Here is a 114,128-nt window from a genome sequence, read left to right on the forward strand (position 1 = left end):
GCAGGCGGCCAGCTCGGCCAGGGCGGCCCGCGCCGGCACCGGCTCCACCTCGGGCACCAGGGTGGCCAGCCGGGTCAGCTCGGCGGCGAGCAGCCTTGTGGCCGCCTCCCGCTTGCTGCGGTGGGTGAGGTCCTGCCAGGAGGTGTGCCGCCCGGTGAGCCGGGCGTCCAGCGCGGTGAAGTGCCCCTCGGCGGCCGGGTCGACGAAGAGGCCGCAGACCGGGGCGAGGGCGTCGTAGCCGGTGGTGCCGTCGACCGGCCAGTCCGGCAGCTCCTCGCCGTACTCCAGGATCTTCTCCACCACCAGCCAGACCCCGGGCGCGGCGGCGCGCAGCCGGGCCAGGTAGTCGGCCGGGTCGCGCAGCCCGTCCGGGTGGTCGACCCGGATGCCGTCGACCTCGCCGGCGGCCACCCAGCGCAGCACCTCGGCGTGGGTGGCGGCGAAGACCTCCGGGTCCTCCACCCGCAGCCCGGCCAGGTCGGACACGGCGAAGAACCGGCGGTACGTCAGCTCGGCGTCGCCGCGCCGCCAGGAGACCAGCTCGTAGTGCTGCCGGTCGTGCACCTGCGCGGGGTGGCCCCCGTCGGTGCCGTCGGCGATCGGGAACCGGTGCTCGTGGTAGCGCAGTTCCCCGTCGACGACCGTGAGGTCGGCCAGCGCGTCCGGGTCGTCGGCGAGCACCGGCAGCAGCAACCGGCCCCGGTCCCAGTCGATGTCGAACCACCGGGCGTACGCCGAGTCGCGGCCCCGGCGCAGCACGTCCCACCAGGCCGGGTTGGCCGCCGGCCGGGCCACCCCGGCGTGGTTGGGCACGATGTCGACCACCAGTCCCAGCCCGGCGGCGCGCAGCGCCCGGACCAGCCGGACCCGGGCCGCCTCGCCGCCCAGCTCCGGGTTGACGGCCCGGTGGTCGACCACGTCGTAGCCGTGCGCGGAGCCGGGGGTGGCGGTCAGCAGCGGCGCGCTGTACAGGTGGGTGACGCCCAGGGCGGCCAGGTAGTCGGCCAGGGCGGCGGTGGTGTCCAGGTCGAAACCGGGGCGGACCTGCACCCGGTAGGTGGCGCCGACCCGGCCACCGGCCGGGTGCGCGCCGGTGGGGTCGGGCGGGGTGGTCGGACTCATCGGGCCGCGTCCTGGGTGGCCGGCGCGGTCGCGGCGCGTTCGAGGACCACCAGGGAGCGGTCCGGCACGGTGATCGCGCCGCCCGCCTCGACCGTCGCCGTCTTCCCCGGGTCCGGTTCCGCGGTGCTGATCACCAGGTCCCAGCGCGGGCCGAACTCGGCGCCGGGGAGGGTGAAGTCCAGCGGCGCGTCGTGGGCGTTGAAGCAGAGGATGAACGAGGTGTCCGTGTGGCGCTGGCCGTACGGGCCGCGCTCGGGGATGCCGTCGCCGTTGACGAAGAGCAGCACCGAGCGGCCGAAGTCGTTGCCCCAGTCCTCGCCGGTCATCTCCCGCCCGTCCGGGGTGTACCAGGCCAGGTCGGGCAGGGGCTCCCCGGCGCCGCGCGGGCGGACCTTCTCGCCGCTGAAGAAGCGCCGCCGGCGGAACACCGGGTGCGCGGCCCGGAAGGCGGTCAGCCGCCGGACGAAGTCCAGCAGGTCGGTGTCGACCTCGTCCCAGTTCACCCAGGCCAGCTCGGTGTCCTGGCAGTACGCGTTGTTGTTGCCGTGCTGGGTGCGGCCCAGCTCGTCGCCGTGGCCGAGCATCGGCACCCCCTGCGAGAGCAGCAGCGTGGCCAGGAAGTTGCGCCGCTGCCGGGCCCGCAGGGCGCGTACCCCGGGGTCGTCGGTGGGGCCCTCCGCCCCGCAGTTCCAGGACCGGTTGTGGCTCTCGCCGTCGCGGTTCTCCTCGCCGTTGGCCTCGTTGTGCTTGTCGTTGTACGACACCAGGTCGGTCAGGGTGAAGCCGTCGTGGCAGGTGACGAAGTTGATGCTGTGGAAGGGCCTGCGCCCGTCGTCCTGGTACAGGTCGGCGGAGCCGGAGATGCGGGAGGCGAACTCGGCCAGGGTGGCCGGCTCGCCGCGCCAGAAGTCCCGCACGGTGTCGCGGTACTTGCCGTTCCACTCGGTCCAGACCGGGGGGAAGTTGCCGACCTGGTAGCCGCCCGGACCCACGTCCCACGGCTCGGCGATCAGCTTGACCCGGCTGACCACCGGGTCCTGCTGGACCACCTCGAAGAAGGTGGAGAGGCGGTCGACCTCGTAGAACTCCCGGGCCAGGGTGGCGGCCAGGTCGAACCGGAACCCGTCGACGTGCATCTCCTGCACCCAGTACCGCAACGAGTCCATGATCAGTTGCAGCGAGTGCGGGTGCCGGACGTTGAGGCTGTTCCCGGTGCCGGTGTAGTCGACGTGGTACCGCCGATCCTCTTCCGAGAGCCGGTAGTAGCTGGCGTTGTCCACCCCCTTGAAGCTGAGGGTGGGGCCCAGGTGGTTGCCCTCGGCGGTGTGGTTGTAGACCACGTCGAGGATCACCTCGATGCCGGCGGCGTGCAGCGCCTTGACCATGCCCCGGAACTCCTGCACCTGCTGGCCGAGGCGGCCCAGCGCCGAGTAGCCGTGGTGCGGGGCGAAGAAGCCGATGGTGTTGTAGCCCCAGTAGTTGCGCAGCCCCAGGTCGGCCAGGCGGTGGTCGTGGACGAACTCGTGCACCGGCATCAGCTCGACGGCGGTGACCCCGAGCCGCTGGAAGTAGTCGATCATCGCCGGGGTGGCCAGCGCCGCGTACGTGCCGCGCAGCTCCTCGGGGATGCCGGGGTGGCGCATGGTCAACCCGCGCACGTGCGCCTCGTAGATCACCGAACGGTGGTACGGGATCCGGGGCGGCTTGTCGTTGCCCCAGTCGAAGTACGGGTTCACCACCACGGACTTGGGCATGAACGGCGCCGAGTCGGTGGTGGACATGGTGTCCGGGTCACCCATCTCGTAGTCGTAGACCGCCGGGTTCCAGGTGACCTCCCCGTCGACCGCCTTGGCGTACGGGTCCAGCAGCAGCTTGTGCGGGTTGCAGCGGGGCCCGTTGCCCGGGTCGTACGGCCCGTGCACCCGGTACCCGTAGCGCTGTCCCGGCTCGATGCCGGGGATGTAGGCGTGCCAGACGTGGGCGTCCACCTCCCGCAGGGGGACCCGGCGCTCCGCCCCGGTGTCCCACTCGTCGAACAGGCACAGCTCGACGGCCTCGGCGACCTCCGAGAAGATCGCGAAGTTGGTGCCCATCCCGTCGTACGTCGCTCCCAGGGGGTAACGCTCGCCCGGCCAGACCAGCATGTCGCTCCTTCAGGCCCATGTCTCGAAGCGCCCGGCGCAGACCGCCGGAACGCACGCCGGTTATGCCCCCCACCGCCGTACGCCAATCCACCCGATCCGGCGGCGAGGCGAAATCCGCCCGTCCGTCCCCGGAAGGTGGCGTCCGTCACCTTCGGCCCGTCCGAGATGCGCTATCCCCCGCGATGCCTTTTCCTGTTCGCGGGAGCGCGTCGCGCGTCTCCCGATCGGCCCTGTGCCACGCCTCCACCACCCTCCTGTTCCGCCGGCGACGGCGTCGGCGCACACCACCCTGCACGGACGGAGACCGATGTGACGACCTTGCGGGTCGGCGAGCACCTCGCACCCCCGACGGACCGGACCTGCCGGCCCACCCCGACCTCCCGCCACCAGGTCCCGCAGCCGCCGGCCGGCTCGGGCGGGTCCGGGCGCCGGCGCCGCATCCTGATGCTGTCCTGGGAGTACCCGCCGGTGCTCGTCGGCGGACTCGGCCGCCACGTCCACGCCCTCTCCGTCGCCCTCGCCGCCGCCGGCCACGAGGTCACCGTCGTCACCCGCCACACCGACGGCGCACCCCACGAGGAATACGCCGACGGCGTCCGCATCCTCCGCGCCGCCGAGGACCCCGTCACCTTCCCCCTCGCCACCAGCAGCCTCCTCGCCTGGACCATGGCCTTCAACCACACCCTCACCCGCGCCGCCCTGCGCGCCGCCGACACCGGCACCTACGACGTCATCCACGCCCACGACTGGCTCGTCGCCCACACCGCGATGACGCTGCGGGACCACCTGGACATCCCGCTGGTCACCACCATCCACGCCACCGAGGCCGGCCGGCACCAGGGCTGGCTACCCGAGGAGATGAACCGCACCATCCACGGCGTCGAGCAGTGGCTGGCCGCCGAGTCCGGCCGGGTGATCGTCTGCTCCGGGTACATGCGCGACGAGGTGGGGGCGTTGTTCGACGTGCCGGCCGAGCGGGTGGACGTGGTGCCCAACGGGGTCGAGCCGCACCGGTGGCGGGTGCCGGCCTCGGCCGTCGCCTCGGCCCGCGCCCGGTTCGCCGGGGACGGGCCGCTGGTCACCTTCGTCGGCCGGCTGGTCTACGAGAAGGGCGTGCAGCACCTCCTCGCCGGCCTGCCCCGGCTGCGGGAACGCCACCCGGGGCTGCGCGTGGTGATCGCCGGGGACGGGCCGTACCGGGCGGACCTGGAGGCGGACGTGCACCGCACCGGTGGCGGGTGCCGGCCTCGGCCGTCGCCTCGGCCCGCGCCCGGTTCGCCGGCGGGCCGCTGGTCACCTTCGTGGCCGGCTGGTCTACGAGAAGGGCGTGCAGCACCTCCTCGCCGGCCTGCCCCGGCTGCGGGAACGCCACCCGGGGCTGCGCGTGGTGATCGCCGGGGACGGGCCGTACCGGGCGGACCTGGAGGCGGACGTGCACCGCCTCGGCCTGGGTGGCGCGGTGAGCATGCCGGGCTTCCTCGGCGGCACCGACCTGCCGGCGGTGATGGCCGCCTCGGACTGCTTCGCGGTGCCGAGCATCTACGAGCCGTTCGGCATGGTGGCCCTGGAGGGCGCCGCCGCCGGTGCCCCGCTCGCCGTCGCGGCCACCGGCGGACTGGCCGAGATCGTCGAGCCGGGCGTGACCGGGATGACCTTCGCCCCACAGGACCCCGACGGGCTCACCGAGGCGGTGCACGCGCTGCTGTCGGACACCGAGCGGGCCCGCGCCCTGGCCCGCCGGGCCCGCGCCATGGTGCACGAGCAGTACGGCTGGTCGGCGATCGCGCACCGCACGGCGACCGCGTACGCGACCGCGATCGCCGCCGACACCGCGTTCACCGCCGCCCGCGCCGAGGCGCGGATGGCGCGCGGGCACGACCGGGCCCCCGTTCCCTCGGGCAACCTGCTCGTCGCCGCCGGGCTGCGCTGACACCGGTCGGCGGCGGCCCCGGGACCGGTCACCACCGTCCCGGGGCCGCCGCCCGCCGGGAGGACACCGGGCACCCGTGCGGGACCGGGCCTCCTCCCTCCGCCCGGCCGGCGTGACCCGACCACCGGCCACCCGCGCGACCCCTCGCCGTAGCGGTGTCGATGCAGGTCATGTTGCGGTTACGATCTTCCGTCCGCCCTGGTCAGGGCCCTGCTGATCGGCCAGACTCGCAGCAGGTCCGGGCCGGAGCCGAGGGGGACGTGAGTGCGGGTTCTTCTGGTTGAAGACGACCTGCGTGTCGCGTCCGCCCTCTGCGCGGCGCTGCGCCGGCGTGGGCACGAGGTCGTCCAGGCGATGACGGCCGCGGAGGCGGTCGCGGCGGACCCGGTCGACCTCATCCTGCTCGACCTCACCCTGCCCGACCGGGACGGCCTGGAGGTGTGCCGGCGCATCCGCCAGCAGGACGAGAACGTCGCCATCATCGCGGTGACCGCCCGCGCCGAGGAGTGGGACCGGGTGGCCGGGCTGCGCGCCGGGGCCGACGACTACGTGGTGAAGCCGTTCTCGATGGTGGAGTTGCAGGCGCGCATCGAGGCGGTGATGCGGCGGGCGGCGCGGGCCGCCCGCACGACCGCCGCGTTGCAGGTCGGCACCCTGCGCATCGACGTCAACGCCCGGCGGGTCTGGGTCGCCGACCGGGAGGTCAGCCTGGCCCGCAAGGAGTTCGACCTGCTAGTCGCCCTGGCCCGGCAGGCCGGCACCGTCGTGCCCCGGGACCGGCTGCAACTGGACGTCTGGCAGACCACCTGGACCACCCGGCACACCCTCGACGTGCACGTCGCGGCGCTGCGCGGCAAGCTCGACGACGCCGGGCTGGTGGAGACGGTCCGCGGCGTCGGCTACCGACTGCGCACGGGCTGAGACCGGGCGTCGCCGGCCGCGCCACCACGGGCCGGCGAACAGGGCGCGAATCTCAGATGATCCTCAAGATTCGCAGGCCGGAGGCCCGCGCCGGGCCGGCTGCGGGTTCGCTGGTGGCACCCCAGCCATCCCCTCCTGTTTGGAGATCCCTTTGAGATACAGACGGACCAGGGCAGGTGTGCTCTCCGCGCTGCTCGCCGCCACCCTCGCGGCGACCATGGTGCCGGCGCAGGCCCAGGCCGAACCGGCGGGTGCCACCGCCCAGGCGGAGCCCAACCAGGTTCAGGACCTCGCGGTCGTCCAGGGCGACGGGTACGCGACGCTGTCGTGGACCCCGGTCGACGGGGCCACCGACTACCAGATCGAGCGGACCCCGGTCGCCGAGGACGGCACGGCCACCGGTACGGCGGTGATCACGGGCGTGTGGCGTCCGAACCGCCAGATCAACAACTCCGAGCCGACCTTCGCCGACGCCGGGTTCGCCCCGGGCAACCGGTTCCAGTGGCGGGTCCGTGCCCGCGTCGGCACCGAGGCCCAGCCGTACTCGACGCCGGTCGCCGGCCTCACCAACGCCCACTGGGGCGACCCGGACACCCCGGGCCAGAACCTGCGCACCCAGTGGGAGAACACCCTGGGCGCCCAGTACACCAGCGACGTCAACGAGTACGCCTACACCCAGGCGGTCGACGAGCTGAGCGAGCGGGTCCGGGTGGTGGAGATCGGCCGGACCATCCAGAACCGGCCGATCAACATGTTCGTCGTCGGCTACCCCACTCCCCCGGCGACCCCGGAGGCCGTGGCCGCGACGAACCCCCTGTTGGTCAACTGCAACGTCCACGGCAACGAGCCGGGTGACCGCGAGGCCTGCCTGATCATGGCGCGGCAGCTCGCCTTCACCGACGACGCCAAGACCCTCGACCTGCTGTCGAAGACCACCATGCTGATCCTGCCGACCCTCAACGGGGACGGCCGGGCCGCCGGCGCCCGGGGCAACTCCACCGGTCAGGACCTGAACCGGGACTACTCCCTGATCCGTCAGCCGGAGACCCGCGCCTTCGTCGAGATGGTGCGCGACTACCGGCCGATCGCCGGCTACGACGGCCACGAGTACGGCAACGCCAACACCGGTGACCTGCCGATGCTGCCGCCGCGCCACCAGAACGTGGCGCAGGGGATCTTCGACGAGTCGCAGAACATGATCGAAGGCCACATGTACAGCCAGGGCGCCAAGGACGGCTGGTGGGCCTGCCCGTACGGCTGCACCGGCGCCAACGTGGGCCTGGGTGAGGAAACCATCCTGCGCAACACCCTGGGCCTGAAGAACGTGGTCAACTCGCTGCTGGAGCTGCGCAGCTCCGGTGGCCCGACCCGCCCCGACGAGAGCAACACCGCCAACAACCGTCGGCGGAAGACCTACTCGGCGCTGTGGACCTTCAACCAGTTCCTGCAGTACCACGGGGCGAACACCAAGGCCATCACCACGGCCCGCGCGGAGGCGATCACCTTCCAGTCGACCAACACCGGCCGGATCGTCTTCCGGGGCTCCCGTCCGATCGAGGCCCACCCGGCCCCGCACCCGGGCGAGACCCCGCCGCCGCTGGACGCTCCCACCCCCGAGCGGATCCTCCAGCAGCCGCCGTGCGCGTACAAGCTGACCGAGGAGCAGTACAACGGTGAGCGCACCGACGGCCCCGTCGGCCAGCGCACCACCGTGGCGCAGCGGCTCGCCGCGCACGGCTGGAAGGTGATCAAGGTCGCCGACGGCTACCTCGTTCCGCTGGCCCAGCCCGAGCGAGGTCTGGTGCCCCTGCTGCTCGACGGGCAGGCCGTCGAGGGCCTGGTCGCCGGCGAGCGGGTGATGCCGACCCGCACCGGTACGCACAACGGTCCGCTGACGCTGACCGGCGTAAACTGCATCGACGGCGCCACCCTGCGCGGCCCGCTGCGGGTCCAGCCGGGTGCCACCCTGATCATGACCGGCACCTCGGTCAACGGCCCGATCGACGTCACCGGCGCCGCCGGTGTCTTCCTCGGCGGCAACACCGTCAACGGCCCGGTCCGGGTCGTCGGCACCACCGGCCCGGTGAACGTGGTCGGCAACAAGGTGAGCGGCCCGGTCGACGTGCTGAACACCCAGGGTGCGGCTGCCCTGGTGGCCGGCAACACCGTCAACGGCCCGCTGGGCTGCTCCGGCAACGCGACGACGCCGGTCAACCTGGAGGTCGCCAACTCGGTGTCGGGTCCGAAGTTCAACCAGTGCTCGCGTCTGTGAGTCACTGACCCGCCCCGTCGGGTACCGGCAGGTCGGCCCCGCGCCGGCCTGCCGGTCCCCCCGTACCGGTACTGGAGTGGAGAACACCGTGTCCGACACCGTCCTTCCGGGTCCATACCCCGGGCCCCCGTCCCGGACCCGCCGGCTCGGCCGGCGGGCGGCGACCGGGGCGGCCCTGTCCCTGCTGATCGCGCTGACCGGGTGCACGAGCTCGACGGAGGAGGACTCCTCCCCGGCGGGCCGGGGCACGGACACCGTCCCGGTCGCGGTCACCGGCCCGCTGTGCGACGTGCTGCCCGCCGGCGACGAGCCGGGCAACCCGGCCTCCCTGGTGGGTCAGACCCCTGACCAGGCCCTCACCTGGATCCCCGTGCTCACCACCTTCGAGGCGGCGGTCCGGGCGACCGGGATGGCCGAGGAGTTGTCGGCCGCCGACGGGGTCACCATCCTCGCCCCGACCGACGACGCCTTCAAGGCCAAGTTCTCCACCGCCAACGTGGACGAGCTGCTGCTGAAGGAGACCGAGACCCTGCGGGGGCTGCTGCGCGAGCACGTGGTCACCGGGGCCCACTCGGTCACCGACCTGGTCGCCGCCGGCACGGTGCGGACCCTCGCCGGCACCGACCTCGCCGTGGCTGCCGCCGACTCCGGGGCCCGGGTGGCCGACAAGGCGGAGACGGTCTGCGCCGACTACCGTGCCGGCGCGGCCCGGATCCACGTGGTCAACAAGGTGCTCGGGAACCTGCCGGACACCGCCCACGAGGAGGAGCACCACCACTGAGTACCCCCTTCGGCCGGGCCGGGGCGATCCCTCCGGCCCGGCCGAACGGTGCTCAGCAGTCGATGTACGACCCGCCCGCCGTCGACCAGGTAGTGGTCGAACACCCAGCCGGAGCAGGTCGGGCCGCCGTTGCCGTACCGGACGTGGGTCCAGCCGTTCCAGCTGTTGATGGTGTCGCCGTAGCCCTGGCAGTCCAGGGTCACCCAGTGTCCGTTCGGGATCCGGGTGACCAGCGCGCAACCGGTGTGCGGACCGGCGCGCAGGGCCAGGCCCGTGCTCCCGGCGTCCTGCACCTGGTCGCTGCCGAAGTCCTTGTCGGACCAGGCGTGGCTGCACCCGGCGCTGGCGGGTGCCGGCGCGAGCGCCACGACCGCGGCCGCCGCCGCCACCGTGAGCGCCACCTGCGCGCCGGCGAGGGCGGGCCGGACGGTGGGCATCGTGAAGATTCGCATGTCGTTCCCCCGTGACGAGCGCCCGGACGGTGACCGGGCGGTCCACGGACAGCACCGACCATAGATCGACAAACACAATTGTCCGACCGGGTCCGGTCGACCTCGGACACCGAAAGGCCGCCGGCCCCTGGTAGGGGCGGCGGCCTTTCGGTACCGGCGGTGGTCGGGTGGTCAGCGCTCGGCGAAGGGGACGTACGACCGCTCAGGAGCACCGGTGTAGAGCTGGCGCGGACGGCCGATCTTGGTCTCCGGGTCGCCGATCATCTCCCGCCACTGGGCGATCCAGCCGGGCAGCCGGCCCAACGCGAAGAGCACGGTGAACATCTTCGTCGGGAAGCCCATGGCCTTGTAGATCAGGCCGGTGTAGAAGTCGACGTTCGGGTAGAGCCGCCGGGAGACGAAGAAGTCGTCAGCGAGGGCGATCTCCTCCAACTGCATCGCGATGTCCAGCAGCGGGTCCGGCCTCTCCATCCGGCCGAGCACGTCCTGGGCGGCCTTCTTCACGATGGCGGCCCGCGGGTCGTAGTTCTTGTAGACCCGGTGGCCGAAGCCCATCAGCTTGACGCCGTCCTCCTTGTTCTTCACCTTGCGGACGAAGGACTGGACGTCACCGCCGTCGGCCTGGATCTTCTCCAGCATCTCCAGCACGGCCTGGTTGGCGCCGCCGTGCAGCGGCCCGAACAGCGCGTTCACGCCGGCCGAGACGGAGGCGAAGAGGTTGGCGTTGCTGGAGCCGACCAGGCGCACGGTCGACGTGGAGCAGTTCTGCTCGTGGTCGGCGTGCAGGATGAACAGCATGTCCAGCACCTTGGCCATCACCGGGTCGACCTCGTACGGCTCGGCCGGCACGCCGAAGGTCATCCGCAGGAAGTTCTCCACGTACCCGAGGGAGTTGTCCGGGTACAGCAGCGGCTGACCGATCGACTTCTTGTTGGCGTACGACGCGATGGTCGGCACCTTGGCCATCAGCCGGACCGTGGACATCTCCACGTGCTCGGTGTCGAACGGGTCCAGGCTGTCCTGGTAGAAGGTGCTGATCGCGCTGACCGCCGAGGAGAGCACGGCCATCGGGTGGGCGTCCCGGGGGAAGCCGTCGAAGAAGCGGCGCATCTCCTCGTGCAGCAACGAGTGCCGCCGGATGCGCTCGGTGAAGTCGGTGAGCTGGGTCTCGCTGGGCAGCTCGCCGTAGATGAGCAGGTACGAGACCTCCAGGAAGGTGGATTTCTCGGCCAGCTCCTCGATCGGGTAGCCCCGGTACCGCAGGATGCCCGCGTCACCGTCGATGTAGGTGATCGCGGAGGAGCAGGATGCGGTGTTGACGAACCCGGGGTCGTAGGTGACCAGACCGGTCTCTTTCAGGAGCTTGCTCACGACGACCCCCGGGGGGCCCTCGACCGCGTTCTGCACCGGCATCGAGAGCTGCCCACCGGGGTGATCGAGCTTGACTTCCGTCATGTGGTTCCTCGCTTCGCCGGCAGATCTACGTTGAATTGCCTTCGCTTTTACCGTAAACGCGGTTCCGGAGGTACCGCTCGCCGTGGTTCTGGGGTGAGGTATGCGTCACCCGATTCCCGACCGGTAGGATCGGAAAACCTCTGTCCGCCGGAGCTGGGCAGACGCCGCAAGACCCTTCGGGTACCCCGCCTGCGGACGGAAAACCTCCGCCGGACCGGCCCTCGGCCGGTGGGCGACGGCCCTCGGCGACCGGGGTCGAATATCGGGATAAGGCAGTCTTGAACGGACGCGCGTGGCGCCCGTTTTCCACCCATTGGCTCTCGCGGTCGACCGGTGTCAGGACAGGGCGAGGCGGTGCAGGCCACCGTCGGCGGCGACCTGGTAGACGTCCAACCGGTTGGCGCCGGCGTGGAAGAGCCGGTCGTCGGTGACGAAGGCGGCGAACCGGCGCCCGCCGGGGTCCGGGGGCACCACCGGGACGACCGCGCCGACCCGGCCGTTGACGGCCACCGCGAGCAGCGTCCCGTCGGGTACCCGGTCCGGCACGGTGCCCCAGACCAGGGCCGGCAGCCGACCCTCGGCCGGGTCGACGGCGCCGAACGCGGACAGGTCGGCCACCCGGGCGGTACCCCTGACCGGCTGGTCGCCGACGGTCGTGCCGACCAGCGGGTGCGGTGGCGGCGTCGGCGGCGGGACGGGCACCCCGCCGGGGATGGTGACCGGCTCACCCGGCCGGTCGTAGAAGACCTTCTCGGCCCGTTCCCGGGGCGCCTGGCGGGCGGAGCGGCCGTCCACCGACCACGGCACGCGGATCCCGACCACGTCGAGGACGGTCGGCAGCAGGTCGACGTGCTCCCAGTTACGCGCGTCGATCCGGCCGGTGCGCTGCCCGGGTTCCTTGACGAACAACGGCACCCCGGCCACCTGGCCCGGCTCGGCGCGGATCGCGCCCATCCCCCGCCCCTGCGCCCCCCGGGTGAAGCTCACCCCGTGGTCGGCGGTGACCAGCAGCAACGCCTGGTCGTACAGGCCGGTGGCGCGCAGGGTGCGCAGCGTCTCGCCGATCAGCCGGTCGGTGTACCCGAGCTGCGCCAGGTGCCGCTGCCGGGCCAGGTCGACCCAGCCGGCGCCCTCGTTGGGCAGGTCCTCCGGGGCGTCGTAGCGGGCCCCGGACGGCAGGTACGTCCACGGCGCGTGCGGCATCAGCAGGTGCAGGAAGTGCAGCGTCGGCCGGGCGGTCGGGCGCAGGCCGGCGAGGAAGCTGGTGAACCGGGCCGGCTGGCTCTCGTTGAGCCGGTCCCAGCGGAACGTCGGGTCGGTCGGGGCGGGCTCCGCCGCGTCCAGGCCCGCCTCGGCGCGGGTGGGTTCGCGGTACGACTCCTCCGGGTCGACCCTGCTGTCCCACGGGGCGGCGATCCGCCCGAGCAGCTCGGCGCTGCGCCGGGCCAGCACGCCGAGCCCCTGCTCGGGGCGGGTCGGCTGGTCGCAGCGGCTGGGTGGGCAGAGCCGGGTGATGCTCTCCTGCGCGCGGATGTCGTACCGGCCGCCGAGGGCGGTGAAGAGGTTGTCCGGGTAGCGGGAGTAGTGCGGGGCGGCCGCCGTCGCCGGGTACCGGCCGGTGAGCATCGCCGGCAGCGCGTACGGGGTCCAGCCGCTGATCCCGCTCGCGGCGGGGTACCAGGTCGAGCCCGCCGCCAGCGCGGCGAAGTGCGGGTACCGCTCGGCGTCGATCCGGCCGTCCGGGCCGAGCAGGGAGACCAGCGGGAACTCGTCGAGGATCAGCAGCACCACCGGCGGCCGGACCCCCGGCCCGTGGGCCACCCCGGCCACGCCGCCGGAACCGCGCGGCAGGACCACCGTCGAGGCGGGCGAGACGAGCACGAAGAGCGCGACGAAGACCAGCGGCCCGACCGCGGCCACCCGCAGCACCCGCCCCAGCACGCCGAACCGCCGGTACGCGGACGCCCCGGCCGCGCCCAGCACGACCGCCGCCGCCAGCAGCGGTACCCCGCGCAGGGGCGTGCCGTGCCGCCCGACCTGGACCGCCAGCGCGGCCACCAGCAGCCCGAGCAGCAGGGTGTGCGCGGCTTCGCGGGCGGCCCGGCCGGCCAGCCGGCTCACCGCGCCGAGCAGCCCCAGCCCGGCGGTGGGCAGCAGCGCGATCAGCGCCACCAGCGCCGCGACGTCCACGGGGCGGGCCCCGTGGAACAGGAGGAAGTCGGGGCTGCGGCCCAGCACGTCCAGCAGCGGTTGGGTGACCACCAGCCCGACCAGGGCGGTCAGCTCCAGCAGCCGGCGCAGCTCGACCCGCCAGGCCGCCGCTCCGGCCGCCGCCCCACCGCCCCGGGCCTCCTCACCGTCCTCCGTGACCTCGGGGGCCGGAGCGCCCTCGGTCGCCCCGGCGACCGGGGCGGCGGGCACCGGGGTCGGCTCAGCCACCCACGGCCACCTGGTAGAGCGTCCGGGTGCCCGAGGGCAGGTCCTGCCGCCGCTCGACGCGGCAGCGGGCGGTCAGCAGCGCCTCGAACGCCTCCCGCCGGTAGTCGGGGAAGAGCCCGTCGGGCTTGTTGTCGAGCAGCCGCCGGGCCATCGGATCGTCCGGGTGGACGAACTCCACGACCAGGCGACCGCCCGGCGCGACGGCGTCGAGGAGCCAGTCGAGCACCGCCGGCAGCGGCACGTTGCGGCCGAGCGCCAGGTGGTGCACCACGGCCAGGGCGAGGACCACGTCCGCCCGCGCCCGCGCGCCGAACCCGGCCCGCTCGACGCCCCGCCAGCCGCCGCCGGGTGACGGGTCGGCGAGGTCCATCACCAGCGGCAGGATCCGCCGGTCGTGCTCGGTCCGCAGCGTCCGGTAGAGCGTGTCGACCACGTCCGGGTCCTGCTCGACGGCGACCACGTAGTCGGCGTGACAGGCGGCGATCCGGGCGTACCGGCCGTCGTTGGCGCCGAGGTCGAGCACCAGGCGGGGCGAGCCGGCGGTGGTCAGCGCCAGCTCCACGAACCGCTCCTTGGCCGCCCGGTCGGCACCGGAGTACCCGCAGTTGCGCTGGTAGTCCGCCCAGGGGCTGGCGGCCGGCGGCCGGTCGAGCCGACGGACCAGCCGCTCGACCCCACGGACGGTGGCCAGCGCCAGCTCACGGGTGTACCCGGCGGCACGCAGTTGGGCCCGGACGTCGGTGGTGCTGGACCGGGCGTTGCGCGCCTGCATCGCGCCGTGCAGGTGCACGTGGGTGGGTACGCCCCGGTGCAGCCGGCGGGGGCCGGTGAAGAGCCGGCGCATCTGCTCGGGCTCGATCCCGTCGACCTGGGCCCGCAGCCAGGGGCGGAAGTCCAGCCCGAGGTGGGCGGTGAGCAGCAACGGATAGAGCAGCGTCTGGCAGAACTGCCGGTACCCGGCCCAGGGCTCGCCGTCACGCAGCGGCTCGAACGAGCCGACGTCGATGAAGACCGGCGCGGCCCCGCGCCACTGGAGGTTGTACGCCGACCCGTCCTTGGTGGTGAAGCCGGCCGCCAACGCGGTACGCAGGATCTCCAGGTGCAGCAGCGCGGCGTCGCGCACCATCGAGAAGGACCACTCGTACGGGTGGGAGACGAACGGGATGCGCTCGTGCCGCAGCACGGCGGCCCAGGTCACGCCGGCCGGCACCCGGGACGGGTCGACGGGTTCGGTGCCGCAGACCTTCCCCTCGGCCAGCAGCGCCGGGAAGAAGTCGGTGGCGGCCAGTGCCCGCCACTGCTCGGCGGCACGGGGGTCGAGCCCGCGCAGCACCTCGGAGCCGGCGTAGAAGACCTGGTTGCCGGGGTCGCGGAAGGAGGCGGGCTCGACGCGGGTCGGGGACTCGGAGATCGACATCGCCAGCGCCGACCGGGTCAGCTCTGGTCGGTGCGCTGCCGGCGGAACCGGGCGACGAGTCGTCGCCAGTAGAGCTTCGTGGCCACCACCACGCCGGCCGCCCCACCGACCACCGCCTGCACGATCAGGCTGCCGGAACCCGCATCCAGGTAGGCCAGGTCGATCACCGGTCGCTCCCTTCCCTCGCCGTCGCGCCGTGCCGACGCCTCCGATCCCCGCGCGAGTCCGCTTTTGTCCCGTTAGCGGGGCTATTGCCTCGTTGACAACCGTACGCGAGGCTTAACCGCACTGTTGGTGACATGGGCGACTAGCCGGGTTCCGTTTCGTTCAAGACCGCTGGCCGAAGGACGCCTAGCGTGGTCGGCATGACGCCTCGACTCGACCTCGTCGGGACGGTCGCCAGCGACATGGCCCGTACCCTCGACTTCTACCGGCGCCTCGGCCTCGACATCCCGGCCGGCGCCGAGACCGAACCGCACGTGGAGGTCACCCTCCCCACCGGGCTGCGGCTGGCCTGGGACACCGAGGAGGTGATGCGCGCGATGGACCCGCACTGGACCCGCAGTCAGGGCGGCGGCGCCAGCCTGGCCTTCCGCTGCGACAGCCCGGCCGAGGTGGACCGGTACTACGCCGAACTCACCGAGGCCGGCTACACCGGCCACCTCAAGCCCTGGGACGCCCCCTGGGGCCAGCGTTACGCGGTCCTCCTCGACCCCGACGCCACCCCCGTCGACCTCTTCGCCCCCCTCCCCACCCCATGACCCCCCGCACGCCCCGTCCCGCCGTGCGCGATCGTGCACTCACGGCCCGCACATATCCGGCACTCCTCGCAGATCGCGGACCGCAACTGCAAGATCGCCGAGGGCTGGGACGCGGGCGCGGGTCAGGGGTAAAGGAGGGCGCGGGGTGGGAGGCCGGTGAGGGCTCGCACGTCGCGGGTCAGGTGGGCCTGGTCGGCGTAGCCGGCGCGGGCGGCCACCTCGGCCAGGGGCGTACCGGCGCGGGCCAGGTCCAGCGCCCGTCGCATCCGCAGGATCCGGGCGAGGGTCTTGGGGCCGTACCCGAACAGGTGTCGGCAGCGGCGGTGCAGGGCCCGGGCGCCGAGCCCCACCTCGGCGGCGGTGGCGGCCACGGTCGCGCCGGCCGCCAGCCGGGCGGCCACCCGCCGGCCGACCGGGTCCGGGCCGCCGGCCCGGCGCAGCCGCTCGACGGCGACCGCCTCCAGCACCGACGCCACCGTCTCCGGGGCCGGGTGGTTCGCGGCCCCGGCGGGGCCCACCCGAGCGGCCGGCGGTGCGCCGACGGCCCACCCGGTGCGGTCACCGGCGCGGGGCGGGATGGGCGCGACGCCGTCGGCCACCAGCCGGGCGACCCGCTCGGCGGCGGCCTGCCCCCAGAGGTCGGCGAGGGACACCCGGCGGTCCCGCAGCTCGTCGGCGGGGACGCCGACGACCGCCGGGCCGACCCCGGGTGGCAACCGCAACCCCACCCAGCGGTCCCCGGGCGCGACCACGCTGAGGTACGCGGTCCGGTCCGGACCGGCGACCAGCAGGCCGGCGCGGCTGGACCAGAGCAGGTCGAGACAGCCGTCGGGCAGTACCCGGGTGGGCGTGGCCCCGACCGGCGCGACGCTGCTCCAGCGCACCGCCCCGGGGAGACTCGCCGGACGTTCCTGGTACACGCCGCCGAGTCTGCCACCGCCGGACGCGCCCCGCCCACGAGGCCGCACCGGTGGACCGGGCGGCGGCTCGCCCCCGAAGGGTGGGGCCGGCCCCGCCCGTGCGGCGGGGCCGGCCGGGGATCAGCGCCGGCGGTGGTGCATGCCCAGGCGGAGCAGGACGAAGCGCAGCACCGTCGCGGCCAGGTTCGCCGCGACCAGCACGGTCAGCTCCACCGCCCGGGGCGGGGTCGCGGCCACCGCGTGCAGCGTGGTCAGCGCGCCGCTGGTCAGCGCCAACCCGAGGGCGAAGGCGAGCAGCCCCTGGAGGTGGTGCCGGCCGGCGTGCCGCCGCCCGCTGATGCCGAAGGTCAGCCGCCGGTTCGCCGCCGTGTTGCCCACCGCCGTCAGCAGCAGCGCCAGCAGGTTCGCCCACTGCGGTCCGAGCGCCGCCCGGCCCGCCAGGTAGAGCAGCAGGTACGCCAGGGTGCTGGCCACCCCGACGGCGGCGAAGCGGACGAGCTGGCCGGGCAGGCCGGCCGGTACCGGCGTCGGGGGTCGGCCCAGCGGTGCCCGGCCGAGCTGCGCGCGCAGCCGGGCCAGGGGCAGCGCCCCGGTGAGCAGCGCCCGGCCCAGCCGGCCGATGCCGCGCAGGTCGGCCAGGGCGGTGGCGACGATGTCCACCCGGCTGTCCGGGTCGTCGACCCAGTCCACCGGCACCTCGTGGATCCGCAGCCCGGCCCGCTGGGCGAGGACCAGCAGCTCGGTGTCGAAGAACCAGCCGGTGTCCCGCACCAGCGGAAGCAGTTCCGCCGCCACGTCGGCCCGGATCGCCTTGAAGCCGCACTGCGCGTCGCAGAACCGGGCCGCGAGGGCGCCCCGCAGCAGCAGGTTGTAGCCCCGGGAGATGACCTCCCGCTTGACCCCGCGCACCACCCGGGAGGTCCGCGCCAGCCGGGTGCCGATGGCCAGGTCGGAGTGGCCGGAGATGAGCGGGGCGACCAGCGGCAGCAGCGCGGCCAGGTCGGTGGAGAGGTCCACGTCCAGGTACGCCAGCACCGGGGCGGGCGAGGCCGACCAGGCGGCGTGCAGCGCCCGGCCCCGGCCCTTGGCGTCCAGGTGCAGGACGGTGACCTCGGGCAGCTCGGCGGCGAGCGCCTCGGCCACCGCCAGGGTGCCGTCGACGCTGGCGTTGTCGGCGACGGTGATCCGGAACGGGTACGGCAGGTGCGCGACGAGGTAGGCGTGCAGCCGCCGGACGCAGGGGCCGAGGTCGACCTCCTCGTTGTGCACCGGGACCACCAGGTCCAGGACGGCGGTGGGGCTGTCGGTCCGGATGACCGGGCCCGGTCGGGTACCACTGGCACCGATCACGGCTCAGCCCTCCGTCGCGCCGGTCAGGTCGTACAGGGTGACGCCGTCGACGGTCCGGGCGGGGAACGTCGCCGCCACCCAGGCGGCGATCTGAGCGGACGCGTCGCTGCCTCCGATCGCGCGGAACCCGCCGCCGCCGAGGAAGTAGTGGATCCGCCCCTCGGCCACGTACCGCTGGAACTGGGCCAGGGTCGGCGCGGGGTCGCTGCCGTTGAAGCCGCCGACCGCCATCACCGGCTCGCCGGTGGCGAGCTGGTAGCCGGAGGCGTTGTTCGAGCCGACGGTGGCGGCGACCCAGGTGTACGAGTCCGCGTCCCCGACCAGCAGTTCCCGCAGGGCGGCGCTGGGTTCCCGGGCGTCGAGCAGCCCGCCCCCGCCGGGCTGACCACGGTCGCCGCCACCCGGGCGGCCGCCGGCGCCCCGGTCGGTGCCCGGGACGGAGCCGTCGGCGCCGGGCACGGAGCCGTCCGTTCCGGGGACGGAGCCGTCGGTGCCGGCGTCCTCGTCGGGGCCCCGGTCGCCGCCGGGGGCGGCCGGTGGTGGGCCACCGGGTCGGCCCGGGAACTGCCGGGTGCCGTCGTCGGTGCCCCGGCCGCCGGGGAACCAGCCGGGCTCGCCGCCGCCCGGGAAGCGACCGCCGGGGCCGCCGCCCGGCCCGAACGCGCCGCGCACCGACGGACCGGCGGTGGGGATCGACCCGGTGTGCGCGGTGGCGGCGGTCTGCACCGCGTACGCCGTCGGCCCGGCCAGCGCCGCCGCCGCACCGACCGCGAGGACCACCGGGGCCAGCCGGCCCGGCAGCCGGTCGACCAGCACCAGTGACGCCGCCGCGACCAGCCCGGTCACCAGGACCGCGTCGCGCAGCCAGGGGTACCACTCGGGGCTGCGGCCCAGCAGCACCCAGGACCACCAGGCGGTCACCGCGAGGGTGCCGGCCAGGGTCAGCCCGGCCGCCAGGGAGCGCCGGCCGGGCGCGGTGGACCGCCGCCGCCACAGCAGGGTCGTCCCGATGCCGACCAGCGCGCCGACCGCCGGGGCGAGGGCCACCGTGTAGTACTCGTGGAAGATCCCGGACATGAAGCTGAACACCGCGCCGGTGACCAGCAGCCAGCCGCCCCACAGCAGCAGCCCGGCCCGGTGGCGGTCGGTCCGCCCGGCCCGGCCGGTCGTGACCAGGCCGGCGACCAGCAGGATCAACGCGGCCGGGAGCAGCCAGGAGATCTGCCCGCCGACCTGGGTGTCGACCATGCGCAACCAGCCGGCCTGCCCGCCGAACGGGCCGCCCCCGCCGACCCGGCCCACCTCCTCGCCGGTCAGCCGGCCGAGGCCGTTGTAGCCGAGGGTCAGCTCCAGCACGCTGTTGCCCTGCGACCCGCCGACGTAGGGGCGGGCGCCGGCCGGCACCAGTTCCACGACCGCCACCCACCAGCCGGCGGCGACCACCAGCGCCAGGCCGGCCGCCAGCACCTGCCGGACCCGCCGCCACCATCCGGTCGGCGCGGCCACCAGGTACACCCCGGCCAGCACCGGCACCACCAGGAACGCCTGGAGCATCTTGGTGAGGAAGCCGACGCCGACCAGGACGCCGGCCAGCACGAGCCACCGGGTGGCCGCCGTCTCCACCGCCCGGACCGTGGCGTAGCCGGCGGCGACCAGCAGGAACACCAGCAGCGCGTCGGGGTTGTTGAACCGGAACATCAGGACGGCCACCGGGGTCAGCGCCAGCACCGTCCCCGCGACCAGGCCGGCGGCCGGGCCGTACCAGCGGCGGACGGTGGCGTGCAGGAGGGCCACCGAGGCCACCCCGAGCAGCGCCTGCGGGACCAGGATCGCCCAGCCGGTGAGCCCGAAGAGGCGGACCGACAGGGCCATCAGCCACAGCGCCGCCGGGGTCTTGTCCACGGTGATCGAGTTGGCCGCGTCCGAGGAGCCGTAGAAGAACGCCGTCCAGTTCTGCGAGCCGGCCTGCGCGGCGGCGGAGTAGTAGGCGTTGGCCCAGCCGGAGGCGCCCAGCCCCCACAGGTACAGCACGGCGGTGCCGGCCAGCAGGACGACCAGCGCCGGTCGCGCCCACCGGGGCGGCGGTTGGGGTCGGCCCGGGGCCGTCGGGTGCGGGGCGGACGCCGGGCGGGCCGCAGCGGGGTACGGGATCGAGGGGGTCTCGGTCGGGGTCATGCGGCCAGCCTGGTGTGGCGGGCTGGCCGGGCCCCGTGGACCGGCTATGTGTCCGCTGTGGACTCCGGCGGCCCCGGCAGCCGGACCCGGAACTCGGTGCGGCCCGGCCGACTGTCCACCTCGACCGTGCCGTGGTGGGCCTCCACCACGGCCGCCACGATGGCCAGGCCGAGCCCGGTGCTGCCGTGCGCCCGGGACCGGGAGCTGTCGCCCCGGGCGAACCGTTCGAAGACCTCGGGTTGCAGCTCGGCCGGGATTCCCGGGCCGTCGTCGGTGACGCCGAGCCAGGCCCCGGCGGGGTCGACGCCCAGCCGGGTGGTGACCGTCGTCCCGGCCGGCGTGTGCACCCGGGCGTTGGCCAGCAGGTTCGCCACCACCTGGTGCAGCCGGGCCGCGTCGCCGGCGACGGTCACCGCCTCGTCGGGCAGGTCGAGCTGCCAGCGGTGGTCGGGGCCGGCGACGTGCGCGTCGCTGACCGCGTCGACGACCAGGGCGCTCAGGTCGACCGGGCCGGTGGCGAGCGGGCGGCCGGAGTCGAGCCGGGCCAGCAGCAGCAGGTCGTCGACGAGGCTGGTCATCCGGGTGCTCTCCGACTCGACCCGGCGCAGCGCGTGCGCCACGTCCGGCGGCACCTCGGCCCGGCCCCGCCGGGCCACCTCGGCGTACCCCCGGATGGCCGCCAGGGGGGTGCGCAGCTCGTGACTGGCGTCGGCGACGAACTGGCGGACCCGGGTCTCGCTGGCCTGCCGGGCGGCGAGCGCGGCGGCGACGTGCCCGAGCATCCGGTTGAGCGCGGCGCCGACCTGCCCGACCTCGGTGCGCGGGTCGGTGTCGGCGGCCGGTACCCGCACCGACAGCGCCACCTCGCCCCGGTCCAGGGGCAGCTCGGTGACCCGGCCGGCGGTGGCGGCCACCCGACGCAACGGACGCAGGGTGGCCCGCACGATCAGCGCGCCGGCGCTGCCGACGACGAGCAGGCCGGCGGTGACGAGGCCGGCCTGGGCGGCGACCATCCACCAGACGGTCTCCTGCACCCCGGCCAGCGGCAGGCCGAACGCCCGGACGCTGCCGTCGGTCATCTGCCGGGCGACCACCCGATAGTCGCCCAGCTCGCCGAGGTGGCGGGTACGGGGGCGGCCGTCGGTCGGCAGACCGGCCAGGGGGGACAGCGCGGCGACCGGCACCGCCTCCTCGGCCCGGCCGGTGGTGAGGGTCCGGGCCGCCACGACCTGGCCGGCCGAGACCTGGGCGACGATCGTGCCCGGCGGGAAGCCGGGCGGGATGCCCAGCAGGTCCCAGCGCCGGTTCGGGGGCATCGGTTCCCGCCCCTCCGGCCAGCGGCTCTCCGGGCGGAGCTGGTCGTCGACCTGGTTGACCAGGACCTGCTGCAGGGCGACCGTGGTGACCCCGCCGATGCCGACGCTGACCAGGGCCAGCAGCATGACCACGGTGGCCACCAGCCGGGCCCGCAGCGACCGGCCGGCCAGCCACCGCCGCAGCCGGCCGGCCGGGGCGGGCGGGGGTACGGCCGGGGTCGACGGGGGTGCGGCCGGCTCAGTCGGCGGGTTTGAGGACATAGCCCGCGCCCCGCAAGGTGTGGATCATCGGCTTGCGGCCGGCGTCGATCTTCTTCCGCAGGTACGAGATGTACAGCTCCACGACGTTGGCCTGGCCGCCGAAGTCGTAGTTCCACACCCGGTCCAGGATCTGCGCCTTGCTGAGCACCCGGCGCGGGTTGCGCATCAGGTACCGCAGCAGCTCGAACTCGGTGGCGGTGAGCGTGACGAGCTGCCCGTCCCGGCGTACCTCGTGGCTGTCCTCGTCGAGGGTGAGGTCACCGACGGTCAGCACCGCGTCCGGCCGGGCGGCCACGGCGAGCCCGGAGCGGCGCAGCAGGGCCCGCAGCCGGGCGATCACCTCCTCCAGGCTGAACGGTTTGGTGACGTAGTCGTCGCCGCCGACGGTGAGACCGGCGATCCGCTCCTCCACGGCGTCCCGGGCGGTCAGGAAGAGCACCGGCACCGTCGGGGTGTGCTCGCGCAGCCGGCGCAGCACCTGGAAGCCGTCCAGGTCGGGCAGCATCACGTCGAGGACCACCACGTCCGGCTCGAACTGGCGGGCGGTGCTCAGCGCCGTCATCCCGTTGCCGGCGGCGCGGACCTGCCAGCCCTCGTACCGCAGGGCCATCGACAGCAGGTCGGTCAGGGTGGACTCGTCGTCGACCACCAGCACCCGCACCGGGGTGCCGTCGGGGCGGCTCAGCTCGATCCGGCCCTGCTCGACCTGCCAGTTCATGACCATGCCCCCATCGTGGGCGGGTTCGCTGTGCGGCGCCTCTGCCGTTCCTGTGTACCAGCTGTGGGGGCCGGGGCGGGGTGGTTCGCCCCGGATCACGCCCGGACACCGCCGGGCACCGGCGCCGCCGGCCCGTCGGGGCCACGGTTTGCCCTGTTGACGGGAGGGGTACCGCGAGCGGTGGTACCGCGCCCGACCCCCTGGCGCGGTGACGGAGCAAAGGAGCGGTCGATGAGGACGCTGGACGGCCGGTACCGGCTCGAACAGCGCATCGGCATCGGTGGCATGTCGGAGGTGTGGCACGCCCACGACATGGTGCTGGACCGGCCGGTCGCGGTGAAGCTGATGTCGGCCGGCCGTGACGGTGACGGCGTGCCCATGGAGCAGATCCGCACCGAGGCGCGGTCGGCGGCCCGTCTGGTGCACCCGAACGTGGCCAGCGTGCACGACTTCGGCACGGCGTCGGCGCTGCCCGGCCGCCCGGTGCCGTACCTGGTGATGGAGCTGGCCGAGGGCGAGACGCTGGCGGCGCACCTGCGGGGCGGGCCGTTGGACTGGCGGATCGCGGTCCGGGTCTGCGCCGAGGTCTGCGCGGCCCTCGCCGCCGCGCACGCGCACGGCATCGTGCACCGGGACGTGAAGCCGGCGAACGTGATGTTGACCCCGTCGGGCGTCAAGGTCCTCGACTTCGGCATCGCCACGGCGGTCGGCGCCCCGGACACCACCCCCGACGGGGTGGTGCTGGGCACCCCGGCGTACCTCGCGCCGGAGCAGTTCGAGCGGGGGCCGGTCACCCCGGCCGCCGACATGTACGCCCTCGGTGTCCTGCTGTACTACTGCCTCACCGGCCGGCTGCCGTACGCGGCCGACACCGCGACCCAGCTCATCGGTGAGCGGCGGCGGCACGCGCCGGAGCCGCTGCCGGAGATCGAGGGCCTGCCGCCGGAGGTGGCCGACCTGTGCCGGCGCTGCCTGGCCGACGACCCGACCGAGCGGCCGGGCAGTCTGGTGGCGGCGTTGCTGCTGGCGGAGGCGGTCGACGCCCGGGTGTACGTGCCGATGCTCCAGCCCACCCCGCCTTCGCAGCGGATCTCGCCCTGGACCGAACGGGCGGCGAACGAGGCCACCCAGGCCGCCCCGCTGACCGACCCGTCCGGCACCCGGCAGCCCTGACCGCCGCTGGTCCCGGTGCCGGGTGTTTCGCCGGGTGGGGGGCGGGTAGCCGCTGCGGAGAGGGACGGGAGGAACGCGATGCCGGAGCCACATTCCTGGTTGCACGCTGCCACCGCGACCGCCGAGGGCGGACACGTCCGCACCGACGACGGTGAGCTCTCCACCGCGCTGGCGTCCCCGCTGGCGCCACACTGCACCGGGCTGACGCCGGAACAACTGCTGGCCGCGGCGTTCGCCTCCTGCCTGCACCACGCGGCGGTGGAGGCGGCCGGGGAGATCACCGACGAGGCGCACACCGTACAGGTCCGGGCCGAGGCGCGGCTCGGCCGTGACGACGACGGCCGGTACCGGGCCGACGTGCACGCCTCGATCTCCTCCACCGGGCTGACCCCGGGGCAGTTGACCGAACTGGTCGAGCACGCCGACCGGCTCTGGCCGTTCTCCAGCGGCGACAGCACCCGGCACCGGCTCACGGTGACCCGGGCGCAGAACGGCGGGCGCTGACCCCCACCGTCGCGGCGGGGCCGGTCCCGCCGGGCCACCCGCGCCTCGGCCGGTGAGCTGAGGCGCATCGGCCGAACGGGGGACCCCTGGAGCAGGTGGCGAGCGGACCCGACCACCGGGCCACTTGCCACCTTTTCCACCTTATTATTGATTTTTCCGACATGTGGCTTCGGTGTCGGCCAGGCGGTTTGGGATCGACCGCGTGGAATCAGGGCGCCGACCGGGGCGGATTGTGACCCATGCCACTGGTCAGGCCGATGGCAATCGGCGCCCCACTTTCTAGCCTCGGCGGGTGCATCCCGACGACCCCTTCGCCCAGAAGCTGACCGAGACCCCGACCGATGGCCACCCGGACGACCCGGCATCCCCCGTACGGACGACCGGGCGGCACCGGACGCCGGCACGTCGTGGCGCGGCGCTGTTCGCCTCGACCCCGGTACGGGTCGCCCTCGCCACCGGCGTCACCTGCTGCCTCGGCGTGGCCGCCCTCGCCGGGGTCCGCGGCACCCAGGACGAGCCCGCCGGTGAGCCGGTCCGCGAGGCGCTGATCGACCGCGCCGCCGAGACGGACCAGCGGGCGTCCCGGGCGCTGGACCGCTCCCCCGCGCCCAGCTCCGTCCCGCCCAGCCCGAGCGCCTCCGCCACCGCCACCCCCAGCCCGACCAAGACCACGGCGAAGCCGAGGCCGAAGCCGAAGACGACGCCCGCGAAGCCGACCACCCCGCCCCGTCCCCGACCGGTGGCCGGGCTGACCCAGGTGCAGATGGACAACGCCAAGGTGATCGTTGACGTCGGCGCCGACCTGAAGATGCCCCGCCGGGCCCTGGTGGTGGCGGTGGCCACCGCGATGCAGGAGAGCAACCTGTACAACCTGGCCAGCGACGTGCTGCCCGAGTCACACCAGTACACCGACCAGGGCAGCGGCTCGGACCACGACTCGGTCGGCCTGTTCCAGCAGCGGCCCAGCAGCGGCTGGGGCACCGTCCGCGACCTGATGCGCCCCGCGCACGCCGCGCAGCTGTTCTACGAGGCGCTGCGGCAGATCCCCGGCTGGCAGTCGCTGAGCATCGCCGCCGCCGCCCAGGCCGTGCAGATCTCGGCCTTCCCCGACGCGTACGCCCAGCACGAGCAGCGGGCGAGCACGGTGGTCACCGCGCTGACCTGACCGCCCCCGCCGGTCGTCGGCCGGTCACCGCACCCGGGTACCCCGGTCGGCCCGGGGTTCGGTGGCCGCGTCGGCACCGGGGGCGGCGGCCCGGGTGGCCGGTACGCCGGTGGCGGCGGCAGCGGTCGGCGTGTCCGCCGGCACCGGCTCGACCACCACCCCGCCGAGGATCTCGTCCACCCGCTCCGTGCGGCGACGCCGAGCCTGCAGCGCCGCCTCGAAGTCGCGGCGGGCCTGGACCGCCTCGGCGTACACCCGTTCCCGGAGTTGGCGGGCCTCCTGCCGGGCGACGTCCAGCTCGGCGCGGGCCTGGGCCAGCAGGTCGGCCGCCTGCCGGTCGGGGTCGCCCGACGCCGGCCCGGCCGGGCCCTGCCGGTCGAGGCGGGCCCGCAGCCGGCCCGCCTCCTGGCGGACCTGGTCCCACTCCCGGCCGGCGTCGGCGGCGCCCTCCGCCCACGCCGACAGCCGGGCCAACCCGACGCCCAGTTCGTTCAGGCAGGAATCCACCTGCCGCTGGTCGTAGCCGTTCGCAACGACGGAGAACCTCATTCTGTCGCCCCCCAGGCAGCCGAAGGTCTCTTCCCCCACCTGCGATCCTCGACGGCGCGACGCGCCGCCGAGGCGGTTCGGAAAAAATGTTCAGCATCCGAGCGGCGACCGACCCGGCGAACCGGGCGACGCGGACGGGACCGCCCGTCAGGAGCGTTTGGGCAGCACCACGACCCGGCCGAAGAACTCGTCGATCCGGCGCACCACGTCGTTGAAGTCGTCCAGGTCGATCGGCTTCGTCACGTACGCGTTGGCCTGGAGGGTGTAGCTGCCGACGATGTCGGTGTCGGCGTTGGACGTGGTCAGCACGACGATCGGGATGGTCCGCAGGTCCTCGTCCTGCTTGACCGCGCCGAGCACCTGCCGCCCGTCCATGCGTGGCATGTTCAGGTCGAGCAGGATCACGTCCGGCCGGGCCGCGTCGGTGTGCCGCCCCTCCCGGCGGAGGAACTCCATCGCCTCCTGGCCGTCGCTGACCACGTTGATGACCTTGTCGACGTCCGAGTCCGCCAGGGCCTCCTCGATCATCAGGACGTCACCCGGGTCGTCGTCAACCACCAGGATGCGAACCGGGCTCGGGGCTCCTACACCCATGACTACCTGCCTCATCTCGGCGGAAAACGGATGACTTCACGGTCACCTGCTGGCGGGGAAATCTAGCCCATCACGACGCGGACCGTGACGGCGGGTCGCCCGGCCATGTCTCGTAGCGCAGGACCTCCCAGAGGCCGGTCACCCGGAGCACCCGCTCGACCCGGCCGGTCGCCCCGGTCACCCGCAGCCAGCCGCCGTCGGCGGCGGCCCGGTTGTCCCCACGGACGAAGGCCGCGATCCCGGTGGAGTCGCAGAACAGCAGGTCACTGAGGTCGAGCAGCAACTGGCGCTCACCGGCGTCGGCGAGCCGGTCCAGCACGGTGGTGAGCTCCGGGGCGGTGCTCATGTCCAGCTCACCGCCGAGTCGCAGGCGCACCCCGCCACCGTCCCGGGGGGCGTACGTGACGCTGAACGTCAACGTGATCCCTTTCGCTTCGCCGCAGGGTCGATCTTTGCAGTGCGGCAAGTATACGCAAACCCACCCGGGGGACCCGGGAACGGACCGGTCAGTGCCGGCGGGCACCGCCCTGCCCGGACACCCGGGCCCGACCCGCCGCCAGGTACGCCGCCGCACGCGGGAAGTCCCGTAGCTGCTGTCCATAGTGGCCCAGGGTCAGCCCCACGGCGGCGGCCGGCACCCCCCGGCTGGCCAGCAGCGCCAGCAGCCAGTCGACGAACTCGGTGAAGAGCGAGGCGTCGGCCACGTAGACCGCCGCGGCCAGGAAGTCCACGATGTAGCCGAGATCGCTGACGGTCGAGTCGAGCTGCGCGGGAGTGTACTCCCGGGAGCGCGGATACCGGTCGTACAGGTCGGTCAGGGCGCTGTCGACCAGCTCGCCGCGCCGCTTGACCAGGCTCGCGTACTCGTCGTCGGCCAGGTGCGACAGGTCGGCGGCGGGCGCCCGGCGCAACGCCCGCTCGTCGGCGACCAGAGCGGCGGCCGAGGGCGCGTCACCGGCCCAGGTCACCCCGAGCGTCCGCGCCCAGCGCCCGTCCGGGGCGAAGCCCCGCCCACCGACCACCACCGGCACGTCGGAGCGGCGGCACGCCTCGATCACCCGGTGCGCGTGCGGCAGCCGCATCGGCAACGCACAGCCCAGCGCCACCGCGTGCGCGTCGTACCGGTGCAGGTAGGACACCAGGTGCGCGACGGGGACGCTGGCGCCGAGGAAGGTCACCTGCCAGCCGCGCAGCCGCAGCACCTCGGCGACCAGCCGGGTGGGCAGCGCGTGCCACTCACCGTCCAGGCAGGCCACCACCACCCGCTCCCCGGTCGGCCGGGCGGCGGCGGTGGCCGCCACGGCGGCGACCACCCGCTCGCTGATGTGGGTGGCGGCGTGTTCCTGGGCGACGCTCCACTCGTTGCGCGCCCACCGCTCCCCCACCTCGGCCTGGGCGGGCGCGACCAGGTCGAGCAGGACCCGCTCGGCCGGTACGCCGCCGGCCAGCAGGTCCAGCGCCACGTCGATCGCGGCGTACTCGTCGGCCTCGGCCAGACAGCGCACGAAGGCGGGAAAGGCCTCGGCCGTCGTGCTGGCGGTCGTCGGGGCGCTCACGCCGTCGTCTCCCTCTCGTCGTGGTGGCCCCGGGCGGGGGCGGGCACCGCGTGCAGGTGGCGGACCGGGCGGGGATTCGTGCCGACCGCGCGCAACGCCAGCACCGCGATGTCGTCGTGGTCACCGTGGGCGAGCCAGTCGCAGGTGACCTGCTCGACCCGCTCGGCCAGGGCCGGCGCCGGCATCCGGTGGCAGCCGCCGACCGCGGTCAGCAGCCGCTCGGTGCCGAACTGCTCGTCGCCCCGGCGACCGCCGCGTGCCTCGGTCACCCCGTCGCTGTACAGCAGGCAGGTCTCGCCCGGCTCCAGCCGGACGGTCACCTCGCCGACGCGCGGGTCCGGCACCACACCGATCAGCATGCCGCGCAGCGGCACCGCCTCGACCGCGCCGGAGGCGCGCAGCACCAGCGGCGGCAGGTGGCCACCGCCGGCCAGGGTCAACGTCAGGCTGCCGTCCCGGTGCGGGCGCACCACGCCCAGCACGATGGTGGCGAACCGGCCCTGCCCGTGCGCCAGGGTCGTCTCCAGCAACGCGTCGTTGAGCAGCCGCAGCAACCGGGCCGGGTGCGACTCCACCCGGTGCAGCGCCTGCAGGCACTGGCGTAGCTGGCCGGTGAAGACCGCCGCCTCCACGCCCTTGCCGGAGACGTCCCCGAGGAAGAACACCGAGCCGCCGTCGGCCAGCCGGTGCGCGCCGTAGAAGTCGCCGCCGATGCGCAGCCCGGCCTGGGCCGGCCGGTAGGCCGTACCCCACTGCACCCCGGTGGTCTCGACCGGCTCCACCGGGACCAGGCTGGCCTGCAACGTGTCGGCCACCTCGGCCTGGTCGCGGTAGAGCATCGCGGTGGTCAGCGCCGCCCCGGCGCGGGCGGCGAAGGCGCGGACCAGGTCGACGTCGGCCTCGTCGTACCAGCGGGTCGCCCGCCGGGCCACCAGCAGCACCCCGGCGGGGGCCTCCCGGCCGGGCAGCGGGACGACCCGGGCGCACGCCGCGGTGGCGGGCAGGCCGGGCAGCCAGCCCGCCTCCACCGCCTGCTCGATCAGCCAGTCCACCGCGTGCGGCTCGCCGCCGTCGAGGCCCTCGGCGATGGCCGGCGGCAGGTCGGCCGCGGCGAGCACGCCACTGTCGACGGTGGGCACCTCGTCCTCGGTCCGCAGGGCGCGCCACCAGCGGGCCCGCCCGGAGCGGGGGGCGAGCACCAGCACCGCGACCTCGGCGAGGGTGGGCACCGCGAGCCGGACCACGGCCGCGGCGGCCCGGTCCGGGTGCAGCGGGTTGCCGAGCTTCTCCCCCACCACGGCCAGGAACGCCGAGCGGGCCCGCTCGGCCAGCACCGCGTCGGCGTGGGTGACGCTCTCGGTGACGTCCTCGACGTACCAGCAGCAGCGGCCGGCGGACAGGGGCACCCGGCGGACCCGCAGTCGCCGGTCGTGGTGGGTGAACTCGCCGGTGGACGCCTCGGCGGCGAGCGCGCCGGGACCGGCGGCGGCGAGCGGGAGGCCCACCGCGACCTCCGGCAACAGGCGTTCGGCGACCGGGCTCAGGTGGCGCACCACGGCGTCGGCGTCGCAGACGATCAGACCCTCGCGGAAGTGCTCGACGACCTCGGACCAGTCCGGCGCGGCCGGATCGTCCCGGTCGGGGGCCAGCGGGGCCAGCGCCGGCCGGGTCACGGCATCGACGGCCCACACCGAGCGCTCGACGCCCGAGGTGAAGATCCGTCCGTCGCCGGGATCCCGGTCCCTGACGTCGGCAGCAGCCACCGGCTAAGCCCCACTCCTTCTCGACTCCCACATCTCGCCAGCCCCGGCGGGATGTGATCCAATCTCTTCGTCCCACCCTACGCCGATATGCCGGTACCGCCACCTCGGTCGGCCGCCCGCTCGGCCGTACGCTGCGGGGTACCGACGGGATTGTTACGATCCCCGCTAGCGAGCCCCTGCGGAAAGGCGTGATCGTTGGTACCCCAAGGCAGGAAGCCGGAATCGACGCCGCTCAGTCTCGCCGTCGACCGTACGGATCCGGGTGCCCCGCTGGTCCGCATCGGGGGCGACCTCGCCTACGCCACCGCCCGCCCGCTACGGCTCGAGGTGGACCGGCTCCTCGCCGAGCACCCGGCCGTCCTCGTGCTCGACTTCCAGGAGCTGCTCTTCATCGACAGCACCGGCCTCTCCCTGATCGTGCACGCCTGGCGGGAGGGGCAGCAGGGGGGCACCGCGATCCAGCTCCGCTCGACGCCCCGGTTCCTGGACACCATCCTCGACATGACCGGGGTCACCGGCCTGCTCGCCCGCCCGCTGCTCGCCACCCCACCGGGCACCGGTGACGCCGCTCCGACGCTGCACCGACCGGCCGCCGCCGGGTAGACACCCCCTCGGGGTGCCCCGCTCGCGGGCGGCTGGGAGACTGGGGTCATGCCGTCTCGACTGTTGTCCATCGAGGTGACCCGGCTCGACGCCGGTCGCGCCCGGCTGCGGTTGACCGGCGAGCTGGACTTCGACACCGCCCCGGAGCTGATCGCCGCGGCCGCCGAGCTGCGCCGGGACGGGTTCCAGGCGCTGGAGGTCGACCTGACCGGGGTCAGCCTCTGCGACTCCTCCGGTCTCAGCGCCTTCGTCGTGATCCACCGCTCCGGCACCGGTTCGATCCGGCTGAGCGGGATGAACCCGCAGCTCCAGCAGCTCCTCGACCGCACCGGGCTGGCCGAGCTGCTGGCGGTGGGGAGCTCCGGCGAGGGCACCGGCGAGACCGACGAGGGCACCCGGGCGGCCGGCTGACCGGCGGCCGAGCGGCGCTCGACGTCGGGCGGCCACCCGCCCCGGGGCCCCGGGGCGGGTCGGCTCAGGCGGCGGTCGTCGGTTGCCGGCGCAGCCCGGTCGGCGTCGGCGGCTCGGCGTCCTCGGGGTGACCCGCGTCGGGCGTGTGGAACAGGTACCGGACGAACTCCACGCCCGCCTCGTTGTCCTCCGCGCCCGGCCACTGGCCGACGCAGTCGACCCCGACCACCTCCCGGCCGGTGCCGTCGGACTCCTCCACCAGGGCCCACAGGCTCACCGGGTAGCACCGGGTGGTGCCGGCGGCGAGCCGCCAGCGGGCGTACCACCCCGGACGGGCCGGCACGATCTCGATGATCCGCCTCATGACGACCTTCCCTTCCGCGTACCTCGGAAGTTGCCTCGTCGCCTGTCGATGGTGTGACCGCCCCGGGTGAGCGCCCCTCACCCCGGGCGGGTGAGAGCCGCCGGACGGCGTCCCGGCGGCGGGGTGGCCGGTCGTTTCGGCGTCGGCGTCGGCGGGAAGGCGGACCGGGAGGGATCCGACGAGCCGAGCAGGAACGAGGTGATCCCGATGCGCAAGCAGATGGAGGGCGACAACCAGCGCCGCCGAGCGCTGGCCCGGCAGGCCCGCGACCGGGGCCGGCAGGCCAGCGAGACCGGAGCCAGCCTGAGCGCGACGAAACAGCTCAGCCACCTCGACCGGGGCAAACGGGGCGGCCCGGCACCGGCCGGTCGGCACAAGCCGGACAGCACACGCGGCGGGCCGACCACCCCGCCCCCGGCACCCCGCCCGCAGAGCACCGCGACCCGGCCGGCCGCGCCCACCTCGGTGCCCCGGGGGTACCGGGCGCTGGTGGAGGAGATCGGCCGCCGCAGCGGGACGGACTTCCCGGTGGCGAAGGTGGGGGCCGAGGCGACCGTGCTGACCCTGGGTGGCGCGCTGGACCAGCCGGACCGGCTGCGGTTGTTCGCGGCGGTGCCGATGAAGCTGCACGACGTCTTCCCGGTCGACGGGGTGCGCGGGCACCGGGACCTGCCCGGGTTCCTCGCCGAGGTGGCCCGGCTCAGCGCCGGCACCCCGGAGCAGGCCCGGTACCAGGCCGAGGCCACCATCGCCGCGCTGGCCGTGGCCGAGCCCGACCTGGTGGCGTCGCTGCCGGTGCCGCCGGGGCTGCGGGAGTTGTTCCCGCCCGCCGGCTGACCGGCGGGACCGGCCCCGTGGTCCGGGCGGCCGTCCGCCGGCAGGCGCGGACGGCCGCCCGGACCGGGTTCGCGGTCAGGGTTGCCGCACCGGCATCTCGGGCGCGGAACTCTCCAGGGGTACGGCGTGGGCCGGCACCAGGCCGAGCTGCACGGCCGGCCGGGGCAGCGCCGCGTCGAGCACCCAGTCGGCGCCGACGCGGGCCCGGTTCGCCGGCATGGCCAGCAGGTGGTACCCCCGGGTGACCGCCTTGGCCGGCAGCCCGGACAGGGACAGTTTCAGCGGGTTCGCCGCCGCGTCCTTGCCCCCCAGGTCGACCACCCAGCCCAGGTCGTGGTGCTTGTACGGCCGCCGCCGCCCCTGGCCGTACGAGGCGGCGATGTTGTGCGCGGCGAGCTTGCCCTGCCGCTGGGCGTGCTGGGCGGTCATCGCGCAGACCTGGCCGGGGCGGGCCAGGTCGGGCACGGCGGCGGCGTCACCGCAGGCGTACACCTCGGGAAAGCCGGGGACGGTCAGGTACTCGTCGACGACCAGGCGGCCCTTCTCGGTCCGCAGCCCGAGGTCGGCGACGAACGGGTCGGGCCGCACCCCGACGCACCAGACCAGGCTGCAGGTGGGGATGTACTCGCCGTCGGTGAGCTTGACCCCGTCGGCGGTGGCCTCGGCGACCGAGGTGCCCATCCGGACGTCGACGCCCCGGCGTCGCAGCACCCGGTCGGCGGTGATCGACATCCGCCGGTCGAGTTCGGGCAGGACCCGGGGGGCCACGTCGAGCAGCATCCAGCGGGGGCGGATCGACAGCCGGGGCCGCTGGGCGGCGAGTTCGTCGGTGAAGAGCTGGCCGTGGGCGGCCACCTCGGTACCGGTGTACCCGGCCCCGACCACCACGAAGGTGGCCCGCGCCTGCTGCTCGGCCGGGTCCTGGGCCTGCTCGGCCAGTTCGATCTGACGGACCACGTGGTCGTGCAGGTAGAGCGCCTCGGGCAGGCCCCGGAAGCCGTGCGCGTACTCGGTCACCCCGGGGATGGGCAGCAGCTTGTTGACGCTGCCGACGGCGAGCACGAGCCGGTCGTAGGCCAGCCGGCCCCGGTCCCCCTCGGGCTGGGTGAAGCCCACCCAGCGGTTGTGCAGGTCGACCCGGTCCGCCTCGCCGACCACCACCCGCACGCCGTCGAGGGTGCCGGCGAGCGGCACCGAGATCCGGGTGGGTTCGACCACCCCGGCGGCCACCTCGGGCAGCAGCGGCAGGTAGAGGAAGTAGTCGGTCGAGTTCAGCACGACGATCTCGGCCCGGTTGCGGGCCAGCCGGCTGAGGGTCTTCGCCGCGTGGTACCCGGCGAAACCGGCACCCACGATCACCACACGAGGTTTCGTCATGGTGGGGCGGTTCCCGTGAGGTCCCGACGCAAACGTCCCGGTACCGGCCCCGGGGGTCACCCGGGGGAGGGATACCCGCCCCGCCGCCACCACCGCCCTGGGACAGAATCGTTGGCGAATTGCAGCTATTGTCGGTTTAGGGGTGTCATGAGGCTTTCACGTTCGATCCCGTGGGCGCGGATCCTGGTGCCGGTGGCGGTCGCCACCACCGCCGCGCTGGTTCCGCTGGCAGTGACCGGATCCGGGGCCACGCCCCGGCAGGCGGTGAATCCCGTCGCCCCCACCCAGGGCTTCCTGGTGATGACCGAGGGGGACGCCAACCTGGTCGCCTCCGAGAACGAGGGGACGGTGGCGGTCGGCGGCGACCTGAGCTTCGGCAACTACCAGATCGCCCTGCTCGACCCCGGGACCTTCGTGGTCCCCCCGGACACCAACCCGACGGCCCTGGTGGTCGGCGGACGGATCGACTTCGCCGGGAGCGTTCCCGGCAGCCGCCTCTCGGTCCTGAACGGGGGGTACGTGAAGGTCGGGGACCTGACCGGCACCGTCGTCCGCGACACCGACAACAACGGAGCCGAGGTCGCCACCCGGCTGCTGCCCACCGACGACTACGACGCCACCCCCCGGGTGCAGCTCACCGTCCGGCAGCCGGTGGCCAGCGTCGGACCCGCCTCCCCGCTGGACTTCGCCGGGGCCTTCGCCGCCTTCCGGGCCACCTCGACCGACCTGGCCGGCTGCGCCCAGAACGTGGTGCTGCGCACCCCGGAGGGGACCGTCGTCCCCCGGCCGATCCCCCCGGGAACCAACGCCGTGGTGACCCTCACCCCGGGGGTCACCAACGTGCTGAACCTCAGCGCCACCGACCTGGCCAACATCGCCGTGCTCACCTTCGCCGACCAGCCCACCGCCGACACGCCCCTGCTGGTCAACGTCGACACCTCCGACGTGGGGGACGAGTTCGTCTGGCGGGCCCCCAACTTCGCCGGGATCGGCGGCGAGCCGGCCCGGTACATCCTGTTCAACTTCCCCACCGCCACCTCCATCACCCTGACCCCGGACAGCGCCACCATCGAGGGCACCCTCTACGCCCCGAACGCCGACCTGACCGCGGCGACCCAGTCGAACATCGAGGGGAGCGTGATCAGCCGGACGCTCGACCACAACGGTGGGGAGATCCACGACTTCCCCTTCGACACCGTCCTGGACTGCGGACAGCCCACCCCAACCCCCACCACCCCGACCCCGAGCCCGAGCACCCCCACGCCGAGCCCGAGCACACCGACCCCGACGCCCAGCACCCCCACCCCGCAGCCGAGCGGGTCGACCCCGCCGCCGCCCACCCCCTCGACCTCCCCGCCGTACCCCCCGCACGGCCCGAAGAAGCCGCACCTGCCGGTGACCGGAGCCCCCACCCTGCCCCTGCTGGGCGCCGGAGCGGCCCTGCTCGGCGTCGGCACCGTCCTGCTGCTGGCCGCCGCGAACCGCCGCCGACCGGGCACCGGACGCGGGTGACCCCCGCCCGGTCCCCGAGGTGACCGCGACCGACCCCCGGCCCACCCGGCCGGGGGTCGGCGCGTACGCCCCGGTGGGTCAGGGCGGCGGCATCGGCACCGCGAGGTAGGAGGTGCCGCGCAGGTCCAGCCAGGCCCGGTCGGGGGTACGGACCAGCCGCAGCATCACCCGGGAGCAGGCCGGACAGCGGCCCACCAGGCCGGGGGCCTGACAGTAGACTCGCAGCCCGGCCATCGGGCCGACCCGCCCGCACCCCTCGCAGCGGCCGGTGGCGGCGCTGAGGTCGACGGTGAACAGCTCCGCCAGGGGGCCGCCCAGCATGTTGCCGTCCAGGTGGGCCGGCTCGGTCATCGGGTCTCCTCGGGTCAGCCGGTGCGGTCGCAGCGGCGCGCGGTCAGCTCAGCCGGTGCGGTCGCAGCGGCGCGCGGTCAGCCGGTGGGACCGAACCGTTCGGTCCGGACCCGCCCGGCCGGGTGCCCCAGCCCCACCAGCAGGTCCGCCACGGACTCCACGAACCCGGTGGGCCCGCACACGTAGCAGCGGGGCTCCGCCTGCGGGGGCCACCCGAACTCCGCCAGGTCGGCCCGGCCGACCCGGTGCGGAGGCCCGGCCCACCCCGGCGGGACCTGGCGGGTGTACACGGTGCTGACGGCCACCCCCGGCTCGGTGCGGGCCCGGTCGGCCAGTTCCCCGGCGTACAGGGCCTCGGCCGGGGAGCGCACCGAGTAGATCAGGCGGAACGGCGCCCGGCTGCCCGCCGCCGACCGGGCCCGCAGCATCGCCATCAGGGGCACCAGACCGGAGCCCCCGGCCACCAGCAGCACCGGCTCGGGACAGCCGGGGTCCCAGACGAACCAACCCCCCACCGGACCCCGGACCTCCACCGGGTCCCCGGGGGCGTAGGTCTCCACCAGGTACGGCGAGACCTCCCCGTCGGGTACCCGCTGCACGGTGACCTCGATCCGGTCCCGGTCGGCCGGGGCGGCCAGGGAGTACGACCGGGCCGCCTGGTACCCGTCCGCGGCGGTGAGCCGCAGGTCCAGGTGCTGCCCGGGGCGGTGCCCCGGCCACCCGGGCACCGACAGGACCAGGGTCTGCGCGGTCGGGGTCTCCGCCCGGCGGGTCACCAGCCGGGCCACCCGCCAGGTCAGCGGGGCGGCCCGGGGCCGCTGCGGAGGGTCAGTCCCCGGCGTAGCGCTGCTCACGCCAGGGGTCCCCGTAGTCGTGGTAACCGGCGGTCTCCCAGAAGCCCGGCTGGTCGGTGGTGGTGAGCCGGATGCCCCGGACCCACTTGGCGGACTTCCAGAAGTACAGGTGCGGCACCAGCAGCCGGGCCGGCCCGCCGTGCTCGGCGGGCAGCGGGCGGCCCTCGTAGGTGTGCGCGATCCAGGCCCGCCCGTCGCGCAGGTCGGCCAGCGGCAGGTTGGTGCTGTACCCGCCGTACGAGTGGGCCACGGCGTAGCCCGCCGCCGTGTCGACGCCGTCGAGCAGGGTGTCCAGGCTGACGCCCTGCCAGGAGGTCTCCCGCTTGGACCAGCGGGTGACGCAGTGGATGTCGACGGTCGGGGTCTCCTGCGGCAGCGCCATCAGCTCCGGCCAGGACCAGCGGTACTCCGCGCCGGTCTCGGTGGCGAGGACGAACTCCCAGTCCTGCGGGGACACCGTCGGGGTCGGGCCGGCGGAGAGCACCGGGAAGTCCTCGGTCAGGTACTGCCCGGGTGGCAGGGCCGGCCCGGGCGGGCGGGGCCGACCCTGGAAGCCGGGCGAGACGATTCCCACCCGTCAGTCGTACCACCCGGCGGGCGCACCCGTGTCCGGTTCGCCGGGGTGCGCCGGCTACCCCGCGTCCGCCGGGCGAGCGGGGCGGCCGGACGTGCCGGGAGCCCCGGTGACGGCGGGTTCACCGGGGCCCGTCGGACGTCCGGGCGGGCCTGCGGCTATCCATAGGCCCTGCTCAGAGCCGCTCCTTGACGACCTCCGTAGGGCCGGGCTCGGCGTGCCGGGTGGCCCGCAGGCTGGTGATGGTCACGATCACCAGGACGCCGATGATGACCCCGAGCGACGCCAGGGTGGGGATCTCCGGGACGCCGTCCCAGATGCCGTGGGCCCAGTGCAGGCCCAACTTGACGCCGATGAACGCCAGAATGACCGCCAGGCCGTAGCTCAGGTGGACCAGGCGGCTCAGCGCGGCGTGCAGCACGAAGTAGAGCGCCCGCAGCCCCAGCAGCGCGAACGCGTTGGTGACGAAGACCAGGTACGGGTCCTCGGTGATGCCGTACACGGCGGGCACGGAGTCGACGGCGAAGACCACGTCGGTGGCGAAGACGGCGACCACGACCAGGGCCAGCGGGGTGAGCGTGCGCCGGCCGTCCAGCTTCACGACCATCTTGGTGCCGTGGTACTCGTTGGTCACCGGCATGAACCTGCGCAGCAGCCGGACCGAGCGCATCTTGCTGATGTCGACCTCCTGCTCGTGCCCGGAGAGGGCGTCGCGCAGCAGCTTGATCGCGGTGACGATCAGGATGATCGCGAAGAGCAGGAAGGCGAAGTCCAGGGTCTGCAGGGCGGCGGCGCCGAGCGCGATGAAGATGGCGCGCAGCACCAGGGCGCCGGTGATGCCGAAGAGCAGCACCCGCTGGGCGAGCACGGACGGCACCGCGAAGGCGGCCAGCAGGAGCATGAAGACGAAGAGGTTGTCGACCGAGAGCGACTTCTCGACCAGGTACCCGGTGAGGTACTCGATGCCCTGCTGGCTGCTGTACTCGTACCAGAGCCAGACGCCGAAGGCCAGGGGCAGGGCGATGTAGAACACCGACCAGCCGATCGCCTCCCGCAGGGACACCTCGTGCGGGCGACGGGTGACCAGGAAGTCGAGCGCCAGCAGGAGGAGCACGCCCGCGATGGTCACGCCCCAGAGGGTGGGCGTGCCGATGGTCGCCAGCGACCCGGAAGACAGATACGAGATTTCGGACATGAGGCCTCCTCGAACACCATTCCATGTTCGAGGTCTCCTTCACCCATGGTTCATGGGCAACCACCCGGGGTGCACGCGAATGCACCGTACTGACCGGCATGGTTCGTGGGAAGTACTCCCCTCGTCTGGACCAGGTTAGGGCAGCCCCGGCCAGGACAACAACTCGACCCGGCAGGTCGGTACGCCCGCGTCGCGGATCGGGTGCGCCGGGGCGGTCCCGGCGACGCCCGGCACCGCCCCGGCGCCCCGTGGATCACCGCGCCAGCCGGCGCAGCAGCACCCGCCCCAGCGCCTCCAGCGGGCCGCGGCCGAACCGGGTGCCCCACCAGTGGGCGGCCAGGACCAGCACCCCGCAGACGGCCGCCCAGAGGCCCAGCACCCACCAGGGCGCGGCGTCCCGCCAGGCCCAGGCGAGCCCCAGGCCCCACCCGTAGCAGACCACCACGCAGAGCACGTTCTGCAGCACGTAGCAGGACAGCGCGCTGCGCCCCACCGCGGTCAGTCCGGCGCTCACCCGACCCGGCCCGCCCCGCTCCCCCCGGGGACCACCGGCCCGGCGGCGGTCCAGCACGACACCGACCAGCCCCAGGTAGCCCAGCGCCACCAGCGGCGCGCAGACGTAGCGGTCCAGCAGGAACCAGTCCGGCCCGGCCAGGGTGGTCGCCACGTTCAGCGGCAGCCCGACACCCAGCCCGAGCCACAGCAGGCGGCGGCGCCACGCCCGGCCCCGGTCGTCGTCGCCGAAGGCACCGGCCCGGAACAGCCGTACCCCGAGCAGGAAGAGGAAGACCAGCAGCCCGGCGGCGAGGATCGGTTCGGCGCGCAGCGCCAGCAGGTTGGCCAGCCGGAACCCGACCTGGGCGGGCCAGCCCTGCACCGCGAAGAGCCGCTCCGCCTCGGCGAGCGCCCCGTCCCCGCCCCGGGCGTTCCCCGCCGGGGCGCCGACCAGGGCCAGGGTGAGCAGCACCATCAGGGCCAGGTGCAGCCCGCCGGCGAGGTACATGGCCACCCGCCGGACCCGCTCGGTACGGGCCAGCAGCCAGGCCACCAGCAGCGCGGTGACCGCGTACCCCATCAGCACGTCGAAGGCGAAGACCAGGACGAAGTGCAGGGTGCCCTCGACGAACAGCAGCAGCGCCCGCCAGCCGTACCGGCCGGGCCACCCGCTCCCCCGGGCCAGCGCCGCGCGGTGCTGGATCGCCAGCCCGACGCCGAAGAGGATGGTGAGCAGGGCGAGGAACTTGCCGTTGGCGAGGAACCGGAACACCCCTTCGACGGCGGCGGCGACCGGCTGTGCCCCGGCCAGCGGGACACCGGCCGACACACCGGCCGCGTCGAGCAGGAAGCGGGCCTCCGAGCCGGGGGTGGCGAAGATCCAGACGTTGGTGGCCAGAGTGCCCAGGATGGCGACGCCCCGGAGGACGTCGAGCAGGGTGACCCGGGACGGGGCGACGACCCCGCCGGTGGTGGTCACGGCGGTGGTCATCGGGCATCCCCTCGCGTGGTCCGGCAGACCCGGTCAGCCTGTCAGCCGGACCACCGTCGGCCGTCATCCCGCCCGCCGATATCGGCATGCTGCTTCCGACGGACCCGGGCCACCTGGAACGTCGCACCCCGCCACGCCGGGGACGGCGGGTGGGTCACCGACCGCGCAGGGCGGTGCCGGGGGCCAGGGCCGGCTCGACCATGTCCCGGTAGTCACGCGGGAGCCGGGTCACCACCTCGTCGAACTCGCCCCCGGCGATCGCCTCCCGCACGGTGGTGAAGACCGCGCGGACGGCGTCGCGGGCGGAGCTCTCGTCGATGCCGGCCCGCCGGCTCACCCGCGCGACGAACTCGGCCGCGCCGAACCGGTCGGCCGCCTCCGCGCCCGCGCCCGGCTTCAGGGCCAGTTGCAACGGCGCGGGCAGCTGCGCGGCCAGGTCCAGCACCTCCCCGCCGGTCAGCCGCTCCGCCAGGGTCTCCAGGGTCGCCCGGGTCAGGTCCACCGCGTGCGTGGAGGACGCCCGGGTCCGCCGGGCCACCTGGTCGACGAAGGTGTCGTAGTTCATCCGCCCCTGCTCCTTCGGCTGGTCGCCGCCCGCCGGCACCCGGTCCCCGCCACTGCGGCGGGTGCCTCGGGTACCCGTGCGGGGGACCCGGAAACCAGCGGGCACCGGCCCAGCGTCCAGTGGGCGGGATCGCCCGGGTCGGGGCGCGTGACCGGCGGCGGGGTGGGTAACCGCGGCCGGTCGTGACCGGATCCGCTGACCACGAGGAGCCCCACCATGGCGAGTTACACCGAGGTGCTGCAGTACCTGTCCGCTCTGGACTATCCGGCCGGGAAGTCCGACGTGATCCGGGAGGCGGAGCGGGAGGGCGCCCCGCCGGACGTGCTCCAGGCCCTGCGCGCCCTGCCGCCGGTGGAGTACGCCAACGGCACCGAGGTGGCCCGGTCGGCCGACGTCGACGCCGCCCCGGAGGTCGACGCGACGCAGCGGGCGGCCCAGGCCCGGGACAAGCGGCACCAGCGTGTCTCCCAGCACCTGCGCAGCATCTGAGCCGCGCGGGCGAGGCCGGAACGGACCGGCGCCCCGGTTCACGAACCGCGAACCGGGGCGCCACAGGGAAACCAGTCCCTGGCCGGGTCGACACCCGAACCGGGTGACGACCGCCAGGCGGATGATCGCCCGAACCGGGCGGGCATCGCTGCCGTAGCCAGCATACGTGGCACCATCGTCCTAACGGCTGAAATTGGCGGAACTGTGGGACAGCCCACGTTCGTGATCACCACCATCGTCGGTGCTGTCCACGCAGGTCGCCGACGGATGCCCCAGCGGTGCCCGGAGCGCCGACGACGCTGGTGCCCGGCCCTCACTCACCCGGTCAGCTCGGCGTACCGCTTCTCCAGGTCGATCCGGGCGAGGGCGCCCACCAGCCAGGCGAGGCGTTCGGACTCGCCGCTGCCGGCCAGTCCGGCGAGGTCACCGGCCGACCGGCCGAGACCGAGCCGGCGGGCCGCCGCGAGCGCGTGCCGGTCGGCCACCGGGGCGACCTCCCGCCACAGTGCCTGGGCGTCCCGCAGGAACAGGTCGACCACCGAGGTGTCCACACCGGGCAGCTCGGCCAGCATGGCGCGTTCCCGAGCCGGGTCCTGGTGCGCGGCCGAGCGCAGCCGGCGCAGGTCCCCCCGGTAGCGCTGCACGACCGTACGGGCGAGGTCACCGAGGACGTCGGCGAGGGCGTCGACGTCGCCCCGTTGCCCGGTGTCGCGCAGCACCCGCACCCGGTCGGCGTGCAGCGACCGGGCCATCCGGGCGGCGCTGTCCCAGCCCGTCTCGCGCAGCCCCCGCGCGCTGTCCAGCGCCCGCCGGAAGTCCCCCCGCCGGGCCAGCAGCACCGCCAGGCCGAGCAGTTGGAACAGGCTGGACGGGTTGTTGGTGACCGGGAAGCCGTACTGTTCGGCGAACCCGCGTCCACTGCCGGCGAGCCGGCGGACCAGACGCTTCTTGTCCTCGATGGTGGCGGTGGCAGTCTGGGTCGGCATGCTGGCGACTACCCGCACCGGCGGCGGCCACGCCTGCCGGGCGGGCGGCACGCCGGGCCGGCGAGGGTCAGGGGTGGACGCCGCCGTGGCGGTCCCGGACCTTGAGCCGGGTGGTGGGCAGCGCCGGGGCGGGCAACGGTGGGGCGGGGTCGTCGGCGACCGTCCCGAACCGGGCCGCGCCGGCCATCCAGTCCTCCCGGGCGGCGACGACCTCCTCGTGCGAGCGCCCGACGAAGTTCCACCACATCACCAGCGGCTCCTCGAAGGGCGTCCCGCCGAGCAGCAGCACCCGGCTGCCGGGGTCGGCCCGCAGGGTGAGCGCGGCCCGGCCGGTCCCCAGGTAGAGCAGCGCGCCGACGTCCACCGACACGCCGTCGACCTCGGCCCTGCCGGACATCACCAGCAGGCCGTACTCGAAGTCGCGGCGCAGCGGCACGGTGGCCGGCGCCGGGCCGGCGGCCGTGAGGTCGACGCCGACCAGCGGCGTGTGCGTGACCGCCGGTGACACCACGCCGTCGAGGTCGCCGACCAGCACCCGGCCGGTGAGCTCACCGGCGCGCCAGGTGGGCAGTTCGCCGTGGTGGGCGAAGTCGGGCGCGCCGGCCCGGGCCGGGTCGGGCAGGGCCACCCAGAGCTGCACGCCGTGCATCACGGCAGGACGCGCCTCGGGGGACCGTTCGGAGTGGGCGATACCGTGCCCGGAGGTCATCACGTTGAGCTGGCCGGGCCGGATCGGCTGCACGTTGCCGAGACTGTCGCGGTGCAGGATCTCCCCCTCCAGCAGCCAGGTGACGGTCTGCAGGCCGGTGTGTGGATGCGGGGGGACCTCCATGCCGGGCCGCCGGGCGACGTCGTCGGGCCCGAAGTGGTCGACGAAGCACCACGCGCCGACCATCCGGCGCTGGCGCTGCGGCAGCAGCCGCCGCACGGTGGTCCAGCGCCCGAGCGGCACGTCGTGGCCGGGCAGCAGGACGCTCGCGGGGTCGGTCGGGACGGTGCCGGCGGGCCGGGTCGAGGCCGGCAGCGATTCGGTGCGCTCCACCACCCTGACTGTACGCTCAGCTCGCGCCGACGGTCACCGCGTTCGCCCCGGCGACCAGGTCGACCCAGATCCGGTCGGCGACGGTGTCCCAGTGCGGGGAACTGACCACGGCACCGGCCGCGATGCCGGCCTGCCGCTGGTCGTAGACGCGGATGGTGCCGGCGCCGGAGGCGGCGCGGACCCGGGCCGGTGGGTCGCCGGCCGCCCGGATCAGCAGCTCGTTGACCCCGCCGGTCATCCGGACCGGGAGCGTGCCGGTGACCCGGGGTAGCCGCAGGTCGACGCGGGTCGCGCCGCCGAGCAGGTCGACTCCCGCGCTGCGGCCCCCGCTGAGGTCGAGCACCTGTTCGTCGACGCCGCCGGTGATCTGGAGCCGCCAGTCGACCCGGGAGTTGAGGGCCACGTCGACGACGCCGGGACCGGGGCGGGTACCGCGCTGGACGTGCAGCCGGACCTGGTCGCCGAGGACCCGGGGTGCCGGGTCGACGCCGGATCCGGCCGGGCTGCCGATGCGGTACAGGTCGTCGCCGAGGTCGGCGGTGCGCAGCGAGAGGGTGGCCAGGCCGTCGACGAGTTCGAAGGTGGCCCGGCGGCGGCCGTCGAGCGGTGCGGTCAGCACCCCGGCCGGGCCGGACTGCGCCACGTTCACGCCCCCGGGACCGTCCTCGCCGGCGTGAGCGCCGGTCGCCGGGTGGCCGGCGCCGGAGAAGGTCACCCCGGCCGGGTTCGGGTCGGTGAGCGTCGCCGCCACCGCCGCGACCCCCAGGAGGAGGACCAGCGCGACGGCGGCGGTGAGCAGCCGGGCACCCCGGGACCAGCGGGCCCGGGAGGGGGCTTCCCCGGTCACCGGTACCCCGGCCACCTCGATGATCGTCCCGGCGTCGGTGGTACCGGCGGCGGGGGTCAGGCGGAGCACCTCGGCCGGCTCACCGGTACGGGCCGGCAGGACGATCTCGGTCGTCGGCTGGTCGTCGTCGACGCTCGGCCGGTCAGCGCTCGGCACCGGTGTCGTCGCCGGCCGCCGGTACATGTCGTGGTGCGACACTCGCCTCCCCTTTCCCGTTCCCCTGTGGTGGTACGTGCCCGGGAAGGCTCCGGATCAATCCGACGCTGGCCGGCACCCCGGGTACGGGGTGCCGGCCAGCGGTCGTGTGCGTGTGCGGTTGGTGCGGTGCTGCGTCAGCTCTTCCAGTGCTCGGCGACCAGGTCGGCGGCCTGCTTCTCCCACTGCGCGTAGTGGTTCGGGAAGGCCGACACCTGCACCGTCTGCGCGGCCTTCGTCAACGGCATCTCCTCCCAGCCGTCGACCTGCTTCAGACCCTTCAGGAACGCCAGCGTCGAGTACTCCGGATCGGTGATCTGCTCCACCGTGCCCCAACCCGACGACGGGCGCTGCTGGAACAGACCCTGCGAGTCGTGGTCGTTACGGTCACCCAGATGACCCAGGTTCTCCAACTTCGACTCCTGCAACGCCGTAGCGATCGCCACCACCGCAGCCCGCTCGTCCATCCCGGCCTTCTTCGTCGCCGCGATGATCGCCTTCGTGTTCGCCACCTGCTCCTCGTTCAGACCGATCCGCGACTGACCCGCCGGCTCACCACGCGGCAACAGCTTGCCCATGTCAGCGCCACTCTCCTGCACCACGACCGCCGACACCGGACCGGTCACCGGGGCCGCCTGCACCGCCGCCACCGGACCACCGACCAGACCACCAGCAAAAGCCAGACCAGCAACACCCAGCACACTCTTACGAATAATCGAGTTCATGACAGCTCCATTCGGGGGATCGACACCCACACACGGGTGCACGAGCACCGTCAGGCGCCCACCGGGGGAAAAGAAAAGAAAGAGAACGGCGCGGGAACTCGCGGGGGCGGCTCACCACGCCGGAACCATGTACAACGACCGGCCGGCCACCATCATTCCGGCGACCCGGCCCCGCACCCCACCAGGCGAGGAGCGGTGCCCTGCTCCGTCGTACGCCAGGTATAACGACCCCACCCCACCAGCCATTCCAACCGACCGGTGCCCCCGACCACACCGACGAACCGGACATCCGACGCAGCGTGGCGGTGGCCGGACGGCGGTCACCAGGGCTGAACCGGACGGCGGTGGGAACCCGTACCCGGGGATGGCCACCGGATCGCGCCGACGCGACGGTGACGACGGGGCCGCCCCGCGTCGGAAGGGATGTGTCGGTCATGCCGGAGGCCGTTGAGACGGTGTTCGCCACGGTGGTCACCCGCAACCCGGGTGAGCCGGAGTTCCATCAGGCGGTCCGGGAGGTGCTGGAGAGCATCGGCCCGGCGTTGGCCCGCCACCCCGAGTACGCCGAGGCCCGGATCGTCGAGCGGCTCTGCGAACCGGAACGGCAGCTCATCTTCCGGGTGCCGTGGGAGGACGACCACGGCCGGATCCGGGTCAACCGGGGCTTCCGGGTGGAGTTCAACAGCGCACTCGGCCCCTTCAAGGGCGGGCTGCGGTTCCACCCCTCGGTGTACCTGGGGATCGTCAAGTTCCTCGGGTTCGAGCAGATCTTCAAGAACGCGTTGACCGGCCTGCCGATCGGCGGGGGCAAGGGCGGCGCCGACTTCGATCCGAAGGGCCGCTCGGACCGCGAGGTGATGCGGTTCTGCCAGAGTTTCATGACCGAGCTGTACCGGCACATCGGCGCGCTGACCGACGTCCCGGCCGGGGACATCGGGGTGGGCGGCCGGGAGATCGGCTACCTGTTCGGCCACTACAAGCGGATCACCAACCGGTACGAGTCCGGGGTGCTCACCGGCAAGGGGCTGGCGTACGGGGGCGCGCAGGTACGGACCGAGGCGACCGGGTACGGGGCGGCCTTCTTCGCCGAGGAGATGCTCCGGCAGGCCGGGGACAGCCTGGACGGCAAGCGGGTGGTGGTCTCCGGCTCCGGCAACGTCGCCACCTACGCGATCCAGAAGGTGCACCAGCTCGGCGGCACGGTGGTGGCCTGCTCCGACTCGGGCGGGTACGTGCTGGACGAGAAGGGCATCGACCTGGAGGTGCTACGGGAACTGAAGGAGGGTCGCCGGGCCCGCCTGGACGACTACGTACGGCACGTGCCGCACGCGGTGGCGGTCGCCGACCGTACCGTCTGGGAGGTGCCCTGCGAGGTGGCCCTGCCGTGCGCGACGCAGAACGAGATCGGTGGCGCGGAGGCCGCGCGGTTGGTCTCCGGGGGCTGCGTCGCGGTGGTGGAGGGGGCGAACATGCCGACCACGCCGGAGGCGGTCCGGATCCTCGGCCGGGCCGGGGTACGGTTCGCCCCGGGCAAGGCCGCCAACGCGGGCGGGGTGGCGGTGAGCGCCCTGGAGATGCAGCAGAACGCCAGCCGCGAGTCGTGGACCTTCGCCGAGTCGGAACAGCGGCTGCGGGAGATCATGCGCGACATCCACACGCGCTGCTGGGCCACGGCCGAGGAGTACGGGCGGCCCGGCGACTACGTGACCGGGGCGAACATCGACGGTTTCCGCCGGGTAGCCGAGGCGATGGTGGCACACGGCCTGGTGTGAGACGCGTCTGGCCGGTGTCCCGTCACGGGGACACCGGCCAGACATCGGGTACGTCAGCTGTTCCAGTACTTGGCGACCAGGTCGGCGCCCTGCTTCTCCCACTGCGCGTAGTGGTTCGGGAACGCCGACACCTGCACCGTCTGCGCGGCCTTCGTCAACGGCATCTCCTCCCAGCCGTCGACCTGCTTCAGACCCTTCAGGAACGCCAGCGTCGAGTACTCCGGATCGGTGATCTGCTCCACCGTGCCCCAACCCGACGACGGGCGCTGCTGGAACAGACCCTGCGAGTCGTGGTCGTTACGGTCACCCAGATGACCCAGGTTCTCCAACTTCGACTCCTGCAACGCCGTAGCGATCGCCACCACCGCAGCCCGCTCGTCCATCCCGGCCTTCTTCGTCGCCGCGATGATCGCCTTCGTGTTCGCCACCTGCTCGTCGTTCAGGTCGATCCGCGACTGACCCGCCGGCTCACCGTGCGGCAGCAGCGTGGCCGTGTCCGGCGCGCTCTCCTGCACCGCGACGGCGCTCAGCGCCGGGACCGGGGTGGCGTCCTGATGGTTCAGCGGACCCGCCGCCAGACCACCGGCGACAGCCAGACCAGCAACACCCAGCACACTCCTACGAATGATCGAGTTCATGACCAGCTCCATTCGGGGGATCGGACACCCACACCGGGGGACGTGGATGCGCGAGCACCGTCAGGGGCGCTCACTGAAGTCCAAGGGGAACCCGAAGCGGGAGTCTCGCGGGGGCGGCTCACCGCGCCGGGTCCATGTGTAACGACCGGCGACCCACCAACATTTCGGCGGCCCGACCCCCACCCCGCCAGGCGGAAGGGGGCCCTGCTCGGTCGTACGCCGGGTATAACGACCCCACCCCACCAGCCATTCCGACCGACGAGTGCCCCCGACCACACCCCGAACCGGACATCGGATGCGATCGGGGGCACGGGTCGGCTCCCGTCACCAGAGCTGGTGGACGATGTCCGCCGCCTGCTCCTCCCACTGCGCGTACGCGTACGGGTAGGCCGAGACCTGAACGGTCTGTGCGGCGGCGGTCAGCGGCAGGTCCCGCCAGCCGCCGACGTTCTTCAGCGCCTCGAAGAAGGCGGTCGACGAGTACTCGGGGTCGGTGATCTGGTCAATCGTGCCCCAACCGGACGACGGACGCTGCTGGAACAGCCCCTGCGAGTCGTGGTCGTTGTAGATGCCGAGGTGGCCGAGGTTGTACAGCTTCGACTCCTGCAACGAGGTGGCGATGCCGATCACGGCACCACGCTCCCCCACGCCGGTCTTCTTCGCCGTCTCGATGATGGTCCTGGCGTTGTCGGTCTGGGCGTCGTCGAGCGGGACGCGCGACTGGGCGCCCTCCGAGCCGTGCGGGATCAGGTCGTCCCGGGTGGGTTTGGCCGATTCGCTCCGCACGCTGCCGGTCTGCCACGCGCCGGTGGTCAGTCCGGATTCCGGCGTACCGGCTGCTCGCGTCTTGCCCGTGGCCAGGTCGATGGCGGCCACCGCCCCCGCGTGCGGGGTGCTGGTGAGCGGTGCGGCGACGGCCGAGGGGCCGAGGGCCAGACCGCCGATGGCGGCCACGCCCGCGACGGACAGCACGGTCTTGCGGTACGGGGGGGTCGTGGCGATGGCGGGGAGCCATCGGGTGAAGTCCAGCTTCACGATGGTGGCCCTTTCGATCGTTGCGACGCGCCCGACGGTGGACGCCCTACCGGGGGACTTGCTGCCGCCCAGGGGTTTGGCCGGCGGCCGTACGGGAAAGCCAACCAGCTCGACGTGTCCGTCATTCCGGACATGCCCGCTCCGCGCTCAACGGCGACCCGGCTCACGCCTGACGACCGGACAGCGAGCCGACAACCCGGCGAGCGCCCCCGAACCGGACACAGCCACCGCCCCCACCGCCTCGGCCACCGGCCTCCACCGCCTCGGCCACCGACCCCCTCCGCCTTGGTGACCATGGACTTGGCGGCGCTCAAAGGAGATCGAGTGTGCCGCTAAGCCCATGATCACCGCCGCAGGGGTGGGGGGCCGAGAGTGGGGGCAGGGGCGGTGACGGCGGTGACATGGTCGGGTGTGCGTCCTGTCGAGCTGCCCCGATGGACGGGGCAGGCGGCCAGAAACGACTTGTCCCACCGGCCTGGGCGCACCGCCGGGGCAGGTCGACAGGTGACGGCGAGGAATGAACCCGGCGGCACCGGAGGGTGGCGGGCGGGCGGCGACGGGCGTGAAGCCAACGGGCACAGGCCACAGGCCAGCCAGGCACGGGCGACGCGATCAGGGCACGGGCCATGGCAGGCACGGGCCACGCGAGCAGGACACGGGCCACGCGAAGGGGGCACAGGAGGCTGCCGGGCCCGGCCGGTAGAACGGGGTCAGTGGCCCCGGGCGATCCACTCGTCGAGGTGCGGGGCCTCGGCGCCGATGGTGGTGCTGTCGCCGTGCCCGGTGTGCACCACCGTCTCCGGCGCAAGGGTCAGCAGCCGGGTCCGGATGGACTCGATGATCGTGCCGAAGTCGCTGTACGAGCGCCCGGTCGCGCCCGGCCCACCGGCGAAGAGCGTGTCGCCGGTGAAGACCACGCCCAGGTCGGGGGCGTGGAAGCAGCAGGCGCCGGGGCTGTGGCCCGGGGTGTGCAGGACGTGCAGCGTCGTCCCGCCCACCTCGATCGTCTCGCCGTCGTGCAGGTGGCCGGCGGGCGGCACGTCGGGGTGGACCATGCTCCACAGCACCCGGTCGTTCGGGTGCAGCAGTACCGGCGCGTCCACGGCACGGGCCAGCCGGGGGGCGAACCGGACGTGGTCGTCGTGGCCGTGGGTGGCCAGGACGGCGCGGACCCGGCGGCCGGCGACGACGCGCAGGATCGCGTCCACGTCGTGCGGGGCGTCGATGACGACGCACTCGGTGTCGTCACCGACCACCCAGACGTTGTTGTCGACGTCGAAGGTCTGCCCGTCGAGGGAGAAGGTGCCGGAGGTGACGGTGTGGTCGATGCGGGCCGCCATCAGAGGACCACCACCGAGCGGAGCACGTCACCGTGGTGCATCCGGGCGAAGGCCTCCTCCACCTGGTCGAGGGCGATCTCCTCGGTGACGAACGCGTCGAGGTCGAGCCGGCCCTGCCGGTACAGCTCGGTGAGCATGGGGAAGTCCCGGCTGGGCAGGCAGTCGCCGTACCAGCTCGACTTGAGCGCGCCGCCGCGCCCGAAGACGTCCAGCAGCGGCAGCTCGACGGTCATCTCCGGGGTGGGTACGCCGACCAGCACGACGGTGCCGGCCAGGTCCCGGGCGTAGAACGCCTGCTTCCAGGTCTCCGGCCGGCCCACCGCGTCGATGACCACGTCGGCGCCGAAGCCGCCGGTGGCGGCCTGGATCGCCACGACCGGGTCCTGCTCGGAGGCGTTGACGGTGTGCGTGGCGCCGAACTTCCGGGCCCAGTCGAGCTTGCGGGAGTCGGTGTCCACCGCGATGATCGTCGTCGCGCCGGCCAGCACCGCACCGGCGACCGCCGCGTCGCCGACGCCACCGCAGCCGATCACGGCCACCGAGTCGCCCCGGGTGACCTGGCCGGTGTTCATCGCCGCGCCGAGGCCGGCCATCACGCCGCAGCCGAGCAGGCCCACCGCCGCCGGCCGGGCGGACGGGTCGACCTTGGTGCACTGGCCGGCGTGGACCAGGGTCTTCTCGGCGAAGGCGCCGATGCCCAGGGCCGGGGTGAGTTCGGTGCCGTCGGTGAGGGTCATCTTCCGCGTCGCGTTGTGGGTGGCGAAGCAGTACCACGGCCGGCCGCGCCGGCAGGCCCGGCAGACGCCGCAGACCGCCCGCCAGTTGAGCACCACGAAGTCACCCGGGGCGACGTCGGTGACCCCCTCGCCGACCTGCTCGACGATGCCGGCGGCCTCGTGGCCGAGGAGGAACGGGTACTCGTCGTTGATGCCGCCCTCGCGGTAGTGCAGGTCGGTGTGGCACACCCCGCAGGACTGCACCTTCACCACCGCCTCGCCGGGGCCGGGGTCGGGCACCACGATCGTGGTGACCTCGACCGGAGCGCCCTTGCTCCGCGACACGACTCCCCGGACCTGCTGGCTCACGATGCCTCCCTGCTGTGCGCCGCCGTCACCGGCGGGCTGCCGTCGGTGGCGGGTCGGTGACGGTCCCGCCGTGGGCGGGCCGGTCCCGTCTCCCGGGCCGGCACGTCCCACCCGCGAACCTACCGCCGATCGTCCCGGCCGGCCTACTGACCTGGGTCACCGCTCGGTGCCGCCCCCGCCTCGGCGGCCTGGGCGGCGGCGTGCCGGCGGTTCGCGGTGCGGTAGCGCAGCACCTGCACCACGCCGAGCGCCCAGAGCGGGTACTGCAGGGCGAAGGCCCAGCGGAAGGCGTCCAGCGTCGGCGCCGCGTGACCGGCCGGCGTGGCGAGGTCGAGGACCACCCCGACGGCGAGGACGAGGACGATGGAGGCGACGAACCCGCCGACGTTGACGATGCCGGTGGCGCTGCCCATGCGGTGCACCGGGTTGGACGTCCGGGCGTAGTCGAAGCCGATCATGGAGCCGGGGCCGTTGAGCGCCAGCGCGAGCACCAGCAGCACCAGCAACCAGCGCGGGGCCGGGCCGGGCCAGACGAGCACCGCGGTCCACACCGTGGCGGTGACCGCGACCAGGCTGAGCACCAGCGCCGAGCGGTGGAACGGGTGCCGGGCGCAGAGCTGGGCGATGCCCGGCCCGAACCCGATCCCGGCGATGATCATGAGGGTGATCAGGCTGGCGGCGGTGGTCGGGGCGAGCCCCTGCCCCTGCACCAGGAACGGGTACCCCCACAGCAGGGCGAAGACGGCCCCGGAGAACGGGGTGACGAAGTGGGTCCACAGGCCCAGCCGGGTGCCCGGGTGGGCCCACGCCTCGACCAGCCGCCGCCGGACCAGGGCGAGGGCCGGCGGCGGCGCGGCGGGGACGCCCCGGTCCGGGCTGTCCCGTACGGCGACGGCGACCATCGTCACGGCGGTGGCGCCCAGCCCGGCGGCGACCAGGAAGGCGGTGCTCCAGCCGGTGGCGTGCAGCAGCGCCACCAGGGGTACCGCGCCGAGCACCGCGCCGAGCTGACCGAGCGCCCCGGTGAGCTGCACCAGCAGCGGGTTGCGGCGGCCGGGGAACCAGAAGGCGACCAGTCGCAGCACGCTGATGAAGGTCATCGCGTCGCCGAGCCCGACCAGGACCCGGCCGGTCACGGCGAGCCCGACGTCGGTGGCGAGGGCGAAGCAGAGCTGCCCGGCGACCATCAGCGCCCCGCCGACGAGCAGCAGGCGACGGGAGCCGTACCGGTCGAGCAGCACCCCGACCGGGACCTGCATCGCCGCGTACACGGCGAGTTGGGCCACCGAGAAGGTGGCCAGCGCGGCGGCGTTGATGCCGAAGCGGTCCGCGGCGTCCACTCCGGTCACCCCGAGGGAGCTGCGGTGGAACACCGCCGCGGCGTACGCGCTGAGGGCGACCACCCAGACCAGGGCGGCGCGCCGGTGGACGACGACGGCCGGGGCCCGACGGGGCGCGGCGGTCACAGGCATGACCCTCATCATCCTCGCCGGGGTCGTCGGCGGTACGGCCGGCCGGGGTGGAGGTGGCCCGGGCCACGTGCCGTCCGTTACCGGCAGGTTTCCCCAGACCACATACCGGACAGCCGACGCACCATCCGGCGGAACGACCGGGCACTGGGCAGAATCGACGCATGTCTGTCCACCGGTGGCTGCTCGCCGACCAACTCGGGCCGCACTTCCTCGACGATCCCCGCCAACCGGTGCTGCTCGTCGAGGCCCGGGACCTGTTCCGCCACCGGCCGATGCACCGGCAGAAGGCGCACCTGATCCTCTCCGCGCTGCGACATCGCGCGGCCGAGTTGGGCGACCGGGCGGTGCTGCTGCGCGCCGCCACCTTCCGGGAGGCGTTGGCGCAGGTCGGCGGGGCGGTCGAGGTGTGCCACCCGACCTCGCGGGGGGCGCTGGCGTTCGCCCGCTCGGTCGACGGGCTGACCGTCCTGCCGCCCCGGGGCTTCGTCACCAGCCGGGCCGACTTCGCCACCTGGGCGGACCGGGGCCGGCGGGGGCCGCTGCGGATGGCCGACTTCTACCGGGAGGCCCGCCGCCGGCACGGCGTGCTGACCGAGCCGGCGGGCCGGCGGGCGGGCCGGTCCGCCCCCCGCCGGGACCGGCCGGAGGCGCCACCGCCGCCGCCGATCGAGGAGGACGACATCGACGCCGGGGTCCGCCGGGACCTCGACCGGTGGGCCGCCGAGGGGATCCGGTTCGTCGGCCGGGACGGCCCCCGGCGGTACCCGGCCACCCACGCCGAGGCGCAGGCCCGGCTGGAGCACTTCCTGCGGCACCGGCTGGCCGAGTACGGCCGCTTCGGCGCGGTGATGAGCGCCGACGACCCGATCCTGGCGCACAGCGTCCTGTCGTCGTCGTTCAACCTCGGCCTGCTCGACCCGGAGCCGGCGGTACGCCGGGCGGAGCAGGCGTGGCGGGCCGGGTCGGCGCCCCGGTCGGCGGTGGAGCCGTTCATCCGGCAGCTCCTCGGCTGGCGGGAGTTCCTGTGGCAGCTCTACTGGTACGTCGAGCCCCGGTTGCCGGGCACCGGGCGGCTGGCCAGCACCGAGCCGCTGCCGGACTGGTTCGCCGACCTGGACGCCGACGCCGTCGAGGCCCGCTGCCTGGCCGACGTGCTGGCCGGGGTGCGGGACCGGGGCTGGGCGCACCACTCGCAGCGGCTGCTGGTGCTGGGCAACTACGGGTTGCAGCGCGGGTGGCGCCCCGCCGACCTGGCGGACTGGTTCCGGCGGTCGTTCGTCGACGGCGCGCACTGGGTCATGAACGAGACGGTGCTGGGCCTGAGCCAGTACGCCGACCTGGGGCGTGTCGACACCCGGCCGTACGCGGTGGACGGCACGTACATCGACGAGATCAGTGACTACTGTGCCGGGTGCCGGTACCTGCCGGAGCGTCCCCTGGGGGACCAGGCCTGCCCGTACACCGCCGGGTTCGAGAGCTTCCTGCACCGCAACCGGGACCGGCTCACCGGTGACCCCCGGCTGGTGGCGGAGCTGACGGTCCGCGACGATCCGGAGCGCCGGGAGGCGGTGCTGGCGCAGGAGGAGAAGCGCGGCGGCGACCCGCCGTGACGGTGGCGGGTCACCCCGGCGGCGACCCGGGCGCGGGGCGACGCGCCGGGGTGGACGGTGCCCCCTCGACCGGGCCGGGCGGTGCGGCCGTGGCGCCGGCCCGCCGGGCCAGGGCGCGGGTGAGCAGGCGCTGGCCGGTGGCGACGAACCGCCCGTAGGAGGCCGGTGCGAGCCGGCCCAGCAGGTCGGGCAGCTTCGCCGACCAGCCGATGAGGACCCGCCCGCGCCGGCGGCGTACCCCGGTGAGGATGACCTCGGCGGCGCGCGCCGGGTCGATGGTCAGGAGTTGCTCGAAGCGCCGCAGGTCGCCCGCGAAGTCCTCGGCGGGGACGCCGCTGCCGATTCGGGCGTTGCGGGCGATGCGGGTGCGGATGCCGCCGGGATGCACCGAGGTCACCCCGATGCCGTCGTCGACGAGTTCGTGGCGAAGCGCCTCGGTGAACCCCCGGACGGCGAACTTGCTGGCCGCGTAGGCGGTCTGCCCGGCCGGGGCGATCAGCCCGAAGAGGCTGGAGACGGTGACCAGGTGGGCGCCCGGCTCGGCCCTGAGCGCCGGCAGCAGTTCGTGGGTGAGCTGCACCACGGCCCGGAAGTTGACCTCCATGACCCAGCCGAACTCGTCGAGGGTGATCTGGTCGAACCGGCCGCCCAGCGCCACCCCGGCGTTGTTGACCAGCAGCCGGATCCGGGGGTGCCGGGCGCGGACCGCCCCGGCGACGCGGCCGGTGTCGGCGGCGTCGGCCAGGTCGACGACGTGGTCGGTGACCGTCAGGTCCGGGTGGCGGGCGCGGATCGCGTCCCGGACCGTGGCCAGCCGCTCGGCGTCGCGGTCCAGCAGGACCAGGTCGCTGCCCCGGCGGGCCAGCGCGTCGGCCAGCGCCGCGCCGATGCCGCTGGCCGCGCCGGTGACCACGGCGGTGCCGCCGGCGAAGTCGAAGGTACGCACGTCAGGTCTCCTCCCACCCGGTGGTCGCCGGCGGTGGCGGCCCCGCCGGGGCGGCCGGTCGCGCGCCCGTGGCGTGGGAGAACCGGACCCCGGCGTCGTCGAGCCGGCCGTACCGCATCAGCAGCACGTCGCGGGGATAGTTCTGGTACAGCCGCCACGGGGCGCGCACCCCCTGCGTGGGCAGCGCGGCCAGGCTGCGCCGCACGTACCCGGAGCGCAGGTCGATCAGCGGGGCCCGACGCCCGTCGGCGGGGGCCAGCGGGGTGACCACCTGCTGGCCGGTGCGGTCGAGGTGGCGCAGCAGCCGGCAGACGTACCCGGCGACCAGGTCGGCCTTGAGCGTCCAGGAGGCGTTGGTGTAGCCGATGGTCAGCGCGAGGTTCGGCACCCCGGAGAGCATCATGCCCTTGTACGCCACGGTGCCGGCCGGGTCGACGTCGACGCCGTCGACGCGCAGGGTCATCCCGCCGAGGGTGAGCAGGTCCAGCCCGGTGGCGGTGACCACGACGTCGGCCGGCACCTCATCGCCGGAGGCCAGCCGGATGCCGTGCGCGGTGAACGTGTCGATCCGGTCGGTCACCACCGAGGCCCGGCCGGCGGCGATCGCGGCGAAGAGGTCACCGTCGGGGGCGACGCAGAGCCGCTGGTCCCAGGGGTCGTAGCGGGGCGCGAAGTGCCGGTCGACGTCGTACCCGGCGGGCAGCCGGCGGCGGGCAGCCCGGCGCAGCAGCCGGCGGACCAGGCCGGGGGCGCGGCGGCTGAGCCGGTACATGGCGGTGCCGGCCAGCACGTTGCGCGCCCGCACCAGCCGGTACCCGGCGCGCGGCGGCAGCCAGCGGCGCAGCGCGTCGGTGAGCACATCGCGGGAGGGCAGCGCGAGCACGTAGGTCGGGGACCGTTGGAGCATGGTGACGTGGGCGGCCCGGCGGGCCAGCGCCGGCACCAGCGTCACGGCGGTGGCGCCGCTGCCGACCACCACCACCCGCCGGCCGTCGTGGTCCAGTTCGGCCGGCCAGTGCTGCGGGTGCACCACCCGCCCGGTGTACGTCCCGACGCCGGGCAGCGGCGGGGTGTACCCGGCGTCGTACCGGTAGTAGCCGGTGCAGGCGTGCAGGAACGAGCAGGTCAGCACCGTCGGCTCGGCGGTGTCGTCGCGCTGGACGCGCACCGTCCAGCGGGCGGTGGCGCTGTCCCACTCGGCGGCCACGACCCGGTGACCGAACCGGATGTGGGCGTCGACGCCGTACTCCCGGGCGGTCTCGCGGACGTAGCGGAGGATGGCGTCGCCGTCGGCGATCGACCGGGGGTCGGTCCACGGCCGGAACGAGTAGCCGAGGGTGTACATGTCGGAGTCCGACCGGATGCCCGGGTAGCGGAACAGGTCCCAGGTGCCGCCGACCACGGCGCGGGCCTCCAGCACCGCGTACGTCTTCTCCGGGCGGGTGCGGCGCAGGTGGCAGGCGGCCCCGACGCCGGAGAGGCCGGCGCCGACGATCAGCACGTCGACGTGGTCGCCGGCCGGGTCGTCTCCCCGCTGCGCGTACGTCACCTGCGGACCGTACCCACCCGTCGGCTCCGGCGCACCACCGCGGCCGCGGCCCCGCCCCGCCCGGGGGCGTTCACGGGACCGCGCGGATTGCCGCTCTGTGCCACCCTGGTTACGCCCAGCGCCCGTGACGGGAGGTGAGGGAGACGCTACAGCTCCACGAGCTCGTCGCCGTGCCCGGCACCCGGCCGGTGACGCTGGACGTTCCCGCGGGCGGGATCGCGGCGTTGGTGGCGTCCCCCCGGACCGGCACCGCCGTGGCCCGCGTCGTGGTGGGCCTGGCCCCGCCCCGGGCCGGCCGGATCCTGGTCGCCGGGCGCGACGTGACCGGGCTGCCGCCCCCGCGCCGCCAGGTCGGGTACGTCCCGGCCGGTGGCGCGCTGCTGCCCCAGCTCACCGTCCGCCGCAACATCGAGTACGGCCAGCGCAAGCGGGAACGGGTGCACGAGGTCGCCAACGACTGGGTGGACTCGCTCGTCGCGCACCTGGAGCTGGCCCCGGCCCTGGACCTGCTGCCGCACCTGCTCTCCGAGGCGCAACGGTTCCGGGTGGCGCTGGCCCGGGCGGCGGCGTGCCTGCCCGAGGTGCTGGTGGTCGACCTGCCCGTCGGAGCCACCGGCGCGGGCCGGCTCTCCGACGTGCTGCCCCGGGTCTGTCCCCCCGGCGCGGCGGGCAGCGCCGTGCTGGTCTGCTCCGCCGACCCGGCCGTGCTGGCCGAGATCCCGGTCCGGGTGCCGGTCGAGCGGGTCGAGGCGGCCGGCCGGTGACCGGCCCGGGTCGGCTGGGCCGGCGGACGCTGCTGCGGGCCGCCGTCGCGGCCCCGGTGGCCGGGCTCGCCGGTTGTTCCGGCGGCGCGACCCCGGTCCGGGTGGTCGTGGTGTGGAGCGCCGAGGAGCTGGCCCGGTTCCGGGCGGTGCTGCGCGGGTACCCGGCCGGGCCGGTGCAGGCCACCAGCGCCGGGGACGACATCGACGCCTTCCTCAACGCCCGCCGGCTCGCCGGGACCAGCCCCGACGTGGCGATCCTGCCCCGGCCGGGCCTGGTCACCGCGTACGCCCGGCGGGGCTGGCTGGCACAGGTCGAGGCGGCGGCCAGCTACCGGACCCCGACCGGCCTGGCCGACCTGCTCTCCCCCGACGGGCGCCGCCACGGCGTCTGGGTCAAGGCCGCCCACAAGTCGCTGTTCTGGTACCTGCCGTCGCGGCTGCCCACACCCCCGGCCACCTGGGACGAGCTGGTCGCGCTCGCCCGCCGGCTGGGGGCGCGGGCCCGGGCCGGCACCGGGCCGGCGCCGCTGGCGGTCGGCGCGGCCGACGGCTGGGTGCTCACCGACTGGTTCGAGAACGTCCTCGCCGACGTCACCGACCCGCCGGAGTACGACGCGCTGGCCCGGGGGACGGCGGACTGGCAGGGCCGCCCGGTGCGGGCCGCGCTGCTGCGGCTCGCCGAGCTCTGGGGTCTCCCGGGGGCGTTTCCCGGTGGTGGCCGGCGGGCCCTGCTCACCCAGTTCCAGGAGTCGGTGATCCAGGTGGTGCGGCGACGGGAGGCGGTGCTGCTCTACGGCGCCGACTTCACCGACAGCGTGGCACGCACGTTCCGGCACGGCCCGGAGCAGCCGGCGACGTTCCGGTTCCCCGGCGCGCGGGCCGGCGTCGACGGTCCGCTCCTGGTCGGCGGGGACGTCGCGGTCGCCTTCGCCGGTTCCACCGCCGGGGTACGGCTGGTGCAGTGGCTCACCGAGGTCCCGTCGTTCGGGCCGTGGCGGCGTTCCGGCGGTTACCTCTCGCCGGACGTCAGCGTGCCGCCCTGGGACTACCCCGACTCGATGACCCAGTTGCTCGCCACCGAACTGCGGCAGGCGGCCAGCCCCCGGTTCGACCTGTCCGACCGGCTGCCCGCCCCGTTCACCGGCTCCGACGGGATCGGCATCTGGCGGATCATGCAGGACTTCTTCGCCGACGTCACCAACGCGGTACCCCCCGCCGAGGCGGTCCGGCGGACGATGGTCGCGCTCTCCGGGGCGGCCCGGGACACGGAGCGGGCCCGGTGAGCCGGCGGCAGGTGCTCGGCGAGGTCGCCGTCCTCGACGACGTGGGGCCGCCCCGGCGCGGGCGGGCGTACCCGGCGGTGGGGGCCACCTCGGCGTTGCTGCTGCCGGCGGCGCTGCTGCTGGGCTTCCTGCTGCTCGTCCCGGTGGTCCTGACGCTGTACGCCAGCGTCACCACCGACGGCCGGTGGGTGGGCGCGGCGCACTTCCGGGCCGCGCTCGGCGCACCGGGGGCCGGCGCGGCGGTGGGGCGCACGCTGCTCTGGGCGTTGCTGGTGCCGGCGGTGGTGACCGCGCTGGGGTATCTGCTCGCCGCCGCGTCCCGCCGGTCCGCGGAGGGCGGGCTGGTCCGGCTGATCCTGGTGCTGCCGATCGCCGTCCCGCTGGTGACGGCCGGGGTGGCGTTCCGGCTGGCCTACGATCCGGACCCGGCCCGTGGCCTGGTCACCCTGATCGCCGGGGCGCTGACCGGGGCGTCGGCGGAGACGGTCCCGCTGCTGCTCGGCCCCCGGTTGGTGACGGTGGCGCTGATGTCGGCGTTCGTCTGGGCCTGGGTCGGCCTGGCGGTGGTGGTGTTCCGGGCCGCGCTGGACGCGGTGCCGCCCAGCCTGGCCGACGCGGTCCGCGCCTTCGGTGGCAGCCGGCGCGACGTGCTCTGGGACGCCCAGTGGCGCCCGCTGCTGCTGCGTACCGTGGCGGTGGTCTTCGCCCTGGTGGCGCTGGGCACCAGCCGCACCTTCGACCTGATCCTGATCATGGCGCCGGGCTCGGTGCGCGACGAGGCGTCGGTGCTGGCGCTGCGGATCTGGCAGACCTCCCCCGGCACGACCACCGGGGAGGGCGCGGCGCTGGGCGTGGTGTGGCTGGCCGCCGTGGTCGCCGGCATGCTGGTGGCGGCGTTGTTCGTCCGGCAGGCCTGGCCACCGCCGTGGCCCGCCGAGCCGCCGGAGACCGACCCGACGCCGCCCCCGCCGCGCCGGGTGCGGCTGCTCGCCGCCGGGGCCGCGATCGCCTGGCTGATCCCGCTGGGCATGCTGGTGGCGACGTCGCTGCACCACCCGGTGGACGCCGCCACGCGGGGCTGGTGGTCCGCGCCGCCCAGCGTGGCGTCGTACGCCAGCGTGCTGCGCGACGCGGACCTGTGGCGCAGCCTGCTGTTCACGCTGCTGCTCGCCACCGTCGTCACCGCCACCGTGCTGGGGGTCGCGCTGCTCGCCGCGTACCCGCTGGCCTGGCTGACCGGGTCGGCGGCCCAGTCCACCGGCCTGCTGCTGATGGCGGCCACCGTGGTGCCGGTGCAGGTGATCGCCGGGCCGGTCAACGAGGTGCTGGGCTGGGGTTTCTCCTCCGGCACCTCGCGGGGGCTGGCGCTGGTGCACATGGCGCTGGGGGTGCCGTTCGCGGTGCTGGTGCTGCGCAACGCGTTCGCCGACCTCCCGGCCGAGCAGGTCCGCCACGCCCGCCTCGGCGGCCGGCACTGGTGGGGCACGCTGCTGCGACTGGCCCGGCACAACCGGCCGGCGGTGGTCGCGGTCTGCGTGCTGGAGTTCGTCCGGGTGTGGAACGACCTGGTGGTCGGGCTGCTGTTCAGCGGGACGGACGGGGCGCCGCTGGGCCTCTTCCTGTACGGGCAGACCCGCCACTTCGTCGCCAACAGCGGGGTCCTCGCGGCGGGATCGGTGCTGGCCTCGGTCCTGCCGATGCTGCTGGTGGTGCTGGCCCGCCGGCAACTCGTCGCCGGCCTGGTCTCCGGCGGGATCCGGTGACCGGGGCGCGGCCACCCCGCTGGCCGTCCGCCCTCGCGGTCGGCACGCTGGTCAGCGGGATCGCCGGCAACGTCGCCAGCAACCTGCTCTCCACCCTGGCCGACACGCTGCTCGGGCCGGCGAGCATCGTGGTGGCGGTGGTCGGGGCGGTCGCCTCGGTGGTGGCCGAGGTCCACCGGCGGCGGGCCGAGCGGCAGCCAACCGCCGAGCCCACCGACATCGTCGCCCCGCCGGCCACCGGCGCGCCCACGCTGCCCTACCCGGTCGCGTTCACCGGCCGGGCCGGACAGGTCGACGCCCTCGTCGCCGCCCTGCGCGACGAGCACGCGGTGGCGGTGGTGGGGCGGCGGGCGGTCGGCACCTCCTCCTGCGCGGTGCAGGCGGCCAACCTGTGCCGCACCGAGTTCCCGGACGGCCAGTTCTACGTCGACCTGCGTCGGGGCGGCCGGCCCCGGTCCCCCCGGGAGGTGCTGACCGCGCTGGCCCGGATCCTGGGCACCACCCCGCCGGCCTCCGGTCGGGCCGACGACCTCGACGAGGCCGCCGACGAGCTGCGCGGGCACCTCGACGGCCGGCGGATCCTGCTGGTGCTGGACAACGTGGACCATGCGGCGCAGGTGCGGCCGTTGCTGCCGCCCGCCGCCCGTACCTGCCGGTTGCTGCTCGCCGGTGGGCCCGGCCTCGCCGACCTGGACGGGTTGGTGGCGCACTGGATCGCCGAGCCGGACGGGGCCGACGCGGTGGCGCTCTTCGCCACCGCCGGTGGGGTCGCGCCGGCCGCCCGCCCGCACCGGCCGGACCCCCGGACCGACCCGGCGGTGGGCGACATCGTCGAGCTGTGCGGGCGGCAACCCCGCACCGTCCGGGCCCTGGGCTACCGGACCGCGCAGCACGGCTGGCGGTACGCCGACGTGCGCGACGCGCTGCGCCGGGCCGTCGACACCCCACCGCACCAGCGGGTGCCGGCCTCCCCGGCGGCCCGGCTGGTCACCCAGCGGGACACCGCCTACCACGCGCTCTCCGCCGGGGCCCGCCGGCTGTACCGGCTGATGTCGCTGAGCCCGGTGCCGCTGGACCGGCCGGCGCTGGCCGCCCTGGCCGGACGCCGGCCGGGCCGGGTCGCCACCCTGCTGGACGAGCTGGCCACGGCGGCGGTCGTGAGGGGCGCGCCCGGCGACCGGTACGAGATCCGTCCGCTGTTGGCTCCGTACGCCCGGCTGCACCTGCGCGACGCCGAGCCGGCCGGGCGGCGGGTGGCCGCCCAGGCCCGGTTGACCCGGCACCTGGCCCGGCGGGCCGAACGGCACGTGACGAACCTGCAGGTGACCGCCTCGCTGCTGGACCGGGAACGGAGCCTGCCGCTGGACGAGGACCCGTACGGCTGGTTCGACCTGCACCAGGATCTGCTGCTGGCGGTGGTGAAGGTGCCGGCCGGCGCGGCCGAGACGCTGCCCCGCCGGGTACGCCGCTGGTGGTTCCGGCTGGCGGTGGCGCTGTGCGGCTGGCTGGCCCACGCGAACCGCACCGCCGAGTGGGCCGAGGTGTGCCGCATCGTGCTGGCCACCCCGACCGCCAGCGACCGGCCGGAGATCGCCGGCTGGGCGCACAACGAGCTGGGGGTGCTGCGCCGACGGCAGCACGATCCGCAGGGCGCGGCGACGGCGCTGACCCTGGCGGTCGCCGAACGGGGCCGGCGGGGCACCGCGCAGGCCCGGTTGAACCTCGGCCTGGCCCTGCTCGACCTGGGTCAGCTCGACGAGGCGGTGGAGCACCTGGAGCTGTCCCGGCGGCACCGGTCGGGGGCGGACCGCTCCGGGCACGCCCTGACCGACCTGGGGCTGGGCGCCGCCCGGCTGGCCCGGGGTGAGCTGGAGACCGCCCACCACCACCTGGTCCGGGCGGCGAACACGTTCCGGACGCTGGGCGACGCCCGGGGGTACGCGGCGGCGTTGACGAACCTGGTGCTGGTGCACGCCGGGCTCGGCGAGCACCTGGACGCGGCGCAGGCGTGGCGGGCGGCGCTGCGCGAGTACGAGTCGGTGGCCGACCCGGGCACCCGGGCCACCGCCCTGCTCAACGCCGGGGCGACGCTGCTGTCCAGCGCCCCCGGCAAGGCCCGGGAGGCGTACCGGATGCTGGCCGAGAGCCGGCGGCTGCGCGACGGCCGGCGACCGGCGGCCGGGCTGGGGCGCACCCTGCTGTACCTGGGCGACGCGGCGGCGGCGTTGGGTGACCACGCCGAGGCCCGGCGGCACTGGGCCGACGCGGCGGCGGTGTGCGAGGAGGTCGGCGACGCCGCCGGGCAGGCGGCGGCGGACGCCCGGCTGGTCGACGACGAGCGGTCGCCCGCCGACCCGCCGCTGCGCACGGAGCGCTGACCAGGACCGGCCCCGCCGACGCCGGACAGGCCGGCGGCACCGGGTGGCGGACCGCCGGGCGCCGGTGTGCCGGGGACGGACCGGTTCCCGGGGCGGTGTCAGTCGCCGGAGTGGTCGTGGTGGGCCGGGGCCCGTTTCGCTCTTCCCGCCGTACCCGGCACCGGCGCGGTGCGGGCGCGGGCATGATCGGGGCATGGGTCGACGACCGGCACGGGGGCACCGCAGGGTGCCGCACACCGCTGACATCCGGATCGAGGCGTGGGCGCCGGACCGGGAGGGCTGCGTGGCACAGGCGGTCGCGGCGGTCGTCGACAGTTTCGTCGACCCGGAGCGGGCCGAGCCGGACGGGCGGGCCGAGTTCCGGCTACCGGCCGGGGACGACCCGGACCTGCTGGTGGGCGTCCTGGACGAGGTGATCTTCCGGCTGGAGACCGAGGGGGTGCTGCCGCTGGCGACCGAGGTGCGCCCGGCCGGCGACGGGGGGCTGCGGGTCGAGTGGCGCACCGTCCACGCCGACGCGGTGGAGGCGACAGGCGCGGTACCCAAGGCGGTGTCCCTGCACGGGCTGCGGTTCGCACCCGACGGGGACGGCTGGTCCTGCGCGGTCACCCTCGACGTGTGACCGGTCAGCCCTTGACCACACCGAGCGGGACCAGCCGGGCCACCAGGCGGCACAGGCCGGCGCCCTGGGCGGTCTCGACCACCGCCGAGACGTCCTTGTACGCCGCCGGCATCTCCTCGGCCAGCCCGCGCCAGGACGCCCCGCGTACGGCGATGCCCCGGGCTTCGAGGTCCCGGCGCAGGTCCTGCCCGCGTACCGCCCGGCCGGCCTGGCCCCGGCTGCGGGTCCGGCCGGCGCCGTGGCAGGTGGAGGCGAAGGCGGGGGCCCCGGCCACCCCGGTCAGGACGTACGAGGCGGTGCCCATCGAGCCGGGGATCAGCACCGGCTGCCCGACGGGCCGCAGGTCGTCGGGGAGATCGTCGTGGCCGGGCGGCAGCGCCCGGGTGGCGCCCTTGCGGTGCACGCAGAGCCGCCGGGGCACCCCGTCCACCTCGTGCGTCTCGATCTTCGCCAGGTTGTGCGAGATGTCGTAGACCAGGTCCAGCCGGGCCCCGGCGACCCGGTGGAAGACCCGGCGGGCGGCCTCGGTGAGCAGTTGCCGGTTGGCCCGCGCGTAGTTCGCCGCCGCCGCCATCGCGCCCAGGTAGGCGCGGCCCTGCGGGGAGTCGACCGGCGCGCAGGCGAGCTGCCGGTCGGGTACCTCGATGCCGTGGCCCGGCATGGTCGGCTCCATCGCCCGGACGTGGTCGGTGCAGACCTGGTGACCCAGTCCCCGCGACCCGCAGTGGATCATGACGGTGACCTGGCCGGGCCGCAGGCCGAACGCGGCGGCGGTCGGCTCGTCGTACACCTCGTCGACGGCCTGGACCTCCAGGAAGTGGTTGCCGGAGCCGAGGCTGCCCACCTGCCCCTGGCCGCGCTGCACCGCCCGGTCGCTGACCTGCGCCGGATCGGCGTCGTCGACCGCCCCGCCGTCCTCGCAGCGGGTCAGGTCCCGGCTGACCCCGTGTCCCCGCTCGACGGCGTACCGGGAGCCGCCGCGCAGCACCGCGTCCAGTTCCGCGCGGTCGGCGAGCCGCCACACCGCGCCCCGGCCCATGCCGCGCGGGACGGCCGGGTCGAGGCCGTCCATCAGCGCCTCGCGGATCCTGGGCAGGTCGGCCCGGTCGAGGTCGGCGGCGAGCAGCCGGACCCCGCAGGAGATGTCGAAGCCGACCCCGCCCGGGGAGACCACGCCACCGTCGGCCACGTCGGTGGCGGCGACCCCGCCGATCGGGAAGCCGTACCCCCAGTGCACGTCGGGCATGGCGTAGGAGGCCCCGACGATGCCGGGCAGGGTGGCCACGTTGGCCACCTGCTCCAGCGACCGGTCCGCACCCACGTCGGGCAGCAGCGCCCGGGAGGCGAAGACCACCCCGGGTACCCGCATCGGCGCCCGCCGGTCGATGCGGAACCGGTACGGCGACTCCTGCACCAGGTCCATCCGGTGCGGCTACCCCGGCCCGGCCGGGTTACACCGCCGACGCCGGCCGGCGCATCCCCCACACCCGGGGGCCGCCGCCGTCGACCGTGACCTCCCCGGTGACGGCGAACCCCAGCCGCTGGTAGAAGCGGACGTTCGACGCCGAGGAGGTCTCCAGCGCCGCCGGCACGCCGGCCCGGTCCGCCTCGGCCAGCCCGGGACGCAGCACCCGCTCCCCCAGCCCCCGGCCCTGCCGGTCGGGGCGGACACCGACGGTGGCGAGCAGGAACACCGGTTCGGTCGGGCGCAGCGGCGCGCAGGCGGACTCGGCGGCCAGCAGGGCCGGGTACCGGTCACCGGCCAGGTCCCGGGTGCGGTCGGCGAGGGTGGCCCAGACCTCGTCCGGCACCGGCCGGTCGGGGCGCAGCCAGACCGCCGCGGCGACCGGTCGGCCGTCCGGCCCGACGACGGCCCACGACTGCCCGTGGGGCACCCCGACCGTCGCCACGGTCAGCGCGAACAGCGAGGTCAACCGTTCCCGGTGCCGGTCCGCCGCCACCGTCCAGTCCGTCCACGGGTAGCCGTCGAACGCCTCCGCCAGCACCTCCGCCACCCCGGTCACCAGCTCCGGTCCGACCCGGCGTACCTCGAACTCCACCGCGCTCCCCACCCGGCCCCGGCTGTTTCCACGGGCCGAAGGCGACCGTACCGCCCGGCCCCGCGTCGACGGCGGCGGGCCGGTGGCCGGCGCGACACCGCAGCGGGGAGACTGGTCGGGTACGGCGGTCGTCGTCGTACCCGACCGGTAGGAGATCGTCCGCGTGTCCGACGTCCCCCGGTCCGTCGCAGGGACGCCCCCGGGGGGTCGGGAGCTGCGGGCGGACTGTTCCCGGTGCTTCGCGCTCTGCTGCGTGGCGCCGGCCTTCGCCGCCTCGGCGGACTTCGCGGTGGCCAAGCCGGCGGGGCGGGCCTGCCCGAACCTGGCCGGGGACTTCCGCTGCGGCATCCACGCCGGGCTGCGGGAGCGCGGCTTCGCCGGCTGCACGGTCTTCGACTGCTTCGGGGCGGGCCAGCAGGTCGCCCAGGTCACCTACGGCGGGCGGAGCTGGCGGGAGGCGCCCGAGACGGCGGCGGCGATGTTCGACGTGTTCGCGGTGATGCGCCCCCTGCACGAGCTGCTGTGGTACCTGACCGAGGCGCTCGCCCTGCGCCCGCCCGAGCCGCTCGCCGGCGAGCTGCGCCGCGCGCGGGACGAGACGGTACGGCACACCGACGCCACCCCGGAGGAGCTGGTGGCGCTCGACGTGGACGGGTACCGGGCGGCGGTCAACGTGCTGCTGTCCCGGGCCGGCGACCTGGCCCGGGGGCCGGGCGGGGCCGACCGCCGGGGCGCCCACCTGATCGGGGCGGACCTGCGCCGGGTCGACCTGGTCGGGGCGAACCTGCGGGGGGCGGTGCTGATCGGCGCCGACCTGCGCGGGGTGGACCTCACCCGGGCCGACGTCACCGGGGCGGACCTGCGCGGCGCCGACCTGCGCGGCACGGACCTGCGCCGGACGCTGTTCCTGCACCAGTCCCAGCTCGACGCGGCCCGGGGCGACCGGCGGACCGTCCTGCCGGGCTCGCTGACCCGGCCGGCGCACTGGTCGGCGTTGCCGCTGACCCCGGTCCGCCGGTCACGCGCCGCAGCCGGGGAGGGGCCCGACGCCGGCCACCGGGAGCGACGGGCCGGGGGTAGCGCCCGGCGCGGCGGCGGACGCCGCCGGTAGGCAGCCGAGGGCGGGGCCGACGACCGACGGGGGTGCCGACGGTCGAGACCCGCGACGGGCGGTGGCGCAGGTGCGGATCGGAGCGGTGCGCAGAAGACGACGCTCGCCCCGGCGTGTCGCGTCGGAGAACCGCCATCGCTGGGGGCGGCACGGGGTTCCACCCGACGGCGTTTGGCGGGCGGCCGGGCGGGCAGAACTGCGGCATGACCAACGAGCACCGCACCGACCAGGCCGCCACCGACGAGCCGGACGGCGCGACCGCCTTCGAGGCGTCGCTGCGCCCGCCGGGCGACTCGCTGCACACCACCGACGACACCGGCGACGACTTCGCCGACCTGCCGGCCGAGGAGGCCCGACCGGCGCGGGAGACCAGCCGGGCCGGGTACGACGTGTCCGCCGTCTCCGGCACCGAGGACCCGATGGTGGAGGACCAGACCTGAGGGTGCCCAGCCGTGGGCCGGGCGGGGCCGCCGGTGCCCCGCCGCCGGGGCGGTCGGGCCGGTGGGTGGCCCGGGGTGGGGCGCCGGGCCGCGGCGTCGGGGGGCCACGCCGCGACCCGGCGGGCTCAGGTGACCCGGATCGCTCCGGACGGGCACAGCTCCACCGCGCGGTGGACGGCGTCGACGCTTCCCGGCGGTGGCTCGGCGCGGCGGAGCAGCACCAGCCCGTCGGCGTCGTCCTGGTCGAAGACCTCCGGGGCGGTACGGACGCAGTTGCCGGCACCGCAGCAGGCGTCCCGGTCGACCGTCACCCGCGACGTCGTCCCGGTGACGGTGCGGTGGGCCAGGTCCCCGTCGGCCGGGCTCACCAGGTCACCGGCAGGGCGTCGAGGCCGAAGACGATCGAGTTGTCCCGGGTGCGCAGCTCCTGCGGGGCCGCGGTGACCCGCAGGTCGGGGAAGCGGCGGGCCAGCTCCACCAGGGCGACGCGCAGCTCGGCGCGGGCCAGCGGCTGGCCGATGCACTGGTGGACCCCGAACCCGAAGGCGACGTGCTGGTGGGCCTGCCGGTACGGGTCGAAGTCGTCCCCGCCGTCGAAGACCGCGGCGTCCCGGTTGGCCAGGGAGATCAGGACGATGGCGCCCTCACCGGCCCGGATGAGCTGCCCGCCGATCTCGGCGTCCTCGGTGGCGGCCCGGAACAGGCCGGTGCGCACGATGCTGAGGTAGCGCAGCAGTTCCTCGACCACGCCCGCCGCCCGGTCGGGCTCGTCGCGCAAAAGCGTGAACTGACCGGGGTGCCGGGTCAGCAGCAGCACGCTCAGCCCGATCATGTTGGCGGTCGTCTCGTGGCCGGCGATGAGCAGCAGCAGGGCCATCCCGACGAGTTCGTCGACGTCGAGCTCCCCCGGCTCGACCCGCTCGGCGATCAGCCGGCTGAGCAGGTCCTCCGACCCGTCGGGGTGGGCCCGTTTGGCGCCGATCAGCGCGCGGACGTAGTCGCGCAGCTCCTGCACGGCGGTGCGGAGCACCTCCGGTGAGGTCTGCTGGTCGAGCAGGGCCCGGCTGCGGGACTGGAAGAAGTCGTGGTCGGCGTAGGGGACGCCGAGCAGGTGACAGATCACCATGGACGGCAACGGCAGGGCGAAGGTCGACACCAGGTCGGCCGGCGGACCGGCGGCGGCCAGGTCGGTCAGGGACTGGTCGACGGTCTGCCGGATCAGCGGCTCGATCCGCCGGACGTTCTTGATCATGAATTCGGCGGTGAGCATCCGCCGCAGCCGGGCGTGCTCGGCACCGTCCATCCGGATGAACGAGCCCTTGACGTCCTCCGGCGCCTGCGGTGGCAGGGGCCGCAGCAACGGGAAGCCGGGCCGGGTGAGGTCGGAGCTGAACCCGGGGTGGCGGAGCAGTTGCCGGACGTCGGCGTGCCGGGTGACCAGCCACGCGGTGTCCCCGGTGGGCAGCCGGACCCGGGTCACCGGGCCGACGTACCGGTCCCGCTCGCTCTCGTCGAGCAGGGCGAACGGACCTCGGGCGAGATTGACGGGTGGCCAGAGGGGCAGCTCCGCCTCGACGGCACGGGTCATGTCGCACACCTCCGTGACAACTGATCGTAGTCACTCAGGTGCGTTACGTTACCGATCGGCGCGTGTCGACACAACCCCCGTCGTCGGTGACCGCCGGGGGCACCGGTGGGGCCGGGACGGCGGGGCGCAGCCGGGCCACGAGCCGGGCGGCGGCGTCACCGGCGGTCGCGGCCACCATCGGCCGCAGCCGGGTCGTGCCCATCACCGCCAGGTCCTCGGCGACGGTGGTGGTGCCGTCGAGGAAGCGCAGCACCCGCTCGGCCGGGTTGCGCGCGAAGAGCCGGTCGAAGAAGTCCGGCCCGCCGACCGTGCCGGCGTCCAGCGCGCGCAGCGCGACCGCGTCCATCCACCGGTGCCGGCGCGGGTACGCCGGGGCGGGCACCGGTGGGCGACCCGCCGCGAGGGCCCGGGCCACCTGGTCGGCCTGGCGGTGCATGGCGGAGAAGGTGAAACCGGTGGAGGGTCGGGTGGCCCCACCGGCGGTGCCGAGCCGGACCACCCGGGGCGACGGCCGGGGCACGAACGGCCCGTCGGTCATCGGGATCACCCCGTTCTCCACCTCCCGGACGGTCAGCGTGGCCGGGTCCAGGCCGAGCAGGTCCCGGTACCCGGCCAACGCCCGGTCGTACCCGTCGCCGGTGCACAGGGCCGGGGAGAACTCGGTGTACTCGACCAGGGCGTACCGGCTGTTCACCGGGAGCACGTAGCCGAAGGAGACGCCCCGGCGCGGCTGCCGGGTGCGGAAGTCCATCAGCACCGCCCGGTCGGGGTCGAACACCGGTCGGGCGGTCTCCAGCCACCAGCCCCGGAAGTGCTGCAACCAGGACGTCCGGCCGGCCCGCGCGGGCGGCCGGGGCCGGGAGTCCAGCACCCACCGGGCGCGCAGCAGCGCCGTACCGTCGGGAGCCCGGACCGTCACCCGTGCGCCGTCGTCGTCGAGCGCGGCGACCGCCGACCGGATCCGGGTCGCGCCGAGGCGCTGTTCGGCCTCGGCGGCGCGGGCGTAGACCGGGGCGGAGCGCAGCATCGCGTACCGCAGGGGGGCGAGGTCGAGCAGCCGCGAGCCGGTCGGGGTGGTCACCGCCACCCGGTCCCAGCGGGCGCTGAGCAGCGGGTCGAGGTCGTCGTCCGAAGTGCCCCAGAAGGCCCAGGTCCGGTCCTGGCCGCGCTTGCGCACCGGGTCGACGACGGCGATCCGCAGCCCGCGTACCCGGTGCCGGTCGAGCGCGGCGAGGGTGAGGGACGCGGCGCCGCCACCGCCCACCAGGGCGAGGTCGACGTCCACCGGACCGGCGCTGCTCACCGCTCCACGCTGTCACACCCCGCCCGAACGCCGACGCGCACCCGGCCCGGCGGCGGGCCCCCGTGGCGTGACCGGGCGGAGCCGTCGACCCCCGGTGGCCGCGCCGGCCCCGCCGTCCCCGCCGGAAAACCACGTTGAACGGCGGTGCGGGAGTGTGCGAGCGTCGGGCGGTGAGCGACGACTCCTTGGCGGTCAACCGGGCGAACTGGGACGAGCGGGTGGCGGCGCACGTCGCCTCCGCCGACTACGGGGTGGCCCGGTTCCGCGCCGACCCCGGGCACCTCAGCGGCGTGGTGCGGTTCGACCTGCCCCGGCTCGGGGACGTCGCCGGGCTGCGCGGGGTGCACCTGCAGTGCCACATCGGCACCGACACCCTCTCGCTGCACCGGTTGGGCGCGCGGATGACCGGGCTGGACTTCTCCGCCCCCGCCCTGGCCGAGGCGCGGCGGCTGGCCGAGGCGACCGGCGCGGCCGTCGACTTCGTCGAGTCCGACGTCTACGGCGCCCCGCAGGTGCTGGGCCGGGAGGCGTTCGACCTGGTGTACACGGGCGTCGGCGCGTTGTGCTGGCTACCGGACATCCGGCGCTGGGCCCGGGTCGTGGCGGACCTGCTGCGCCCCGGCGGGCGGCTGTTCCTGCGCGAGGGGCACCCGATGCTGTGGGCCATCGACGAGGCGCGCGGCGACGGGCTGCTGACCGTCGAGTACCCGTACTTCGAGCAGCCCGAGCCGTGCGTCTGGGACGACGCCGGGACGTACGTGACGACCGACGCCACGTTCACCCGGACGGTGACGCACACCTGGAACCACGGGCTGGGCGAGCTGGTGACCGCGCTGCTGGCGGAGGGGTTCGAGCTGACCATGCTGGCGGAGCACGACAGCGTCCCGTGGGAGGCGATCCCGGGGCGGATGGTGCGCGACGCCGACGACGAGTGGCGGCTGCGGGACCGGCCGGGGCGGTTGCCGCTGACGTACACCCTCCAGGCCCGCCGGCTGCCCTGACGCGACCGGGCACCGGGCGCACCCGCGCCCGGACCGGCCCGCCGGGTGAGCAGCCCGGCATCGACCCCTCCGGGGTGACCAGCCCGCCATCCGCACCCCAGCCGGGTGGGCGTGGTGGACATGTGACGGCAACGAAGAATTCTCATTTTCACCGGGTCGAGGTCCCAACCGCCCTAGTGTTGGGCACACCGGTGTTCGTCACGGAGTTGGCCACCCGAACGACGTCCCACGCAGTCAGCGGACGAAAAGTGAGGGAAGACGCGTATGAAGGCGAAGACACTGACCGTATCGGCGGCGCTCGGCGTGGGGCTCGGCACGCTGCTGTTCCCGGCCGCCGCGCTCGCGGTCACCACCGTGTCACCGGCGACCACCCCCGTCGGCGGGACGGTGGTCCTGACCACCTCGTGCAACCCGAACAGCGGTGACGCGATCTTCCGCGTCACCGGCCCGGACCGGGACCAGAACGTCCGCTCCACCACCGCCGCGGCCGGCGGCGGGTTGAGCGCCGAACTCTTCACCGCCGGGTTCACCCTGGGCACGTACACGGTCGCCGCCACCTGCGGCGACGGCACCGACGCCGGGAGCGCGACGTTCACCGTCACCCCGATCGGGGGCGCACCGGCCGGTGACGGCGGCACCGGCGGCTCCCCGCAGTTGGTCGCCGTGGGCGGCGCGCTGGTCGCCGCCACGGCCGGCGGCACCGTGTTCCTGCTGCGCCGTCGCCGGCAGCGGGCCGTGCCGGCCTGACCACCGACGAGTCTCCATCCCATCCTGAGACGGGTGCCCGTGCCGGTTCGCCGGGCGGGCACCCGTCGACGTGCCCGGAGGTGACCGGTGCCGCCCTCTCCCGCACCCCCCTCGTGCGCGCCACCGTCCGGCGGCCACCCGGGCCGGTCCCGGCCGGTCGGGTGGGCGGCCCTGCTGCTCGTGCTGGCCGGCGCGCTCGGCGCGGTGCTGCTCGCCGCCGGGCTGGCCGCGCCCGCGCCCCGGCCGCCCGGCCCGGCGGGCCCGGCCGCCGCCGCCCACGACCGGCCGGGGCCGAGCCTGCCCGCGCTGCCCCGCTCCGCCCCGGTCCGGGTCACCATCCCGGCCATCGGGGTCCGCGCCGAGGTGGTCCCGGTCGCCGCCGACCCCGCCGGGCAGTTGGAGGTACCGCCGCTGGACCGGCCGACGGTGGCCGGCTGGTACCGGTTGGGCGTGAGTCCGGGCGAGCCGGGCAACGCCGTGCTGGTCGGTCACGTCGACTCCCGCGAGAGCGGGCCGGCGGTCTTCTTCCGGCTCGGCCGGCTGCGCCCCGGTGACGCGGTCGAGGTGGCCCGCGCGGACGGCCGGGCGGTCCGCTTCGTCGTCGACGGTGTGGCGTCGTACCCGAAGGACCGGTTCCCCAGCGCGTTGGTCTACGGCCCCGGCGACACCGCCCGGCTGCGGCTGCTCACCTGCGGCGGACGGTTCGACCCGGCCCGGCGCGACTACCTGGACAACACCGTCGTCTTCGCCACCCGGGTCGGCTGATGCGCCCCGGCCGCCGTCGGGGCACCGGGGTGGGTCAGCGGGTCCGCCGCAGGAAGGCGCGCACGTGTTCGCGGGCCCGGTCGGTGAGCTGCGGCCCGTGGGTGAACGCGGCCACGTCGTAGTCCAACTCGCCGAGGACGTGCGCGGTCCGGCGGGTCATCCGGAAGTCGGCGCAGAACAGGGCCGGCGGCCAGCGCGTGCCGAGCACGTTGAACAGGGCGTCGCCGGTGATCAGCACCCGGGTCGGCTCGTGCAGCAGGGAGACGTGCCCCGGCGAGTGCCCGGGGGTGTGCACCACCCGCAGGCCACCCGCGACCGGCAGCAGGTCCCCGTCGGCCAGCGGCTGGCCGACCTCGACGGCCGGGAACCGGGTGCCGGTGAGCCGGACGAGGAACCGCCCGACCGTGCGCCCGTCGCCCTGCTCCGGGGCCCGGCCGGCCGCCACGTACGGCGCGTCGGCGGCGTGCGCGGCCACCGGCGCCCCGGTACGGCGGGCCAGGTCGGCCGCGCCACCGGCGTGGTCGGGGTGGGCGTGGGTGAGCACGATGCGGGTGACGTCGGCCGGGGTACGGCCGATCGCGGCGAGCCCCCGCACGATCCGTGCCGGTGCCCGCCGCAGCCCGCAGTCGACGAGGGTGACGCTGCCGTCGTCGTCGAGCAGGGCGTACGAGTTGACGAACGACGCGCCGACGGTGGGGATGCGCCAGATCCCCGGCGCGACGGGGACCGCTGGTGACCGCGACATGACGGTGAGGGTAGGCGTACCCGGGGACCGGGGGCGCGGCCGGGACGGCGAGAATGGCCGGATGGCGAAACGTGGGGTCCGCCGGGCGGCGGTCGACGAGGGGGACCGGGCCTGTCCGTGCGGCTCCGGCACGACGTACGGGCGGTGCTGCCGGCCGCTGCACCGGGGCACGACCGACGCGGCCACCGCCGAGCAGGTGATGCGGTCGCGGTTCAGCGCCTTCGCCGTCGGCGACCTCGACCACCTGCTGCGTAGCTGGCACTCCTCGACCCGCCCGGCCGGGTTGCGGCTCGACCCCGGTCAACGGTGGGTCCGGCTGGAGGTCCTGGACACCGCGCGGGGCGGCCTGCTGGACAGCGCCGGCACGGTCGAGTTCCGGGCCCACTACCGCGCGGCGGGGCAGCCCGGCACGCTGCACGAGCGCAGCCGGTTCGTCCGGGAGGACGGCCGCTGGGTCTACCTCGACGCGCTGCCCGACTGACCGACCCCCACCATCCCCGACCAGCCGATCCCGCGCCGCCGACCGGCCCTGGTCGGCCAGCCGATCACGCCAGTCGACCGTGACACCTGTCATGGGTGGTCGTGCGGCACGCACTTCCGCGTCATGACTTACCGCACTGGAGCCGCCGCGTCCCGTTGACGAGACTCTTCCTTGCCGGAACCACAGTGGACCGGGCAGCGAAGAGGCAGGTGTGGTGGTGGACGAGCGTTACGACAGCTACTGCGCGGCGGATCGGCTGTTCTACGACTCGCTCGGCAGCGTGACAGCGCAGCCGGGGTTCGCCGCGGCCGGGCGCGCGCTGCCCGACGGCTGGCAGCGGGAGTCGACCGGTGACTGGCTCCTGCACGCCCCGGCGGACGGCACGCTGCCCCAGCAGGGCTGGAAGATCCACGTCTCGGCCGGGCTGGCGAACGCCGAGCGGGTGCTCACCCGGGTCTGGGACTACTGCGTCCCGCGCGGCCTGCCCTTCAAGGTCCTGCGGGGGCCACGCACCCTGCTGATGCGCAACTCCAAGTACGCCGCCCGGGGGGCGAGCGGCAAGTTCGTCACGGTGTACCCGCGCGACGAGGCGGAACTGGAACTGGTCTGCAAGGAACTCGACGAACTGCTCGCCGGGGAGCCCGGCCCGTACATCCTCAGCGACCTGCGCTACCACGAAGGCCCGGTGTACGTGCGCTACGGCGGCTTCGCCGCCCGGTACTGCGTCTCCGAGCAGGGCCAGGTGGTGCCGGCCATCGCCGACGACACCGGCACGCTGGTCCCGGACCGGCGCGACCCGGTCTTCCACGTCCCGGACTGGGTCACCCTGCCGGACTTCCTCGCCCCGCACCTGGCCGCCCGTAACGCGGCCCGTACCGACGAACTGCCGTACCGGATCGAGCGGGTCATCCACTTCTCCAACGGTGGCGGCCTCTACGTGGGCCGGGACGTGCGCACCGACACGACGGTGGTGCTCAAGGAGGCCCGGCCGCACGCCGGCCTGGACGCCGACGGCGTCGACGCGGTGGCCCGGCTGCGCCGGGAGGCGGAGAGCCTGCGCCGGCTGGCGGACCTGCCCCAGGCGCCCCGGGTGCACGACGAGTTCACCTTCGGCGACCACCACTTCCTGGCCCTGGAGTTCATCGAGGGCCGGGCGCTGAACAAGGAGGTCGTCGACCGGTACCCGCTGATCGACGCGGACGCCACCGAGGCGGACCGGGCCGCGTACGCCCGCTGGGCCCGGCACGTGCACGAGCAGGTCGAGGAGGTGATCGAGGCGATCCACGCCCGGGGCCTGGTCTACGGCGACCTGCACCTGTTCAACGTGATGGTCCGCCCGGACGACACCGTCGCCCTGGTCGACTTCGAGGTGGCCGCCCCGGTCGACGGCCACCGCCGGCCCGCCCTGCGCAACCAGGGCTTCGCCGCGCCCCGGGACCGGACCGGGCCGGGCGTCGACCGGTACGCCCTGGCCTGCCTGCGCCTGGCGCTGTTCCTGCCGCTGACCCAACTGGTCCGGCTCGACCCCGCCAAGGCCGCGCACCTGGCCGACGTGGTCGCCGGGGCCTTCCCGGTGCCCCGCGCGTGGCTCACCCCGGCGGTCGAGGAGATCACCGGCCGACCCACCCCGGACCCGGGTACCGGAGCCGACCGCGACGCCGGCACCGCCCGGAAGACCCGGTCCGGCCACCGCGTCGGGGCCGACCAGGGGCGGGAGGCGGCCCGGCCCGGGGTGACCGAGGCGGACTTCACGCCCGGCCGGTGGCCGGTGCTGCGGGACCGGCTGGCCGCCGCGATCCTGGCCAGCGCCACCCCGGGCCGTGACGACCGGCTCTTCCCCGGTGACATCGAACAGTTCCGCAGCGGCGGGCTCAACCTCGCCCACGGGGCCGCCGGGGTGCTGCACGCCCTCGCGCTCAGTGGCGCGGGCCGGTGGCCGGAGCACGAGCAGTGGCTGGTCCGGCGGGCGACGTCGCCGGCATCGGGCACCCGGTGCGGGTTCTACGACGGGCTGCACGGCGTCGCGTACGCCCTGGACGGGCTGGACCGCCGGCAGGACGCCCTGGACGTGGTCGACGTCTGCCTGCGCCAACCGTGGCAGGACCTCGACCACAGCCTGCTCGGCGGGCTGGCCGGAATCGGGCTGAACCTGCTGCACCTGGCCGAGCGCACCGGTGAGCCGGAGTTGCGCCGGGCAGCCGGGCAGCTCGCCGAACGGGTCGTCGAGCAGGTCGCCGACGACCCGGGCGGGGAGATCAGCGGTGGCCGGCACCCGTACGCCGGGTTGCTGCGCGGCCGGACCGGCCCGGCGCTGTTCCTGCTGCGCCTGTACGAGAGCACCGGGGACCCGGCGCTGCTGACGGCGGCCGAGGCGGCGCTGCGGCAGGACCTGCGCCGCTGCGTGCTGCGCCCGGACGGGGCCCTGGAGGTCAACGAGGGCTGGCGGACCATGCCGTACCTGGGCGACGGCAGTGTCGGGATCGGCCTGGTGCTGGAGCGGTACCTGCGGCACCGCGCCGACGAGCGGTTCGCCGAGGCGGTGCCGGCGATCCGGCGGGCGGCCCGGTCCCCGTTCTACGCCCAGACCGGGCTCTTCGCCGGCCGGGCCGGGATCATCGCCTACCTCGCCACCACGACCAACCCCGGCGACCGGACGGCCGCGCTGGACGCGCAGGTCCGCCGGCTGGCCTGGCACGCCCTGCCGTACGCCGACGGGATCGCCTTCCCCGGCGAGCAACTGCTGCGGCTCTCCATGGACCTGGCCACCGGGACGGCCGGGGTGTTGCTCGCGGTCACCGCCGCCCGGGGCGCGGACCCCGCCGACCCGGCCGCGACCGTGCCACCCGGCCTGCCCTTCCTCGCGCCCGCCCCCGGCCCGGCCGGGTCGGGCGCACCCGAACTCCCCCGCCTCGGCGGGGGCGACCAGCCCGACCGACGTCCCGGAAGGGGGTGACACGACATGGCGCTCCTCGACCTGCAGGGTCTGGAGATGGCTCCGGCCGACCGCACCGGCGGCGGCAGCCGGGCGAGCCTGCTGCTCTGCGGCGACAGCTCGCTCTCCGTCACGACCTGCGACTGACCCCACGCACCACACGGAACCCGCACCCCGGAAGGAGGTGACACGACATGGCGCTCCTCGACCTCCAGGGCCTCGAGATGGCCCCCGCCGACCGCACGGGCGGCGGCAGCCGGGCGAGCCTGCTGCTCTGCGGCGACAGCTCGCTCTCCGTCACCACCTGCAACTGATCATCGCAGTGCGCCGCGCCCCGGGCGGGGAGACCCGCCCGGGGCGATCGCGTCCGGGAGGACACATGGACCAGACCGCCGGGGCGGACCGGCTGCTGCGCGAGACGGTACGCGGCGGGGGCGGCTGGACGGCCGGGCTGGCGCTGGTCGCCGTGACCGGCGCGGTCGCCGAACTGCTGCTGCCCGCCACGCTCGGGCTCGCCGTGGACGCCGCGCTCACCGCCGACGGCGGCGGGCCTTTCGGCGGTACCGTCGGCTGGTGGCCGCTGGCCGCCTGCGCCCTGGTCGTCGTCCTCGTCCTCACCGACACCCTCGGCGACCTGGCCACCGGGTACGGCGCCGCCCGCGCCACCGCCCGGGTCCGGGGCCGGCTGCTGCGGCACCTGTTCCGGCTCGACGTCCGGCAGGTCCGCCGGCACCCGGTGGGCGACCTGGTGGGACGGCTCGTCGGGCAGGCGGCCGACGCCGGACAGGCCGGCAACGCCGTGGTGCTGGCCGGCATCGCCCTGCTGCCCCCGGTGGGCAGCGTGGTGGCGTTGACCCTGCTGGAGCCGGTGCTGGGGCTGACCCTGCTGGCCGGGCTCGCCGTGGTCGCGGTGCTGATGCGCGCCTTCGTCGCCGACGCCTCCACCGCCGTCGGCGGGTACCAGCGCACCCTCGGCGCGATCGCCGGGCGGCTGCTGGAGAGCACCGCCGGGGCCCGGACCGTCGCCGCCGCGGCGACCACCGACCGGGAGGCCGAACGCGTCCTGGCACCCCTGTCCGACCTGGCCGGACACGGCCGGCTCACCTGGCGGCTGCTGGCCCGCGCCAGTGCCCGGACCGCCGCCGTCGCGCCGCTGCTGAACCTGGCCGTCGTCGCGGTCGGCGGGTGGGCCCTCGCCGCCGGCTGGCTGACCCCCGGCGAACTGGTCGCCGCCGTCCGGTACGCGGCCCTCGGCGCGGGGCTGGGCGCGGTCCTGGCCGGGCTGAACCGGCTCGTCCGGGCGCGGGCCGGTGCCGGCCGGGTCGCCGACCTGCTGGCCCAGCCGGTCGCCGGGGACGGGGACCGGCCCCTGCCGCCGGGTCGGGGGGCGCTGCGGCTGCGCGGGGTCGGCGTCCGGGCCGACGACGGGCGGGCCATCCTCGACGGGGTCGACCTGACCGTCCCGGCCGGCGCCACGGTCGCGGTGGTGGGCGCGTCGGGGGCCGGCAAGTCCACCCTCGCGGCGGTCGCCGGGCGGCTGCACGACCCGGACGCCGGCGAGGTCCTGCTCGACGGGGTGCCCCTGCCCGAGCTGGCGCATCCCGCCCTGCGCGCGGCCGTCGGGTACGCCTTCGACCGGCCGGTGCTGGTGGGCGCGACCGTGCACGAGGCGATCGGGCTGGCGCTGCCCGCGTCGGCGGCGGCCCCACCCGCCGGTGACCTGCCGGCCAGCGCCCCGGTGCTGCGGGCGGCCCGGGACGCGGCGGTCGACGACTGCGTTGCCCGGCTCCCCGAGGGCTTCCGCACCCCGACCGGCGACGCCCCGCTCTCCGGGGGCGAGGCGCAGCGGTTGGGGCTGGCGCGGGCGCTGGCCGCGCAGCGGCTGCTCGTCCTCGACGACGCCACGTCCAGCCTGGACACCGCCACCGAGCAGCGGGTCGCCCGCGCGGTGGCGGGCCGGGCCGGTGAGCGTACCCGACTGATCGTCACCCACCGGGTGGCCACGGCGGCGGCGGCGGACCTGGTGGCCTGGCTGGACCGGGGCCGGCTGCGCGCGGTGGGCCCGCACCACCGGCTCTGGGCCGACCCCGCGTACCGGGCGGTGTTCACCGCGCCGACGGCCGGCGCCCCCACCACCGCCGGCCCGGCGGCGGGCATCCCCGCTGCCGGCCCGGAGAGCGACGTCCCTGCCGCCGCCCCGGCCTCCCGGTCGGCGGCGGGTCGGAGGGCGGGATGAGCGGCACGGACCCGGCGACGGCCGGGGTGGGCCGGGTGACCTGGTGGGCGCTGCGGGCCCGCCGGGCCGCGCTGGCCCGGCTCGCCGGCTGGTCGGTGCTCGAGTCGGTGCCGGCGCTGCTCACCGGGTACCTGCTGGCCCGCGCGGTGGACCGGGGGTTCCTCGCCGGCCGGCCCGGCACCGGCCTGGCCTGGCTCGGCGTGCTCGCGGTGGCGGTGCTCATCGGGGCGGCGGCCACCGGCCGGGTGTACCGCAACCTCGGCGCGGTGGTGGAGCCGTTCCGTGACGACATGGTCGCCCGGGTGGTCCGGGCGAGCCTGCGGGACGCGACGCGGGCCGCCGCCGCGCCGGACAGCGCGGCGGTGTCCCGGCTGACCCACCAGGTGGAGGTGGTCCGGGACACCTTCGGCGGGCTGCTCATGGTGGTACGGGGCTTCCTGTTCGCCGGGGGCGCGGCCCTGCTGGGCCTGCTCACCCTGGCCCCCGTGGTGGCGGCCCTGGTCGCCGGGCCGCTGGTCGCCGGGTTGACGCTGTTCGCGCTGGCGTTGCCGGCCATGGCCCGCCACCAGCGCCGGTACGTGCGCGCCGGGGAGGAGCTGGGCCGCTCGGCGGCGACCGCGCTGGCCGGGCACCGGGACGTGCTGGCCTGCGGGGCCCGCGACCGGGTGGTCGCCGACGTGACGCACGACGTGCACGTCCAGGCCGACGCCGAGCGGACCGTCGCCCGGATGACCGCGCTGCGCGGGGTCAGCCTCGGGGTCGGCGGCTGGCTGCCGCTGGCGGTGCTGGTGCTGGCCGCCCCGGGGCTGGTCCGGCGCGGGCTGACCGCCGGGGAGGTGCTCGGGGCGCTGGTCTACGTCGGCACCGGCCTGCAACCGGCGCTGCACGCCCTGGTGCAGGGCGTCGGCGGCGGTGGGCTGCGCTACGTGGTGACCCTGGACCGGATCCTGCGGACCAGCGCCCCGACCGCCGGTCAGCCGGCCGACCGTCCCGCCCCGACCACCGACCGCTCCCCCGCCCGGCCGGTCGGTCCGGTGGCCGCCCGGCTGTGCCGGGTGACGTTCCGGCACGGGCCCCGGGCACGGGCCGTGCTGGCGGACTTCTCGCTCACCCTGCCCGTCGGGGACCACCTGGTCGTGGTCGGCCCGAGCGGGGTCGGCAAGTCCACCCTGGCCGCCCTGCTGGCCGGGCTGGTCACCCCGCAGGCGGGGACCGTCGAGCTGGCCGGTACGCCGGTGCCCGGCACCTCGCCCGCCGCGCTGGCCGGGTTGCGGGTGCTGGTGCCGCAGGAGGCGTACGTCTTCACCGGCACGCTCGCCGACAACCTGCGGTACCTGCGACCGGACGCGCCCGAGTCGGCGCTGCGGGCGGCGGTGGCGGCGGTCGGCGCGGAAGGCCTGGTCGACCGGCTCGGCGGGCTGGCCGCCCCGGTCGAGCCGGCCCGGCTCTCCGCCGGGGAACGGCAGGTCGTCGCCGCCGCCCGGGCCTGGCTGGCCCCCGCGCCGCTGGTGATCCTGGACGAGGCCACCTGCCACCTGGACCCGGCCGCCGAGGCGACGGTGGAGGCGGCGTTCGCCGCCCGGCCCGGCACGCTGGTGGTGGTGGCGCACCGGATCAGCTCCGCCCTGCGGGCCCGCCGGGTGCTGGTGCTCGACGGGGAGCGACCGGCGCTCGGCGGGCACGCGGAGCTGCTGGACCGGTCGGCGACCTACCGGGACCTGGTCGGCTGCTGGGACCCGGCGGCGGGGCCGGTCAACGGGACGGCCCCGGCGGGGGCGGCCACCGTGACCCGGTAGGTGTGCCCGGCCCGCGCGTCGACGGTGAACCGGTCCCCCGCCCGCTCGACCGGCACGGCACCGGACCCGGCCGGCGTGGTGGGATCGCCACCGGACCCGGCCGGCGTGGTGGGATCGCCACCGGCCGTCGTGGGGCCGGTGGTCACATCCGTCACGGTGAGCGCGCCGAGCCGCTCCGCGCGGACGGTCAGCGGCCCGGAGCGTCCGGTGTGCAGCGTGATCACGGTCGGACGGCCCCCGGCCCAGACGAGGTCGACGGTCACGTCGCCCCGGCCCCGCAGCCCGGTCACCGAGCCGTCCGGCCAGCAGGCCGGCAGGGCGGGCAGGACGTGCAGCACGCCGTGGTGGCTCTGCACCAGCATCTCGGCGATCCCGGCCGTGGTGCCGAAGTTGCCGTCGATCTGGAACGGCGGGTGGGTGTCCCAGAGGTTGTCGAGGGTGCTGGTGGCCAACAGCTCGCTGAGCATCAGGTGGGCGTGGTCGCCGTCGCGCAGCCGGGCCCAGAAACTGATCTTCCAGGCCTTGCTCCAGCCGGTGCCGCCGTCCCCGCGCGCCCGCAGGGACGTCCGCGCCGCCCGGACCAGGTCCGGATGCCGGTCGGGGTCGAGCTGGTCGGCCGGGTGCAGGGCGTACAGGTGGGAGACGTGGCGGTGGGTGTCGGCGGGGTCGTCCGCGTCGTGCTTCCACTCCTGCAACTGCCCCCAGGAGCCGACGCGCAGGCCGGGGTCGAGCCGCCCCAGGGCGGCGTCCACCTCCGCGGGGAACCCGGAGTCGTCGCCGACCAGCCGGGCCGCCTCCCGGGCGCTGGTGAACAGGTCCCGGACGATCTGCTGGGACATCGCCGCCCCGGCGGTGAACGGCCCGTGCTCCGGCGAGTAGCTGGGACTGACCACCAGGGCGCCGTCGCGCGGGTCGGTGACCAGGACGTCGAGCCAGAACCGCGCCAGTGACCGGAGCATCGGGTACGCGCGCTCGCGCAGGAACGTCTCGTCGCGGCCGAACAGGTAGTGCTCCCAGTAGTGCCGGGCCAGCCACGCGCCGGCCTCCGGGAACCAGAACGCGGTCGCCCAGTCGTGCACGCCGGTGAAGCCGTACGGGGTGGTCTCGTCGTGCACCACCCAGCCCCGGGCCCCGAAGAACCGGCGGGCGCTCACCTCGCCCGGTGCGACGAGGGCGTCCACGAAGTCGAAGAGCGGGCCGGTGGTCTCGCCGAGGTTGGTCACCTCCGCCGGCCAGTAGTTCATCTGGAGGTTGATGTTGACGTGGTAGTCCGCCGACCAGGGCGGGTCGGCCACGTGGTTCCACACCCCCTGGAGGTTCGCCGGCAGCGAGCCGGGGCGGGACGAGGCGATCAGCAGGTAGCGGCCGTACTGGAAGGCGAGCGCCTCCAGGGCCCGCCGCTGGCCCGGCCCGGCCACCCCGGCACGGTAGCGGCGCAGCAGCTCGTCGGTGGGGACGCCGGGCGGTTCCTGGCCGATGTCCAGCCGGACCCGGCCGGCGAGCCGACGGTGGTCGGCCAGGTGCCGCGCCCGCAGGTCGGCGTGGCCCCGCCGGACGGCCCGGTCGAGACGGGCGGTCACCTCCGGATGCGGGTCGGCGCCCCGGTACGTGGGATGCTGCGGGGCGTAGTCGGTGGCGGCGGCGAGGACCAGCACCAGCGCGTCCGCCCCGACGACCGACACCGACCCGTCCGGGTGGTCGGTGCGGCTGCCGCCGACCGTCAGCACCTGGAGCTGCGACTCGTAGCGCAGCCCGTTGTCGGTGAGCCGGCCGGCGCAGGTGATCCGCCCGTCGCGGGCCACGCAGCTCCCGGCGCGGTTGTCCGGGGTGAGCAGCCGGACCGTGCCGCCGACCCGCCCGGGTACGTCCGCGTCGAGGCGGGCCACGAGCACCTGGTCCGGGTGGCTGACGAAGTACTCGCGGGTGTGCCGGACCCCCGCCGCCCGGTACGTCACCCCGGCGAGGGCGGTGCCGAGGTCCAGCCAGCGCCGGTAGTCCCCGGGCTCGACCTCGCCGCCGGTCTCGGCGTCGGCCCCGGCGGCAGCGTCCGCCCCGGCGGTGGCGGCGGGCAGCCCGGTCAGCAGCACCTCGCCGAAGCTCTGGTAGGCGCCGTACCCGGTGCGGGGCTGGCCGAGTTCGCCGGCCACCCACTCGGGGTCGGCCTGCCCGGTGGCGTCGATCCGCTCCCGGACCCGCTGAAGCGCGCCGGGCCGGGGCGTACGCCAGTTGCCGGCGTCGTAGCCGGTGGCGGAGCCGGGGCCGCCGGTCCACAGGGTCTTCTCGTTGTACTGGAGGCGTTCGGTGCCGACACCACCGAACACGCACGCGCCCAACGCGCCGTTGCCGATCGGCAGCGACCGGGTCTCCCAGTCGGTGGCCGGTTCGGCGTACCAGAGCGTCGAGCCGGGGTCGGTGACCGGGTCGCGGCCGGCCGGGTGGGGGGCGGGTACGGGGCTGCGGGTCATGGGCGTCCTCGGTCGGGTACGGCGGGTTTCCCGGGTGGAGGGTACGGGGCCGTCGATGTCTGCGGCCCGGCGACGGTGGCTCAGATCCAGCCCGCCTCCCGGGCGATCCGCACCGCCTCGACCCGGGTACGCGCCCCGCACTTGCGGGTGATCCGGGTCAGGTTGTTGCGGACCGTACCCGCGGAGAGGCCCAGCGCGGCGGCGATCTCACCGACCGGCGACCCGGCGGCGGTCAGGGTCAGGATCTCGGCCTCCCGCCCGGTCAGCGGGCTCGCCTCGGCCAGCGCGGCGACCACGAGGTCCGCGTCGACGACCGGTTCCCCCCGGGCCAGCCGGCGGACCCCGTCGACCACCGCCTGCGGCGCGACGTCCGTGCCGAGGATGCCGACGGCTCGGCCCTCGGCCAGCATGTCGCACAGGTCGCGGGCCCGGCGGCGGTCGGCGAGGACCAGCACCGGGCAGGCGGCGACCGCCGCGTGGACGTCCCCGTCGAGCAGGGCCAGGTCGACGACGGCGACGTCGGGGCGGTGTTCCCGCACCACGGGCCGGACCCGGTCGCCCCGGTCCAGTTCGGCGACCACCCGGATGTCGTGCTGGGCGTCGAGGACGAGGGCCAACGCGCCCCGGACCAGGGCGCCGTCGAGCGCGAGGAGGGTGCGGATCACGGCAGCCCTTTCCAAAGCGGTGCGGACGGCGTGGGTCCGCCGCCTCGATCAGGGAGTCGCCCGACTGTCGGTGACCATTGCATCACGACGGGCAGCGACCCGCTCGTCGAGCGGCGGGCGACGGCGACGCCCCCGCAGGGGCCGCCGGGCCTGCCGGGGCACGCCCGTTCCCGGTGATCAGAGCCAGCCGTCGCGCTGCGCCCGGCGGATCGCCTCCAGCCGGTTCCGGGTCCCCGTCTTGTGCAGGATCGCGGAGAGGTGGTTGCGGACCGTGCCGTGCGCCAGAAACAGGCGTTTCGCGGTCTCCTTCAACGGCAGCCCCTCCGCGACGGTCCGCAGCACCTCCAACTCGCGGCGGGTGAGCGGGCACGACGGGGGCCGCAGGGCCGCCACCGCGGCCGCCGGGTCGATCACGCGCTCCCCGGCGGCCAGCGACCGGACCATCCGCACCAGGTCGTCCACCGGGCCGTCCTTGGAGAGGAAGCCGCGTACCCCGGCCGCCGCGGCGGCCCGCAGCACGTCGGGACGCCAGCGCCCGCACATGGCGAGCACCACCGCCCCGGGCACGGTGCGGTCGACGTCGGCGATCGCGTCGACGCTCTCCTCCAGGGCGTCCGTCGACAGGTCGACCACCACCACGTGGGGTCGTTCCCGCTGGGCCATCGCGGGCAGCTCGGTCACGTCGGGACCCGCCGCGACCACCTCGATGTCCGGCTGACCGGCGAGCGCGGCGCAGAGCGCCCCGCGCAGCAGGCCCATCTTCTCCACCACGACGACGCGGATGGCCACGTACCCTCCCGATCTGCGGCAGCCGGGCGGCGGCCGGGCGGAAACGGCGCGGGCCGGGAATGTCGCCGCCGGTCAGAGCCCGCACATCGTAGCCACGTAACACTCGCGTAGCACAGAGTAAACAACCCGACAGTGCGGCCGACGGCAGGCGAGCGCCGGTCACCCCCCTGCCCGGCCGCCGGGGACCGGTCCGCCGGGCCCGGCGGCGGGCACCGGGGACGGTCGAGGGGTATGCTCGGGGCCGGCGTCATCCCACGCCCCACCTCCGTTCCGGTGCTCACGGCACCGGCCGCGCGGAGGCAGAGGGGGCCTGTGCCCTCGTCTCGTGGTCCGCTCCACCGCCGTCGGTGCCGGCAAGGCCCGGGTGTCGGTGGTCCACGAGCGGGTGACCGACGCCGGGGAGGCGGCCCGGCTCAAGGCGTCCTGGCGGGAGCGGCTCGCCGCGCTGACGGACCCGCTGGAGTCGGCCCCGCGCTGACCACCTGCGACGGCGGACGCCACGCCGGACCGGAACCCGGCCGGGCGTCCCGCGCCGGCGACCGGCGGCACCCCGGGCGGGGTGGACGCCGGCCGCGCCGCGACGGACGATCCAGGACGGGGCTCGGGCGTGGGCGGGGCTAGCGCTCCTGGGTGGGGACCCGCGCGACGAAGGACCGCCAGGCGGTCGGCGCGAAGGTCAGGACCGCGCCGGCCCGGTCCTTGGTGTCCCGGACCAGGACGGTGCCGGGCAGGTTGCCGGCGACCTCCACGCAGTCACCGCCGTTGTTGCCGCTCCGGGTGCTCTTGTGCCACCGTGCGCCGGTCAGGTCCATGACTGTTCCGCTTCCCTGAGCAGCTCAAGGGAGCGCCCCCGAGGCAGGGCCTCGCCCCGGATCAGCTCCCACCGTCGCTCCAATGTAGCAATCTCGGCGGCCTTGTCGATGATCTGCGCCTGCGCCTGACTGTCCACATGGGCCACCCGCCCGCCGTCGGGCAACTCGGCGATGATGAACGCCCCGCCGAGGCCCGGGTACATCCCGACGTCGGAGGGGACCACGTGGACCTGCACCAGGGGAAGCTGCGCGCAGCGCACCAGGTGGGCGCACTGCTCCCGCATCAGCGCCCGGTCGCCGTAGACGGGCCGCCCGCCCGGGTACGCGGGCAGGGGTGAGCGACATGGGGCCTTCCCGCAGGGACGAAACGGACACCGGAGGGACGGTGTCCGTGGCGGCCCGCGGGGCCGGCCATCAGGGCGGGATCAACATCGCCAGGTCATGCCGGCGATGATACGCGGCGCGCACCATCGCCGGCACGACCTGCGCGGGGCCGCCGCCAGCGGCGGCACCCCGCGCAGACTACTGTCCGGCCTCGTCGGAGCGGCGGGTCGAGGCGGCGTCGGAGCCGCCCTGCCGGGGGATGAACCGGGTCGCGTCGACGTCGTCGGAGCGGGGCAGCACCCCGGTCGCCTCCGGGTCGTCGCGGCGGATGACCCCGGTGGCCTCGGGATCGTCGCGCGGGATCACGCCGGTCGCCTCGGGGTCGTCGCGGCGGATGACCGTCGTCGCCTCCGGGTCGTCCCGGGCGATGACGGTGGTCGCCTCGGCATCGGCGGTCCGCACCACGCCGGTGGCCTCCGGGTCGTCCCGGGGGATCACCGTCGTCACCTCCGGGTCCCCGCCGCCCGGGAACGCCGCGCCGGGGTAGCCGCCCGGCACCGTGCCGGCCTGGGCGGTCCGGGCGGCCTCGGCCTCACGAGCCGCCTCCGCCTCCCGCGCGGCGCGCGCCGCCTCGGCCTCGGCCGCCCGCGCCGCCTCGGCTTCACGAGCCGCCCGCGCCGCCTCGGCCTCACGAGCCGCCCGCGCCGCTTCGGCGTCCCGGGCGGCCTGCGCCGCTTCCGCCTCCCGCCGCTCCTGGTAGGCGCGGGCGTGCGAGACGATGGTGCGGGACTCCTGCTCGGCCCGGCTGAGCCAGCTCTCCCAGCGGTACTGCATCGGGCGGACCAGACCGCCGCCGACGCCCACGACGAGGATGCCGCCGACGGTGGCGAGCACCGCGATCAGCACCGGCGTGGTGACCGTGGTGGCGATGCCGACCTGGTTGAGCGCCGCGATGATGCCCAGGCCGAGGATGAACCAGGAGGCGACCCGGGCCAGCACCCGCCCGTAGGACAGACCGTCGAGCGCGCTGCTGATGATGTCCTTGACCGCGGTGGCGATGGCCGCCGCGACCACGATGATGACGATGGCCACGAAGGCCCGGGGCAGCCACGCGATGACGGCGGCGATCAGGTCGGAGATGGGGTTGGGACCCCAGATGCCGAAGGCGAGGTACAGGGTGAGCAGCAGCACCCCGTAGTACGCCAGTTTCGCGACGAGGTCGCTGGCGTCGTACCGGGACCGGGCGAGGGCCTTGCGGATGCCGCCCCGGTCGACGGCACGGTCGAAGCCGACCCGGTGCAGCAGCTTCTGGACGACCTTCAGGACGGCCTTGGCGACCAGCCACCCGGCGATCAGGATCGCCACGAAGGCGAGCGCCTTCGGCAGGAACAACAGTACGGCGTGGAGCGCGTCGCCCACAGCCTCTCCGACGGACATGAAGCGGGCCCCTCCAACATGGTCAGGCGGACGATAGGGCGTTCATCTTCCCCGACGAGCGGACGGACAAACCCGGCGGGTCGCCCACCGTCGCGGGTGGACCCGTCGGCCGGACCCCGGTTCCGCGTCCCGCTCCGTGGCGCGTTCACCCCCGTCGATCCGCCAAACGTGGTCCAGCTCTTGACTTGCCTCCACCCGACGACTATCTGTTGCACAACAAGTGACCCTCTGTGGTGGAACGAAATCAGGGAGTGCGGGGATGGCTCAGGACGTCGGGTCCACGGTGCCGCGCCGTCAGCTCGGCCGACTGCTGCGCCAGGCGCGTACCGAGGCCGGGGTCACCCTGGAGACCGCCGCCGAGGCCCTGGAGTACAGCCGGCAGAAGATCTGGCGCATCGAGTGCGGCACGGGGACGGTCCGCGTCCTCGACGTCCGGGCGATGTGCGAGCTGTACCGGGTGCCGGCGGAGACGACCGAGGTGCTGCGGGCACTCGCCGTGCAGACCCGGGCCAAGGGCTGGTGGCAGGAGTACGGCGACGCGGTGCCGAGCTGGTACGAGCTGTACCTCGGCCTGGAGTCCGCCGCCGCCCACCTGCGTCGCTACGACGAGTCGCTGGTCCCCGACCTGCTCCAGACCCGGGAGTACGCGTCCGCCCTCCCCCAGGCCACCGGCCCGGACGTGCCGACCCGGGACCGCGCGGTCGACCTGCGGATGCAGCGGCAGCGCCTGCTGACCCGCCGGCACCCGAAGCCGCCCCGACTGACCGCCCTGGTCTCCGAGGCCGCGCTGCGCCGCCCGGTGGGTGGCCCCGAGGTGATGACCGACCAGCTCGACCGGCTGCTCGCGACGGCCGGGCTGGCGACCGTGTCGCTGCGGGTGGTGCCGCTGGCCGCCGGCCCGCATCCCGGCGCCACCGCCGGCACCTTCGTGATCATCGACTTCTCCGGCCCCCGTGGGGGCCAGGCGGCGCGGGAGCCGTCCGTGGTCTACAGCGAGTCCCTCACCGGAGCGCTCTACCTCGACAAGCCGGACGAACTGGCCGCCTACGAGAACGCCTGGCGGGCGGTGGCCGCTCTCGCCCTCGACGAGTCCGCCTCGACCGACCTGGTCAAGAGCATCATCGCCGAGGGCCAACCGGGCTGACCGACGGCGGCCCCGGCCACGGACCGCCCGCCCGACGCCCACTGCGGGACGGGCGACCGGCGACCCGTGGCCGGACCCTGGCGTCAGGTGTCGTAGCGGCAGGTTCCGCCGGTGTTGGCGGTGCAGTCGTTGAGCTGGAGGCTGTCCAGGTTCACCGCCTGGTTGCCGGTGGTCGCCTGCGGGGGCAGGACCACGGAGACCCGCACCGAGGCGGCGGTGGCGGGGGCGGTGGCGGTCAGCCGCCACTCCAGCCAGTTGCTGGTGAGGGTGAACCCGCCGCCGGTGCCGGGGGTGAGCGCGTTCCCCGCCGCGTCGTACCAGGCCAGGCGGAGCTGGGCGGTGACCGGGGTACCGCTGCGCAGCCGGGTGAAGAGCTTGTACGTCCGCCCGGCCGTCACCGTGGGCCGGCTGGCGAGGGAGATCGCCGAGGTGCTGTGCGGCCCGGTATAGGCGTTGAGCTGCACCGAGCGCCGACCGTCGAAGTAGGTGCAGGAGACCGCGCTGACCCCGCAGGCCGGGGTGACCTGGTGCCACCCCCCGTCGGCGGTGAAGGTCGAGGTGGAACCTCCCGGCGCCGTGGCCTCCACGGTGCGCTGCTCGGCGGTGAGCAGGTCGTTGTTCGCCCCGGTGTCACAGCAGACCGGGGTGGTGAGCACGGGGTGACGGGCGATGTTGCCGGTGTCCGTGGAGGGGTACGGGTCGAGGTGGAAGCTGGCGGTCAGCTCGCTCGGGTCGTAGTAGGTGCGGAAGCCGGGGTCCAGGTTCCAGTGGTCCTCCCAGTTGTACATGATCTCCGGGTAGTAGGGCTGGCCGGTCTCGTTCATCCAGGCGTGGCCCGCCCCCAGGACGTGGAACAGCTCGTGCCCGGCGACCCCGCTGTCCCAGCCCTCCACCACGGCCGAGCAGTGGGAGCCGGCGGAGTTGAAGCCGCCCCCGGCGGGGCAGAGGAAGGCGTCGGAGGCGGAGGGGAAGTCGGTGAAGACGAGGTAGACGCGGTTGCTGTCGTCGTACCCGGCGGCGATCAGGTCGGCCCGCACGGTCATGCTGCTCGCCCCGGTGGCGGTGCCGGCCTCGATCTTCTCCGGGACGACCAGGGCCTGGGTGTAGCCGGCGTAGGTGCTGGTGTCGTACCCGCTGCGGCAGCTCAGGTTGAGGTGCTGGTCGTAGTTGGTCGACTCGTCCAGGGACCAGTCGACGCGATCGACGATCTTGGCGATCAGCGCGGCCCGGGTGGCGTAGTTGTCGCCGTGGTGGTCGGTCCACGCGTAGATCACCTGCACCGCCGGGTCCGCCCCGGTCGGGTTGGTGGGATCGGCCACGGTGGACTGGCAGCCCCGTACCGGCACGGCGGGGTCGGCGGGTTGGGCGTACGGCAGGGTCGGTTCGGTCCCGGGCCCGTACGCATGTCCGGCGGTCGGGACGGCGAGGGCCAGGACGAGGCCCGCCAGGGCGGCCCCGGCGAGGCGTCTGATGTGCGGCACGTAGGTCTCCTCCAGCGATATGGGAGCGTTCCCATGCATCGGTGAGATCACATACGCTCCCCCTACCCGCTGTCAAGCGATCATTACGCGGAGCACCGCCAGCCCTCCGGCCCGTCGGCTGGAGAGCACCCCCGGGCAGCCCCCTCCACGCCATCCCGGCCGACGGACGCAGCTTGCCCACGGGAAGCGTTCCCGCTGCCCACAGGGGCCTCTTCGGCTACGCGCAGGTTTCCTGGAAGTTTCGAAAAACCCCTCCCGGCACCCTTGACACCCTCACCGCGACACTCCTATGGTCCCCTCAGTTGTACATGGTTGTCCATGAACAAGAGGGCCAGGATGAAGATTGCAGTCGTCGGCAGCTACGGCGCCGGGCTCACGATGCGGGTGCCCCGGGTGCCCGTCGCCGGGGAGACCCTCTCCGGCGGCCAGTTCGCCTCCGGGCACGGGGGCAAGGGCTCCAACCAGGCCGTGGCCGCGGCCCGCCTCGGCGCGGAGGTCAGCTTCCTGACCGCCGTGGGCGCGGACCAGTTCGGCGCGGCGGCCCGGGACCTCTGGGCCGCCGAGGGCGTGGACGCCACGGGGGTCCGCACCACCGAGGCGGCCACCATGGTCGGGGTCATCCTGGTCGAGTCCGACGGCGAGAACCGGATCGTCATCGCCCCCGGCGCCCTGGACACCCTGACCCCGGCCGACGTCGAGGGCTTCGCCGACCGGATCGCGGAGGCCGACCTGACCGTGGTCTGCCTGGAGATCCCGCTGCCGGTCGCGCTGGCGGCCCTGCGGGTCGCCCACGAACGCGGCGTACCCACCCTGCTCAACCCCGCCCCGGCGGTGCCCCTGCCGGACGAGGCGTGGCAGTGGATCGACGTGCTGACCCCCAACGCCAGCGAGGCCCGGGTGCTCGCCGGGCTCGACCCGGACGACCCCACCACCGGCGACGACCTGATCGACCTGCTGCGCACCCGGTACGCCGGGACGGTGGTGCTCACCCAGGGCGCCGAGGGCGCCCTGGTGGACGCCGCCGGGCGGCGCAGCCGGGTCGCCCCGGTCCCCGTACCCCGGGTGGTGGACACCACCGGCGCGGGGGACGCCTTCACCGGCGCGCTCGCCGTCGCCCTGGCCCGCGGCGACGACCTCACCGAGGCCGTCCGGTACGCCGCCGCGGCCGGCGCCCACGCCGTCGGCGTCGCCGAGGTCATTCCCGCCCTGCCCGGCCCGGACGACGTCGCGGCCCTGTTGAGGAAGTGAGAGAGATGGCCCAGATGACCGCTCAGGCCGCACCCCCGGCGGGGCAGGCGGCCAGCACCACCCCCCGTTCCCCCAACCCCCTCCAGCGGTTCCTGCACGCCCGGGAGGCCAGCACCTTCCTGGCGCTGGTCGTCCTGTTCCTGCTGGGCACCGCCCTCGCCCCGGGTTTCCTGGGCACCGACAACTTCCTCACCGTCGGCCAGCAGATCGCGCAGATCGGCATCATGGCCATCGGGGTCACCTTCGTCATCATCAACGCCGAGATCGACCTCTCCGTCGGCTCGATCTACGGCCTCGGGGCCGTCGTCTGTGGACTGTTGATGACCTCGGACGTGGCCTGGCCGCTCGCCGCGCTCGGCGGGATCGCCGCCGGGGCGGTGGCCGGGCTGATCAACGGCCTGGTGACGGTCGGCTTCGGCATCCCGTCGTTCATCGTCACCCTCGGCACGCTGAGCGTGTACCGGGGGGTGACCCTGCTGCTCAGCGGCGGCTCCCCGATCTCGCTGTCCGGCAGCGACCCCAACGTGGCCGAGTTCAACCTGCTCGGCCAGGGCAAGCTGTTCGGGCTGCTGCCGATGCAGCTCGTCATCTTCGCGCTGGTCGCCGTGCTCGGCACGATCGTGCTCTCCCGCTCCCGGTACGGCTTCAACACGTACGCGGTCGGCGGCAGCGCCGAGGCCGCCCGGCTGTGCGGCATCAACACCAACCGGGTCAAGGTCACCGCGTTCGCCCTCTCCGGCACCCTGGCCGGCCTGGCCGGCGTGCTCGGCCTCTCCTTCCTCTCCTACGTGCAGGGCGTGACCGGCACCGGGATGGAGCTCACCGCCATCTCCGCCGTGATCATCGGTGGCGCGGCCCTGTTCGGCGGCTCCGGCACCATGCTCGGCACCGTCATCGGCGTCGCCTTCATCGGCGTCCTGCAGAACATCCTCAACCTGCGCGGCATCTCCTCCTTCTGGCAGACGGTGGCGACCGGCGCGGTGATCATCCTCGCCGTGGCCGCCGACACCTGGCTACGCAGACGATCCGGACGGCGCTGACCTCCCCCGGCAACCCGTCCGCCACCACCCCGTCCCCCCACCGCAAGGAGCCCCTCGGATGAAGCTCTCCCTCCGGCGCCGGATCACCGTCGCCGCCACCCTGAGCCTGGCGCTGCTGGGCAGCGCCGCCTGCGGCGCGGTCACCCCGGCCAGCACCGCCACCGGCGGCGACGGCGGCTTCCAGCTCGCCGACTACATCGCCGACGCCGTCGAGAAGGGCGACCCGCTCAAGATCCGGCTCAGCTACCACGACCCGTCGCTGGCCTTCGCCGTGCCGATCCGGCAGGGCATGGAGCGCGGCGCGAAGGAACTCGGCGTCGAGGCCCAGATGATCGGGCCGACCGGCGGCAACGCCGCCGACCAGGTCGCCGAGCTGCAGACCCTGATCAACCAGAAGCAGATCCACGGCCTGGCCGTCTCCTCGGCCAGCAACGACGCGCTCAAGCCGGTGATCGCCCAGGCGTACGACGCGGGCATCCCGATCATCTCGTTCAACACCAACAACCCGGAGTCCCGGCAGATGGGCTTCGTCGGGCAGGACCTGGTCGCCTCCGGCCGGTCGCTGGCCGAGGAACTCATCAAGGTGCTGAACGGCAAGACCGGCAAGGTCGTCGTGGTCTCGGTCGACTCCGGCGCCGGCTGGTCCAACGACCGGTTCTCCGGCTTCCAGGAGGGCGTGAAGGACGCCGGCCTGCAGATCGTCGGCCCGGTGAACACGGGCAACGAGCCCAGCGCCGCGTACAACACGGTCGAGTCGACGATGGCGGCGCAGAAGGACGCGATCGCCCTGGTCTCCCTCGACTGCTGCAGCTTCACCGCCGGGGCCAAGTGGCTCCAGCAGTCCGGCAACGCCGGCAAGATCCACGCCGTCGGCTTCGACGTGCAGCCGCAGACCGTCGAGTACCTCAAGGGCGGCGTGGTCGACCTGAGCATCAGCCAGGGCCCGGCCGAGCAGGGCTACCAGGCGGTCAAGCTGCTGGCCGAGTACCTGAAGAACGGCACCGAGATCGCCGACGTGGACACCGGCGCGCTCGTGGTCACCCGCGACAACGTGGCCACCGTGCCGGTGGAGGGCTGAGCCGATGACCAGCCCGGCCACGATCGCCGCCCCGACGACGGCCGCCGCCGTCGAGGTGACGGGTCTGTCGAAGCACTTCGGAGCCGTCCGCGCCCTCCAGGACGTGACCCTGGACGTCCCGGCCGGCAGCCTGACCGCCGTGATGGGGGAGAACGGCGCCGGCAAGTCGACCCTCATGAAGATCCTGGCCGGGCTGGACTCCCCCACCACCGGGACGGTGCGGGTCGACGGGGAGCAGGTCCGCCGGTACGACCCGGCCACCCTGCTCAGCCGGCACCGGGTCGCCCTGGTGCCGCAGGAACTCGCCCTGGCCCAGGACCGGACGGTCGCCGAGAACATCATGCTCGGCGTGGAGCCCGGCTCGCGGCCCTTCCCGCACCGGCGCCGCATCGACGAGCGGGCGGTGGCACTGCTGGACCGCCTCGGCGTCCGGGTCGACCCCCGGCGTACGGTGCGGCACCTCGACGCCGCCACCCAGCAGCTCGTGGTGATCGCCCGGTCGCTGGCCCGACAGGCCCGGCTGGTCATCCTCGACGAGCCGACCTCGATCCTGTCCCCGGCCGAGTCGGAGCAGCTCTTCGGGGTGATCCGGTCGTTGCAGGCGGACGGGGTGACCATGCTCTACGTCTCGCACCGGATGCCCGAGGTGTTCGCCCTCTCCCAGCACATCCACGTGCTGCGCGACGGTCGGCACGTCGGCTCCTGGCCGACCGCCCAGGTCACCCCGGACCAGGTGGTCGCGGCGATGGTGGGCCGGGAACTCGCCGCCGAGTTCGCCCGGCACGACACCGCCCCGCCCGCCCCGGCGGCCACCCCACGGCTGCGGCTGAGCCGGGTCTGCGGCCGGGGCTTCAGCGACGTGGACCTCACGGTCGCCCCGGGTGAGGTGGTCGGCGTGGCCGGCCTGCCGGACAGCGGCCGGGTCGAACTGCTGCGCGGCGTCTTCGGCGCCGACCCGATCAGCGGTGGCGACCTGGCCCTGGACGGCACGGCGTTCACCGCCCGCTCCCCCCGCGACGCCATCGCCGCACGGGTGGCGTACCTGCCCGGGGAGCGCCGGCAGCAGGGGATCCTGCCGACGATGAGCGTCGCCGACAACGTCACCATCCTGACCCTGGGCCGCCGGCAGCGCTTCGGGCTGCTGCGGCGGCGGGCGCTGCGCCGCGACGCCGAGACCCGGGCCCGACAGTTGCGGGTGAAGACGTCGACCACGGCGCAGGGCATCACCCAGCTCTCCGGCGGCAACCAGCAGAAGGCGCTGCTGGCCCGGTGGCTGTCCATCGAGCCCCGGCTGATGCTGCTGGACGAGCCGACCCGGGGCGTCGACGTCGGCGCCAAGGCGGAGATCTACCGCCTGTTCCGCACCCTCGCCGACGAGGGGGTGGCGATCCTCGTCTCCTCGTCGGACCTGCCCGAACTGCTGACCGTCAGCGACCGGATCGCCGTCATGGCCGCCGGCCGCCTGGTCGGTGTCATCCCGGCGGCGGAGGCCACCGAGGAGAAGGTCATGGCCCTGGCCACCGGGGCACACACCATGAAGGAGAAGCCATGAAACGCAGGGGCGTGCTCAACGCCGAACTGTCCGGCGCGCTGGCCACCCTCGGCCACACCGACCTGCTGCTGGTGGTGGACGCCGGCTTCCCGATCCCGCGCGCCGCGCACCGGGTCGACCTGGCCATCGCCGAGGACCTGCCGAGGCTGACCACCGTGCTCGACCTCGTCGCCGACGAGATCATCGTCGAGGGCGTCGTGGTGGCCGAGGACGTCACCACCCACAACCAGCCCCTGGCCACCTGGCTGGGGCAGCGCTTCCCCGAGGCGCCCCTGACCACCCGCACGCACGCCGAGATGCTCGGCGACCTCGCCCACGAGGCCAAGGTGATCGTCCGGACCGGGGCCTTCAACCCGTGGGGCAACGTCGGCCTGGTCTGCGGCGTGGACGTGCCCCGCTGGTTCGACGAGCCCGGCGTCGTCGTCCCGGACTACTACCGCGACCGGATGTAGCCGTCGCCACCCGCACCACGACGCACCAGAATTCGGAGAGAAACGTGAGCCCTGCCATCCTGGCCGACACCGAGGTCACCCCTGCGGCGTTGGCGCCCTACATCCAGCACACCCTGATCGACGTCGGGGTGACCCGGGACCGGATCGTCGCCCACGCCGAGGAGGCCGTCCGGTACGGCTTCAACGCCGCGATGGTGCCCGGTTCCTGGGTACCCGAGGTCGCCGAGGTGCTGCGCGGCACCGGTGTCGAGGTCGCCTCGGCACTCGACTTCCCCACCGTCGGGGTGACCACCAGCGCCGGCAAGGCCGCCGAGGCGGAGAGCCTGGTCCGCGCGGGCGCCACCCAGATCGACATCGGCGTGCAGATCGGCTGGCTCAAGAGCGGCCGGTACGACGCCTTCCGCGACGACATCGCCGGCGTGGTCAAGGCGTCCGGCGTCCCGATCAAGGTCATGCTGGAGCTGCCGCTGCTCACGCCCGCCGAGCGGGAGACCGCCGTCGCACTGTCCATCGAGGCGGGTGCGGCGATCCTGAAGAACGCCAGCAGCGGGTCCGTCGAGGTGGCCAACCCGGAGAGCGTCGCGTACCTGGTGGCACGGGCGCCGGAGGGCGTCCGGGTCAAGGCGTCCGGCGCGATCAAGTCCTTCGACCAGGCCGTGTCGCTGCTGCGGGCCGGCGCGGTGCTGCTCGGCACCAGCGCCGGGATCGCCCTCGTCACCGACGACGCCGACGAGAACACCACCAGCTACTGACCCGTCCGACCCCCTCGACGACCCGCGCTGATCGACGGTGACCGTCATCGGCTACGGTCGTCGGGGGGCGACGGGCGCCCGGAGAAGGTGACATGTCCGACCAGTTGAGCCCGGCCGGGGTGAGTGAACACCTCGACCGCGACGCGCCGGCGCCACTGCACGCGCAGGTGTCGGAGCAGATCCGGGCCAAGATCCTGTCGGCCGAGTGGCCCGCGCACTACCGGCTGCGCAGCGAGCCCGAGCTCGCCGTCGAGCTGGGCATCTCCCGGGGCACCCTGCGGCGGGCGCTGGCCACCCTGATCCGCGAGGGCCTGCTGGTGCAGGTCCGGGGGCGGGGCACCTTCGTCACGTCCACCGCTCTCGAACCGTCCATCGCGCAGAAGCTCACCACCCTGTCGGAGGACTTCGCCCGGCAGGGTGTCTCGGTCACCACCCAGGTGGTCTCCCAACAGGTGATGCCCGCCCCGCCCCCGCTGGCCACCCTGCTCGACCTGCGCCCCGGTCAGTCGGTGCTGCGCCTGGAGCGGCTCCGCTCCACCAGCGCCGGGCCGGTGGTCTGGCTGGTCAACTACGTCCGCACCGACCTCGCCCCCGGTCTGGAGCAGGCCGACCTCGCCGACCGGTCGCTGTTCGGGCTGCTGGAGAACGACTACGGGCTGAAGATCAGCTCCGGCCGACGGACCTTCACCGCCACCGCCGCCGCCGACCGGATCGCCGAGGCCCTCGGCGTGCCGGCGGGCTTCCCGCTGCTCTACCTGGAGCAGATCACCTACCTCGACGACGGTCGGGCGATCGAGTACTCCGACGTGTGGATCCACAGCGAACGGATGCGGGTCACCTCCCTGCTCTCGCGCCGCTGAGCGCCCCGGGCCCCGCGCGGGCGCGTCGGCACCGGCGCCGGTCGAGCCCGGACCGCCGTTTGCGAGGGGCCACCGACCCCCGTTCGCCACTTTCCGCAGCACTGTCGTGACGGAAAGCAACACCGTCGTGTGACGAATCAACCACCGAACGTCATTGACTCGCGCAGATCTGCGTGTTAATCGGAAAGTTTCCCTGGCGCTGAAAAGCCGGCAAACCCCCTTCCCCGCATGCGCGGCGATTCCGTGACGGGGAGGTGACACATTGCCATTCCTCGTTGGATACTGTCCGCCGCCATGCGCCGTCGCGCCGTCGGTTACCGACGCACCGACGCTGACCAAAGGGGACTATTCCGTGAAGCGGGACCACGCACCTGTGCTGCCGGGAGACGGCGCCACGGACTACGCGCGCTACATGCGTACCGATGCTTTGCTCGACCTGCAACGACGTCCGGCGGAGATGATCCACCGCGACGAACTGCTCTTCCAGGTGGTGCACCAGTCCACCGAACTCTGGCTGAAACTCGCCACGGCCGAGGTGACCGAGGCGGCGGCCCGGCTCGCCGCCGGGGAGCCGGCGGCGGCCGAGCCCCTGCTGGCCCGCGCCACCCTCGGGATCCGGCTCGTCACCGACCAGCTGGAGATGTTCCGGTACCTGTCCCCGGTGGACTTCCAGGCGATGCAACCGGCGATGGGCAACGGTTCCGGCGCGGAGTCGCCCGGCTGGCGGCGGCTCCAGGTCGCCAGCCGACAGCTCGGGCGGGTCTTCGCCGACCACCTCGCCCGGAGGGGCATCGAGCTGACGACGCTGCGCCGGCCGGACCCGACCGACCCGGTGCACCGGCTGGCCGAGGCGATGCTGGAGTGGGACGAGCGGGTGTCGCTGTGGCGCAGCCGGCACTACCAGGTCGCGCTGCGGGTCGGGGGCCACGGCCCGGCCGGCACCCCGGGCAGCGCCGCGACCATGCTCGCGAAACTCATCGACCACCGCTTCTACCCGGAGCTGTGGCAGAGCCGGCGCGCCGATGCCGAGGAGCCGGCCGAGGCCAATTCCCCGGCCACCCGGCCCTGACAATTCCTGCGTCCCGAGAATCCGCACAGCCCCCACTCCGCGTACAACGAGAACGGAATTCGAGGTACGGTTCGTGCGCGAACTGACATGCTGGATGTCCGGCGTGGCCGACCCCGGAACCTTCCCCTACTCCCCCGTGCTGCGGGAGTTCCACCGCGTCGGTAAACACTTTGTGAAACCGGATCTGCTCGCCCAGTTGGACCGCGTCCGGGCCCGGGTGACCGCCCCCGATCCGACGCCGGCCGGCGGGCCGGACCCCGCCCGGCTGTTGCGGGACTTCCTCGACGTCGCCCTCGACAAGTGGGACGGCCGGTACGACTACCGCAGCTACCTGGCCCTGCGCCTGCTCGGCCTCCCCGTCGACGGCGACGACCTGCCCGACGGGGCGGCCCCCGACACCGAGGCCCGGGACGACCCGGCCGGTCGGGATCCGGCCGCCGACGCCGAGCCGCCCCTCGACCCCACCGGCAGTCGCCGCCGCCACGACCTGCTGCTGGTCCGGCTGATCGCCGACGCCCTCGCCTTCGAGGTCGCCGCCGGCGTCGGCAGCGACCTGCTGCCGCACCAACGGCCCCCGGCGGAGGTGGTGGCCAAGCGGCACCGGCTGGGCCTGCGGGCCGTCGCGCCCGCCCTGGCCCGCCTCGGCCTGGCCGGCGAGGTCGACGGGCGGGACCCGGCGGAGGCCGCCACCGCCCTGCACGCCCGTGCCCTCCGCGAGGATCCGGACGCGGCGCGGGTGCTGCGGCTGAGCATGCTGCCGGTCTACCTGTCGCACGACGAGTACCTGTTCATCCGGGTGCTCCAGGGCTACGAGTGCGTCTTCGCGCAGATCGCCGGGGAGTTGCACGCCACCCGGGGCGACCTGGCCGCCGGGCGGGCGACCCGGGCGGCGCAGCGGCTGGCCCACGCCCGGGACCAGCTCACCACCGCGGGTCCGCTCTTCTCCCTGCTGGCGACGATGCAGCCGGCGGCGTTCCGGACCTTCCGGGAGTACACCGACGGGGCGAGCGCCATCCAGTCCCGCTCCTACAAGCTGATGGAGTCGCTGTGCCGGGTGCCGGACCGGCAGCGACTCGACTCGGCCGCGTACCGGTCGGTGCCGGAGGTCCGCGACCGGGTGCTGGTCGGGCACCCGTCGATCGACGGGGCCTACCGCAGCGCGGTCCACGAGGGCCGGCTCGCCGGGCGGGACCGGTCCCTGGTGGAGTCGGGGATGGACGCGTTCGCCACGGCGGTGCTGCAGTGGCGACGGACCCACCACCGGCTGGCCGTACGGATGCTCGGCACCCGCCCCGGCACCGGCTACACCGAGGGTACCCCGTACCTGGCGCAGGTCCGCGCCATCCCGGTCTTCACCGCCCGCCCCGACCCGGCGGACCCGCCCCCGGCGGACGACCCCGCCGCCCGCTGCCCCGCCGGCGGGAGCACCACCGGCGTGGCCCACCCCGGGTCGCCGACCCGGACCCACCCGACTGGAGGCTGCCCCGCGTGAGCGCACCCGACCTGGTCCCCGACCCCCCGCCGGGCCGCTGTCTCGACCCCACCGTCCACGCCGCCCTGCGGGCCGAGTTCCCGCTGCTCGACACCGGTGTCGTCTACCTGAACAGCAACTCGACCGGCGCGGCGCCCAGGGGCGTCCAGCACGTGCTGACCGACTACTGGACGACACTGCGGACCTGGCGCGACGAGGTGTGGCACGACTGGCACGTCGGCCTGGACCGGTACGCCGACGCGGTGGCCGCCCTCATCGGGGCGCCGGCGGGCAGCGTGGTCACCGACGCGAACCTGAGCACCCTGCTCGGCCGGGTCGTCTCCTGCTTCGACTACCCGCCCGAGCGCGACCGGGTCCTCATCACCGACCTGGAGTTCCCGACCGTGCCCTTCCTCTGGCAGGCCCAGCGGCGACGGGGCGCCCGGGTCGAGGTCGTCGGCACCGGGGGGCCGGCCGTCGACGAGGAGGGCCTGCTCGCCCGGATCGACGAGCGGACCCTGCTGGTGTGCGTACCCCACGCGACCTTCTCCTCCGGGGCCACCATCGACCTGCCCCGTCTGGTGGACCGGGCCCACCGGGCCGGCGCCCTGGTGGTGGTGGACGCCTTCCAGACCGTCGGGGTGGTGCCGCTGGACGTGACCGCCCTCGGGGTGGACGTCCTCCTCGGCGGGGCGCACAAGTGGCTGTGCGGGGTCGGCACCGCCTTCCTGTACGTCCGGCCCGACCTGACGGACCGGTTGGAGCCGACGGCGACCGGTTGGCAGGCCGGGGACCGGGCGCTGAGCTTCCAGCCGTCGCGGGACTGGGCGGCCGGGGCGCAGCGCTTCGCCGGCGGCACCCCGTTTCCCCTCACCTCGCTGGTCTCCCAGGTCGGGCTGGACCTGCTGGCCGGGGTGGGGCTGCCCGCCATCCGGGCCCACTCGCTGGCCTACACCCAGCGGGTGATCGACCGCGCGACGGCGGCCGGCATCACGGTGGTCAGCCCCACCGAGCCCGACCGGCGTGGCGGGGTGGTCTGCCTGGACGTCCCCGACGGGGAGACGGTCAAGCGCCGGCTGGCCGACCAGAACATGATCTGTAGCTGGCGGGGGTGGCTCCGGGTCGGCCCGCACGTCTACAACACCCTCGACGAGGTCGACGCGTTCATGGACGCGTTGGAGAAGGAGCTGCGACGGTGAACGTCACCCTGTCCCCGCGGGCGCTGATGAGCCTGCTGGCCAACGGCCCCAAGGCCATCGACGTGCTGGAGACCGCGCTCGGCACGGGCCTGCTCGACGCCCTGGAGCCGGGACCGGCCCGCCTCGGCGACCTCGCCCACCGGTTCGGGGTCCGGCCGCTGCGGCTGTACAAGTTCCTCGACTGCCTGGAGAGCCTCGGCTTCGTCGAGCGCACCGAACCCGACGACGACATCACCTCGGCCCGCTACCGGGCGGTGCCGGGGCTGCGCGACGCCGTCGCGGCGGTCGTCGGGCCGGACGCGGTCGAGCGGGACCGGGACCGGTACCCGTGGCGGGTGCTGCACGGCCGGCTGGCCGAGAGCCTGCGCGGCGAGGTGAGCATGAGCGACGACGACTTCGCCTGGCCACCGCAGAGCGACGAACAGACCGCCGAGTTCGAACGCAGCATGGCCGTCGGGCTCGGCCCGGTGATCGAGACGGCGCACCGGCACGCCGACCGGCTGTGGTCGGACCGCAAACGGCTGCTGGACGTCGGCGGAGGCGACGGCACCCTCGCCGCGCACATCCTCGACGACGCCCCCGCGCTGCACGCCGACGTGTACAACCTGCCGGCGGTGGCGCCGCTGGTGGAGGCGACCCGGCTGCGCCGGGGGCACCCGGACCGGCTGGGCTTCGTCGGGGGCGACTTCTTCGCCGAGCCGCTGCCGTCCGGGTACGACGCGATGGCGTTCGTCCGGGTGCTGCACGACTGGCCCAACGACGTGGCCCGCCGGCTGGTCGAGCAGGCGTACGCGGCGCTGGAGCCGGGCGGGCTGCTGGTCATCGGTGAGGAGTTCCGCACCCCGGACCGGTTGGCGATGCAATTCTTCTGGAGCTACTTCCTGATCGGGGTGGACAGTTGCGTCAGCCGGCTGCGGGAGGTCGACTTCTACACCGGGCTGCTCGCCGAGGTCGGCTTCGAGCGGGTGGCGGTGCTGCCCGGGGCGTGGGAGCTGATCTGCGGGTACAAGCCGTACGGCGGGGCCTGAGCCGTACCCGGGTGCCCGTCGCGTGCGACGGGCACCCGGTGCGGTCAGGCCGCCGGAACGAGCCGGTACGGGGTGCCGGGGCTGAGCGCCCTCAGCACCCCGACCAGCGTCGCGGTGCGCAGCCGCGCGCCGATGCTCAGCCGCGCGCCGTCACTCGGCCGCACGCCGATGCTCAGCCGCGTGCCGGGGCGGAGCCAGCTCAGGACGCTGGCCGTCCACTCCGCGCCGCCCCGCGCGACCCTCACCCTCGCGATGGTCGATGTGCCCATGGCGTCTCATCTCCTTTCCTGTGCGCAGGGGAACCGCCGTCAGCCCCGCAGGGCGCCCGAGTTCAGGGGTCGGTGACGGCACGGTGGCGCTCGGCCGAGCGAGCGCTCCGGTGTCCGGACAGGGGCCGGCCCGCCCCTCTGGTCGGGGCGACGCCCGCAGGAGTGCGGGCCACACCGCTGTCGTGGCCGGCGGACGAAGGCTGCTGTCGTGGTCCGGAGCGAGAGCCTCGTGGTCGGACGGAGGATCTCGTGGTCCGGGTTGGATCTCGGGGTCCGGGGGCGAGAACGGAGAACGCCGCCCGAGCCGGTGGGTCCGGCGGGCGGCGTCGGTGACGCGCGTCAGCTCCGCGTCACGTCCACCGCCGGTGGGGACAACCACCCATGTCGTGGGTCGTGCCGGTGCCGCCCGGGGCACCGGTCATGCTCGTCGTCGGGGCGAGCCGCCACCCGGGACCGGGCTGGCGTTCGCCGTCGCGCGGCACGTGCCACCGCGACTGTCGGCTCTGCCACCTGGTCACCTGATGCTCCTCGCCGAAGGGGGTCGTCCTGCTCTGTCGGAGATCACCGTACGAGTTCCGTTCGGGTGACGGCAACGCAATTACCGGCCCGGACGCGTGCCGGAGCGACGCCGCAACGGCGGTGACGAGGGGTCGCGCCGCGCTCCCACGGATGGGAATCGCGGCGGCGGGGTATGCACGCCGCATGACCTTCTCCCTCGTCGCCCGGTGCCCCCGCACCGGCCACCTCGGGGTGGCCGCCCTGACCGCCACCGCCGGGGTGGGCAAGCTGCTGTCCCACGTCCGCTCCGGCGTCGGCGCGGTCGCCACCCAGGCCACCCACAACCCCTACCTGGCCTACGACGGCCTGCCGATGCTCGCCGAGGGTCGGGCACCGCGCGAGGTCGTCGACACGTTGCTGGCCCGCGACCCGGGACGGGAGGTCCGCCAGGCCGGCATGGTCGACGCGGCCGGCCAGGCGTACGCCGTCACCGGTGGCCGGACGCTGCCCTGGTCGGGGCACCGGACCGGGCCGGGCTTCGCGGCCCAGGGCAACCGGCTCACCGGGCCGCAGACCCTCGACGCGATCGTCCGGGCGTACCTCGACGAGCCCGGACACGACCTGGTCGAACGGCTGCTGCGGGCGATCGAGGCCGGCGAGCACACCGGCGGGGACAGAGAGGGCGCCGGCTCCGCGACGATCACGGTGGTCGGGGACGAGCCGTACCCGTTGTGGGACCTGCGGGTCGACGACCACCCGGACCCGGCGGCGGAGCTGCGCCGGCTGTACGGGGTGTTCCAGGAGCAGATGCTGCCGATCGTGCGGGGCCTGCCGACCCGGGACGACCCGTTGGGTGAGTCCGCCCGGCAGGTCCTCGCCGGGGGCACGGCCGGCGTGTGACCCGGCGCGGTGTGACGGACGGTGACCGGTCGGTGGAGGCGACGAAACTCGCCTTCACCCCGGCGAACGGTGCCGTTCACCCAGCAGGCGTGATCTTGTCAGCGGCCTTTGCTGAGGTGCTGGTCATGACTGAGCACCGGGTGGACGGCCCGACCGCCGACGACTCCACCAGCCTCACCCGCCGTAACGTTCTGACGATCGCCGGGGGCGCCGCCGTGGCCGCCGGGATCGCCGCCGGCCCCGCCACCCCGGCCGGCGCCTCGCCGGTCACCCCCGTACCGGCCCGGCCGCAGGACCCGCCACCGGCCCGGCTCGGCGGCCGGCCGCTGCTCTGCGAGCCGTACCTGCTCGACCCGCAGGCCAGCGCCGTGCACGTGGTGTGGCACACCGAGGAGCACGGCACCACACAGGTGGTGCTGGTCGGCGCGGAGGTGGCCGCGCTGAGCGAACAGGCCGCCCTGGACGCGGCCACCGGCCGGCGGGGCGCCGGCCCCGGCTGGCGCCGGTTCGCCGCCGAGACGCTGCGGCTGAGCCGTACCCGGGAGGACTCCGGCTCGGCCGTCCCGGGCCGCACCTTCACCGCCGTGGTGGACCGCCCGGTGTACCGGCACCTGGTCCGGGTGGGCGGGCTGACGGCCGGCGAGCGCACCCCCTACCGGGTGGTCTCCGTCGACCACCTCGGCCGGGCGACGGTCACCGCCACGTACTCCCTCGCCCCCGCCGTGCCGGCCCGCCAGCCGGTGCGGCTGCTGCTCACCAGCGACCACCAGCTCATGGGGATGACCCCGGTCAACCTGGAGAAGGTCGCCGAGACCGCCGGGGTCCGCCTCGACGGCATCCTCGTCGCCGGTGACCTGGTCAACATCCCGGACCGGGCCAGCGAGTGGTTCGACCACACCGGCGGGCGGGCGTTCTTCGCCGGGCTGACCGGCCGCGCCGAACGGACCATCGCCGGCCGGACCTACCGGGGCGCGCCGCTGGTGCAGCACTCCCCGCTGTTCCCGGCGATCGGCAACCACGAGGTGATGGGCCGCTGGTCCGACACCGCCGGCCTGAACGCCCAGTTCAACGACCCGCAGCCGCTCGACGTGGCCCGCCGCCGGTGGCAGGAGACCCGGCCGGCCGGCATCGACGAGGAGACCTGGCTCGGCCTGCACTCCTGGGACGTCACCACCTACGAGGAGCTGTTCCCCTACCCGCGCAGCGCCGCCGGTGGCCCCCGCTGGTGGGCCCGCACCATCGGCGACGTCCACCTGGTCACCCTCTTCGCCACCCAGATCTGGCGCTCCGGGGCCGCCAACACCCGGGGCAAGTTCTCCGAGGCGCCCGCCGACCTGGGCGACGAGAGCCGGTGGGGGTACGGCCAGTTCATCTTCGAGCCGATCGCACGCGGGTCGCGGCAGTACCGCTGGCTCGACCGGCAACTCGCCTCCGCCGAGGCCCGCCAGGCGAAGTACCGGGTGGTCATGTACCACCACCCCGGGCACGGCCTCGGCGACAACTCCGCGCCCCCGTTCACCGACCCGGTGCAGACGATCACCCGGGACCCGGCCACCGGCGCGGTCACCGGTGTCCGGTACGAGTACCCGCTCGCCGACGACCACATCCTGCGCGACCTGGAGCCGCTCTTCTCCGCCCGGGGCGTCAACCTGGTGCACAACGGACACTCGCACCTGTGGAACCGGTTCCGCAACCCGCACGGGGTCAACTGGCTGGAGACCTCCAACGTGGGCAACAGCTACGGCGCGTACGACGCCTCCAACGGGGCCTCGCGGAACCTGCCGGACAGCCCGGACCACGTGCGGCAGGGCGACCCGGGTGGGCTGACGCCGGTCGTGCCGACCGTCGCCCCGCTCACCGACGCCGCCGGCACGCCCCTGCCGTACGTGTCCAGCAACGACATCACCGTCTTCTCGCTGCTCGACTCGGCGGCCGGGGTGGTGCGGTCGTACCGCTTCGACACCCGCGAGCCGGACTCGGCGGTGGTGCTGTTCGACGAGTTCCCGCTGAGCTGACCGGCCGACACGGGCCCGGCAGCGGGTCGGCAGCGGGTCGGGCGGTCCGGAGCCGAGGGCCGGGCCGCCCCGTCCCCCGTTCACCGGGGCCGGCCGGCGGGAAACCCGCTGGCCCGTGCCGGCCCGTCCTGGCACCGTGGCCGGGTATGGAACGGATCGACGCGCTGCCCCGCACGCTGGACGAGGCCCGTCACCTCGAAGCCCGGGGTGCCCGGCTGCGGTACCTGTTCTTCTGGGGCCACCAGCCGCGGCGGGACGGAAGCACCGGTGCCGACTGCCTGAGCCAGTGGTGCCCGACGACCTTCACGGTCGACTCGGTGCGCTACCCGACGGCGGAGCACTACATGATGCACCGCAAGGCGCTGCTCTTCGGCGACGAGCGGACGGCCGACCGGATCCTCGCCGCCGACCACCCCAGGACGGTCAAGGCCCTCGGCCGGCAGGTACGCGACTTCGACCAGACCCGGTGGGACGCCCACCGGTTCGAGATCGTGGTCGCCGGCAACGTCGAGAAGTTCCGCCAGCACCCCGACCTGCACGCCTACCTCGCCGGTACCCGTGAGCGCGTCCTGGTCGAGGCGAGCCCGCTGGACCGGATCTGGGGCATCGGGCTGGCCGCGGACGACGAGCGGGCCACCCGGCCGGCACAGTGGCGCGGGCAGAACCTGCTCGGCTTCGCGCTGATGGAGGTACGGGACCGCCTCGGCCCGGCGCACCACACCGGCCCCGGGACCCGCTGACGCCGGAGCCGGTACGGCCGGCCGCCTGGTTACCGGGTGTCGTGCGGCTTCGGCCGCGCCACGCCACCAGGGGGGCCGGAACGGGCGGGCTGGGGAACGGGTGGACGGGGCCGGCGTGGCCGTCGGGGGACGGCTGCGGTGGCCCCGTCCGTCGTCCGGTCAGGGCAGGCGGATCGTCCGGGTGTTGGGGAAGCTCCCCGGGCAGGACGCCGACGACCCGGTGCCGACCACCACGTAACCGGCCGGGATCGGGGAGACCGAGCAGATCACGGTGGTGCCGGAGGTCGCCGGGGTGCGGATGCTCCAGGTGTTGGGGAAACTGCCGGGGCAGGACGCCGACGAACCCTCACCGATGATGACGAAGCCGGTGGGCAGTGTCGACGCCTTGCACACCACGGTCGTCGACGTGGTGGACGGCAGGCGGATCGTCCACGTGTTCGGGAAGCTCCCCGGGCACGACGCCGACGAACCCTCACCGATGATCACGTAGCCGCTGGGCAGCGTCGACACCTTGCACACCACCGTGGACGACGTGGTGGACGGCGTGTCGATGGTCCAGGTGTTGGGGAAGCTGCCCGGACAGGACGCCGAGGAGCCCTGGCCGATGATGACGTAGCCCGCCGGGATGGGGGAGCTCTTGCAGATCGTCGTGGGCGCCGCGCTGGCCGGTGCGGCCACCGCCACCGCCGCGACGACCCCGAGCAGGCCGGCGGCCAGCGCGGTCGCCGCGAGGCGGAGCGCCGTTCCCACCGGGCGGGCGCCCGCCACCGGCTGCCGGAACAGCCGCCGGGCGCGTTCCATCCGAGTCATGCTGGTCCCTCTCAGTCGATCCACCAGGACACGTACAGCACTTCCTGCGTCACGCACTGCGAGGATGAGGTGTGCGCGGGGGTCGCACAACAGCGCCTGCCATGAATGAACGAAAGAAGTCGGCCGCCGGTGGGCACGACGGGCGTGACCTCAGTCGACCCGCTCAGGGTCCGGTAACACATCGGCAACAATCACCGCGCCGACCGGCGCGGCACCGACGACCGCGGCGGGGCCGGTGGCGGCTACGAGCGCCGGTTGAGGCGGAACGGCTTGCGGAGGATGACGAAGTCGTTGAGGTCGGTCGCCTCCGCGCTCTGCCGGCGCGGCAGGTCGGCGGGGACGGCCGGCTGGTGCTCGGCGACCTCGTCGCGGGCGACCCGGCCCATCCGGCGCAGCCCGAACTGCCGCCGCAACTGCACGGTCCGGTGGTCGCTCGCGCCGAAGACCTTGGTGTGGTCGTCGATCAGCCCGGCCAGTTCCTCACTCATCTGGTCGGTGAGGCCGAGCAGGCCGTGGCAGGTCACGACCCTCGACCGGTAGGTCAGGGCCCGCTCGGACAACGGACCGTGCCGGGCGGCGACGTCCTCGGCCAGCAACCGGTAGATCGCGGCGGCCTGCCGGTAGTCACCGTCGGCGAAGTACGCGTCCGCCTGCTCCGACCGCAGCGTCATCGCGTGCCCCTCGGCGAGGGCACCGACGGTGGCGGGACGGTGGCCGGCAGCCAGCATCTGGCTCACCACCCGGGCGTACAGGCGGACCCCGTTCGACGCCGTGGGCGAGTCGACCACGCCGGGGATCGGCTTGAGATCGTCCACGAACGGCAGCAGGAGCTGGTGCACCACGTCGGCGTCGGCGAGCCGCTCCTCGGGCCGCTTGCGCAGCATCTCCAGCACCAGCGCCTCCAGCCCCACCGGGATCTCCGGTCGGACGAAACGCAACGGCGGCGGCTCCTCCCGCACCTGTCTGTTCATCACGTCGAAGGGGGTGGCACCGACGAACGGTCGCCGGCCGGTGAGCAGCTCGTGGATGGTGCAGCCCAGCGCGTAGATGTCGGACGCCGGCCCACTGACGTTGGCCTCGATACGCTCGGGCGCCATGTACTCGGGCGTGCCCATCATGTGCCCGGTCATGGTGATCCGGGACAGGTCGGTGAGGGCCGGCGCGACGGCGAGCCCGAAGTCGAGCACCTTCACCGTGCCCTCCGGCTCCAGCATCAGGTTGCCCGGCTTGAGGTCCCGGTGGACGAGCGAGGCGCGGTGCGCCGCGGAGAGCACCGCGCAGACCTGCGCCGCCATCGCCGCCACCCAGCCGACCGACAGCCGCCCCTCCTCGGCGAGCAGCGTCCGCAGGCTGACCCCCCGGATCCGCTGCATCACCAGGTACGAGCGCCCCTTGTGGGTGCCGACGTCGTACACGGCCGGCACGCCGGGATGCTCCAGGTGGGCGGTGATCCGGGACTCCCGGAGGAAGCGTCGGGTGTAGAGCTCCTCGACCTTGTTGCCGGTGGCGGGAAACCGGAGGAACTTCACCACCACCTGCCGGTCCAGCCGGGTGTCCCGGCCGAACCAGACCTCCCCCATGGCTCCCTGCTCGGAGGGCCGTTCCAGGAGCTCATAGCGGCCGTTGACCAGTGTTCTCCGCCCCACAGCCGCTCCAGTCACCTTATTCGATCGGTAACGTGAGGCTAACGAAACTCGGATCCACTGTGGTGGCGGGTGCTATCCAGGGCTCACGCCCGGTGCGCTACGGTGACGTCCGACTGGCGGGCCCGGAACGTGGCCGTCCATCCGCCTTGCGGCGTTGGCCCGATTGTCCAGGCGGTGCATCACGGGGCCGGCCACCGTCGGCGACCCAGAGGTCAGCGCGACGCGCGTGGCGGACGCACATGTCAACCCACCGATCGGGCGATTGAGCCGTCCGGTCACCCTGGCGGCCCTGACCGAGGCGGCATCACGGCTAGACCGTATCGGGGACCCGGACAGTCCCCGGCGGGTGGCGCTCATCCCACCCGTGCCGTCCGCCCTGACACGCTCACCGATCAGGAGCCGACGGATGAGAACGTACTCCCGGTTGGCGTCCGCGACGCTGACCACCCTGACCCTGCTGGCGGCGGCGCTGCCGGCCCACGCCGCAGCACCCGGGTCGGCGGCGACCACCCGCCCGGCCGCCTTCGCGGCGGCCGACCCGGAGGCCGCGGACCGGCTGGTCGCCAGCCGCCCGCACGACTTCGGCGGCCTCTACCTGGACACCGCGGCCGACGCCCTGGTGATCCAGGTGGTCGACGGTCCCCGCGCGGCGAGCGCACGGCGGGCCGTCGCCGCTCTGCCCCGGGCGACGGTCGAGGCGCGCGGCCTGACGGTGTCGACGACGACGCGGATCGACACGGTGGCCCGCAGCCGGGCCCAGTTGGACGGGATCAAGGCCCGCGTCACCGCCGACCGGAGCTGGGCCACCCGGGCGGGGGCGGTCGTGTCGGAGTGGTACGTCGACGTGTTCCGCAACCGGGTCTCCGTCAGTGTGGACAGCCTGACCGACGAGGTACGCCGGGCCACCGCCGACCGGTTCGGCACCGCCGTCGCGCTGACCGCCGCGCCGCTCGCGGTGCCCACGTCGAAGCAGGTCGACTCCAGTCCGTGGTCGGCCGGGGCGGCGATCCGGGTCAACGGTCACGACTGCTCCAGCGGCTTCACCCTGGTGGAGACGGCCACCGGCAACAGGTCCCAGCTCACCGCCGGGCACTGCGGTGAGGTCGGGCAGGTGGTGACGCAGAACGGCGTCTTCGCCGGCACCATCACGCACAAGGAGTACGGCAACCACGACGTGGCCCGCTACTCCGGGTCGACGTACGCCAGCCGACTCTACCCCGCCCTGCTGAGCACCCAGGCGGTCCACGGGGTCGACAGCTTCATCCTGCTCGGCTCGTTCGGCACCTGCTTCGGCGGGGCGTCGATGGGCGACATGAACTGCGAGGGCCAGATCACCGCGCTCTCGGCGTGCGCCTCCTTCTCCGTCGGCTGGTTCGCGGGCCAGACCTGTGACCTGGTCAAGGCGACCCGGACGACCGTCGGCTACCTGGCCCAGGACGGCGACAGCGGCGGCCCGGTGTTCCGCCGGGCCGCGCCGATCGGCACCGTCGCGTACCGGTACTGGGCGATCGGCATGATCATCGGCCGGCCGGGCAACGACCACAGGTCGGCGTACTTCCACCCGCTGACCTCGATTGTTCCCGCCGGCCACCAGGTCGCCATCGGCTGACGGCCCCACCGGCTCGCCCGGTCACCTGCCCGCGCCGGACGGCCCGGCCGGCTGCCTGACATGGCCGCCGGCCGGGCTCGACCGTCGTGCGCCAGCCACCGGTCGACACGGCGACGCGCCGGCTCTGCGTAGCCGCCTCGGCGCCCTGCGACCAACGCCTGCCGCCCGTGGCACGACGGTCGGCACGTGTCCGGGGGCCACGCGAGGCCCGCCCGGGATGATCAGATCCCGGCCGCCGCGTCGTAGCGGCGGCGCAGATCGGCCATCTCCGTGTCGCCCAACGACTCCGCCTGCGCCACCTCCGCGTACCGGGCCGGGAACATCTCCCGCAGCCGGTCGATGAACCGGACGTCCTCGGTCGCCTCCACCACCTGGATACCGGCAGGCTCGGTGGACAAGTCCATGATCAGTGGACCGGCCAGCTTGACCGCCACGTCCCAGGGGCGCTTCTGCTCGGCGACCCCGCAGAGGTGGAAGCCGTAGACCGTCCGCACGTCGGCGAGCGCCGTGGCCTCGGCCGGCTCGTGGCCGTATACGCGGACCCCGCAGACCACCGCCGGCTTCGCGTCCTCCCCCGTGGCCGCCTGCGGGACGCCGTGTCCTGCGTGGTTGTGGTGCTCCGGGTCCGCCTGCTCGAGCGTGGTCCGCATCCGGCTCACGATCTGACTGCGCAGATCCGCCGGCTCCGGCTCCGCGCCGGCCGAGTTGACCAGCACGACCAGGCCGGCTGACGCCAGCAGGACCACGGCCACCCCCGTGAAGCGGTGCCGGTACCACCCCGGAAAGCCCTTCCGAGAAAACATGATTGTTACTCACCTCGTCGCCGGTTCTGGTGCGGTGACACCCGTCGTCGTCAAGGTGACCCGGCGATGCGGCAGGTACGCGACCGCCAAAGCGACGCGCTGCCGGCACTGCGATGCTCCCGTGCCGCCGTTCCCAGCGCGTTTGCCCCCGCGCTGCGGCGATACGAGCCATTCCACCATGCCCGGACACGCCTCGGCAACATCGACGCGCCTCGACGCGATGCCCGACCGGCAGACGAGGTCCTGCTCCCGGCAGCGCTCGACGAGTTCCTGCCGGCCTGCCGCGATCTCCGGCGATGGCCACCGGTGTGGCAGGTGGCTGCCGGGGACCTCAAGGGTGGTTGGCGTCCGGGAGCAGGGAGCCGCGCGCCAGGCCGTCGGCGGTGAGTTGGATCAACTCCTCCCCCAGCACCGCCACCTGCCGGACGGCCGACTCGAAGGCGTCGAGCCGGCGGAACGCCTCGCCCTGTGCCCGCTGCTCCTCCAGCGGCACCCGCCGCACCTGGGCCCGCCGGATGTCCAGGCGCAGCGTTCCGGAGAGGCTCGACGCCTGTTTCTCGTTCGCCGAGGTGCGGAGTTGCCCGGCGAGGAACCACGGGTCGAGGGCGGCCGGGTTGGGTCGGAGCAGGTAGAGGTCGCGCCCGAGCAGCGCCCGGGCACGGGCGACGACCCGGGCGGTGAGCGGTCGGGCGACCATCGGCACCACCACGTCGCCGGGGGCGAGGGCGATCTCCCGGCCGAGCCGGCCCGCGTCCCGCGCGGAGGCGTCGGTCCCGGCGAGCACGTCACTCACGGTCAGGACGAGTGGGCCGACGCCGGCCGGTTCACCGTCGTCGGCGGCGGTCGCCCGGATCGGGCCGATGATCTCCAGCGCCCCGGTGCGGGCCAGCTCGGCGACGGAGATCGTCAGCCCCGCCTCGTGGGCCGGCGCGGATTCGGCCGGTGGGATCAGGGCGGGCAACTCTCGGACCAGGGCGGCCAGTCGGTCGCGGGTGCGTACCAGGTGTTCTCCGGTGCTGGCCGTGACGACGGCCTGCCGGCGGGCGGGGGTGAGGTCGGTCTCCTCGTCGAGCAGCTCGATCACCGGCACCGCCCGCGCGAACCCGGCCTGCGCCACGTCGGCCTCCGGGTCGACGGCGAAGGTCCGCCACACCGCCAGCACCCGGGGGGCCAGCTCGGTCAGCTCGCCGGCGCCGGCGTCGACCAGTAGCGTCCGCGCCGGTGCGGGCGCGTCCGGCGCGGGCCGCCGCAGCACCCACAGGTGCAGTGGTACGCCGTGCGGCGCGGCCGCCCCCGCCGGGAGCGCCACGACGGCGCGCAGCGCGCCCCGGCGCAGCAGTTCGGCGCGGATGCGCCGGCCGGCCCGTCGACTCGCCGCCGCCGGGGGCATGAGCAGCACCGCGTACCCGCCGGGTCGCAGGTGGGTGAGAGCGTGCTGGACCCAGGCCAGCTCGGGTTCGGTACGCGGTGGAGTCCCGTACTCCCAGCGCGGGTCGTACCCGAGTTCGTCGTGCCCCCAGGTGCTGACGCCGAAGGGCGGGTGGCAGACGACGGCGTCGACGGTGCGCCCGACGTAGGCGTCGGCGCGCAGCGAGTCGCCGGTGCGTACCTCGCCGGCCACGCCGTGCAGGGCGAGCCAGAGGCCGGCGAGCCGGGCGGCGTCGGCGTCGATCTCCTGGCCGTGGGCGGCGGTGCAGCCGGCGCGGGCGGCGGCGCGCAGGGTGGCACCGGTGCCGGCGGCCGGGTCGAGGACGGTGCCGCCGCCGGCGTCGACGAGGGCGACCATCAGGTCGGCGAGGCCGTCGGGGGTGACGGTGGTACGGCCGCCGGGGCCGGGTGCGGCGAACCGTTGCCACAGCTCGTCGAAGGCGACCTGCGGGCCGAGTTCGTCGGCGAGGGCGTCGACGCTGGCGACGTGCTCCCCGAGCCGGGCGTCGGTCGGGGGCGCGCTCTCCCCCCGGTGCCGGGCCAGCAGTCGGGCGCCGGCGGCGGCGAGGACGGCGGGGGCGGCGTCGGGGGTACGCGCGAGGTGGTGCCAGAGCCGGTCCACGGTGGACAGTTCGGGGAGTTTGCCCTGCCTATGGAGCCACTGCTCGACCTGGCGCAGGTCGAACTCGGCGCTGGTCGCGGTGCCGCCGACCGGGGCGGGGAAGTCGGCGTGGCGTTTGCGCCAGTTGCTGACGGCGGCGCGGCCGACCCCGGCGAGCCGGGCGATCTCCGCCGCCGTGATGGTCGGGTTCTCCTGCACCTCCGCAGTGTGCCACACCCGTCAACGATCATGCCTGTTGACGGAGTTCACGAACGGCTCATCCGATCAGCTGCCGCACCAGCTCGACGGCCCCGGCCAGGAGTGCGCCACTGACGAACGCGACGACGGCGCACCCGCTCTTGGCGTGCGTGGTCGTGGCGAGGATCGGCGCCGACCGACCGACGGCGGGCCGGGTGGCCGCCGGCTCGTCGGCGGCGACCGGAACCTCGACCGGGGCCTCGATCGGAGCCCGGGTCCGGGACTCGATCCGCACCTCGGTCGGGGCGGCGGGGGTCCCGCCGAACCGGTCGCGGTACTCCGCCGGGGTCAGCTCCCGGGGCCGCCAGTACTCGTGCCAACGGGGACCGTACGCGGCGGCGTCGTCGGCCTCCTCCGGCGCGGCGGACGGGTTCCCGGACGCGGCGTCCACCTCGTCCGCCAGCAGCCTGCGGGCCTGGGCCACGGCGAGGACCGGCACGCCGAGGTCGGTCGCCCGGGCGATCCGGGGGTCCGCGGCGGCGGTGTCGTCGACGATCACCAGCCGGACGGTCCGGGTGAGCTTCACCGCCACGGTGGCCCCGTGCTCGACGGCGACGTCGACGGCCTCGGTCACCTCGGGCGAGTCGCCGACAGGTAGCACCCGCCAGCCCCGCAGCGGGGCCTCGCGCCGGGCCCGGTTGGCCGCCGCCTCCAGGTCCCTGATCAGGTACGTCGTCCCGAGTTCCTTCGCCGCCCGCTGGAGCTCGCGCAGCTCGGTGGCGGTCACGACGCCGTCCGCCTCGGCGTGGGCCCGGCTCACCACGAGGAACTCCTCGTGCACCTGCCAGGCCGTCGACTGGGTCAGCCCGGCCCGGCCGGCGAGCGCGGCCAGGTCGGCGGCCTCCCCGCCGACGATCCGGCCGTCGGTGAGCGCGCGGGCGAGCAGCGCCCGGTAGTCGCGCAGCCCGTCCGGTCGCGGGCGGGGCGGATCCACCGTGTACGGCAGCCGGGCGGTCAGGGTGGCGAGCCAGCCCTCGCTGCCCTTGCGCAGCCCGACGACGCGGGGGGTGACCGACGTGCCGCGCGGTTGCGCCGGCAGCGGCACCGGTGCCAGCCCCCGCCACGACAGCGGCTCGGGGGCCGCGCCGACCAGGGTGGCGAGCGTGCCGGCCATGGCGCGGGCGAGGCCGAGCGCGGAGGGCAGCCCGCTGGGCCACTCTCCGGTGAGCAGGTTGGCCACCTCCGTCAGCGCGTACTCCTCCCGGTCGAGGTGCACGCGGCAGGTGACGAGGGCGCAGAGCCCGGGAACGGGCGGCAGCCTGAGGTCCAGGCGGTCGAGTTCGGCGCCGAGGAACCGGTCGACGAACTCCAGGCTGTGGCCCACCACGATCGCGTCGCTCAGCCGGGCCAGCAGGTCGTCGGCGATCTCCGCGAAGGTCGGCGCGGGGGCGAGGTCCATCTCGGACTCGGCGTCCGCGATCGACGCGCCGGGATCGACCAGGGTCGCGTACTCGTCCAGGACGACGCCGTCGCCCCGCATCCGGACCACGGCCACCTCGCAGATCCGGGCGCCCTGCTCCGGGTCCGGGCCGGTTGTCGCCACGTCGACGAGGGCGAAGGTGACGGTTCGCAGGTCTGCTCCGGGCTGCCGGGTGAGGTGCCCGGCGACGAAGATCGGCACCCCCGCAGTGTGCCATGGCCGTCAAACGGCATACATGTTGACACCGTTCACGGACGCTGCTGTCGGTGGTGCGACCGGTCACCGCGAGGGGGCTGGGTCCAGGGCCCGTCCGGCCACCGACGCCGGCACCCGACAGGGGGAACTGTCCCGGTTCACCGAGACGGCGACGCGGGACACGCGCCCTAGCTGGCGGGCGGCTGCACCCCGTCGCCGAAGATCAGGATCCCGACGGCGCAGAGGGAGAAGACGATGCCCACCGCGCCGAGGATGATCCCGGTGAGCGCCAGCCCGTGGTTGCGGGCGCTCTTGAGACCGGGTCGGCCGAGCAGGATCGCGGCCACGCCGAACAGCGCGCCGACACCGCCGCAGATCGAGGTGACCAGGGCTACCCCGCCGAGGGAGACCGAGGCGAGGGTCATCGTCCGGATGCGCTTCTCGGGATCGACGCCGA

The 114,128-nt window shown here is 74.8% G+C and carries 100 protein-coding genes and 5 pseudogenes (2 of these 105 only partly in view); 49 read left to right on the forward strand and 56 right to left on the reverse strand.

The features are described from left to right. A protein-coding gene (gene treY / locus ACQUFX_RS09080) for a malto-oligosyltrehalose synthase (RefSeq protein ID WP_428965565.1) crosses the window boundary here: on the reverse strand, positions 1–1,122 show its start. 1,221 nt of this gene lie to the left of the window's left edge; only the first 1,122 of its 2,343 coding nucleotides appear in the window; its start codon is at positions 1,120–1,122; its stop codon lies off the left edge, out of view. Continuing rightward, positions 1,119–3,266, reverse strand: a complete 2,148-nt coding sequence (gene glgX / locus ACQUFX_RS09085; RefSeq protein ID WP_428965566.1) for a glycogen debranching protein GlgX — start codon at positions 3,264–3,266, stop codon at positions 1,119–1,121. The genes treY and glgX overlap by 4 nt, the downstream gene beginning before the upstream one ends. A 309-nt stretch (positions 3,267–3,575) precedes the next feature. Here glgX and ACQUFX_RS09090 point away from each other — a divergent pair. From ACQUFX_RS09090 to ACQUFX_RS09110, 5 genes and pseudogenes are all read left to right on the forward strand, one after another. After that, positions 3,576–4,493 (forward strand): annotated as a pseudogene (locus ACQUFX_RS09090) (glycosyltransferase family 4 protein); the annotation flags it as partial. Next, positions 4,481–5,196: pseudogene (locus ACQUFX_RS09095) on the forward strand (glycosyltransferase); the annotation flags it as partial. The pseudogenes ACQUFX_RS09090 and ACQUFX_RS09095, both read left to right, overlap by 13 nt. A 264-nt stretch (positions 5,197–5,460) precedes the next feature. After that, a complete protein-coding gene (locus tag ACQUFX_RS09100) occupies positions 5,461–6,117 on the forward strand; it encodes a response regulator transcription factor (RefSeq protein ID WP_428965567.1) in 657 nt (218 codons plus the stop codon). A 151-nt stretch (positions 6,118–6,268) separates the two neighbouring features. Continuing rightward, positions 6,269–8,389 (forward strand): M14 family zinc carboxypeptidase, encoded by a 2,121-nt coding sequence (locus ACQUFX_RS09105; protein WP_428965568.1) that lies wholly within the window; start codon positions 6,269–6,271, stop codon positions 8,387–8,389. An 88-nt stretch (positions 8,390–8,477) separates the two neighbouring features. Further along, on the forward strand, positions 8,478–9,170 hold the full coding sequence (locus tag ACQUFX_RS09110) for a fasciclin domain-containing protein (protein ID WP_428965569.1): 693 nt from the start codon (positions 8,478–8,480) through the stop codon (positions 9,168–9,170). On the opposite strand, the gene ACQUFX_RS09115 is transcribed toward ACQUFX_RS09110, so the two are convergent. From ACQUFX_RS09115 to ACQUFX_RS09135, 5 genes are all read right to left on the reverse strand, one after another. Beyond that, entirely contained in the window at positions 9,080–9,622 is a 543-nt protein-coding gene (locus ACQUFX_RS09115) for an SH3 domain-containing protein (RefSeq protein WP_428965570.1), read from the reverse strand. The genes ACQUFX_RS09110 and ACQUFX_RS09115 overlap by 91 nt on opposite strands. 171 nt (positions 9,623–9,793) lie before the next feature. Further along, positions 9,794–11,077 (reverse strand): citrate synthase, encoded by a 1,284-nt coding sequence (locus ACQUFX_RS09120; protein WP_428965571.1) that lies wholly within the window; start codon positions 11,075–11,077, stop codon positions 9,794–9,796. Between the two features lie 336 nt (positions 11,078–11,413). Continuing rightward, entirely contained in the window at positions 11,414–13,516 is a 2,103-nt protein-coding gene (locus tag ACQUFX_RS09125; RefSeq protein WP_428965572.1) for a sulfatase-like hydrolase/transferase, read from the reverse strand. Next, positions 13,509–14,933 carry a class I SAM-dependent methyltransferase gene (locus ACQUFX_RS09130; protein ID WP_428965573.1) on the reverse strand — a complete coding sequence of 475 codons (1,425 nt, stop codon included), beginning with the start codon at positions 14,931–14,933 and terminating at the stop codon, positions 13,509–13,511. Before ACQUFX_RS09130 ends, ACQUFX_RS09125 begins: the two co-directional genes overlap by 8 nt. A 17-nt stretch (positions 14,934–14,950) precedes the next feature. Then, the gene (locus ACQUFX_RS09135) at positions 14,951–15,100 is read right to left on the reverse strand and encodes a hypothetical protein (RefSeq protein ID WP_169807091.1); all 150 of its coding nucleotides are present in this window, start codon (positions 15,098–15,100) and stop codon (positions 14,951–14,953) included. Between the two features lie 198 nt (positions 15,101–15,298). Here ACQUFX_RS09135 and ACQUFX_RS09140 point away from each other — a divergent pair, with 198 nt between their 5' ends. Then, a complete protein-coding gene (locus ACQUFX_RS09140) occupies positions 15,299–15,694 on the forward strand; it encodes a VOC family protein (RefSeq protein ID WP_428965574.1) in 396 nt (131 codons plus the stop codon). A gap of 122 nt (positions 15,695–15,816) precedes the next feature. Here the strand turns inward: ACQUFX_RS09140 and ACQUFX_RS09145 are convergent, their stop codons facing one another. The 5 genes from ACQUFX_RS09145 to ACQUFX_RS09165 form a co-directional block, all read right to left on the reverse strand. Beyond that, positions 15,817–16,614, reverse strand: a complete 798-nt coding sequence (locus tag ACQUFX_RS09145) for a helix-turn-helix domain-containing protein (protein WP_428965575.1) — start codon at positions 16,612–16,614, stop codon at positions 15,817–15,819. Between the two features lie 120 nt (positions 16,615–16,734). Continuing rightward, positions 16,735–17,961, reverse strand: coding sequence for a glycosyltransferase (locus ACQUFX_RS09150; protein WP_428966912.1), 1,227 nt, complete (start codon positions 17,959–17,961; stop codon positions 16,735–16,737). 6 nt (positions 17,962–17,967) lie between these two features. After that, positions 17,968–20,139: an ArnT family glycosyltransferase gene (locus ACQUFX_RS09155; RefSeq protein ID WP_428965576.1), complete on the reverse strand. Its 2,172-nt coding sequence runs from the start codon at positions 20,137–20,139 to the stop codon at positions 17,968–17,970. Between the two features lie 44 nt (positions 20,140–20,183). Continuing rightward, positions 20,184–21,626, reverse strand: a complete 1,443-nt coding sequence (locus tag ACQUFX_RS09160) for a sensor histidine kinase (protein ID WP_428966913.1) — start codon at positions 21,624–21,626, stop codon at positions 20,184–20,186. Between the two features lie 67 nt (positions 21,627–21,693). Then, positions 21,694–22,440 carry a response regulator transcription factor gene (locus tag ACQUFX_RS09165; protein ID WP_067363490.1) on the reverse strand — a complete coding sequence of 249 codons (747 nt, stop codon included), beginning with the start codon at positions 22,438–22,440 and terminating at the stop codon, positions 21,694–21,696. Between the two features lie 225 nt (positions 22,441–22,665). Between ACQUFX_RS09165 and ACQUFX_RS09170 the strand changes: the two genes are divergently transcribed. From ACQUFX_RS09170 to ACQUFX_RS09180, 3 genes are all read left to right on the forward strand, one after another. After that, positions 22,666–23,607 carry a serine/threonine-protein kinase gene (locus ACQUFX_RS09170; protein ID WP_428965577.1) on the forward strand — a complete coding sequence of 314 codons (942 nt, stop codon included), beginning with the start codon at positions 22,666–22,668 and terminating at the stop codon, positions 23,605–23,607. Between the two features lie 78 nt (positions 23,608–23,685). Then, positions 23,686–24,111 carry an OsmC family protein gene (locus ACQUFX_RS09175; protein ID WP_067363483.1) on the forward strand — a complete coding sequence of 142 codons (426 nt, stop codon included), beginning with the start codon at positions 23,686–23,688 and terminating at the stop codon, positions 24,109–24,111. Positions 24,112–24,403: 292 nt separating this feature from the next. Then, the gene (locus ACQUFX_RS09180) at positions 24,404–25,276 is read left to right on the forward strand and encodes a hypothetical protein (RefSeq protein WP_428965578.1); all 873 of its coding nucleotides are present in this window, start codon (positions 24,404–24,406) and stop codon (positions 25,274–25,276) included. Positions 25,277–25,300: 24 nt separating this feature from the next. On the opposite strand, the gene ACQUFX_RS09185 is transcribed toward ACQUFX_RS09180, so the two are convergent. From ACQUFX_RS09185 to ACQUFX_RS09205, 5 genes are all read right to left on the reverse strand, one after another. Continuing rightward, positions 25,301–25,825, reverse strand: a complete 525-nt coding sequence (locus ACQUFX_RS09185) for an ATPase (protein ID WP_428965579.1) — start codon at positions 25,823–25,825, stop codon at positions 25,301–25,303. 147 nt (positions 25,826–25,972) lie between these two features. Next, a complete protein-coding gene (locus tag ACQUFX_RS09190) occupies positions 25,973–26,419 on the reverse strand; it encodes a response regulator (RefSeq protein WP_067363475.1) in 447 nt (148 codons plus the stop codon). Between the two features lie 70 nt (positions 26,420–26,489). After that, entirely contained in the window at positions 26,490–26,837 is a 348-nt protein-coding gene (locus ACQUFX_RS09195; RefSeq protein ID WP_428965580.1) for an STAS domain-containing protein, read from the reverse strand. 88 nt (positions 26,838–26,925) lie between these two features. Next, positions 26,926–27,975: a cobalamin B12-binding domain-containing protein gene (locus tag ACQUFX_RS09200; RefSeq protein ID WP_428965581.1), complete on the reverse strand. Its 1,050-nt coding sequence runs from the start codon at positions 27,973–27,975 to the stop codon at positions 26,926–26,928. Continuing rightward, positions 27,972–29,738: a PP2C family protein-serine/threonine phosphatase gene (locus ACQUFX_RS09205; protein ID WP_428965582.1), complete on the reverse strand. Its 1,767-nt coding sequence runs from the start codon at positions 29,736–29,738 to the stop codon at positions 27,972–27,974. Before ACQUFX_RS09205 ends, ACQUFX_RS09200 begins: the two co-directional genes overlap by 4 nt. 195 nt (positions 29,739–29,933) lie before the next feature. Between ACQUFX_RS09205 and ACQUFX_RS09210 the strand changes: the two genes are divergently transcribed. Next, positions 29,934–30,341, forward strand: a complete 408-nt coding sequence (locus ACQUFX_RS09210) for an STAS domain-containing protein (protein WP_428965583.1) — start codon at positions 29,934–29,936, stop codon at positions 30,339–30,341. A 48-nt stretch (positions 30,342–30,389) separates the two neighbouring features. Next, positions 30,390–30,752 (forward strand): STAS domain-containing protein, encoded by a 363-nt coding sequence (locus tag ACQUFX_RS09215; protein WP_428965584.1) that lies wholly within the window; start codon positions 30,390–30,392, stop codon positions 30,750–30,752. Between the two features lie 64 nt (positions 30,753–30,816). Here the strand turns inward: ACQUFX_RS09215 and ACQUFX_RS09220 are convergent, their stop codons facing one another. After that, positions 30,817–31,116, reverse strand: a complete 300-nt coding sequence (locus ACQUFX_RS09220; RefSeq protein ID WP_428965585.1) for a hypothetical protein — start codon at positions 31,114–31,116, stop codon at positions 30,817–30,819. Between the two features lie 207 nt (positions 31,117–31,323). On the opposite strand from ACQUFX_RS09220, the pseudogene ACQUFX_RS09225 reads away from it, so the two are divergent. Next, positions 31,324–31,944, forward strand: a pseudogene (locus ACQUFX_RS09225) (DUF2267 domain-containing protein); the annotation flags it as partial. Between the two features lie 84 nt (positions 31,945–32,028). On the opposite strand, the gene ACQUFX_RS09230 reads toward ACQUFX_RS09225, so the two are convergent. Beyond that, complete coding sequence (locus ACQUFX_RS09230; RefSeq protein ID WP_428965586.1) at positions 32,029–33,330, reverse strand: NAD(P)/FAD-dependent oxidoreductase; 1,302 nt, start codon at positions 33,328–33,330, stop codon at positions 32,029–32,031. Positions 33,331–33,477: 147 nt separating this feature from the next. Here ACQUFX_RS09230 and ACQUFX_RS09235 point away from each other — a divergent pair, with 147 nt between their 5' ends. Next, on the forward strand, positions 33,478–34,842 hold the full coding sequence (locus tag ACQUFX_RS09235) for a collagen-binding domain-containing protein (protein WP_428965587.1): 1,365 nt from the start codon (positions 33,478–33,480) through the stop codon (positions 34,840–34,842). Positions 34,843–34,920: 78 nt separating this feature from the next. Here ACQUFX_RS09235 and ACQUFX_RS09240 read toward each other — a convergent pair whose 3' ends face one another. The 6 genes from ACQUFX_RS09240 to ACQUFX_RS09265 all read right to left on the reverse strand — a co-directional run bounded on the left by ACQUFX_RS09240 (position 34,921) and on the right by ACQUFX_RS09265 (position 39,867). Next, complete coding sequence (locus tag ACQUFX_RS09240) at positions 34,921–35,193, reverse strand: DUF6510 family protein (RefSeq protein WP_428965588.1); 273 nt, start codon at positions 35,191–35,193, stop codon at positions 34,921–34,923. A 77-nt stretch (positions 35,194–35,270) separates the two neighbouring features. After that, complete coding sequence (locus tag ACQUFX_RS09245; RefSeq protein WP_428965589.1) at positions 35,271–36,047, reverse strand: ferredoxin reductase; 777 nt, start codon at positions 36,045–36,047, stop codon at positions 35,271–35,273. Then, entirely contained in the window at positions 36,022–36,621 is a 600-nt protein-coding gene (locus ACQUFX_RS09250; RefSeq protein ID WP_428965590.1) for a molybdopterin-dependent oxidoreductase, read from the reverse strand. The genes ACQUFX_RS09245 and ACQUFX_RS09250 overlap by 26 nt, the downstream gene beginning before the upstream one ends. A 175-nt stretch (positions 36,622–36,796) precedes the next feature. Beyond that, positions 36,797–37,816 carry a TerC/Alx family metal homeostasis membrane protein gene (locus ACQUFX_RS09255; RefSeq protein ID WP_428965591.1) on the reverse strand — a complete coding sequence of 340 codons (1,020 nt, stop codon included), beginning with the start codon at positions 37,814–37,816 and terminating at the stop codon, positions 36,797–36,799. Positions 37,817–38,069: 253 nt separating this feature from the next. Further along, the gene (locus ACQUFX_RS09260; protein ID WP_428965593.1) at positions 38,070–39,302 is read right to left on the reverse strand and encodes a DUF418 domain-containing protein; all 1,233 of its coding nucleotides are present in this window, start codon (positions 39,300–39,302) and stop codon (positions 38,070–38,072) included. Positions 39,303–39,456: 154 nt separating this feature from the next. Continuing rightward, complete coding sequence (locus tag ACQUFX_RS09265) at positions 39,457–39,867, reverse strand: DUF2267 domain-containing protein (RefSeq protein ID WP_428966914.1); 411 nt, start codon at positions 39,865–39,867, stop codon at positions 39,457–39,459. A 216-nt stretch (positions 39,868–40,083) separates the two neighbouring features. On the opposite strand from ACQUFX_RS09265, the gene ACQUFX_RS09270 reads away from it, so the two are divergent. Further along, positions 40,084–40,356 (forward strand): DUF2795 domain-containing protein, encoded by a 273-nt coding sequence (locus ACQUFX_RS09270; RefSeq protein WP_428965594.1) that lies wholly within the window; start codon positions 40,084–40,086, stop codon positions 40,354–40,356. A 317-nt stretch (positions 40,357–40,673) separates the two neighbouring features. On the opposite strand, the gene ACQUFX_RS09275 is transcribed toward ACQUFX_RS09270, so the two are convergent. The 4 genes from ACQUFX_RS09275 to ACQUFX_RS09290 form a co-directional block, all read right to left on the reverse strand. After that, positions 40,674–41,342, reverse strand: a complete 669-nt coding sequence (locus ACQUFX_RS09275; RefSeq protein WP_428965595.1) for a hypothetical protein — start codon at positions 41,340–41,342, stop codon at positions 40,674–40,676. A gap of 67 nt (positions 41,343–41,409) precedes the next feature. Continuing rightward, positions 41,410–42,384: a pirin family protein gene (locus tag ACQUFX_RS09280; protein ID WP_428965596.1), complete on the reverse strand. Its 975-nt coding sequence runs from the start codon at positions 42,382–42,384 to the stop codon at positions 41,410–41,412. Between the two features lie 16 nt (positions 42,385–42,400). Beyond that, positions 42,401–43,429, reverse strand: a complete 1,029-nt coding sequence (locus ACQUFX_RS09285) for a hypothetical protein (RefSeq protein ID WP_428965597.1) — start codon at positions 43,427–43,429, stop codon at positions 42,401–42,403. Positions 43,430–43,563: 134 nt separating this feature from the next. Then, positions 43,564–44,151: a hypothetical protein gene (locus ACQUFX_RS09290; protein ID WP_428965598.1), complete on the reverse strand. Its 588-nt coding sequence runs from the start codon at positions 44,149–44,151 to the stop codon at positions 43,564–43,566. A gap of 434 nt (positions 44,152–44,585) precedes the next feature. Here ACQUFX_RS09290 and gdhA point away from each other — a divergent pair, with 434 nt between their 5' ends. Continuing rightward, positions 44,586–45,923 (forward strand): NADP-specific glutamate dehydrogenase, encoded by a 1,338-nt coding sequence (gene gdhA / locus ACQUFX_RS09295; RefSeq protein WP_428965599.1) that lies wholly within the window; start codon positions 44,586–44,588, stop codon positions 45,921–45,923. A 53-nt stretch (positions 45,924–45,976) separates the two neighbouring features. On the opposite strand, the gene ACQUFX_RS09300 is transcribed toward gdhA, so the two are convergent. The 5 genes from ACQUFX_RS09300 to ACQUFX_RS09320 form a co-directional block, all read right to left on the reverse strand. After that, the gene (locus ACQUFX_RS09300; RefSeq protein ID WP_428966915.1) at positions 45,977–46,561 is read right to left on the reverse strand and encodes a hypothetical protein; all 585 of its coding nucleotides are present in this window, start codon (positions 46,559–46,561) and stop codon (positions 45,977–45,979) included. A gap of 324 nt (positions 46,562–46,885) precedes the next feature. Further along, positions 46,886–47,596, reverse strand: coding sequence for a hypothetical protein (locus ACQUFX_RS09305; protein WP_428965600.1), 711 nt, complete (start codon positions 47,594–47,596; stop codon positions 46,886–46,888). A 710-nt stretch (positions 47,597–48,306) separates the two neighbouring features. Next, the gene (locus ACQUFX_RS09310; RefSeq protein ID WP_428965601.1) at positions 48,307–48,936 is read right to left on the reverse strand and encodes an MBL fold metallo-hydrolase; all 630 of its coding nucleotides are present in this window, start codon (positions 48,934–48,936) and stop codon (positions 48,307–48,309) included. Further along, positions 48,936–50,021 carry an S-(hydroxymethyl)mycothiol dehydrogenase gene (locus tag ACQUFX_RS09315; protein ID WP_428965602.1) on the reverse strand — a complete coding sequence of 362 codons (1,086 nt, stop codon included), beginning with the start codon at positions 50,019–50,021 and terminating at the stop codon, positions 48,936–48,938. Before ACQUFX_RS09315 ends, ACQUFX_RS09310 begins: the two co-directional genes overlap by 1 nt. A gap of 143 nt (positions 50,022–50,164) precedes the next feature. After that, positions 50,165–51,493 (reverse strand): MFS transporter, encoded by a 1,329-nt coding sequence (locus ACQUFX_RS09320; RefSeq protein WP_428965603.1) that lies wholly within the window; start codon positions 51,491–51,493, stop codon positions 50,165–50,167. Between the two features lie 161 nt (positions 51,494–51,654). Between ACQUFX_RS09320 and ACQUFX_RS09325 the strand changes: the two genes are divergently transcribed. Continuing rightward, on the forward strand, positions 51,655–53,103 hold the full coding sequence (locus ACQUFX_RS09325) for a cryptochrome/photolyase family protein (protein WP_428965604.1): 1,449 nt from the start codon (positions 51,655–51,657) through the stop codon (positions 53,101–53,103). Between the two features lie 10 nt (positions 53,104–53,113). Here ACQUFX_RS09325 and ACQUFX_RS09330 read toward each other — a convergent pair whose 3' ends face one another. After that, positions 53,114–54,049 carry an SDR family NAD(P)-dependent oxidoreductase gene (locus ACQUFX_RS09330; protein ID WP_428965605.1) on the reverse strand — a complete coding sequence of 312 codons (936 nt, stop codon included), beginning with the start codon at positions 54,047–54,049 and terminating at the stop codon, positions 53,114–53,116. Between the two features lies 1 nt (position 54,050). After that, on the reverse strand, positions 54,051–55,598 hold the full coding sequence (locus tag ACQUFX_RS09335) for a flavin-containing monooxygenase (RefSeq protein ID WP_428965606.1): 1,548 nt from the start codon (positions 55,596–55,598) through the stop codon (positions 54,051–54,053). A gap of 134 nt (positions 55,599–55,732) precedes the next feature. Between ACQUFX_RS09335 and ACQUFX_RS09340 the strand changes: the two genes are divergently transcribed. The 5 genes from ACQUFX_RS09340 (at position 55,733) to ACQUFX_RS09360 (ending at position 62,408) form a co-directional block, all read left to right on the forward strand. Further along, on the forward strand, positions 55,733–56,362 hold the full coding sequence (locus tag ACQUFX_RS09340; protein WP_428965607.1) for an ATP-binding cassette domain-containing protein: 630 nt from the start codon (positions 55,733–55,735) through the stop codon (positions 56,360–56,362). After that, positions 56,359–57,645, forward strand: a complete 1,287-nt coding sequence (locus ACQUFX_RS09345; protein WP_428965608.1) for an extracellular solute-binding protein — start codon at positions 56,359–56,361, stop codon at positions 57,643–57,645. Before ACQUFX_RS09340 ends, ACQUFX_RS09345 begins: the two co-directional genes overlap by 4 nt. After that, a complete protein-coding gene (locus ACQUFX_RS09350; protein ID WP_428965609.1) occupies positions 57,642–59,408 on the forward strand; it encodes an ABC transporter permease in 1,767 nt (588 codons plus the stop codon). The genes ACQUFX_RS09345 and ACQUFX_RS09350 overlap by 4 nt, the downstream gene beginning before the upstream one ends. Next, positions 59,405–61,786 (forward strand): tetratricopeptide repeat protein, encoded by a 2,382-nt coding sequence (locus ACQUFX_RS09355; protein WP_428965610.1) that lies wholly within the window; start codon positions 59,405–59,407, stop codon positions 61,784–61,786. Before ACQUFX_RS09350 ends, ACQUFX_RS09355 begins: the two co-directional genes overlap by 4 nt. 193 nt (positions 61,787–61,979) lie before the next feature. Next, positions 61,980–62,408 (forward strand): archease, encoded by a 429-nt coding sequence (locus ACQUFX_RS09360; protein ID WP_428965611.1) that lies wholly within the window; start codon positions 61,980–61,982, stop codon positions 62,406–62,408. Positions 62,409–62,412: 4 nt separating this feature from the next. On the opposite strand, the gene ACQUFX_RS09365 is transcribed toward ACQUFX_RS09360, so the two are convergent. Both ACQUFX_RS09365 and ACQUFX_RS09370 read right to left on the reverse strand, forming a co-directional pair. Next, the gene (locus tag ACQUFX_RS09365) at positions 62,413–63,831 is read right to left on the reverse strand and encodes an RtcB family protein (protein WP_428965612.1); all 1,419 of its coding nucleotides are present in this window, start codon (positions 63,829–63,831) and stop codon (positions 62,413–62,415) included. Between the two features lie 28 nt (positions 63,832–63,859). Next, a complete protein-coding gene (locus tag ACQUFX_RS09370; RefSeq protein WP_428965613.1) occupies positions 63,860–64,480 on the reverse strand; it encodes a GNAT family N-acetyltransferase in 621 nt (206 codons plus the stop codon). Between the two features lie 151 nt (positions 64,481–64,631). On the opposite strand from ACQUFX_RS09370, the gene ACQUFX_RS09375 reads away from it, so the two are divergent. Both ACQUFX_RS09375 and ACQUFX_RS09380 read left to right on the forward strand, forming a co-directional pair. Then, positions 64,632–65,579: a pentapeptide repeat-containing protein gene (locus ACQUFX_RS09375; RefSeq protein ID WP_428965614.1), complete on the forward strand. Its 948-nt coding sequence runs from the start codon at positions 64,632–64,634 to the stop codon at positions 65,577–65,579. Between the two features lie 203 nt (positions 65,580–65,782). Continuing rightward, positions 65,783–66,019: a hypothetical protein gene (locus tag ACQUFX_RS09380; protein ID WP_067370971.1), complete on the forward strand. Its 237-nt coding sequence runs from the start codon at positions 65,783–65,785 to the stop codon at positions 66,017–66,019. A 125-nt stretch (positions 66,020–66,144) separates the two neighbouring features. Here the strand turns inward: ACQUFX_RS09380 and ACQUFX_RS09385 are convergent, their stop codons facing one another. Genes ACQUFX_RS09385 through ACQUFX_RS09395 form a run of 3 tightly spaced genes read right to left on the reverse strand, consistent with a single transcriptional unit; the run spans position 66,145 to position 68,910 of the window. Further along, positions 66,145–66,387 (reverse strand): ferredoxin, encoded by a 243-nt coding sequence (locus ACQUFX_RS09385; RefSeq protein WP_428965615.1) that lies wholly within the window; start codon positions 66,385–66,387, stop codon positions 66,145–66,147. Continuing rightward, entirely contained in the window at positions 66,384–67,607 is a 1,224-nt protein-coding gene (locus tag ACQUFX_RS09390; RefSeq protein WP_428965616.1) for a cytochrome P450, read from the reverse strand. Before ACQUFX_RS09390 ends, ACQUFX_RS09385 begins: the two co-directional genes overlap by 4 nt. Positions 67,608–67,650: 43 nt before the next feature. Then, a complete protein-coding gene (locus ACQUFX_RS09395; RefSeq protein WP_428965617.1) occupies positions 67,651–68,910 on the reverse strand; it encodes a lycopene cyclase family protein in 1,260 nt (419 codons plus the stop codon). A gap of 170 nt (positions 68,911–69,080) precedes the next feature. Between ACQUFX_RS09395 and ACQUFX_RS09400 the strand changes: the two genes are divergently transcribed. From ACQUFX_RS09400 to ACQUFX_RS09410, 3 genes are all read left to right on the forward strand, one after another. Continuing rightward, complete coding sequence (locus tag ACQUFX_RS09400) at positions 69,081–69,911, forward strand: class I SAM-dependent methyltransferase (RefSeq protein ID WP_428965618.1); 831 nt, start codon at positions 69,081–69,083, stop codon at positions 69,909–69,911. Between the two features lie 264 nt (positions 69,912–70,175). After that, a complete protein-coding gene (locus ACQUFX_RS09405) occupies positions 70,176–70,658 on the forward strand; it encodes a hypothetical protein (RefSeq protein ID WP_428965619.1) in 483 nt (160 codons plus the stop codon). A gap of 87 nt (positions 70,659–70,745) precedes the next feature. Beyond that, positions 70,746–71,423 (forward strand): class F sortase, encoded by a 678-nt coding sequence (locus ACQUFX_RS09410; RefSeq protein ID WP_428965620.1) that lies wholly within the window; start codon positions 70,746–70,748, stop codon positions 71,421–71,423. Positions 71,424–71,457: 34 nt separating this feature from the next. On the opposite strand, the gene ACQUFX_RS09415 is transcribed toward ACQUFX_RS09410, so the two are convergent. After that, positions 71,458–72,168, reverse strand: a complete 711-nt coding sequence (locus tag ACQUFX_RS09415) for an MBL fold metallo-hydrolase (RefSeq protein WP_428965621.1) — start codon at positions 72,166–72,168, stop codon at positions 71,458–71,460. A gap of 61 nt (positions 72,169–72,229) precedes the next feature. Here ACQUFX_RS09415 and ACQUFX_RS09420 point away from each other — a divergent pair, with 61 nt between their 5' ends. The 6 genes from ACQUFX_RS09420 to ACQUFX_RS09445 all read left to right on the forward strand — a co-directional run bounded on the left by ACQUFX_RS09420 (position 72,230) and on the right by ACQUFX_RS09445 (position 79,613). Beyond that, complete coding sequence (locus ACQUFX_RS09420; protein WP_067372213.1) at positions 72,230–72,649, forward strand: YchJ family protein; 420 nt, start codon at positions 72,230–72,232, stop codon at positions 72,647–72,649. A 217-nt stretch (positions 72,650–72,866) separates the two neighbouring features. Then, positions 72,867–75,602, forward strand: a complete 2,736-nt coding sequence (gene lanKC, locus ACQUFX_RS09425; RefSeq protein WP_428965622.1) for a class III lanthionine synthetase LanKC — start codon at positions 72,867–72,869, stop codon at positions 75,600–75,602. 6 nt (positions 75,603–75,608) lie between these two features. After that, entirely contained in the window at positions 75,609–75,728 is a 120-nt protein-coding gene (locus ACQUFX_RS09430) for a SapB/AmfS family lanthipeptide (protein WP_396890562.1), read from the forward strand. Between the two features lie 47 nt (positions 75,729–75,775). Continuing rightward, positions 75,776–75,895: a SapB/AmfS family lanthipeptide gene (locus ACQUFX_RS09435; RefSeq protein WP_013734295.1), complete on the forward strand. Its 120-nt coding sequence runs from the start codon at positions 75,776–75,778 to the stop codon at positions 75,893–75,895. A 65-nt stretch (positions 75,896–75,960) separates the two neighbouring features. Next, positions 75,961–77,817 (forward strand): ABC transporter ATP-binding protein, encoded by a 1,857-nt coding sequence (locus tag ACQUFX_RS09440; RefSeq protein WP_428965623.1) that lies wholly within the window; start codon positions 75,961–75,963, stop codon positions 77,815–77,817. Beyond that, complete coding sequence (locus tag ACQUFX_RS09445; protein WP_428965624.1) at positions 77,814–79,613, forward strand: ATP-binding cassette domain-containing protein; 1,800 nt, start codon at positions 77,814–77,816, stop codon at positions 79,611–79,613. Before ACQUFX_RS09440 ends, ACQUFX_RS09445 begins: the two co-directional genes overlap by 4 nt. Here ACQUFX_RS09445 and ACQUFX_RS09450 read toward each other — a convergent pair. From ACQUFX_RS09450 to ACQUFX_RS09460, 3 genes are all read right to left on the reverse strand, one after another. After that, on the reverse strand, positions 79,526–82,078 hold the full coding sequence (locus ACQUFX_RS09450; protein WP_428965625.1) for a glycoside hydrolase family 95 protein: 2,553 nt from the start codon (positions 82,076–82,078) through the stop codon (positions 79,526–79,528). The genes ACQUFX_RS09445 and ACQUFX_RS09450 overlap by 88 nt on opposite strands. Before the next feature lie 80 nt (positions 82,079–82,158). Beyond that, a complete protein-coding gene (locus ACQUFX_RS09455; RefSeq protein ID WP_428965626.1) occupies positions 82,159–82,743 on the reverse strand; it encodes a response regulator transcription factor in 585 nt (194 codons plus the stop codon). A gap of 177 nt (positions 82,744–82,920) precedes the next feature. Continuing rightward, a complete protein-coding gene (locus tag ACQUFX_RS09460; protein WP_428965628.1) occupies positions 82,921–83,532 on the reverse strand; it encodes a response regulator transcription factor in 612 nt (203 codons plus the stop codon). Positions 83,533–83,857: 325 nt separating this feature from the next. On the opposite strand from ACQUFX_RS09460, the gene ACQUFX_RS09465 reads away from it, so the two are divergent. Then, complete coding sequence (locus ACQUFX_RS09465; protein ID WP_428965629.1) at positions 83,858–84,010, forward strand: hypothetical protein; 153 nt, start codon at positions 83,858–83,860, stop codon at positions 84,008–84,010. 139 nt (positions 84,011–84,149) lie between these two features. On the opposite strand, the gene ACQUFX_RS09470 is transcribed toward ACQUFX_RS09465, so the two are convergent. From ACQUFX_RS09470 to ACQUFX_RS09480, 3 genes and pseudogenes are all read right to left on the reverse strand, one after another. After that, positions 84,150–84,344: a DUF397 domain-containing protein gene (locus ACQUFX_RS09470; protein WP_428965630.1), complete on the reverse strand. Its 195-nt coding sequence runs from the start codon at positions 84,342–84,344 to the stop codon at positions 84,150–84,152. After that, positions 84,335–84,655 (reverse strand): annotated as a pseudogene (locus ACQUFX_RS09475) (Scr1 family TA system antitoxin-like transcriptional regulator); the annotation flags it as partial. The pseudogene ACQUFX_RS09475 and the gene ACQUFX_RS09470, both read right to left, overlap by 10 nt. Positions 84,656–85,465: 810 nt before the next feature. Then, positions 85,466–86,105: pseudogene (locus ACQUFX_RS09480) on the reverse strand (mechanosensitive ion channel family protein); the annotation flags it as partial. A 259-nt stretch (positions 86,106–86,364) separates the two neighbouring features. Between ACQUFX_RS09480 and ACQUFX_RS09485 the strand changes: the two are divergent. After that, positions 86,365–87,249, forward strand: a complete 885-nt coding sequence (locus ACQUFX_RS09485) for a helix-turn-helix domain-containing protein (RefSeq protein ID WP_428965631.1) — start codon at positions 86,365–86,367, stop codon at positions 87,247–87,249. Between the two features lie 83 nt (positions 87,250–87,332). Here the strand turns inward: ACQUFX_RS09485 and ACQUFX_RS09490 are convergent, their stop codons facing one another. Then, positions 87,333–88,730 (reverse strand): hypothetical protein, encoded by a 1,398-nt coding sequence (locus tag ACQUFX_RS09490; RefSeq protein ID WP_428965632.1) that lies wholly within the window; start codon positions 88,728–88,730, stop codon positions 87,333–87,335. A gap of 336 nt (positions 88,731–89,066) precedes the next feature. On the opposite strand from ACQUFX_RS09490, the gene ACQUFX_RS09495 reads away from it, so the two are divergent. The 11 genes from ACQUFX_RS09495 (at position 89,067) to ACQUFX_RS09545 (ending at position 100,479) form a co-directional block, all read left to right on the forward strand. Then, positions 89,067–89,978, forward strand: coding sequence for a ribokinase (locus tag ACQUFX_RS09495; protein WP_428965633.1), 912 nt, complete (start codon positions 89,067–89,069; stop codon positions 89,976–89,978). 14 nt (positions 89,979–89,992) lie between these two features. Beyond that, a complete protein-coding gene (locus ACQUFX_RS09500) occupies positions 89,993–91,018 on the forward strand; it encodes an ABC transporter permease (protein WP_428965634.1) in 1,026 nt (341 codons plus the stop codon). A gap of 58 nt (positions 91,019–91,076) precedes the next feature. Then, a complete protein-coding gene (locus ACQUFX_RS09505; protein ID WP_428965635.1) occupies positions 91,077–92,096 on the forward strand; it encodes a substrate-binding domain-containing protein in 1,020 nt (339 codons plus the stop codon). A gap of 4 nt (positions 92,097–92,100) precedes the next feature. Continuing rightward, positions 92,101–93,648: a sugar ABC transporter ATP-binding protein gene (locus ACQUFX_RS09510; protein ID WP_428965636.1), complete on the forward strand. Its 1,548-nt coding sequence runs from the start codon at positions 92,101–92,103 to the stop codon at positions 93,646–93,648. Further along, complete coding sequence (rbsD, locus tag ACQUFX_RS09515; protein WP_428965637.1) at positions 93,645–94,100, forward strand: D-ribose pyranase; 456 nt, start codon at positions 93,645–93,647, stop codon at positions 94,098–94,100. Before ACQUFX_RS09510 ends, rbsD begins: the two co-directional genes overlap by 4 nt. A 44-nt stretch (positions 94,101–94,144) precedes the next feature. After that, positions 94,145–94,852: a deoxyribose-phosphate aldolase gene (deoC, locus tag ACQUFX_RS09520; protein ID WP_211271984.1), complete on the forward strand. Its 708-nt coding sequence runs from the start codon at positions 94,145–94,147 to the stop codon at positions 94,850–94,852. A 92-nt stretch (positions 94,853–94,944) separates the two neighbouring features. Beyond that, positions 94,945–95,712 carry a GntR family transcriptional regulator gene (locus ACQUFX_RS09525; protein WP_067367655.1) on the forward strand — a complete coding sequence of 256 codons (768 nt, stop codon included), beginning with the start codon at positions 94,945–94,947 and terminating at the stop codon, positions 95,710–95,712. Between the two features lie 352 nt (positions 95,713–96,064). Next, the gene (locus tag ACQUFX_RS09530; RefSeq protein ID WP_428965638.1) at positions 96,065–96,781 is read left to right on the forward strand and encodes a tryptophan 2,3-dioxygenase family protein; all 717 of its coding nucleotides are present in this window, start codon (positions 96,065–96,067) and stop codon (positions 96,779–96,781) included. Between the two features lie 94 nt (positions 96,782–96,875). Continuing rightward, positions 96,876–98,273, forward strand: coding sequence for a tryptophan 2,3-dioxygenase family protein (locus ACQUFX_RS09535; protein ID WP_428966916.1), 1,398 nt, complete (start codon positions 96,876–96,878; stop codon positions 98,271–98,273). Next, complete coding sequence (locus tag ACQUFX_RS09540; protein ID WP_428965639.1) at positions 98,270–99,451, forward strand: aminotransferase class V-fold PLP-dependent enzyme; 1,182 nt, start codon at positions 98,270–98,272, stop codon at positions 99,449–99,451. The genes ACQUFX_RS09535 and ACQUFX_RS09540 overlap by 4 nt, the downstream gene beginning before the upstream one ends. Continuing rightward, positions 99,448–100,479, forward strand: coding sequence for a methyltransferase (locus ACQUFX_RS09545; protein ID WP_428965640.1), 1,032 nt, complete (start codon positions 99,448–99,450; stop codon positions 100,477–100,479). Before ACQUFX_RS09540 ends, ACQUFX_RS09545 begins: the two co-directional genes overlap by 4 nt. Before the next feature lie 44 nt (positions 100,480–100,523). Here ACQUFX_RS09545 and ACQUFX_RS09550 read toward each other — a convergent pair whose 3' ends face one another. Continuing rightward, positions 100,524–100,724, reverse strand: a complete 201-nt coding sequence (locus tag ACQUFX_RS09550; protein WP_428965641.1) for a hypothetical protein — start codon at positions 100,722–100,724, stop codon at positions 100,524–100,526. A gap of 726 nt (positions 100,725–101,450) precedes the next feature. Between ACQUFX_RS09550 and ACQUFX_RS09555 the strand changes: the two genes are divergently transcribed. The 3 genes from ACQUFX_RS09555 to ACQUFX_RS09565 all read left to right on the forward strand — a co-directional run bounded on the left by ACQUFX_RS09555 (position 101,451) and on the right by ACQUFX_RS09565 (position 104,901). Beyond that, positions 101,451–102,146 carry a DUF1028 domain-containing protein gene (locus tag ACQUFX_RS09555; protein WP_428965642.1) on the forward strand — a complete coding sequence of 232 codons (696 nt, stop codon included), beginning with the start codon at positions 101,451–101,453 and terminating at the stop codon, positions 102,144–102,146. Between the two features lie 125 nt (positions 102,147–102,271). Continuing rightward, the gene (locus tag ACQUFX_RS09560) at positions 102,272–104,161 is read left to right on the forward strand and encodes a metallophosphoesterase family protein (RefSeq protein ID WP_428965643.1); all 1,890 of its coding nucleotides are present in this window, start codon (positions 102,272–102,274) and stop codon (positions 104,159–104,161) included. Between the two features lie 146 nt (positions 104,162–104,307). Further along, entirely contained in the window at positions 104,308–104,901 is a 594-nt protein-coding gene (locus tag ACQUFX_RS09565; protein ID WP_428965644.1) for an NADAR family protein, read from the forward strand. A 159-nt stretch (positions 104,902–105,060) separates the two neighbouring features. On the opposite strand, the gene ACQUFX_RS09570 is transcribed toward ACQUFX_RS09565, so the two are convergent. After that, positions 105,061–105,702, reverse strand: a complete 642-nt coding sequence (locus ACQUFX_RS09570; protein WP_428965645.1) for a hypothetical protein — start codon at positions 105,700–105,702, stop codon at positions 105,061–105,063. A 251-nt stretch (positions 105,703–105,953) separates the two neighbouring features. Beyond that, complete coding sequence (locus ACQUFX_RS09575) at positions 105,954–107,291, reverse strand: serine/threonine-protein kinase (protein WP_428965646.1); 1,338 nt, start codon at positions 107,289–107,291, stop codon at positions 105,954–105,956. 472 nt (positions 107,292–107,763) lie between these two features. Between ACQUFX_RS09575 and ACQUFX_RS09580 the strand changes: the two genes are divergently transcribed. Continuing rightward, positions 107,764–108,966 carry a hypothetical protein gene (locus tag ACQUFX_RS09580; RefSeq protein WP_428965647.1) on the forward strand — a complete coding sequence of 401 codons (1,203 nt, stop codon included), beginning with the start codon at positions 107,764–107,766 and terminating at the stop codon, positions 108,964–108,966. Positions 108,967–109,187: 221 nt separating this feature from the next. Here the strand turns inward: ACQUFX_RS09580 and ACQUFX_RS09585 are convergent, their stop codons facing one another. The 4 genes from ACQUFX_RS09585 to ACQUFX_RS09600 all read right to left on the reverse strand — a co-directional run. Then, entirely contained in the window at positions 109,188–109,769 is a 582-nt protein-coding gene (locus tag ACQUFX_RS09585; protein WP_428965648.1) for a hypothetical protein, read from the reverse strand. 331 nt (positions 109,770–110,100) lie between these two features. Then, positions 110,101–112,035 carry an N-6 DNA methylase gene (locus tag ACQUFX_RS09590; RefSeq protein ID WP_428965649.1) on the reverse strand — a complete coding sequence of 645 codons (1,935 nt, stop codon included), beginning with the start codon at positions 112,033–112,035 and terminating at the stop codon, positions 110,101–110,103. A 40-nt stretch (positions 112,036–112,075) separates the two neighbouring features. Beyond that, positions 112,076–113,677: a 3'-5' exonuclease gene (locus ACQUFX_RS09595; RefSeq protein ID WP_428965650.1), complete on the reverse strand. Its 1,602-nt coding sequence runs from the start codon at positions 113,675–113,677 to the stop codon at positions 112,076–112,078. Between the two features lie 182 nt (positions 113,678–113,859). Further along, positions 113,860–114,128, reverse strand: the 3' portion of a protein-coding gene (locus ACQUFX_RS09600; RefSeq protein ID WP_428965651.1) for a DUF1707 and DUF4190 domain-containing protein. The gene runs 226 nt beyond the window's last position; only the last 269 of its 495 coding nucleotides appear in the window; its start codon lies beyond the right edge, outside the window — the gene reads right to left on this strand; its stop codon occupies positions 113,860–113,862.

This window comes from Micromonospora fluostatini (assembly GCF_050410825.1).
GTDB lineage: Bacteria > Actinomycetota > Actinomycetes > Mycobacteriales > Micromonosporaceae > Micromonospora > Micromonospora rosaria.

Bases quoted from the DNA above. Each gene is read 5' to 3' on its own strand.
- glgX (WP_428965566.1), bottom strand. From the start codon at position 3,266: ATGCTGGTCTGGCCGGGCGAGCGTTACCCCCTGGGAGCGACGTACGAC.
- ACQUFX_RS09115 (WP_428965570.1), bottom strand. From the start codon at position 9,622: ATGCGAATCTTCACGATGCCCACCGTCCGGCCCGCCCTCGCCGGCGCG.
- ACQUFX_RS09120 (WP_428965571.1), bottom strand. From the start codon at position 11,077: ATGACGGAAGTCAAGCTCGATCACCCCGGTGGGCAGCTCTCGATGCCG.
- ACQUFX_RS09130 (WP_428965573.1), bottom strand. From the start codon at position 14,933: ATGTCGATCTCCGAGTCCCCGACCCGCGTCGAGCCCGCCTCCTTCCGC.
- ACQUFX_RS09140 (WP_428965574.1), top strand. From the start codon at position 15,299: ATGACGCCTCGACTCGACCTCGTCGGGACGGTCGCCAGCGACATGGCC.
- ACQUFX_RS09155 (WP_428965576.1), bottom strand. From the start codon at position 20,139: ATGACCCCGACCGAGACCCCCTCGATCCCGTACCCCGCTGCGGCCCGC.
- ACQUFX_RS09165 (WP_067363490.1), bottom strand. From the start codon at position 22,440: ATGGTCATGAACTGGCAGGTCGAGCAGGGCCGGATCGAGCTGAGCCGC.
- ACQUFX_RS09170 (WP_428965577.1), top strand. From the start codon at position 22,666: ATGAGGACGCTGGACGGCCGGTACCGGCTCGAACAGCGCATCGGCATC.
- ACQUFX_RS09175 (WP_067363483.1), top strand. From the start codon at position 23,686: ATGCCGGAGCCACATTCCTGGTTGCACGCTGCCACCGCGACCGCCGAG.
- ACQUFX_RS09185 (WP_428965579.1), bottom strand. From the start codon at position 25,825: ATGAGGTTCTCCGTCGTTGCGAACGGCTACGACCAGCGGCAGGTGGAT.
- ACQUFX_RS09190 (WP_067363475.1), bottom strand. From the start codon at position 26,419: ATGGGTGTAGGAGCCCCGAGCCCGGTTCGCATCCTGGTGGTTGACGAC.
- ACQUFX_RS09215 (WP_428965584.1), top strand. From the start codon at position 30,390: ATGCCGTCTCGACTGTTGTCCATCGAGGTGACCCGGCTCGACGCCGGT.
- ACQUFX_RS09220 (WP_428965585.1), bottom strand. From the start codon at position 31,116: ATGAGGCGGATCATCGAGATCGTGCCGGCCCGTCCGGGGTGGTACGCC.
- ACQUFX_RS09230 (WP_428965586.1), bottom strand. From the start codon at position 33,330: ATGACGAAACCTCGTGTGGTGATCGTGGGTGCCGGTTTCGCCGGGTAC.
- ACQUFX_RS09235 (WP_428965587.1), top strand. From the start codon at position 33,478: ATGAGGCTTTCACGTTCGATCCCGTGGGCGCGGATCCTGGTGCCGGTG.
- ACQUFX_RS09240 (WP_428965588.1), bottom strand. From the start codon at position 35,193: ATGACCGAGCCGGCCCACCTGGACGGCAACATGCTGGGCGGCCCCCTG.
- ACQUFX_RS09255 (WP_428965591.1), bottom strand. From the start codon at position 37,816: ATGTCCGAAATCTCGTATCTGTCTTCCGGGTCGCTGGCGACCATCGGC.
- ACQUFX_RS09260 (WP_428965593.1), bottom strand. From the start codon at position 39,302: ATGACCACCGCCGTGACCACCACCGGCGGGGTCGTCGCCCCGTCCCGG.
- ACQUFX_RS09265 (WP_428966914.1), bottom strand. From the start codon at position 39,867: ATGAACTACGACACCTTCGTCGACCAGGTGGCCCGGCGGACCCGGGCG.
- ACQUFX_RS09270 (WP_428965594.1), top strand. From the start codon at position 40,084: ATGGCGAGTTACACCGAGGTGCTGCAGTACCTGTCCGCTCTGGACTAT.
- ACQUFX_RS09275 (WP_428965595.1), bottom strand. From the start codon at position 41,342: ATGCCGACCCAGACTGCCACCGCCACCATCGAGGACAAGAAGCGTCTG.
- ACQUFX_RS09290 (WP_428965598.1), bottom strand. From the start codon at position 44,151: ATGAACTCGATTATTCGTAAGAGTGTGCTGGGTGTTGCTGGTCTGGCT.
- gdhA (WP_428965599.1), top strand. From the start codon at position 44,586: ATGCCGGAGGCCGTTGAGACGGTGTTCGCCACGGTGGTCACCCGCAAC.
- ACQUFX_RS09300 (WP_428966915.1), bottom strand. From the start codon at position 46,561: ATGAACTCGATCATTCGTAGGAGTGTGCTGGGTGTTGCTGGTCTGGCT.
- ACQUFX_RS09310 (WP_428965601.1), bottom strand. From the start codon at position 48,936: ATGGCGGCCCGCATCGACCACACCGTCACCTCCGGCACCTTCTCCCTC.
- ACQUFX_RS09320 (WP_428965603.1), bottom strand. From the start codon at position 51,493: ATGCCTGTGACCGCCGCGCCCCGTCGGGCCCCGGCCGTCGTCGTCCAC.
- ACQUFX_RS09325 (WP_428965604.1), top strand. From the start codon at position 51,655: ATGTCTGTCCACCGGTGGCTGCTCGCCGACCAACTCGGGCCGCACTTC.
- ACQUFX_RS09360 (WP_428965611.1), top strand. From the start codon at position 61,980: ATGGGTCGACGACCGGCACGGGGGCACCGCAGGGTGCCGCACACCGCT.
- ACQUFX_RS09365 (WP_428965612.1), bottom strand. From the start codon at position 63,831: ATGGACCTGGTGCAGGAGTCGCCGTACCGGTTCCGCATCGACCGGCGG.
- ACQUFX_RS09380 (WP_067370971.1), top strand. From the start codon at position 65,783: ATGACCAACGAGCACCGCACCGACCAGGCCGCCACCGACGAGCCGGAC.
- ACQUFX_RS09390 (WP_428965616.1), bottom strand. From the start codon at position 67,607: ATGACCCGTGCCGTCGAGGCGGAGCTGCCCCTCTGGCCACCCGTCAAT.
- ACQUFX_RS09405 (WP_428965619.1), top strand. From the start codon at position 70,176: ATGAAGGCGAAGACACTGACCGTATCGGCGGCGCTCGGCGTGGGGCTC.
- ACQUFX_RS09415 (WP_428965621.1), bottom strand. From the start codon at position 72,168: ATGTCGCGGTCACCAGCGGTCCCCGTCGCGCCGGGGATCTGGCGCATC.
- ACQUFX_RS09420 (WP_067372213.1), top strand. From the start codon at position 72,230: ATGGCGAAACGTGGGGTCCGCCGGGCGGCGGTCGACGAGGGGGACCGG.
- ACQUFX_RS09430 (WP_396890562.1), top strand. From the start codon at position 75,609: ATGGCGCTCCTCGACCTGCAGGGTCTGGAGATGGCTCCGGCCGACCGC.
- ACQUFX_RS09435 (WP_013734295.1), top strand. From the start codon at position 75,776: ATGGCGCTCCTCGACCTCCAGGGCCTCGAGATGGCCCCCGCCGACCGC.
- ACQUFX_RS09440 (WP_428965623.1), top strand. From the start codon at position 75,961: ATGGACCAGACCGCCGGGGCGGACCGGCTGCTGCGCGAGACGGTACGC.
- ACQUFX_RS09445 (WP_428965624.1), top strand. From the start codon at position 77,814: ATGAGCGGCACGGACCCGGCGACGGCCGGGGTGGGCCGGGTGACCTGG.
- ACQUFX_RS09450 (WP_428965625.1), bottom strand. From the start codon at position 82,078: ATGACCCGCAGCCCCGTACCCGCCCCCCACCCGGCCGGCCGCGACCCG.
- ACQUFX_RS09470 (WP_428965630.1), bottom strand. From the start codon at position 84,344: ATGGACCTGACCGGCGCACGGTGGCACAAGAGCACCCGGAGCGGCAAC.
- ACQUFX_RS09485 (WP_428965631.1), top strand. From the start codon at position 86,365: ATGGCTCAGGACGTCGGGTCCACGGTGCCGCGCCGTCAGCTCGGCCGA.
- ACQUFX_RS09495 (WP_428965633.1), top strand. From the start codon at position 89,067: ATGAAGATTGCAGTCGTCGGCAGCTACGGCGCCGGGCTCACGATGCGG.
- ACQUFX_RS09500 (WP_428965634.1), top strand. From the start codon at position 89,993: ATGACCGCTCAGGCCGCACCCCCGGCGGGGCAGGCGGCCAGCACCACC.
- ACQUFX_RS09505 (WP_428965635.1), top strand. From the start codon at position 91,077: ATGAAGCTCTCCCTCCGGCGCCGGATCACCGTCGCCGCCACCCTGAGC.
- ACQUFX_RS09510 (WP_428965636.1), top strand. From the start codon at position 92,101: ATGACCAGCCCGGCCACGATCGCCGCCCCGACGACGGCCGCCGCCGTC.
- rbsD (WP_428965637.1), top strand. From the start codon at position 93,645: ATGAAACGCAGGGGCGTGCTCAACGCCGAACTGTCCGGCGCGCTGGCC.
- ACQUFX_RS09525 (WP_067367655.1), top strand. From the start codon at position 94,945: ATGTCCGACCAGTTGAGCCCGGCCGGGGTGAGTGAACACCTCGACCGC.
- ACQUFX_RS09535 (WP_428966916.1), top strand. From the start codon at position 96,876: ATGTCCGGCGTGGCCGACCCCGGAACCTTCCCCTACTCCCCCGTGCTG.
- ACQUFX_RS09555 (WP_428965642.1), top strand. From the start codon at position 101,451: ATGACCTTCTCCCTCGTCGCCCGGTGCCCCCGCACCGGCCACCTCGGG.
- ACQUFX_RS09560 (WP_428965643.1), top strand. From the start codon at position 102,272: ATGACTGAGCACCGGGTGGACGGCCCGACCGCCGACGACTCCACCAGC.
- ACQUFX_RS09565 (WP_428965644.1), top strand. From the start codon at position 104,308: ATGGAACGGATCGACGCGCTGCCCCGCACGCTGGACGAGGCCCGTCAC.
- ACQUFX_RS09570 (WP_428965645.1), bottom strand. From the start codon at position 105,702: ATGGAACGCGCCCGGCGGCTGTTCCGGCAGCCGGTGGCGGGCGCCCGC.
- ACQUFX_RS09575 (WP_428965646.1), bottom strand. From the start codon at position 107,291: ATGGGGGAGGTCTGGTTCGGCCGGGACACCCGGCTGGACCGGCAGGTG.
- ACQUFX_RS09580 (WP_428965647.1), top strand. From the start codon at position 107,764: ATGAGAACGTACTCCCGGTTGGCGTCCGCGACGCTGACCACCCTGACC.
- ACQUFX_RS09585 (WP_428965648.1), bottom strand. From the start codon at position 109,769: ATGTTTTCTCGGAAGGGCTTTCCGGGGTGGTACCGGCACCGCTTCACG.